This is a genomic window from Flavobacterium sp. SP2 (assembly GCF_057626655.1).
Genome location: NZ_JBVHBT010000004.1, coordinates 230,685 through 346,027 on the forward strand (window position 1 = coordinate 230,685; position 115,343 = coordinate 346,027).

General features: G+C 32.4%; 106 protein-coding genes (2 of these 106 cut by a window edge). 62 read left to right on the forward strand and 44 right to left on the reverse strand.

Annotated elements, in window-relative coordinates; genetic code table 11:
• From ACZ098_RS10475 to ACZ098_RS10525, 11 genes are all read left to right on the forward strand, one after another.
• Positions 1-127 carry the final stretch of a 1,4-dihydroxy-2-naphthoyl-CoA synthase gene (locus tag ACZ098_RS10475; protein WP_487311691.1) on the forward strand. Its footprint begins 713 nt before the window's first position, so 127 of the gene's 840 nt are visible here — the last part of the coding sequence; the start codon falls outside the window, past its left edge; its stop codon occupies positions 125-127.
• Positions 128-259: 132 nt separating this feature from the next.
• On the forward strand, positions 260-778 hold the full coding sequence (locus ACZ098_RS10480) for a PH domain-containing protein (RefSeq protein ID WP_487311692.1): 519 nt from the start codon (positions 260-262) through the stop codon (positions 776-778).
• The gene (locus ACZ098_RS10485; protein ID WP_487311693.1) at positions 778-2,289 is read left to right on the forward strand and encodes a PH domain-containing protein; all 1,512 of its coding nucleotides are present in this window, start codon (positions 778-780) and stop codon (positions 2,287-2,289) included. The genes ACZ098_RS10480 and ACZ098_RS10485 overlap by 1 nt, the downstream gene beginning before the upstream one ends.
• Positions 2,290-2,387: 98 nt before the next feature.
• On the forward strand, positions 2,388-3,341 hold the full coding sequence (gene menA / locus ACZ098_RS10490) for a 1,4-dihydroxy-2-naphthoate octaprenyltransferase (protein WP_487311694.1): 954 nt from the start codon (positions 2,388-2,390) through the stop codon (positions 3,339-3,341).
• A 22-nt stretch (positions 3,342-3,363) separates the two neighbouring features.
• Positions 3,364-4,041 (forward strand): metal-dependent hydrolase, encoded by a 678-nt coding sequence (locus ACZ098_RS10495; protein WP_487311695.1) that lies wholly within the window; start codon positions 3,364-3,366, stop codon positions 4,039-4,041.
• Positions 4,042-4,252: 211 nt separating this feature from the next.
• Positions 4,253-5,503, forward strand: coding sequence for a CinA family nicotinamide mononucleotide deamidase-related protein (locus ACZ098_RS10500; RefSeq protein WP_487311696.1), 1,251 nt, complete (start codon positions 4,253-4,255; stop codon positions 5,501-5,503).
• 74 nt (positions 5,504-5,577) lie between these two features.
• Positions 5,578-5,814, forward strand: coding sequence for a 50S ribosomal protein L28 (rpmB, locus tag ACZ098_RS10505; protein WP_024980263.1), 237 nt, complete (start codon positions 5,578-5,580; stop codon positions 5,812-5,814).
• A 28-nt stretch (positions 5,815-5,842) separates the two neighbouring features.
• The gene (gene rpmG / locus ACZ098_RS10510; protein WP_487311697.1) at positions 5,843-6,025 is read left to right on the forward strand and encodes a 50S ribosomal protein L33; all 183 of its coding nucleotides are present in this window, start codon (positions 5,843-5,845) and stop codon (positions 6,023-6,025) included.
• A 60-nt stretch (positions 6,026-6,085) separates the two neighbouring features.
• Entirely contained in the window at positions 6,086-6,238 is a 153-nt protein-coding gene (locus tag ACZ098_RS10515; protein ID WP_395054543.1) for a DUF4295 domain-containing protein, read from the forward strand.
• Between the two features lie 193 nt (positions 6,239-6,431).
• A complete protein-coding gene (gene ftsY / locus ACZ098_RS10520; RefSeq protein ID WP_487311698.1) occupies positions 6,432-7,385 on the forward strand; it encodes a signal recognition particle-docking protein FtsY in 954 nt (317 codons plus the stop codon).
• Positions 7,386-7,391: 6 nt separating this feature from the next.
• Positions 7,392-7,577: a hypothetical protein gene (locus tag ACZ098_RS10525; RefSeq protein WP_487311699.1), complete on the forward strand. Its 186-nt coding sequence runs from the start codon at positions 7,392-7,394 to the stop codon at positions 7,575-7,577.
• A gap of 11 nt (positions 7,578-7,588) precedes the next feature.
• Here the strand turns inward: ACZ098_RS10525 and ACZ098_RS10530 are convergent, their stop codons facing one another.
• Complete coding sequence (locus ACZ098_RS10530) at positions 7,589-8,674, reverse strand: serine hydrolase domain-containing protein (RefSeq protein ID WP_487311700.1); 1,086 nt, start codon at positions 8,672-8,674, stop codon at positions 7,589-7,591.
• 102 nt (positions 8,675-8,776) lie between these two features.
• On the opposite strand from ACZ098_RS10530, the gene ACZ098_RS10535 reads away from it, so the two are divergent.
• Together ACZ098_RS10535 and ACZ098_RS10540 are read left to right on the forward strand one after the other, a co-directional pair.
• Positions 8,777-9,196 (forward strand): lipocalin family protein, encoded by a 420-nt coding sequence (locus ACZ098_RS10535; RefSeq protein WP_487311701.1) that lies wholly within the window; start codon positions 8,777-8,779, stop codon positions 9,194-9,196.
• Complete coding sequence (locus tag ACZ098_RS10540; protein WP_487311702.1) at positions 9,196-9,492, forward strand: DciA family protein; 297 nt, start codon at positions 9,196-9,198, stop codon at positions 9,490-9,492. Before ACZ098_RS10535 ends, ACZ098_RS10540 begins: the two co-directional genes overlap by 1 nt.
• A 94-nt stretch (positions 9,493-9,586) precedes the next feature.
• Here ACZ098_RS10540 and ACZ098_RS10545 read toward each other — a convergent pair whose 3' ends face one another.
• The 3 genes from ACZ098_RS10545 to ACZ098_RS10555 all read right to left on the reverse strand — a co-directional run bounded on the left by ACZ098_RS10545 (position 9,587) and on the right by ACZ098_RS10555 (position 19,294).
• Positions 9,587-10,006: a nucleoside-diphosphate kinase gene (locus ACZ098_RS10545; RefSeq protein WP_487311703.1), complete on the reverse strand. Its 420-nt coding sequence runs from the start codon at positions 10,004-10,006 to the stop codon at positions 9,587-9,589.
• A 221-nt stretch (positions 10,007-10,227) separates the two neighbouring features.
• Positions 10,228-11,826: a bacillithiol biosynthesis cysteine-adding enzyme BshC gene (bshC, locus tag ACZ098_RS10550; RefSeq protein ID WP_487311704.1), complete on the reverse strand. Its 1,599-nt coding sequence runs from the start codon at positions 11,824-11,826 to the stop codon at positions 10,228-10,230.
• Positions 11,827-11,893: 67 nt separating this feature from the next.
• On the reverse strand, positions 11,894-19,294 hold the full coding sequence (locus tag ACZ098_RS10555) for a T9SS type B sorting domain-containing protein (protein WP_487311705.1): 7,401 nt from the start codon (positions 19,292-19,294) through the stop codon (positions 11,894-11,896).
• A gap of 225 nt (positions 19,295-19,519) precedes the next feature.
• Between ACZ098_RS10555 and ACZ098_RS10560 the strand changes: the two genes are divergently transcribed.
• The 4 genes from ACZ098_RS10560 to ACZ098_RS10575 all read left to right on the forward strand — a co-directional run bounded on the left by ACZ098_RS10560 (position 19,520) and on the right by ACZ098_RS10575 (position 25,272).
• Positions 19,520-21,700 (forward strand): B12-binding domain-containing radical SAM protein, encoded by a 2,181-nt coding sequence (locus ACZ098_RS10560; RefSeq protein ID WP_487311706.1) that lies wholly within the window; start codon positions 19,520-19,522, stop codon positions 21,698-21,700.
• A 95-nt stretch (positions 21,701-21,795) separates the two neighbouring features.
• Positions 21,796-22,281 (forward strand): biotin/lipoyl-containing protein, encoded by a 486-nt coding sequence (locus ACZ098_RS10565; protein WP_487311707.1) that lies wholly within the window; start codon positions 21,796-21,798, stop codon positions 22,279-22,281.
• A 3-nt stretch (positions 22,282-22,284) separates the two neighbouring features.
• Complete coding sequence (gene accC / locus ACZ098_RS10570) at positions 22,285-23,727, forward strand: acetyl-CoA carboxylase biotin carboxylase subunit (protein WP_487311708.1); 1,443 nt, start codon at positions 22,285-22,287, stop codon at positions 23,725-23,727.
• Between the two features lie 3 nt (positions 23,728-23,730).
• Positions 23,731-25,272 carry an acyl-CoA carboxylase subunit beta gene (locus ACZ098_RS10575; RefSeq protein WP_487311709.1) on the forward strand — a complete coding sequence of 514 codons (1,542 nt, stop codon included), beginning with the start codon at positions 23,731-23,733 and terminating at the stop codon, positions 25,270-25,272.
• Between the two features lie 58 nt (positions 25,273-25,330).
• Here the strand turns inward: ACZ098_RS10575 and ACZ098_RS10580 are convergent, their stop codons facing one another.
• From ACZ098_RS10580 to gloA2, 5 genes are all read right to left on the reverse strand, one after another.
• The gene (locus ACZ098_RS10580) at positions 25,331-26,389 is read right to left on the reverse strand and encodes a nucleoid-associated protein (protein ID WP_487311710.1); all 1,059 of its coding nucleotides are present in this window, start codon (positions 26,387-26,389) and stop codon (positions 25,331-25,333) included.
• A 192-nt stretch (positions 26,390-26,581) separates the two neighbouring features.
• Positions 26,582-26,797, reverse strand: a complete 216-nt coding sequence (locus tag ACZ098_RS10585; protein WP_487311711.1) for a four helix bundle protein — start codon at positions 26,795-26,797, stop codon at positions 26,582-26,584.
• Between the two features lie 71 nt (positions 26,798-26,868).
• Entirely contained in the window at positions 26,869-27,414 is a 546-nt protein-coding gene (locus ACZ098_RS10590; protein WP_487311712.1) for an IS1096 element passenger TnpR family protein, read from the reverse strand.
• A 95-nt stretch (positions 27,415-27,509) separates the two neighbouring features.
• Entirely contained in the window at positions 27,510-28,469 is a 960-nt protein-coding gene (locus ACZ098_RS10595; protein WP_487311713.1) for a lipid A deacylase LpxR family protein, read from the reverse strand.
• 42 nt (positions 28,470-28,511) lie between these two features.
• Complete coding sequence (gloA2, locus tag ACZ098_RS10600) at positions 28,512-28,901, reverse strand: SMU1112c/YaeR family gloxylase I-like metalloprotein (protein ID WP_487311714.1); 390 nt, start codon at positions 28,899-28,901, stop codon at positions 28,512-28,514.
• A 143-nt stretch (positions 28,902-29,044) separates the two neighbouring features.
• Here gloA2 and ACZ098_RS10605 point away from each other — a divergent pair, with 143 nt between their 5' ends.
• From ACZ098_RS10605 to ACZ098_RS10630, 6 genes are all read left to right on the forward strand, one after another.
• The gene (locus ACZ098_RS10605; protein WP_487311715.1) at positions 29,045-31,189 is read left to right on the forward strand and encodes a TonB-dependent receptor; all 2,145 of its coding nucleotides are present in this window, start codon (positions 29,045-29,047) and stop codon (positions 31,187-31,189) included.
• Between the two features lie 202 nt (positions 31,190-31,391).
• Positions 31,392-32,018: a tetratricopeptide repeat protein gene (locus ACZ098_RS10610; RefSeq protein WP_487311716.1), complete on the forward strand. Its 627-nt coding sequence runs from the start codon at positions 31,392-31,394 to the stop codon at positions 32,016-32,018.
• Positions 32,019-32,035: 17 nt separating this feature from the next.
• Positions 32,036-33,373 carry a histidine kinase gene (locus ACZ098_RS10615; protein WP_487311717.1) on the forward strand — a complete coding sequence of 446 codons (1,338 nt, stop codon included), beginning with the start codon at positions 32,036-32,038 and terminating at the stop codon, positions 33,371-33,373.
• A gap of 2 nt (positions 33,374-33,375) precedes the next feature.
• On the forward strand, positions 33,376-33,678 hold the full coding sequence (locus ACZ098_RS10620) for a 2TM domain-containing protein (RefSeq protein WP_487311718.1): 303 nt from the start codon (positions 33,376-33,378) through the stop codon (positions 33,676-33,678).
• 2 nt (positions 33,679-33,680) lie between these two features.
• On the forward strand, positions 33,681-33,989 hold the full coding sequence (locus ACZ098_RS10625) for a 2TM domain-containing protein (RefSeq protein WP_487311719.1): 309 nt from the start codon (positions 33,681-33,683) through the stop codon (positions 33,987-33,989).
• Positions 33,990-34,054: 65 nt separating this feature from the next.
• Positions 34,055-34,810, forward strand: coding sequence for a LytR/AlgR family response regulator transcription factor (locus ACZ098_RS10630; protein ID WP_487311720.1), 756 nt, complete (start codon positions 34,055-34,057; stop codon positions 34,808-34,810).
• Between the two features lie 56 nt (positions 34,811-34,866).
• On the opposite strand, the gene ACZ098_RS10635 is transcribed toward ACZ098_RS10630, so the two are convergent.
• On the reverse strand, positions 34,867-35,049 hold the full coding sequence (locus ACZ098_RS10635; protein WP_487311721.1) for a CsbD family protein: 183 nt from the start codon (positions 35,047-35,049) through the stop codon (positions 34,867-34,869).
• Between the two features lie 97 nt (positions 35,050-35,146).
• Entirely contained in the window at positions 35,147-35,917 is a 771-nt protein-coding gene (locus tag ACZ098_RS10640; protein ID WP_487311722.1) for a CDP-alcohol phosphatidyltransferase family protein, read from the reverse strand.
• Between the two features lie 168 nt (positions 35,918-36,085).
• Here ACZ098_RS10640 and ACZ098_RS10645 point away from each other — a divergent pair, with 168 nt between their 5' ends.
• The gene (locus tag ACZ098_RS10645; RefSeq protein ID WP_487311723.1) at positions 36,086-36,553 is read left to right on the forward strand and encodes a hypothetical protein; all 468 of its coding nucleotides are present in this window, start codon (positions 36,086-36,088) and stop codon (positions 36,551-36,553) included.
• On the opposite strand, the gene ACZ098_RS10650 is transcribed toward ACZ098_RS10645, so the two are convergent.
• The 4 genes from ACZ098_RS10650 to ACZ098_RS10665 form a co-directional block, all read right to left on the reverse strand.
• Positions 36,545-37,573, reverse strand: a complete 1,029-nt coding sequence (locus tag ACZ098_RS10650; protein WP_487311724.1) for a COX15/CtaA family protein — start codon at positions 37,571-37,573, stop codon at positions 36,545-36,547. The genes ACZ098_RS10645 and ACZ098_RS10650 overlap by 9 nt on opposite strands.
• A 76-nt stretch (positions 37,574-37,649) precedes the next feature.
• Positions 37,650-39,065, reverse strand: a complete 1,416-nt coding sequence (locus ACZ098_RS10655) for a CCA tRNA nucleotidyltransferase (protein WP_487311725.1) — start codon at positions 39,063-39,065, stop codon at positions 37,650-37,652.
• Between the two features lie 38 nt (positions 39,066-39,103).
• Positions 39,104-39,478 carry a GxxExxY protein gene (locus tag ACZ098_RS10660; protein ID WP_487311726.1) on the reverse strand — a complete coding sequence of 125 codons (375 nt, stop codon included), beginning with the start codon at positions 39,476-39,478 and terminating at the stop codon, positions 39,104-39,106.
• Positions 39,479-39,520: 42 nt separating this feature from the next.
• Positions 39,521-40,090 carry an L-threonylcarbamoyladenylate synthase gene (locus ACZ098_RS10665; protein WP_487311727.1) on the reverse strand — a complete coding sequence of 190 codons (570 nt, stop codon included), beginning with the start codon at positions 40,088-40,090 and terminating at the stop codon, positions 39,521-39,523.
• Between the two features lie 129 nt (positions 40,091-40,219).
• Here ACZ098_RS10665 and ACZ098_RS10670 point away from each other — a divergent pair, with 129 nt between their 5' ends.
• A complete protein-coding gene (locus ACZ098_RS10670; RefSeq protein WP_487311728.1) occupies positions 40,220-41,335 on the forward strand; it encodes a glycosyltransferase family 4 protein in 1,116 nt (371 codons plus the stop codon).
• Positions 41,325-42,278, forward strand: coding sequence for a WaaS/CpsH family glycosyltransferase (locus ACZ098_RS10675; protein ID WP_487311729.1), 954 nt, complete (start codon positions 41,325-41,327; stop codon positions 42,276-42,278). The genes ACZ098_RS10670 and ACZ098_RS10675 overlap by 11 nt, the downstream gene beginning before the upstream one ends.
• Here ACZ098_RS10675 and ACZ098_RS10680 read toward each other — a convergent pair whose 3' ends face one another.
• Positions 42,279-43,130, reverse strand: coding sequence for a glycosyltransferase (locus ACZ098_RS10680; RefSeq protein ID WP_487311730.1), 852 nt, complete (start codon positions 43,128-43,130; stop codon positions 42,279-42,281).
• Between the two features lie 78 nt (positions 43,131-43,208).
• Between ACZ098_RS10680 and ACZ098_RS10685 the strand changes: the two genes are divergently transcribed.
• The 4 genes from ACZ098_RS10685 to ACZ098_RS10700 are packed head-to-tail and all read left to right on the forward strand — an operon-like array spanning position 43,209 to position 46,616.
• Entirely contained in the window at positions 43,209-43,976 is a 768-nt protein-coding gene (locus ACZ098_RS10685) for a lipopolysaccharide kinase InaA family protein (protein ID WP_487311731.1), read from the forward strand.
• Between the two features lie 31 nt (positions 43,977-44,007).
• Positions 44,008-44,817 carry a glycosyltransferase family 2 protein gene (locus ACZ098_RS10690; RefSeq protein WP_487311732.1) on the forward strand — a complete coding sequence of 270 codons (810 nt, stop codon included), beginning with the start codon at positions 44,008-44,010 and terminating at the stop codon, positions 44,815-44,817.
• A gap of 38 nt (positions 44,818-44,855) precedes the next feature.
• A complete protein-coding gene (locus ACZ098_RS10695) occupies positions 44,856-45,665 on the forward strand; it encodes a glycosyltransferase family 2 protein (protein ID WP_487311733.1) in 810 nt (269 codons plus the stop codon).
• Between the two features lie 6 nt (positions 45,666-45,671).
• Positions 45,672-46,616, forward strand: a complete 945-nt coding sequence (locus tag ACZ098_RS10700; RefSeq protein WP_487311734.1) for an NAD-dependent epimerase/dehydratase family protein — start codon at positions 45,672-45,674, stop codon at positions 46,614-46,616.
• Here the strand turns inward: ACZ098_RS10700 and ACZ098_RS10705 are convergent.
• Entirely contained in the window at positions 46,606-47,661 is a 1,056-nt protein-coding gene (locus tag ACZ098_RS10705; RefSeq protein WP_487311735.1) for a glycosyltransferase family 9 protein, read from the reverse strand. The two genes, ACZ098_RS10700 and ACZ098_RS10705, sit on opposite strands and share 11 nt — an antisense overlap.
• 85 nt (positions 47,662-47,746) lie before the next feature.
• Positions 47,747-48,562, reverse strand: a complete 816-nt coding sequence (locus ACZ098_RS10710; protein ID WP_487311736.1) for a 2,3,4,5-tetrahydropyridine-2,6-dicarboxylate N-succinyltransferase — start codon at positions 48,560-48,562, stop codon at positions 47,747-47,749.
• Positions 48,563-48,823: 261 nt separating this feature from the next.
• On the opposite strand from ACZ098_RS10710, the gene ACZ098_RS10715 reads away from it, so the two are divergent.
• The 3 genes from ACZ098_RS10715 to ACZ098_RS10725 all read left to right on the forward strand — a co-directional run bounded on the left by ACZ098_RS10715 (position 48,824) and on the right by ACZ098_RS10725 (position 51,513).
• Positions 48,824-49,414, forward strand: a complete 591-nt coding sequence (locus tag ACZ098_RS10715; RefSeq protein WP_487311737.1) for an META domain-containing protein — start codon at positions 48,824-48,826, stop codon at positions 49,412-49,414.
• A 94-nt stretch (positions 49,415-49,508) separates the two neighbouring features.
• Positions 49,509-49,925, forward strand: a complete 417-nt coding sequence (ruvX, locus tag ACZ098_RS10720; protein WP_487311738.1) for a Holliday junction resolvase RuvX — start codon at positions 49,509-49,511, stop codon at positions 49,923-49,925.
• Positions 49,926-50,016: 91 nt separating this feature from the next.
• Entirely contained in the window at positions 50,017-51,513 is a 1,497-nt protein-coding gene (locus ACZ098_RS10725; protein ID WP_487311802.1) for a malate:quinone oxidoreductase, read from the forward strand.
• 2 nt (positions 51,514-51,515) lie between these two features.
• Here the strand turns inward: ACZ098_RS10725 and ACZ098_RS10730 are convergent, their stop codons facing one another.
• Entirely contained in the window at positions 51,516-53,726 is a 2,211-nt protein-coding gene (locus tag ACZ098_RS10730; RefSeq protein ID WP_487311739.1) for an FUSC family protein, read from the reverse strand.
• Positions 53,727-53,905: 179 nt separating this feature from the next.
• Between ACZ098_RS10730 and def the strand changes: the two genes are divergently transcribed.
• The 4 genes from def to ACZ098_RS10750 all read left to right on the forward strand — a co-directional run bounded on the left by def (position 53,906) and on the right by ACZ098_RS10750 (position 57,607).
• Positions 53,906-54,493, forward strand: a complete 588-nt coding sequence (gene def, locus ACZ098_RS10735) for a peptide deformylase (RefSeq protein WP_487311740.1) — start codon at positions 53,906-53,908, stop codon at positions 54,491-54,493.
• Positions 54,494-54,556: 63 nt separating this feature from the next.
• Positions 54,557-55,024, forward strand: a complete 468-nt coding sequence (locus ACZ098_RS10740) for a DUF5606 family protein (RefSeq protein WP_487311741.1) — start codon at positions 54,557-54,559, stop codon at positions 55,022-55,024.
• 205 nt (positions 55,025-55,229) lie between these two features.
• On the forward strand, positions 55,230-56,027 hold the full coding sequence (gene mazG / locus ACZ098_RS10745) for a nucleoside triphosphate pyrophosphohydrolase (RefSeq protein WP_487311742.1): 798 nt from the start codon (positions 55,230-55,232) through the stop codon (positions 56,025-56,027).
• A 125-nt stretch (positions 56,028-56,152) separates the two neighbouring features.
• Entirely contained in the window at positions 56,153-57,607 is a 1,455-nt protein-coding gene (locus tag ACZ098_RS10750; RefSeq protein WP_487311743.1) for an APC family permease, read from the forward strand.
• Between the two features lie 17 nt (positions 57,608-57,624).
• On the opposite strand, the gene ACZ098_RS10755 is transcribed toward ACZ098_RS10750, so the two are convergent.
• On the reverse strand, positions 57,625-58,305 hold the full coding sequence (locus ACZ098_RS10755) for a Crp/Fnr family transcriptional regulator (protein WP_487311744.1): 681 nt from the start codon (positions 58,303-58,305) through the stop codon (positions 57,625-57,627).
• Positions 58,306-58,414: 109 nt separating this feature from the next.
• Between ACZ098_RS10755 and ACZ098_RS10760 the strand changes: the two genes are divergently transcribed.
• The 8 genes from ACZ098_RS10760 to ACZ098_RS10795 all read left to right on the forward strand — a co-directional run bounded on the left by ACZ098_RS10760 (position 58,415) and on the right by ACZ098_RS10795 (position 66,969).
• Positions 58,415-60,790 (forward strand): heavy metal translocating P-type ATPase, encoded by a 2,376-nt coding sequence (locus ACZ098_RS10760; protein ID WP_487311745.1) that lies wholly within the window; start codon positions 58,415-58,417, stop codon positions 60,788-60,790.
• 78 nt (positions 60,791-60,868) lie between these two features.
• The gene (gene ccoS / locus ACZ098_RS10765) at positions 60,869-61,060 is read left to right on the forward strand and encodes a cbb3-type cytochrome oxidase assembly protein CcoS (RefSeq protein WP_487311746.1); all 192 of its coding nucleotides are present in this window, start codon (positions 60,869-60,871) and stop codon (positions 61,058-61,060) included.
• Between the two features lie 2 nt (positions 61,061-61,062).
• The gene (gene ccoN, locus ACZ098_RS10770) at positions 61,063-63,252 is read left to right on the forward strand and encodes a cytochrome-c oxidase, cbb3-type subunit I (protein WP_487311747.1); all 2,190 of its coding nucleotides are present in this window, start codon (positions 61,063-61,065) and stop codon (positions 63,250-63,252) included.
• Positions 63,253-63,256: 4 nt separating this feature from the next.
• The gene (locus ACZ098_RS10775; protein WP_487311748.1) at positions 63,257-63,436 is read left to right on the forward strand and encodes a cbb3-type cytochrome oxidase subunit 3; all 180 of its coding nucleotides are present in this window, start codon (positions 63,257-63,259) and stop codon (positions 63,434-63,436) included.
• Between the two features lie 16 nt (positions 63,437-63,452).
• Complete coding sequence (locus ACZ098_RS10780; RefSeq protein WP_487311749.1) at positions 63,453-64,376, forward strand: cbb3-type cytochrome c oxidase N-terminal domain-containing protein; 924 nt, start codon at positions 63,453-63,455, stop codon at positions 64,374-64,376.
• A gap of 8 nt (positions 64,377-64,384) precedes the next feature.
• Complete coding sequence (ccoG, locus tag ACZ098_RS10785; protein WP_487311750.1) at positions 64,385-65,806, forward strand: cytochrome c oxidase accessory protein CcoG; 1,422 nt, start codon at positions 64,385-64,387, stop codon at positions 65,804-65,806.
• A 13-nt stretch (positions 65,807-65,819) separates the two neighbouring features.
• Positions 65,820-66,266: a FixH family protein gene (locus ACZ098_RS10790; RefSeq protein ID WP_487311751.1), complete on the forward strand. Its 447-nt coding sequence runs from the start codon at positions 65,820-65,822 to the stop codon at positions 66,264-66,266.
• A gap of 1 nt (position 66,267) precedes the next feature.
• Positions 66,268-66,969: a sulfite exporter TauE/SafE family protein gene (locus tag ACZ098_RS10795; RefSeq protein ID WP_487311752.1), complete on the forward strand. Its 702-nt coding sequence runs from the start codon at positions 66,268-66,270 to the stop codon at positions 66,967-66,969.
• Positions 66,970-67,020: 51 nt separating this feature from the next.
• Here the strand turns inward: ACZ098_RS10795 and hemN are convergent, their stop codons facing one another.
• The 10 genes from hemN to ACZ098_RS10845 all read right to left on the reverse strand — a co-directional run bounded on the left by hemN (position 67,021) and on the right by ACZ098_RS10845 (position 80,661).
• Positions 67,021-68,385: an oxygen-independent coproporphyrinogen III oxidase gene (gene hemN / locus ACZ098_RS10800; protein ID WP_487311753.1), complete on the reverse strand. Its 1,365-nt coding sequence runs from the start codon at positions 68,383-68,385 to the stop codon at positions 67,021-67,023.
• 349 nt (positions 68,386-68,734) lie between these two features.
• Positions 68,735-70,150 (reverse strand): hypothetical protein, encoded by a 1,416-nt coding sequence (locus ACZ098_RS10805; protein WP_487311754.1) that lies wholly within the window; start codon positions 70,148-70,150, stop codon positions 68,735-68,737.
• 1 nt (position 70,151) lies between these two features.
• Positions 70,152-71,339: a hypothetical protein gene (locus tag ACZ098_RS10810; RefSeq protein ID WP_487311755.1), complete on the reverse strand. Its 1,188-nt coding sequence runs from the start codon at positions 71,337-71,339 to the stop codon at positions 70,152-70,154.
• A 136-nt stretch (positions 71,340-71,475) separates the two neighbouring features.
• Positions 71,476-73,584, reverse strand: coding sequence for a DUF349 domain-containing protein (locus ACZ098_RS10815; protein WP_487311756.1), 2,109 nt, complete (start codon positions 73,582-73,584; stop codon positions 71,476-71,478).
• Between the two features lie 249 nt (positions 73,585-73,833).
• Positions 73,834-74,580: a shikimate dehydrogenase family protein gene (locus ACZ098_RS10820; RefSeq protein ID WP_487311757.1), complete on the reverse strand. Its 747-nt coding sequence runs from the start codon at positions 74,578-74,580 to the stop codon at positions 73,834-73,836.
• Positions 74,564-75,115, reverse strand: a complete 552-nt coding sequence (locus ACZ098_RS10825) for an energy transducer TonB (RefSeq protein WP_487311758.1) — start codon at positions 75,113-75,115, stop codon at positions 74,564-74,566. The genes ACZ098_RS10820 and ACZ098_RS10825 overlap by 17 nt, the downstream gene beginning before the upstream one ends.
• Before the next feature lie 2 nt (positions 75,116-75,117).
• Complete coding sequence (locus tag ACZ098_RS10830) at positions 75,118-76,512, reverse strand: tetratricopeptide repeat protein (RefSeq protein WP_487311759.1); 1,395 nt, start codon at positions 76,510-76,512, stop codon at positions 75,118-75,120.
• A 160-nt stretch (positions 76,513-76,672) separates the two neighbouring features.
• On the reverse strand, positions 76,673-77,203 hold the full coding sequence (locus ACZ098_RS10835; protein ID WP_487311760.1) for a hypothetical protein: 531 nt from the start codon (positions 77,201-77,203) through the stop codon (positions 76,673-76,675).
• Positions 77,204-77,354: 151 nt separating this feature from the next.
• Complete coding sequence (locus tag ACZ098_RS10840; RefSeq protein WP_487311761.1) at positions 77,355-78,548, reverse strand: aspartate aminotransferase family protein; 1,194 nt, start codon at positions 78,546-78,548, stop codon at positions 77,355-77,357.
• A gap of 484 nt (positions 78,549-79,032) precedes the next feature.
• Entirely contained in the window at positions 79,033-80,661 is a 1,629-nt protein-coding gene (locus ACZ098_RS10845) for an OstA-like protein (RefSeq protein WP_487311762.1), read from the reverse strand.
• 124 nt (positions 80,662-80,785) lie between these two features.
• Here ACZ098_RS10845 and ACZ098_RS10850 point away from each other — a divergent pair, with 124 nt between their 5' ends.
• Entirely contained in the window at positions 80,786-82,657 is a 1,872-nt protein-coding gene (locus tag ACZ098_RS10850) for an alpha-amylase family protein (protein ID WP_487311763.1), read from the forward strand.
• Positions 82,658-82,698: 41 nt separating this feature from the next.
• Here ACZ098_RS10850 and ACZ098_RS10855 read toward each other — a convergent pair whose 3' ends face one another.
• The 7 genes from ACZ098_RS10855 to ACZ098_RS10885 form a co-directional block, all read right to left on the reverse strand.
• Positions 82,699-83,970 carry an adenylosuccinate synthase gene (locus ACZ098_RS10855; RefSeq protein ID WP_487311764.1) on the reverse strand — a complete coding sequence of 424 codons (1,272 nt, stop codon included), beginning with the start codon at positions 83,968-83,970 and terminating at the stop codon, positions 82,699-82,701.
• A gap of 58 nt (positions 83,971-84,028) precedes the next feature.
• Positions 84,029-84,484 (reverse strand): Fur family transcriptional regulator, encoded by a 456-nt coding sequence (locus ACZ098_RS10860; RefSeq protein ID WP_487311765.1) that lies wholly within the window; start codon positions 84,482-84,484, stop codon positions 84,029-84,031.
• A 71-nt stretch (positions 84,485-84,555) separates the two neighbouring features.
• Positions 84,556-86,772 carry a RelA/SpoT family protein gene (locus ACZ098_RS10865; RefSeq protein WP_487311766.1) on the reverse strand — a complete coding sequence of 739 codons (2,217 nt, stop codon included), beginning with the start codon at positions 86,770-86,772 and terminating at the stop codon, positions 84,556-84,558.
• Positions 86,773-86,891: 119 nt separating this feature from the next.
• Complete coding sequence (locus ACZ098_RS10870; RefSeq protein ID WP_487311767.1) at positions 86,892-88,442, reverse strand: serine hydrolase; 1,551 nt, start codon at positions 88,440-88,442, stop codon at positions 86,892-86,894.
• 28 nt (positions 88,443-88,470) lie between these two features.
• The gene (locus ACZ098_RS10875; RefSeq protein ID WP_487311768.1) at positions 88,471-88,914 is read right to left on the reverse strand and encodes a DoxX family protein; all 444 of its coding nucleotides are present in this window, start codon (positions 88,912-88,914) and stop codon (positions 88,471-88,473) included.
• Positions 88,915-89,015: 101 nt separating this feature from the next.
• On the reverse strand, positions 89,016-89,804 hold the full coding sequence (locus ACZ098_RS10880; protein WP_487311769.1) for a TrmH family RNA methyltransferase: 789 nt from the start codon (positions 89,802-89,804) through the stop codon (positions 89,016-89,018).
• 58 nt (positions 89,805-89,862) lie between these two features.
• Positions 89,863-91,692: a T9SS type B sorting domain-containing protein gene (locus ACZ098_RS10885; RefSeq protein ID WP_487311770.1), complete on the reverse strand. Its 1,830-nt coding sequence runs from the start codon at positions 91,690-91,692 to the stop codon at positions 89,863-89,865.
• A 126-nt stretch (positions 91,693-91,818) separates the two neighbouring features.
• Between ACZ098_RS10885 and ACZ098_RS10890 the strand changes: the two genes are divergently transcribed.
• The 3 genes from ACZ098_RS10890 to ACZ098_RS10900 are packed head-to-tail and all read left to right on the forward strand — an operon-like array spanning position 91,819 to position 95,171.
• Positions 91,819-92,796 carry a GNAT family N-acetyltransferase gene (locus ACZ098_RS10890; RefSeq protein WP_487311771.1) on the forward strand — a complete coding sequence of 326 codons (978 nt, stop codon included), beginning with the start codon at positions 91,819-91,821 and terminating at the stop codon, positions 92,794-92,796.
• Entirely contained in the window at positions 92,793-93,890 is a 1,098-nt protein-coding gene (locus ACZ098_RS10895) for a DegT/DnrJ/EryC1/StrS family aminotransferase (protein ID WP_487311772.1), read from the forward strand. Before ACZ098_RS10890 ends, ACZ098_RS10895 begins: the two co-directional genes overlap by 4 nt.
• The gene (locus ACZ098_RS10900; protein WP_487311773.1) at positions 93,891-95,171 is read left to right on the forward strand and encodes an O-antigen translocase; all 1,281 of its coding nucleotides are present in this window, start codon (positions 93,891-93,893) and stop codon (positions 95,169-95,171) included.
• On the opposite strand, the gene ACZ098_RS10905 is transcribed toward ACZ098_RS10900, so the two are convergent.
• Positions 95,157-96,302 (reverse strand): glycosyltransferase, encoded by a 1,146-nt coding sequence (locus ACZ098_RS10905; RefSeq protein WP_487311774.1) that lies wholly within the window; start codon positions 96,300-96,302, stop codon positions 95,157-95,159. The genes ACZ098_RS10900 and ACZ098_RS10905 overlap by 15 nt on opposite strands.
• Before the next feature lie 34 nt (positions 96,303-96,336).
• Here ACZ098_RS10905 and ACZ098_RS10910 point away from each other — a divergent pair, with 34 nt between their 5' ends.
• The 3 genes from ACZ098_RS10910 to ACZ098_RS10920 are packed head-to-tail and all read left to right on the forward strand — an operon-like array spanning position 96,337 to position 98,810.
• Positions 96,337-97,446 carry a glycosyltransferase gene (locus ACZ098_RS10910; protein ID WP_487311775.1) on the forward strand — a complete coding sequence of 370 codons (1,110 nt, stop codon included), beginning with the start codon at positions 96,337-96,339 and terminating at the stop codon, positions 97,444-97,446.
• Positions 97,443-97,832 carry a sugar 3,4-ketoisomerase gene (locus ACZ098_RS10915; protein ID WP_487311776.1) on the forward strand — a complete coding sequence of 130 codons (390 nt, stop codon included), beginning with the start codon at positions 97,443-97,445 and terminating at the stop codon, positions 97,830-97,832. Before ACZ098_RS10910 ends, ACZ098_RS10915 begins: the two co-directional genes overlap by 4 nt.
• Positions 97,833-98,810 (forward strand): class I SAM-dependent methyltransferase, encoded by a 978-nt coding sequence (locus ACZ098_RS10920; protein WP_487311777.1) that lies wholly within the window; start codon positions 97,833-97,835, stop codon positions 98,808-98,810.
• Between the two features lie 2 nt (positions 98,811-98,812).
• On the opposite strand, the gene ACZ098_RS10925 is transcribed toward ACZ098_RS10920, so the two are convergent.
• The 4 genes from ACZ098_RS10925 to ACZ098_RS10940 are packed head-to-tail and all read right to left on the reverse strand — an operon-like array spanning position 98,813 to position 102,668.
• Positions 98,813-99,754 carry a glycosyltransferase family 2 protein gene (locus ACZ098_RS10925; protein WP_487311778.1) on the reverse strand — a complete coding sequence of 314 codons (942 nt, stop codon included), beginning with the start codon at positions 99,752-99,754 and terminating at the stop codon, positions 98,813-98,815.
• A 2-nt stretch (positions 99,755-99,756) separates the two neighbouring features.
• Positions 99,757-100,650, reverse strand: a complete 894-nt coding sequence (locus tag ACZ098_RS10930; RefSeq protein ID WP_487311779.1) for a glycosyltransferase family 2 protein — start codon at positions 100,648-100,650, stop codon at positions 99,757-99,759.
• Positions 100,650-101,957, reverse strand: coding sequence for a phospholipid carrier-dependent glycosyltransferase (locus tag ACZ098_RS10935; protein ID WP_487311780.1), 1,308 nt, complete (start codon positions 101,955-101,957; stop codon positions 100,650-100,652). The genes ACZ098_RS10930 and ACZ098_RS10935 overlap by 1 nt, the downstream gene beginning before the upstream one ends.
• Before the next feature lie 27 nt (positions 101,958-101,984).
• Positions 101,985-102,668: a cell division ATP-binding protein FtsE gene (locus ACZ098_RS10940; RefSeq protein ID WP_487311781.1), complete on the reverse strand. Its 684-nt coding sequence runs from the start codon at positions 102,666-102,668 to the stop codon at positions 101,985-101,987.
• 255 nt (positions 102,669-102,923) lie between these two features.
• On the opposite strand from ACZ098_RS10940, the gene ACZ098_RS10945 reads away from it, so the two are divergent.
• The 6 genes from ACZ098_RS10945 (at position 102,924) to kdsB (ending at position 111,346) form a co-directional block, all read left to right on the forward strand.
• Positions 102,924-105,938: a tetratricopeptide repeat protein gene (locus ACZ098_RS10945; protein WP_487311782.1), complete on the forward strand. Its 3,015-nt coding sequence runs from the start codon at positions 102,924-102,926 to the stop codon at positions 105,936-105,938.
• A 52-nt stretch (positions 105,939-105,990) separates the two neighbouring features.
• Complete coding sequence (locus tag ACZ098_RS10950) at positions 105,991-106,353, forward strand: four helix bundle protein (protein WP_487311783.1); 363 nt, start codon at positions 105,991-105,993, stop codon at positions 106,351-106,353.
• A 6-nt stretch (positions 106,354-106,359) separates the two neighbouring features.
• Entirely contained in the window at positions 106,360-108,123 is a 1,764-nt protein-coding gene (locus ACZ098_RS10955) for a TonB-dependent receptor (RefSeq protein ID WP_487311784.1), read from the forward strand.
• A 68-nt stretch (positions 108,124-108,191) separates the two neighbouring features.
• Positions 108,192-108,641, forward strand: coding sequence for a hypothetical protein (locus tag ACZ098_RS10960; RefSeq protein ID WP_487311785.1), 450 nt, complete (start codon positions 108,192-108,194; stop codon positions 108,639-108,641).
• Positions 108,642-108,855: 214 nt separating this feature from the next.
• Positions 108,856-110,472, forward strand: a complete 1,617-nt coding sequence (gene asnB / locus ACZ098_RS10965; RefSeq protein ID WP_487311786.1) for an asparagine synthase B — start codon at positions 108,856-108,858, stop codon at positions 110,470-110,472.
• Positions 110,473-110,620: 148 nt separating this feature from the next.
• Positions 110,621-111,346 (forward strand): 3-deoxy-manno-octulosonate cytidylyltransferase, encoded by a 726-nt coding sequence (gene kdsB, locus ACZ098_RS10970; RefSeq protein WP_487311787.1) that lies wholly within the window; start codon positions 110,621-110,623, stop codon positions 111,344-111,346.
• Here kdsB and ACZ098_RS10975 read toward each other — a convergent pair.
• Positions 111,343-112,005, reverse strand: coding sequence for a spermidine synthase (locus ACZ098_RS10975; protein ID WP_487311788.1), 663 nt, complete (start codon positions 112,003-112,005; stop codon positions 111,343-111,345). The two genes, kdsB and ACZ098_RS10975, sit on opposite strands and share 4 nt — an antisense overlap.
• A 58-nt stretch (positions 112,006-112,063) precedes the next feature.
• Here ACZ098_RS10975 and ACZ098_RS10980 point away from each other — a divergent pair, with 58 nt between their 5' ends.
• Positions 112,064-112,618: a 1-acyl-sn-glycerol-3-phosphate acyltransferase gene (locus ACZ098_RS10980; RefSeq protein WP_487311789.1), complete on the forward strand. Its 555-nt coding sequence runs from the start codon at positions 112,064-112,066 to the stop codon at positions 112,616-112,618.
• A gap of 116 nt (positions 112,619-112,734) precedes the next feature.
• Here ACZ098_RS10980 and ACZ098_RS10985 read toward each other — a convergent pair whose 3' ends face one another.
• Positions 112,735-113,166 carry a helix-turn-helix transcriptional regulator gene (locus tag ACZ098_RS10985; protein WP_487311790.1) on the reverse strand — a complete coding sequence of 144 codons (432 nt, stop codon included), beginning with the start codon at positions 113,164-113,166 and terminating at the stop codon, positions 112,735-112,737.
• A 290-nt stretch (positions 113,167-113,456) separates the two neighbouring features.
• Here ACZ098_RS10985 and ACZ098_RS10990 point away from each other — a divergent pair, with 290 nt between their 5' ends.
• From ACZ098_RS10990 to ACZ098_RS11000, 3 genes are all read left to right on the forward strand, one after another.
• Complete coding sequence (locus ACZ098_RS10990) at positions 113,457-114,608, forward strand: M14 family zinc carboxypeptidase (protein WP_487311791.1); 1,152 nt, start codon at positions 113,457-113,459, stop codon at positions 114,606-114,608.
• A 79-nt stretch (positions 114,609-114,687) separates the two neighbouring features.
• Positions 114,688-115,167 (forward strand): Lrp/AsnC family transcriptional regulator, encoded by a 480-nt coding sequence (locus ACZ098_RS10995; RefSeq protein WP_035127172.1) that lies wholly within the window; start codon positions 114,688-114,690, stop codon positions 115,165-115,167.
• Positions 115,168-115,247: 80 nt separating this feature from the next.
• Positions 115,248-115,343: the 5' end (the start) of a phosphoenolpyruvate carboxylase gene (locus ACZ098_RS11000; protein ID WP_487311792.1), read on the forward strand. Its footprint extends 2,481 nt past the window's final position; the window shows 96 of its 2,577 coding nt (coding positions 1-96); its start codon is at positions 115,248-115,250; the stop codon falls past the right edge of the window.

Sequence of the window (115,343 nt, forward strand, 5' to 3'; positions counted from 1 at the left end):
GGTTGGACAACAAGTTTTTGCAGGTGAAGCTACACGATTAGCCTACATGACTGAGGAAGCTAAAGAAGGCAGAAATGCATTTTTAGAAAAAAGAAAACCTAATTTTGAGAAAAAATGGTTGCCATAATTTAGATAGCAGTTTTCAGATTTCAGACACACAATTTGTCAGTCCGAATGATTCTCAAAATAAAATTTTTCAGTCAATTGTCTCACTAAGATCAGTCGAATTACTTTTATTAACAAACATTATATTTTCTTCATGGAAAATTTCACCAACGAAACTATAGACACAAAACAACTTCCTAGATTTGAAGAAGTGCAATTGACCTCTTTGCATCCCAATTATTGGAAAGTTATAATTACAAATAACAGTATTGTTTTTTCAGTTTTAGCCCTTGTACTAATCGTGTTATGGTTTTTAGTTGAAGAGTCTAAATATATGAATCCGTTTCTAGTTTTTGGACTTTTTTTGATAGTTGTAAATGTTTTTTTTATCGTAAGTCGCATCGCTTTTAAGAAAAAGGCATATGCTTTTAGAAATCACGATGTAATTTTTAGAAGCGGAATAATCGCAACCAACACAATGATTATTCCTTACAATCGGGTGCAACACGTTGCTCTACATGAAGGTGCAATTTCGAGGTTTTTCGGATTGGCTAAAGTCGAAATTTTCACGGCTGGCGGAAGTGCTAGCGATATTGAAATTCCCGGAATTGAAAAGGAAGAAGCCGAAAATATCAAACAATTGTTGATGGGTAAAATTCAAAAACAATTGTAATGGAAACCAATTTCAATACACCGCAAAGGCAGTCTGCGATAGGAGTTTTAGTATTGTTTTTTGATTCTTTACAAAAATTTGGTAGAGCGCTGTTTCCTTTATTATTTATTTTCTTTTTTAAATTTAAAGAACAAAATCCAATTTATATCATTTTGGGTTTGTTAGCACTTTTCATTATTATAGGTGTAATTGCTTATTTAAGGTATGTAAATTTTACTTTTTATATTGACGATATGAATGATGAATTCGTAGTTAACGAAGGAATAGTTAATAAAACCAAAACCACTATTCAGCTCAATAAAATTCAGCAAGTAAACATTCATCAGAATTTGCTTTTGCGAATCATAAACAGTTATTCGCTGAGCGTAGATACTGCTGGAAGTGAAAAAAAAGAAGGAAATATTAAAGCCATTTCGCACAATCTTGCTTTGGCTTTAAAAGCTAAATTATTAGAGAATGAATCAATCATAAAGGATATAAAAATAATTGAAGAAGTTTCAGAAGTCAACAATGTGTTTACTTCCCAAAGTCATCCATTTCTAAAAATTAATGTAATCAGTCTTTTAAAAGTTGGCATCACATCAAATTATGTTAAAAGTATCGGATTAATTTTGACTTTCTTTTTTACAATAATCGAAAATTTGAGAAATATTGGTAAAGAAGATTTAATTGATGAAGACAAAATTCAAAATACATTCGAGAATTATCCTGCAATATATGCCGTAACAGTCTTTATAGTGATCATGTTTGCTATAATTTTTGTCATCAATATTGGTAGAACGTTACTTAAATTTTTCAATTATACAATTACGAAACAAAAAGGTTCGTTGTTATTGTCCTACGGATTAATTAATACCGAAAGCACAATTTTAAAACCCGAGAAAGTACAAGTAATTAAAATATCCAGAAATTACTTTCAAAAAAAACTCAACGTACTCGAAATTAAGATCAAGCAAGCTTCTTCTGACTCAGAAAAGAATAAAAAAGCGCAAATAGAAATTCCAGGATGCAATACTTCTGAAAAGGATGCGATTTTAAGGTTGTTATTCAAGACACTACCTGAAAACGGAGTTCCCATGAAACCCAATTTTCGTAGGTTAGTTTTTTCGATATTTCTTACAATTATCTTACCTTTATCCGGATTTTTGTTTTTTGCAAATTATGTGGATGCATCTATTTTAAATTATTCTAATTTTGCTATAGTTTACTGTGTATTTTTTCTGATAATATTGTTTTTTGGATTTCGCAATTATAAGTTATTCGTGAGTCAGGATTTCATTATAAAGCAAAGTGGCGCTTGGGATGTTGATCAAGAAATTATCGAAATTCAAAAGATTCAAGCCATTACAACTTCACAATTGTTTTGGCATAAAAGTTTAGATATTGGTACGCTAACAATGCATACCGCTGGAGGAAATTTATCATTTCAACTTGGAAACTATACTAAAATCAAAGAATACGTCAACCATTGGTTGTATGAAATAGAAACATCAAATAGTAATTGGATGTAGCATTAATAAATTACAAATTACGAATTAACAATTACGAATAAGCAATTAACAATATAAAATCTAAATATCTAAGAAGTCTAAAAATCTAAAAATCTACTATGAAACACTGGATTGAAGCTGCACGAGTACGAACCTTACCACTTTCTGTTTCAGGAATATTGGTAGGAAGTTTTTACGCCATGTCGCAAGGTTATTTTAACTGGAAAATATTAATATTTGCTATTTCTACAACTTTAGGATTGCAAATACTTTCCAACTTTGCTAACGATTATGGTGACGGAATGAAAGGTACTGATAACGAAGATCGAGTAGGACCAAAACGTGCTATTCAAAGCGGTGTAATTACTCCTGGAGCAATGCGATACGCTATTTTTATCACCGCATTTCTAACATTAGTTTCGGCTATGTTGCTCATTTATGTATCATTTAAAGGTAAATATTTTGTCTATTCTATAGTGTTTTTCGTACTTGGAATTCTGGCAATTGCCTCTGCAATACGTTACACAGTCGGTAAAAATCCTTACGGTTATCGTGGTTTAGGAGACGTATTTGTTTTTACTTTTTTCGGAATTGTAAGCACATTTGGTATTTATTTTATGTTTTCTAAAGAAATCGATTGGATTTTGTTTTTACCAGCTACTGCAATTGGTTTTTTAAGTGTGGGTGTATTAAATTTAAACAACATGCGCGACGAAGAATCTGATAGAAAGTCTGGAAAAAATACTATTGTTGTTAAAAACGGAGGACAATGGGCAAAAAAATACCATTATTTTTTGATTATTTCAGCTATGATTTTCGTTTTAGTCTTTGCTTATATAAATGATATGCGAGATGAAATTTTCAACTTCGATCAATATATTTTTCTTGCAGCCTATTTTCCATTAATAGGTCATTTACTTACAGTGTATAGAAATCGTGAACCACGACTTTTAGATCCTGAATTGAAGAAACTAGCACTTAGTACATTTTTATTATCAGTATTGCTATCATTAGCATTAATATTCTTAGTATCCGATTTACTTTTATATTATATAGAACAACTAGTAGCCTAAATTAAAATTTTAAAAAAAAACTATGAAAATTACATTTTACGGACACGCATCATTAGGAATCGAAGTAGCAGGAAAACATATTCTTGTGGATCCATTTATTAGTGCCAACGAAAAGGCAAGTCACATTGATATTGCATCGCTTAAAGCCGATTACATTTTGCTTACCCACGCACACCAAGATCATATTCTTGACGTTGAAGCTATAGCAACTCGCACCAATGCAACTATTGTATCGACTTATGAAGTAGCAACCTATTTCGGTCAAAAAGGATTCAATCACCATCCAATGAACCACGGTGGTAGCTGGAAATTTGACTTCGGAAAATTAAAAGTTGTTAATGCAATTCACTCAAGCTCATTTCCAGACGGAACTTATGGCGGGAATCCAGCTGGGTTTGTAATAGAAGGTGAACACAAAAACATCTACATTGCAGGCGATACAGCGCTAACTATGGATATGAAATTGATTCCTTTACGCACCAAATTAGATTTAGCAATTTTACCAATTGGAGATAATTTCACAATGGACGTAGAAGATGCAATCCTAGCTTCAGATTTTGTAGAGTGCGACAAAGTACTAGGTTATCATTTTGATACCTTTGGATATATCGAAATCAATCACGACGAAGCCAAAAAGAAATTTTTCGATGCTGGAAAAGACTTAATGTTATTAGAAATCGGACAAAGTATCGATATTTAATTATTATTTGGGAGCAAATGGCTTGCGCATTCCAACAATGGCAATTCCAGCTTTCCATTCCAAGTTTTTTATACCAACAGGTTTTTTTATTAAACCTGTTGGTATAAAATAGCTATCCATTGCAACCTGGGCTAGGTCAATTTACCCTATTCAAGAATTCATTAGTCTAAAAATCCAACAATCTAAAAATCTAATAATCCAACAATCTAAAGTGAAAGCAACTATAGTAACCATTGGCGACGAAATTCTAATAGGTCAAATCGTAGATACTAATTCGGGCTATATTGCCAAAGCATTAGATAAAATAGGTGTTCAAACCACCGAAATGCTTTCTATTTCCGACGATAAAACCCATATTCTTGATACCTTACAATCACTTCAAAATCAAGTTGATTTTGTAGTAATTACAGGCGGTTTAGGACCAACCAAAGACGATATTACCAAACATACCTTTTGCGAATATTTCGACGATGTTTTAGTACGAAATCCAGAAGTAGAAAAGTTTGTAATCGAACTTATCGAAACTGTTATGAAGCGACCAGCATCGCAAATGAACAAAGATCAAGCCTTGTTACCATCACGATGTCAAGTACTTTTTAACAAAGTTGGTACTGCACCAGGAATGTGGATGAAAAAAGAAAACACAGTTTACATTTCATTACCAGGCGTTCCTTATGAAATGAAATATTTGGTTGATAACGAAATCATTCCGAAAATTGTCAAAGAATACGAGCGACCTTATATAATTCATAAAACAATTCTCACCTATGGTCAAGGCGAAAGTCTTGTAGCAGAACGAATTGAAGATTGGGAAAACAACCTTCCCGAATACATAAAACTTGCCTATTTGCCCAATCCTGGACGTGTACGTTTACGGCTTACAGCAAGAGGAACAGACAAAGAAATTCTCGAAAAAGCAATTCAAGAAAATGTTACATCGTTAACCAAAATCATTAGTGATATAATTGTGGGTTATGACGATGACGAAACTATTGAAGTAGTTATAGGACGATTGTTGACGCAACATAACAAAACAATTTCCACTGCCGAAAGTTGTACTGGAGGACGAATTGCGAGTCAAATTGCTTCAATCTCAGGCGCATCTAGTTATTTTCGAGGTAGTGTAGTTAGTTATGCTACCGATACCAAAGTTTCTACATTACAGGTATCTCAGGGTACCATCGCAATACATGGAGTTGTCTCTAAAGAAGTTGCGCAAGAAATGGCTTTGGGAATTCAAAAATTGATGAAAACCGATTACGCAATAGCTACAACTGGCAATTCTGGACCAACTAAAGAAATAGGTGCTGCCGAAGTAGGAACCGTATTTATTGCTCTGGCAACACCGCAAAATATTGTAGTAGAGGAGTTTAATTTTGGTCAACCACGAGAAAAAAATATTGATAGAGCAGTAAATAAAGCCTTCGAAATGTTGCAAAAAGAATTATTGAAAAATGTATAACTTTTTTTTGCATCAACGATTTATTTTTCGTTTCTTTGCACACCGAAATTGAATAACGATAAAAGATAAGCATAATGTCAAGAGTTTGTGACCTTACAGGTAAAAGAGCGATGGTAGGAAATAATGTTTCTCACGCTATGAACAAAACTAAGAGAAAATTTTCTGTAAACTTAGTTAAAAAACGTTTTTATCTTCCTGAAGAAGACAGATGGATTACTCTTAGAGTAGCTGCATCTACAATTAAAACAATTAATAAAAATGGAATCGCTGCAGTTTTGAAAAAAGCACAGTCAGAAGGATTTATTAAATAATCTTTTCCAAAAATAACTATATAGCAAAATGGCAAAGAAAGGTAATAGAATACAAGTTATTTTAGAATGTACAGAGCACAAAACTACAGGTTTACCTGGTACGTCTCGTTACATTAGCACTAAAAACAAAAAAAATACTCCAGACAGATTAGAGATTAAAAAATTTAATCCAATCTTAAAGAGAATGACTGTTCACAAAGAAATTAAATAATTAGAAACTATTGAATCCTACCAAGTAGGTATTGATAAGTTCATATAACAACAATTAGTCATGGCAAAGAAAACCGTAGCATCGTTACAAACATCTTCAAAAAGATTATCAAAAGCTATCAAAATGGTAAGATCTCCTAAAACTGGAGCTTACACATTTGTTGAAAGCATTATGACACCAGAAGAAGTGGATAGTTTCTTAGCAAAGAAATAATTTCCAAAAAAAAACATATATCAAAGCTACTTTCAACCCGAAAGTAGCTTTTTTATTTTTATATTTGTAACTAATTTTTTTTAAAAGTGTATCGTTATTCGATTTGAACAGACGAATATTAATTATTTAGGAATTTAGTACTACACTTGTTATAAAATTTTAAGAACAAACAAAATAACAAACCATAAGTTTTATGAGTTTTTTTAAAAAAATATTCTCTTCAGAAAAAAAAGAATCGTTAGATAAAGGTTTAGAACAAACTAAAACTTCATTTTTTTCTAAACTAACCAAAGCTGTAGCTGGAAAATCAAAGGTTGACGACGAAGTCTTAGACAACCTTGAAGAAGTCTTAGTTTCCTCTGACGTTGGAGTCAATACAACGCTAAAGATAATTACTCGAATTGAGCAACGTGTTGCTGCCGATAAATATCTTGGAACAGAAGAACTGAATAAAATACTTCGAGAAGAAATAGCCGGACTTTTATCTGAAACCAACTCTGGAGAAGCAACCGATTTTGAAATTCCAAAAAACAAAAAACCATATGTAATTATGGTAGTTGGTGTAAATGGAGTAGGTAAAACCACGACCATAGGAAAACTGGCTTATCAATTAAAAAAATCAGGTTATACTGTTGTTCTTGGTGCTGCAGATACTTTTCGTGCTGCGGCAATAGATCAATTACAAATTTGGGCAGATCGAGTAGGAGTTGCAATTGTAAAACAACAAATGGGAAGTGATCCAGCGTCGGTTGCTTTCGATACATTGCAAAGTGCCGTAGCACAAAATGCGGATGTAGTAATTATTGATACAGCCGGAAGATTACACAACAAAGTTAACTTGATGAACGAATTGACTAAAGTAAAACGCGTAATGCAAAAAGTTGTAGAAGATGCACCGCACGACGTTATGTTGGTTCTCGATGGTTCAACTGGTCAAAATGCATTTGAGCAAGCAACCCAATTTACCGCTGCAACCGAAGTAACCTGTTTAGCAGTAACCAAATTGGACGGAACTGCAAAAGGTGGTGTGGTTATAGGTATTTCAGATCAGTTTAAAATTCCAGTAAAATACATTGGTGTTGGTGAAGGTATTGAAGATCTTCAGGTTTTCAATAAATATGAGTTTGTAGATTCTTTCTTTAAATAGAAATTTATGAGTAAAATACTACTTTATTTAAAAAACATTCCACCTTTAGCTTTACTGATAGTCAGTATTATTTTAGAAGTAATTTCTAAATTTATTGAAAAATATTCAGCCAATACAGCAATGTTTTTGCAGTTACTGTTTTTTATACTTTTTATTTGGGCTATAATTAAATTTACAAGTAGAAAGAGCTAAAAATAAATGCGTTATTGATATAACGCATTTATTTTTTGCCATAGTGTTTCATCAAAGTCAGATAGAGCTAAATTTACATCATCGGCTGCATCACCCATTCTAACAATCACCATCTTTTTGCTAGGAATTACATATATTTTTTGATCGTTTTTCCCCAAAGCCATAAACATGTCATTGGGAGCATTTGGAATAATACTTCCTTGAAAAGTAAGCTGTGTTTGAGGTAAATGATAACTTGATTTGCCATTTAGCCACCATAAATAGCCATATCCTAGATTTATGTTTTGAGAAGTATTGGTTGCAAGATTAAAATAATTTTCGTTTAAAATTGTTGTTCCGTTCCATTTTCCTTTATTTAAAATCATTAATCCAAAACGAGCCATGCTTCTAGTTGTACTCCAATATACGCTTAAGTCACCAGAAGCACCTGAATCAATCCAAGCTCCACTCATTCCGAGTTTATCTCTCAGTTTTACATTAAAATAATTGGGCCAAGATTGTCCGCTTGCAGCTGCAACAACATCTTGGAGTTTCACATAAACATTGTGGTAAGCCCATCGTGTTCCTGCATCGGCTGTATATTGCAAATTGGCTGGCGAAACATCATCTCCCAAAGCATCATTCAAACCCGAATTCATACTTAATAAATTCTTACAAGTGATAAGATTTTCCTTTGCCAATGGCGCACTAGTCCAACCTGTTCCAAGATAATCAGAAACTTTATTGCTAGTATTTATCAAACCTTCTTGTTCAGCAATTCCTGTAACTGTTGATGTTAATGTTTTACCAGCGCTTGCCCAATACCACGGACTTGTTGCTGTATGGCCATTCATATAAGTTTCCATAACAATCCGTCCGTTTACCAGAATCATAAAAGATTTAGAATTTTTTAAGGTCAAATAATCTACAAGAGGTTGAACAGCACTTTGATTCCAACTTAAATCTGCTATTGACTTAGTTTCCCAAGTAGTACTTCCATCATTTGGTGGAAAATACATAGTTTCTTCTGCTATTGGTGGTGTGTCTTCAGAAGTTGAATCAGAACTACATCCGAATAATACCACTGATATAACAAGCAAAGTAAAATATTTTTTCATAGGAGTAAATTTTCTATTTTGACTTATTAAATTCAAAAAGGTTTAATCAAAAATAGTTTTTATTCATTAAAATAAATTGTAATTTTCAATTTTATTTAAGTCATGAAAAAAATAATAGTAGTTTTTGCAACGTTCTTAACGTTAATCTCTTGTAATCAAAAGATTAAACAAGAAGATTTGCCTAAAATAAATGGGTATTGGGAGATTGAAAAAGTACTTTTGCCCGACGGAGAAAAAAAAGAATATAAGGTAAATGAATCGATTGATTATTTTGAACTGAAAGATAAAAAAGGCTTTCGTAAAAAAGTATATCCGCAGCTTGATGGTAAGTATTTAATCAACAATGTCAAAGAGAATATTGTGATTTCTGATTCTAGTGGAATATTTTTCATCAATTATACAACAGCCTATTCCAAATGGAAAGAGCAAATAATAACGCTAAAAGATTCAAGTTTAGTATTAAAAAATGCTGACAAATTAGAATATCACTATAAAAGACAAACACCATTTTCTTTAAAATAATGGCAAAAAGAAGCGGTAATGAAAGTTCGATATCCGATGTTTTAAAGCAGTTTATTGTAGTCAATAAATTAGAAAGCGGCATGGATAAAATTGATGTAGAACAAGCTTGGAAAAACCTTATGGGTAATGGTGTAAACAGTTATACCCAAGAAGTTGTTTTAAAAGGAAGTACGTTATATGTAAAACTTTCATCAGCAGTTTTGCGTGAAGAGCTAAGTTACGGAAAAGACAAAATTATTAAAATGATCAACGAAGAATTGCGAAAAGACATTGTATCTTCGGTTGTTTTAAGATAGATTTAAATTTTAAATAAATAAAAAATCTCGTTTCGGTTAAGAAACGAGATTTTTTATTTTAAGATATCTACTATCAGATATCTAAAATCTAATATTAGAATTGCTCTCTTCCAGCAAAGTGAAAAGCACCTTCAATAGCAGCATTCTCATCAGAATCTGAACCGTGAACGGCATTTTCTCCGATAGAAGTTGCGTATTTTTTACGAATAGTTCCTTCAGCAGCATCAGCAGGATTAGTAGCACCAATTAAGTTTCTAAAATCTTCGATAGCATTTTCTTTTTCAAGAATTGCAGCCACAATTGGTCCACGAGACATGAATTCAACCAACTCACCATAAAAAGGTCTTGCCGCGTGAACAGCATAAAAAGCTTGCGCATCAGCAACAGTTAATTGTGTTAATTTCAAAGAAACAATTTTGAAACCACCTTCAGTAATCATATTTAAAATTCCACCAATGTGTCCGTTTTCAACAGCATCGGGCTTAATCATTGTAAATGTTCTATTTGTAGCCATTTTTTTATATGTTTTTAATTTGCGTGCAAAAGTAAGCTTTTTTGTTTAAAATATAATAATTTAATCTGAAGTTGTTATACTAGTATTATTTGGAGCAAATGGTTTGGGCATTTTTAGTTATGCAATTCCTGCTTTCCGTTTCAATATTTTCTTTTTTTAAGAAAAAGAAAACGATTTCCACTGCAATCAGGGCTATTTAGGAAACCACTTTTTGTTAACAATTACAATACAACCACTTTAAATTCCTGACTAAGCGGTTTCAATTCATCAAGTAATTTAGTTATTAATTCAGGTCCAAATTCTAAATAAAATTCACTGAAATTCGCTTTTCGTTCCTGCAAACTCTGATTAGGAAACAACTCGTTTTGTAGCAAAATAATGCGTTCCAAACTTTCGGCATGAACACGTTTTTCAGCTTTTAATAATCGTTTTTCTAAATTTTCTAAGCCCTTAATTTGCTTAACTTCTTGAGCTTTTACTGCTCCAGAAAACGATTTGTCAGTTTTATCAGCAATTTCTTTTAACTTTTCAAATTGCATTCGCAAAACTTCTTTTTGCTCTGAAAAGTCAATTTTAAACTCTGAAAATTCCTTTGTTTTTTGGGTAAATAATTCCTGTTGATTTAAGAATAAATTCTTCCAAGACAATTCCAATTTATCCGCTTTTTCAACTTGTTTTTGAGTTGCTAAAACCACCGAATTTCTTAATAATAACATCGGAAATGTAACATTATTAGCTTCAAAATTAGATTTTAATTCCAGCCAGTAAGCCAATTCGCCACCGCCGCCAATATAGCACAAGTTTGGCAAAATTACTTCTTCATACAACGTTCGCAGAATTACATTTGGACTAAATTTTTCAGGAAAGTTTTCCAATTGCTCCAAAATTTCAGCTTCAGTAAAGGCTATTTTTGTATTGTTTATTTTATACTTTTCATCTTCAAAAACTATTCGTTCCCTCAGATTGTCTTCAATATAAAATAAATTAATTTCCCTCGGATTAACTTGAATTTTATAAGTTTCCAATTGGGTATTGGTTTCTGTAACTTTTTTAAACGAAGTTTGTTGCAGTAATTCTTCCTTAGCGTATGGAATGAATAGTTTTTTCAGTTCGCGATTATCAGCATCAACAATTACCAAACCTTCATTTTTAAACAATTCGTTGGCTAAATATCTAGTTGCGTCAGCAAGGTTGGAATGTTCTAAATACGATTTTCTGAAAAGATTTTTAAGAAATTCTGCATTTGTTCCTATTCCTAAAACCTCTTCATAAAGTGTAAATACTTCTTCAATTTCATCAGTAGAAAGTCTTCCAACTGGTCCAAAACTTTCACGATTCCAGCTGATTTTTTTATTTTTAAAATTAAAATAATTTATTTCTTCAAAATCATGATCTTCTGTTGCCATCCAATAAATAGGGACAAAATCATAGTGAGGAAATTTATGTTTTAACTCTTTAGTAAGATTTATAGTTGAAACAATTTTGTACAAAAAGTATAAAGGTCCAGTAAACAAATTCAGCTGATGACCAGTAGTAATGGTGAAAGTAGTGGTATTGTTTAAAAGTTTTAGGTTGTTTAAAGTACTTAGAGAAGCATCTAAATCTGCATATTGTCGTTCTAATTCCGAAACTAGAATCTGCCGATTTAAATTATCGTTTATATTGAAATTTTCAGCTTTTTCAATAATTTGTGCTTCAAAATTTTCAAGTTTTGGAAATCTATTGTAAAACTGTTTTAACTCGGATTTTTCATCTAAATAGTCAGTAATAATCTTTGAAAAATATCCAGATTCTTGATAGTTAATACAGTAGGTTGGCATGGTTTAATTTTTTACAAAAATACTTAAAATTTTGCTAATTGAATTTGCTTTAACTTTGAATTAAGGTTTATCTTTTTAATGTAAAATGGCCTCGATGTTCTCTTCCGTTTTCTCTTTTTACTACAAACCAATAATCATCAGAAATCATCATTGTTCCTTTATAAGTACCATCCCAACCAACAGAATTTTTATTTAAAATTTTGATAATTTTTCCAAATCTGTCAAAAATTGTAACGGATATATTAGGTTCAAATTGCGAAAATTTAATTCTCCAAAAATCATTAAAACCATCGTCATTAGGAGTAAAAAACTTAGGATAATTTAGCAATACAATATCTTCGGCAACAATGCCACATTCGTCTTTTACGTAAACAGTATAAAAACCACTTGCCAATCCGTTAAACGTATTGCTTGTTTGATAATTTATTCCATCAAGTGAATATAGGTAGTTATCATTGATAGCGGTTAAAACCTCAATTACATTTTCTGTATCGGTCCAATCTTCTATTTCGATTGATGTAATTGTTGCAATTTCTGATTCAACCACAGTAAATGCTTTTACAGAGGAACATATTATTGTACCATAATTTTTTGTAACGGTTACAGAATAGTTTCCGGGAGTTAGTATTGTAATTGATTGACTAGTTGCTCCAGTTGACCAAGAATAACTATTGAAACCTGTGCCAGCATCTACAACTATACTACTCGCTTTACAAATTGGCATTACATCATTAATTAAAATTATAGGTGTTTGATACAATGACAAATTTAATTCCACTATTTGGTGGCAACCATTTGTAGAATCTAATCTTACATATACAATTGTTGAGCCTAGTGACAAGCTATAATTGGTGTTTAATTGGTTGGCTATAACTTGATTTTCGGCATCATAAAATGACGAGTAATATGAAAAAGTCATACCCGAAGTTGAAGCTACAAAATTTGAATTATAATTAGATAAATTTACAATTTCTGAACCATCATTCAAGTCATCGCAAAATGATTGAGAATAATTATTGGCATTTAATGAGGTTATTAAACCAACGGTGACTGGAAATCTAGTAACGCTTTCACATCCGTTAATTGTTTGTGTTGCAAAGTAGGTCATTCCGTCAACCAATGAAGTTGAAATTGGTAAAATGGTCGAACTTGAATTAGTTGCATACCAATTTAATGATGTTCCTGTTAAAGGGATAGTATTTAAAGTTGGATTTGCAGTCGAACAAAATACTTGATTTGAAGCTCCTGTTGGTGCCATCGTATTTTGAATTGTAATGGTAACAGGAACTCTTAAACTTGGGCAACCGCTAATAGTTTGTGAAGCATAATACGTAGTGCCGTTAACTAAATTTGTTGAATTTGGAATTACATTTCCAGCAGTTAAAGCATCATACCAATTTATATTTGTACCAGAAATAATAATGTCGTTTATAGTTGCATTTTCTTGAATACAGAATGTTTGTGATGCGACTAAAGTTGGTGATGTAGGAAAGTTTGTAAAAGGCACAACAACTGCATTACTAAAAGGAGAATTACAACCCAAAGCATTTTTAATTTTTAATTTATAAGTGCCAGGAAGTAAATTGGTCATAATAGGATTTGTTGTCCAACTTACTCCATCATCAAAACTATAGGAAGTGGCTGATGTCGATATTGAAATCGAACCCGTACTAGTAATACAATCAGGTTGAATTATAGTATATTGAGGCGCAATTGGATAATCATTTGGAGCATCAATGACAGCAGTTACCGCACTTGATTCGCAATTTGAACTGTTTTTAACCTTTATCTCATAACTTCCAACGGCTAAGGGTAAAGAGTTCGGATTATTTGTATAGGTCAGTCCATTATCAAAGCTATATTCGAAAGCAGTGCTAGTAATGCTTATGGTTCCAAACGGATTTACACAAGACAATGGTTGTGTAATTACAATAGTAGGTGGCGCTGGCGAATTTGGAGGATTATTAATTACAGCAGTTGTTGGCACTGAAGGACATCCTGATGTAGATTCTTTCACAAGAACTTGATAAGTACCAGAAACTAATGGAGTTGAAACATTAGATGAACTCCATGTTAATCCATTATCAAAACTAAATAGTGTTGCAGTAGTAGTAACTGTAATTATTCCGGTCGCAGTTGTACAGTTTAAAGGATGAGCAATAGATACTGTAGGAGCGTTTGGCGTGATTGGTGCTGTATTTATAGTCACTACACTTACATCGGATAAACAACCTGTTGCATCTTTTATTTTAATTAAATAATTTCCGTTGCTTAACCCATTTTGAATGTTTGAAGATGTAAATGTTACACCATTATCAAAACTATAAAGAGTTGAGTTTGTTGTTATAGTAATTGAACCTGTAGAAGAGGTACAATTTGGTTGTGAAACAGTAAAACTTGGTGAGGCAAGATTAGCGGAATTAACTATTGTTGCAGAAATTGAACTAGATATACAACCAGCTGCATTTTTTATTTTTAATTGATAGACTCCAGGTGGCAAATTACTTTTCGTGTTTGAATTCACAAAGGTAAATCCATTATCAAAACTGTAATAGGATGCTGGAGTAGTAATGGTTATTGATCCGTTTAAGTTATTACAACCAGGATTTGATACCGTAAAACTTGGTGAAGCGATTGTTACGCCTGAAGTAAGATTGACAACGGAAGTTGCTGATTCACATTGAAAAGAGTTATTTCTTATTTTAATATTATAAGTCCCAGCGGCTAAATTAATTTTAGTTGGATTGGTTGTCCATGTTGCTCCATCATTAAAACTATATTCACTTGCTGTAGTGGTTATGGTTATGGCTCCATCAGTAGTTCCGCAGCTAGAAGGTTGTGTTACAATTACCGAAGGTGCTGTAGGAATAAATGGTGGAGATTGAATGTAAACATATGTACTATTAGATTCGCATCCTAATGAATTTTTAATTTTTACATAATGACTTCCTACTGAGACATTAGTTAATATTGAATTGATTGTCCAAGTAGTTCCGTCATCAAAACTGTATAGATCTGCAGGCGTATTTATTTTAATAGTTCCTGTTGGATTACTGCATGTTGGTTGTGTAGTTGTTACATTTGGTGATGGTAAATAAAATGAGTTCACGTAAGAATATTGCGCAAGAGACGTACAACCTAAATTATTTTTGATTTTAACATAATAGTATCCTGGAGCAGGGTTTAACAAAATTGGATTGGTTGTCCAAGTAGCACCATTATCAAAACTGTAAAAATCTGAAGTGGTTAAAACGGTAATATTTCCATTGTTTCCGCAAGATGGTTGTTGTATTGTTACAAGTGGTGTTGGTAAATAAAATTGAATAATATTGACGTAAACTGAATTTGGATTTGAAGTACATCCTTGACTATTCTTTATTCTGATATTGTAATATCCTGAAGTTAAATTAGATAAAACAGGATTGGTAACCCAAGTAGTTCCTCCGTTAAAACTGTACTCTGCAGCTGTAGTTGCAATGGAAATACTACCATTACTCCCACAACTAGGTTGCACAATTGTAAAATTAGGATTTGGTAGGTAATAGGTGTTTATGTAAACAGAAAACCCTTGTGAAATACAGTTTTGACTGTTTTTTATTACAATAGTATAATACCCTTCAGTTAAGTTTGAAAAATTAGGACTTGTTTGCCAATTAACGCCATTATTTATGCTATACTGTGCAGCTGTAGTAGTAATATTAATAATTCCACCTATTCCGCATGTAGGTTGAGTAATAGTGTAATTTGGATTTGGAATATAAGGTTGTTCAAGTTCAACATAACTTGTGTAGGATTGACAACCAGATGAATTTTTGATTTTTACGTAATAAGTTCCAGGTGCCAAATTATTAAACACAGGATTGGTTACCCATGTATTTCCACCATCGATACTATAAAATGGTGCTACAGTAGTTACTGTAATACTGCCATTAACACCGCACAAAGGTTGAACTTTTGTAAATGAAGGATTCGGTAAAGTACCACCCAAATAAAAAGATTCATAATTAGATGTACAGCCTGCATTATTTTTAATTTTAATATAATAATATCCAGAAGAAAGATTTGAAAATATTGCATTTGACGACCAAGTAATTCCATCATCTATGCTATATTGAAAGGCAGTTGATGTTATTGTTATTGTTCCGGTATTAGTTGTACAAGAAAAATTAGATGTGAAGTTTGGGTTATTTAAATAATTAGAATTTAAATAAACTGAAATTGAGTTTGAAATACATCCAGAGCTATCTTTTACAACTAGATAGTAAAAGTTGGATTGTAAATTATTAAACACAGGATTTGTTGACCAAGTAGCTCCATTGTCAATGCTATAAAATGCAGCCGATGAAGTAAATGTGATATTGCCGACATATCCGCAATATGGATTTGTGTAAGTATAAGTTGCTTGAGGCAAATAGGTTGTATTTAAAGTAACACCAGTGTAATCTGAAATACATCCAAGATTATTTTTTATTCTAATGTAATAGTATCCACCAGATAAATTATTAAAAACAGAATTGGTAACCCAGGTATTTCCTCCATTTATACTATAAAAAGCAGCTACTGTGTTAATAGTGATACTTCCTGTATTTCCGCAAAGTGGTTGCACTACTGTAAAAAGTGGTGTTGGTAATGAAGGTTCGTTTAAATTGGTGTAGGTAGGACTAGAAGTGCAGCCAATATTATTTTTTACCATTACTTGATAATTCCCAGGTGGTAAACTCATAACGTTGTTTGTAACCCAAGTAGTACCTCCATCAAAACTATAAAAATCTGACAATGTGTTTACAGTAATTGTTCCATTTGTTCCACACTGAGGCTGAATTAAGTCAATAATTGGATTTTGTAAAGTTGGTGTATATAAATAAATACTATTGGAAAGAGAAATACAACCGTTTGCGTTTTTTACTTTAATTATGTATTGACCAGGTGGAAGATTTGTAGCAATATTATTTGTTACCCATGTTGCACCGTTATCAAAACTATAAAAATTTGAAATTGTAGTTATAGCAATACTACCACCAGTTCCACAAATGGGTTGGACTGTACTTACGGCAGGATAGGTATCTTGTAAGTCATTAATGTAAGCATTAGTGTATTGTGATGTACAACCTAAATTATTTTTTATTGCCAACGAATAACTACCCGACGTTAAATTGGTTAATACATTACTTGTGACCCAAGTTGTTCCTCCATTAAATGTGTAAAAATCGGAAACAGTGTTTATGGTTAAGCTTCCATCTGCACCACAAGCTGGATTTATTACTGTAAATGTTGGAGTTTCTAACGTAACGCTATTTATTAAGACAGTATTGAAATTTGATATACATCCTTGTGCATCTTTTGTTCTGATTTTATAGGTGCCATTTGGTAAATTGGTAGCAATAGGATTCGTTACCCAAGTTACACCATCATCAAAACTGTAAAATGGCGCAGAAGTAGTAATTGTAATAGTTCCAAAGTCACCACAAAATGCTGGGTTTGTAGAGTTAAAATTGGGATACGAGGTAAGAGCTGCGTTTATTGTTACTGCCAGGGGAAATGAAATACAATTATTTACAGTTTTTATTTTTACATTATAGACTCCAGGACTTAAATTATTTAATATTGGATTTGTTACCCACGTAGTACCATTATTAAAACTATATTCTGCAGCAAGGGTCGTTATTTGAATACTTCCAGTTGCTGAAAAACAACTTGGTTGAGTAATCGTTACATTTGGAGTCGTTGCAATTTGTGAAGCTCCAATTGTAACTGAGCTGCTGTTGCTACAACCAGTTGCATCTGTAACAGTTACAGAATAGGTTCCAATTGTAGATACAGAGATATTCTTCGTTGTTGCTCCTGTGCTCCATAAATAAGAAACTCCTTCTGATGCTGTCAAGATTGTACTACCAGAACATACATTTAAAATACCAGTTATGTTTACATTAGGATTTCGCACTTCTAAAGTAATTGCAATAATTCTAAAGCAAGTAGCGTTTTGAGTTACTCGAACGTATAGTGTTGTACTCGAGCTGCTATAACTAGTGCTATTCGCTATCGAATTGGTATTTGCATTTGCATCATTAAAGTTAGTAAAATAACTAAATGTAAGACCTGTTGTAGAAGTAACAATATTTGCATTGGCATTACTTAAATTAAAAATTTCTATTCCATCATGATTTGCATCACACAAGGATAGTTTAGTAGTTTGTACCTCAAAGTTACAGCTTGCCGAGCAATTTTGAAAGGAAATATCCCATCCAACATTTGCATCTGCATCATTTGCGGGATTAAGTACAGTACTCCCACAAGCTGTATTTCCAGTTAAATTATACGTGGCACTAACACCGATATTATAATTTGCATTGGTAACGTTCGGAAAATTAGCTGGATTTAGCGTAAAACAGAATTGTTTATTTACTAAGTCTAAACTTGAAGTTGTAGTAGTGCTATACACTGATAATCCAGAGCTATTATAAATATTTAATGTTATGGTTCCTAGAGTTGCAGTAATGCCACCAGAATTTGGTACTGTGTACGTTCCACAAACATTTATTGGTAAATTTGGACATACTTTGTTTAATGGATTTAATTCTATAGAACCCTGAAAATTTTCATTGGATTGAAGTAAACAGACATCATCTACATACATATAACCGAAATGACCACCAAAACCGCAACGAGATGCCATAAATTCAACTGTAAACTCCTCATTGTTAGGTATCGATGAAATATCTAACAATCCAGACTGCCAATTGGCTGTGAATAAAATTGGAGAACTTGAATCGGGAATTACCGTAAAAATGCAGTTATTTTCATCTCCAACCAAGCAAAATTCATTTACAACCGTTCCTGACGAGTTAATAATTCTAGCTTTCACAAAAGGTTGATTATCAGTATGTCCAGTATCGTAAACAGTCATTAAAACTGCCTTATAATTGAATTTTAGAAAATTTTCATTATTAGTTTTGTATCTCTTTCCTTGTACTATAGAACCATAGGTAGATGAATTTGTATAATTTATTTTTAGAGCATATTGGTTAAAAGCATTTATATTTCCTATATATGGATCTATAATATTGGCAGGTACAGTTGTTGCCATAACATCTGTATTGTTTGGATCGTAAAGATCAATGTAAGAATTTGCGGTGTTTGTAATAGACTTACACTCTGTTGGTCCTGGAGGATCTCCGATAGTATACAAAAAATTTTTTAATTTTAAGGAACCACTCACTGTTTCATACTGCTCAAAACCACCATTTGTGCATATTTCTACTGCCGTTTGATTTACTTTAGCAATTGAAAGGTCTTTAATTTCTTTTTCTTTATGGCTTTTTAATTTTGATAAAAAGATTTTTTTTTCGTCGTCATTGGTAATGATTTTCCCTTTTTTATCTTCGATAATTTTAGTAGAAACAGGTACGTTTTGAGAGTAACCATTTAAAATAACTGAAAGTAAAATGATAATGAGTAGTTTATTTCCCATAGAGATTAGAATGATAGTATGGCTGTAAAACTAATCAAATTTATTTTGATAACTTTCAATTAAAGTAGAAATTCATCTAAGAATCGAATATTAATTTAATACGTAAACTCTTGTTTAAATTTTCATTAATTTTCACCGAACATACTTTCAATTTCTATAATTATCAAATATTCTGAAGAGTATCATTTTATCTTAATTTAGAGTACTTTTGTAAAAATTTTTCCATTGAAAGAGCTACTATTAATAACGCCACCTTTTACACAACTCAATACGCCATATCCGGCAACGGCTTATATTAAAGGTTTTTTGAATACCAAAAATATTTCAGGATTTCAAATGGATTTGGGTATCGAGGTAATTTTGGAATTGTTTTCGAAAGAAGGTTTAACAGCCATTTTTGAAGTAGAAAATTCGACTGTTTTAAGTCCAAATGCACAACGAATTTTTGCGCTTAAAAACGAATATTTAAAAACAATTGATTCTGTAATTATATTTCTTCAAGGAAAAAATCCTACTCTAGCTAGGCAAATTTGTCAAGATAATTTTCTGCCAGAAGCCGCTCGTTTCGAGCAACTAGATGATATGGAATGGGCTTTCGGAAACATGGGAATTCAAGACAAAGCAAAGCATTTGGCTACTTTATATCTGGAAGATTTATCCGATTTTATTGTAGAATGTGTCGATGCCAATTTTGGTTTTTCTAGATATGCCGAACGCTTGGGTAGAAGTGCCAATTCGTTCGACGAAATGTATTCAGAACTTAATAAAGACCTGACATTTATTGATAAAATTTCGCTTAGAATTTTAGATAAACGAATAAATGAAGTCAATCCTAAATTGGTGCTAATTTCGGTTCCGTTTCCAGGAAATCTCTACAGCGCTTTTCGTTGCGGGCAATTCATTAAAGCCAATTTTCCCGATATCAAAATTTCTATGGGTGGTGGATTTCCTAATACAGAATTACGTGATTTAAAAGACGAACGCGTTTTTGAGTTCCTAGATTTTATAACGTTAGACGATGGTGAACTTCCTGTGGAATTGCTATATTTCAATATGCAAAATCCAAATTCAGACGAGTTTAAACGCACATTTTTATTGGAAAACAATAAGGTTGTTTATAAAAATAATACGTTAAAGCACGATTACAAGCAAGCACAAGTTGGAACTCCAGATTATTCTGATTTACTTTTAGATAAATACATTTCGGTAATAGAAATTGCCAATCCAATGCACAGTTTGTGGAGCGACGGACGTTGGAACAAACTCACCATGGCGCACGGTTGCTATTGGGGCAAATGTACTTTTTGCGATATTTCTTTAGATTATATTAAATTATACGAACCAGTAGCGGCGAAACTTTTGGTTGACAGAATGGAAGAATTGATTGCTCAAACTGGCGAAAACGGTTTCCATTTTGTAGATGAAGCTGCGCCACCAGCGTTAATGAAAGAAGTCGCTTTAGAAATTTTAAGTAGAAATCTGGCGGTAACTTGGTGGACCAACATTAGGTTTGAGAAAAGCTTCAGTAAAGATTTATGTATTTTACTAAAAGCATCAGGTTGCATTGCAGTTTCTGGCGGTTTGGAAGTGGCATCAGATCGACTTTTGGAATTAATTAAAAAAGGAGTTACTGTAGAGCAAGTAGCGCAAGTGACACGAAATTTGACCGAATCCGGAATAATGGTGCATGCTTATTTAATGTACGGCTATCCAACGCAGACGGTTCAGGAAACTGTAGATAGTCTTGAAATGGTGCGTCAATTATTTGAATTAGGAGTTTTACAAAGTGGTTTTTGGCATCAATTTGCCATGACTGCGCATTCGCCGGTAGGCATGTTTCCAGATGATTTTGGTGTAATTGCTGAGAAAAATGAAATCACTTTCGCAAATAATGATGTTGCTTTCACCGATAAAACTGGAATCAATCACGACAAATTCAGCTTTGGTTTAAAGAAATCCTTGTTCAATTTTATGCACGGAATTGGATTTGATTTTCCGTTAAAAGATTGGTTCGATTTTAAAATTCCTAATACCAAAATCAATCCTGAATTCATTTATAATACACTTCAAAAAGAGCCAGATTTCAGTATAAAACCTTCTGCAAGAATTGTATGGCTTGGAGGAACACCTTCACAAGAAATTTTTACAAAATCTAAAAAAGGTTCTTCTTGGAACATGATGAAACTAACTTTTCATGACAAGCGTCAATCTTTTGAAATCAATTTAGAACAGGAAAAAGCACTTTGGTTGATTTCAACTCTGTCCGATATTTCAGTTTCAAACCATAATAAAGTTACATTTTCTCAACTAAAAAATAGTTTTGAAACTACTTTTGAAGATTTCGAATTGTTTTGGTATGCCAAACCTATTGAAACTTTACGAGATTTCGGATTATTGGTGTTATAATTTTTTTTAGCTATATCAATTTACCAAATTCGTTTCTAAAATTTTTACGAAAACGTTTTCTTTTACTTATTTTTACATTCACTTAAATTTAATTTATGGGTAATCATTTTAATATTACTGTGAATGATACTTTTCAATTTGATATTGATAAAGAAGCTATTTCACAACTCGATTCGGTTTCTATTGAAGCCAACAAATTTCATGTTTTAGAAGATGCCAAACCTTATGAAGTTGAAATTACTACTTCTGATTTTCTTCATCGAAAGTATTCAGTAAAAGTTAATGGTTCAACGTATCACGTTGCTATTGCTACCGATTTAGATGTTTTAATTAAAGAAATGGGTTTTGAAGTTGGCGCTTCTAAGCAAATAAATTCCATCAAAGCACCAATGCCTGGATTGATTTTGGAAATTAGTGTATCCGTTGGACAAGAAGTAAAAGTAAATGATAATTTACTGATTTTGGAAGCCATGAAAATGGAAAACAGTATTCTTTCTCCACGAAATGGAATCATAAAATCTATTAGTATGGAAAAAGGTGCTGCGGTTGATAAAGGTCAATTATTAATTGAATTCGAGTAAAAAATGAAAAAAATATTAGTTGCCAATAGAGGAGAAATTGCCATTAGAGTAATGAAAACTGCTCAAAAAATGGGTATAAAAACAGTTGCCGTTTACTCAACTGCCGATAGAAATGCACCTCATGTAAAATTTGCCGATGAAGCGGTTTGGATAGGAGAATCACCTTCCAATCAATCGTACTTATTAGGAGATAAAATTATAGAAGTTGCGAAATCATTAAATGTAGACGCCATTCATCCAGGTTATGGATTTTTGAGCGAGAATGCCGAATTTGCCGAAAAAGCCGAAAAAAATAACATCATTTTCATTGGACCAAAATCGAAGGCAATACACATTATGGGTAGCAAACTTGCTGCTAAAGAGGCTGTAAAAGCGTACAATATTCCAATGGTTCCTGGTTATGATAAAGCCATAACTGATATTGCAAAAGCTAAAGAAGTTGCAACTGAAATTGGTTTTCCAATTTTGATAAAAGCTTCTGCTGGCGGCGGCGGAAAAGGAATGCGTGTGGTAGAAAACGAAGCCGAATTCGAATCACAAATGAATCGTGCCATAAGCGAAGCTACTTCTGCTTTTGGAGATGGTTCGGTTTTTATTGAAAAATATGTTGCATCACCAAGGCACATCGAGATTCAAATAATGGCCGATAGCCACGGAACAATCTTGTACCTATTCGAAAGAGAATGCAGCATTCAACGACGTCATCAAAAGGTTGTAGAAGAAGCTCCATCATCAGTCTTGACTCCAGAGATTAGAAAAAAAATGGGAGAAGCTGCGGTTTTAGTTGCTAAATCCTGTGATTATCTTGGTGCTGGAACGGTCGAATTTTTATTAGATGAGAATTTAAATTTCTACTTTTTGGAAATGAATACGCGTTTGCAAGTAGAACATCCAGTAACTGAATTAATAACTGGAACTGATTTAGTAGAATTGCAAATTCGAGTTGCTCGAGGTGAAAAATTACAATTAAAACAGGAAGATTTACATATAAAAGGGCACGCGTTGGAACTACGAGTTTATGCTGAAGATCCATTAAATGATTTTTTACCGAGTGTTGGACATCTAGATGTATATCAATTGCCAGTTGGAGAAGGAATTCGTGTTGATAACGGTTTTGAGCAAGGAATGGATATTCCAATATATTACGATCCAATGTTGGCCAAATTAATTACTTATGGTCAAACTCGTGAAGAAGCCATTCAATTAATGATAAAAGCTATTTCAAATTACCATGTAAAAGGTGTTGAGACTACGTTACCGTTCGGAAAATTTGTTTGTGAACACGAAGCATTTCGCTCAGGAAAATTTGACACCCATTTTGTTAAAAATTACTATGACAGCGAATTATTAAAAGTTGATCATCATAAAGAAGCGCATATTGCTGCGTTAATAGCGTTGCAACAGTATGTAAATGATCAAAACATTGTTAGATTACCAAATCAGTAAATTATGCAAGACAAGATAAAAATATTGAACGATAAAATCGCCTTAGCACATTTAGGTGGTGGCGAAAAACGTATTGCTAAACAACACGAAAAGAAAAAATTAACAGCAAGAGAACGAGTTACTTATCTAATGGACGAAGGTTCATTTGAAGAGATTGGTATTTTGGTTACACATCGAACTACCGATTTTGGAATGGAGAAGGAAGTATATTTTGGTGACGGAGTTATTACTGGTTATGGAACAATTCACGGTAGATTAGTTTATATTTTCGCACAAGATTTTACCGTTTTTGGAGGTGCATTGTCAGAAACGCATGCCGAAAAAATTTGTAAAATTATGGACATGGCGGTTAGAAATAATGCGCCAATGATTGGTTTAAATGATTCTGGTGGAGCAAGAATTCAGGAAGGAGTTCGATCTCTTGGTGGTTACGCCGATATTTTTTATAGAAATGTTCAGGCTAGTGGTGTAATTCCGCAATTGTCTGCAATAATGGGACCATGCGCTGGTGGTGCGGTTTATTCTCCGGCCATGACCGATTTTACAATGATGGTGGAAGACAGCAGTTATATGTTTGTAACTGGTCCAAATGTGGTGAAAACTGTTACCAATGAAACTGTAACTTCAGAAGAACTTGGAGGAGCGAGTACACATTCTACAAAATCGGGTGTAGCGCATATCACTTCAAGTAATGATGTGGAATGTTTGGAAGATATCAAAAAATTATTGAGTTATTTACCTCAAAGCAATAAAGAGAAACCAGCGAAATTGCCTTATGTTTTAGGAGATGAAATTCGGGAACAACTCAATACAATTGTTCCAGAAAATGCCAATAAGCCGTACGACATGCACGATGTTATTGCAGGTATTATCGACGAAGAAACATTTTACGAAATTCATAAAAATTATGCCGAAAACATTATAGTTGGATTTGCTAGAATAGGAGGCAGAAGTATCGGAATTGTTGCCAATCAACCACTTTTTTTAGCAGGTGTTTTAGATGTAAATAGTTCGGTAAAAGCTGCAAGATTTACTCGTTTTTGCGATTGCTTTAACATTCCACTTTTGGTTTTAGTGGATGTTCCTGGTTTTTTACCTGGAACCGATCAGGAATGGAACGGAATTATTGTTCATGGAGCCAAATTACTTTATGCCTTAAGCGATGCAACAGTTCCAAGAGTTACCGTAATTACAAGAAAAGCTTACGGCGGAGCGTATGATGTTATGAATTCTAAACATATTGGCGCCGATATGAATTTTGCTTGGCCAACAGCAGAAATTGCTGTTATGGGTGCAAAAGGTGCAAGTGAAATTATATTTAAAAAAGAAATTAGCGAAGCGACCGATTCAGCAGCAAAATTATTAGAAAAAGAAACAGAATATGCTGAATTATTTGCCAATCCATATACAGCGGCACAACGTGGTTTTATAGATGAAGTTATTTTACCACAAGATACTAGAAGAAAACTTATCAAAGCATTCAGTATGCTTGAAAACAAAGAAGTTGTATTGCCAAAACGCAAGCACGGAAATATTCCTTTGTAAATAAGTTGTATTTATAAATAAAAAAAGCTCGATATCATCGAGCTTTTTTTATCTAAATTTATGATTTATTCTCTTTATTGAAATAAACCAGGTAATAATACATTTGTTTTTCTTCGTCCCAGCCTTTTTCTACAAATTTCTCAGCGCTTTCAGGATTGATAAAATCTAATTTTATTTGAATGTTTGTATCCAAATTAATTACATTCTTTATCGATTTTCTAGCGTCGGTTACCGCTGCGTTTGCAATTGGAAAGCTCGTAACGTCTTCAATACTAAATTTTTCGCCTTTATCTACTTTGTAGTTTTTAAATTCAGGTATTAAATCTGGATTATCTAAAACTTCATTTAAGAAAGTAGTTTCTTCAAAATTGTCGTTTTTGGCAAAATGATTAACCGCACGGTTCATAAACATTACTTCTTCTTTCTTGTCTTCTGCTGGGAAAACCACGTCTTTAGCAAAACTTTGACAGAATTTCAAATACTTTTTAGTCATGAAATTTTCATCCTGAAAAGCATCTACAGATAGAAAATGCTCCAACCAATAGCGCGCGTCATATCGGTTGCTGTCTACACTAAGAATTTTGTAACCTTCTTCTTTTTTGTAATTAAAAATAAGACAACCTTTATCTAATTTATTCAAATTGATTCCTTCTTGAAGAATCATTTCAAGATTGTTTTGCTTTTCTTCAAATTGTAAAAAATCGGTACGCAACTCACTTTTAAAAATTCCGATAGCATCTACAATATTGTTATCTATAGAAATATTGGTTAAATAAGAAATGTAAACTTCTCCGTTTTTAATGTGCGGATGATTGGATTGCTCAAACAAATGATGCGTTATTTTTTTAGAAATATCATGGACATTTGAAGGATTTTCGAATAATTGTGTTGCCAAATTATACATTTCGTTGTACTCCAAATCAACTTCATGTGCAAACTGAAAATAATTTTCCTCTTTATCACGAAATGGCTTAAAGAAATATTCTTTAATAAGCGGTAGAATTTCATTATTCAAAGAATACTGATTTTCTGATAAAAAAATGGCTTCGTTTCGGCTTTTATTTCCAACTCTATGTATGGAAAGATTTTCTATGTGGGTGTTAAATAAGTTGATCATTTTTTAAAAAGGGTTACAAGTTGCTGAGATTCTAAGTTGCTGAGGTTTTTAACTATTAGCTTTTACTTTTTTGTTAAATGAAACCATCATAGCTTCTAATTCACGGCTGAGTTCAAATAAAATTTTAAATTGTTCGTCGGTTATGTGTTTAATATTTTTTGCAATTTCAATTTGCGTTTGAAATTCAAATAATTAGCTGATAGCAATATTTAAAAATCTTGAAAAATCTTTGTTGGAATCTCTACCAAATCCTTCTGCAATATTGCTAGGTATTGAAATGGTACATCTTCTAATTTGTGAGGTTAATCCAAACAGTTCTTCTATTGGAAAAGTATTGGTAATAATGTAAGTTTCTGTAACTAAAATCATGGCTTTTTGCCATATTAGTAAATCTCTAAATGTTCTCATTTTAAATGATTGTAAACTCAAATATAATCAAAACTCAGTGACTTAGTTACTCCAAACTAAGCAACTTTCTCTTAATTCCAATTTTCCTCAAATCCATAATCTTCAAAGCTATCATCGCTTCCAAAAGCATCAAGATCGTCTTCGTCTAAATCGTCTTCAAATTCGTTATAGCTTTCTTCCTCATCAAAATCGGCTTGAAAATGTTTTTCCATTGCTTCGGCTGGCATTTCGCCGTGAGAAAATAAAAGATTTGGATAAATTATTCCTGTTTCCACTTCATCTTCAACGGCAGCAAGTTCTACCAAAAATGTCCACATGTTGATAAAATCATACACATAAATTATCTTAGTATTTTCGGTATCCAAAATGTCAGACAATTGGTAATCACTCATGATTTTATTTTCACCAGGAACATCGCCTGCATCAAACATCGGAATTTCATCTTCTTGATTCCAAGTCGCATCACAAGTGTAAAAAGAAGCAACTTCTAATCCGTCAAAGCCAAATGCATTGACAATTGCATTGTGTAAATCTTCTAAAGTATCGTCTTGAAGTATAGCAATATCTCGAAAAATATCTTCTTCAGTATCCAGAATTACTCTAAATTTATAAACCATAATCTTATTTTTTTTGAGAGTTCAAAGGTAAAATATTAATTAGATTTATGAATTATGAATTGCGAATTGTTGATAAGATTTTAAGTAGTTTAGTTTTAGAATTTAAAACCAAATTTTATGCCGCCATATTTTGCAGATGGTCCAGTTTCGAATTCACGCGTTATGTGTGTAAGTGAATATTCAAAGAAAATTGTCCGGGTTTGAAATACAATTCCGTAATTGAATTGTGCCGTTACACGTTCAACTTCATTCGTCGAAATCGTGTATGGACTTTTGTTATTAAACAAGCCACCTTGCAAAGTTGCATCATATCCAATTGCCGAAACCGTAGGATGTCCGAACAAATAAACCTGAAATTTATTTTTGTTTTTTATCGAAGTGAAAGGCGAATTTATTATTCCTAAAGTAGTTGAAAATCCTAAAGAAACATTGGTGAAAAGTGTTCCTAAGCGAGCTGTTGTATAGGATTGTAATGAAAAGAAATCTTTATAGCGAACCAGTTGTTTTTCATAGTTAATTTCATAATTCAAAACGACATCATTCTTTATTTGATTTTGCCAACCGCCAGGTATTGTATTTCCGGTTGCCTCATGAATTCCAACTTGCATTTCTTTTCCAAAAGCACCTGGACCAATTAAACCAATATTCAGTGATGATGTAAATCTAGTTTTTTGAATAGTATCCGTAGCAATTGCAAAACTTTTTAGCATAATCGCTGCGGCAAATGGTCGATCACCCAATTGTATTTCGGTACTTTTTATATTGACAGGTGTATATCCGATGTGTTCAATTGACAAACCGTATTTGTATTCAGAATTTTTAGGTTTTAAAAACAAGTGGTTTACTGGATTTTTCTTGAAACTCGGCGATGCCAATTCAAAGTTGTATCCTTGAGTATAATTTTCATCAGTAGATCCGAAGTAATCGTTTTCATAATTGAATCGAAAATAATTTACATCTTTTATATCTCTAAAAGAAATCATATTATCAATTTTTTGAGCCTGCAAAAAAGATGAAAGTAGTAGTAGTAACGCTAATTTGATTGAGTTTTTCATATTTTTATTTACGAAAAATAGCAACCGAGAGTTTGATAAACTTTACATTTCGTAAAACTCTACAGGCAAATTGTCCGGATCGTAAATGAAGAAAAATCGTTTTCCGGTATATTCATCTGTTCGGATATTTTCGCAAAAACACTCTTTTGATAAAAGAACAGCACGAGTGTTTTCGATAGCTGTAACTTCAAATGCTAAGTGGCGTAAACCTGCAGCTTCTGGATTGGAAAGTCTTTTTGGCGGATTGGGAAACGAAAACAACTCGATACAATAAGTGCCATTTAATGCCAAATCGAGTTTATAGGATTGCCGCGCTTCGCGATAAATTTCTTGAATAATATTAAGGCCTAAAATTTCGGTATAAAAAGTTTTAGATTTAGAATAATCGGCGCAAAGAATGGCAATATGATGAATTTTATTTAGTGCAAGCATGGTTGTTTGAAAACACAAATTTAAATAAATATAGTGCTACAATTTCATTTTTTACAATTCATCCATCAAAATCTACAATTGGGTACTATTTAGTTTTTTAAAAATAGACTTTGGTGCAACTTTGCTGCATCAAAACAAGCAAAATGAAAACAATTTACTCTTTATTTATTTTTTTAATTTCAGTTTTAGCATTTTCTCAAAACACAATTTCGGGAACAGTTGTAGATGAATCAGGAAAGCCTATTGCAACTGCTAATGTTTATTTAGATGGCACTTATGACGGCGCATCGACAAATGAAAATGGTATGTTTACCTTTCAGACTGCAACTTCTGGCAATCAAATATTAGTTGTAACTTTTTTGACATTTGATACCTATAAAATCACTATTGATGTAGCAAATTACAAAGATAAAATTATTAAATTGAAAGAAAGTGTCACTACTTTAGATGCTGTGGTAATCAATGCAGGAACTTTTGAAGCTGGTGATAAAGCCAAAAACACGGTTCTAAAACCCCTAGATATAGTTACAACGGCTGGTTCTAACGGTGATATTGTTTCGGCTTTGCAAACGTTACCAGGAACACAAACCGTTGGAGAAAGCGGACGATTATTTGTTCGAGGTGGCGAAAGTGATGAAACCCAAACTTATGTTGACGGAATTCGTGTAGCACAACCTTTTGGTTCAACCACTCAAAATTTACCAACTCGCGGCCGATTTTCACCATTTCTTTTCAGTGGGATTTCGTTTTCAACCGGCGGCTATTCTGCCGAATATGGTGAAGCATTATCAAGTGTTTTGCTTTTAAACACAACGGATATGGCAACCGAAAACAAAACCGATATTTCTTTTATGACTGTAGGTTTAGGGTTGGCAAATACACAAAAATGGAAGAAAAGTTCGCTTACTTTTAATACCGCTTATATTGATTTGGCACCATATCAAGTTGCAGTTCCACAAAACGTGGATTGGAATAAGGCGTTTCAGTCACTTTCTGGTGAAATAGTTTATCGCTATGAGTTGGAGCGTGGATTATTCAAATTATACACTGCTTTTGACGCATCACGATTTGATTTAAATCAAGAAAGTATCAATTCTGTTGCCAAAACAAGAGTAGATTTGAAGAATAATAATCTTTATGTAAACGCTTCATATAAAGGAAGTTTTGGTTCTAATTGGCAATTAACAACGGGTTTAAGTTACGGTTTAGGAAACAACAAAATTGGTTTGGATAGTCAGAAAATCGATAACACAGAACATGCTTCGCATTTAAAATTAAAACTGAGAAAAACGCTTTCGGATAGAGTAAAATTATCGTTTGGTGCTGACTATTTCATAACAAAATTTGATGAAAAATATTCGTTTATCACCAATGAAACAGGTTACAATTCGAATATTGCAGCTGCGTTTACAGAAGCCGATATTTTCTTTTCAAAAAAATTAGCAATGAAAGTTGGCGTTCGAGCAGTAAATAATGATTTGTTGGATGAAACATCCATTTCTCCACGAACTTCCATTGCTTACAAAGTGAGTAAAGCAAGTCAGTTTTCGTTGGCTTATGGCGAATTTGAGCAAGCACCGAGACAAGATTATTTGAAATTTAATTCAGATTTCGCCAACGAAAAAGCGTCGCATTATATTTTGAATTACCAATATAACAAAGACAAACGCACCTTTAGAACTGAGATTTATTTTAAAGATTACCAAGATTTGGTAAAATATGACACACCATCGGCACAGTTCGATTCGAATTATAACAACAACGGATTTGGTTTTGCTAAAGGTTTGGATGTTTTTTGGAGAGACAATCAATCGATTAAAAATTTAGAATATTGGGTTTCGTATTCTTACATCGATACCAAGCGTGATTATAAAAATTATGAAGCCGAAGTAACTCCGAGTTTTGTTGCTAAAAATAATTTTTCGGTAGTGACAAAATATTGGATAGACGATTGGAAATCGAGTGTTGGATTGTCTTACAGTTTCAATTCGGGTCGTCCTTTTGACAACCCAAATGAAATAAACTTCATGAACGGAAAAACTAAAAATTACAATAATGTGAGCTTGAGTTGGGCTTATTTGTTGAGTCAACAAAAGATATTATTCATTTCGATTAGCAATATTTTGGGAACAGAAAACGTGTTTGGTTATGAATATGCAAATTCACCAGATGCTAATGGAGTTTTTCAAAGAAAGGCAGTAGTTCCAACAGCAGATCGATTTTTCTTTGTGGGATTCTTTTGGACTATCAGCGATAATAAAAAGGACAATCAGTTGAATAACTTGTAGTTTACAATTCATCCCAAAAAATCAACATTTCAGTAAGTATAAATTTCACAGGAACTTTAAACAAAATACTTTTACATCAGAATTAAAATCAATATCAATTTCAATATCAATTTCAATATCAATATCAATATCAAAAATCAATTTCAATATTAAAAATTAGATTCAATTTAAAAATTTAACAACAACTTAAAAAATAGAAATCATGACCAAAGTTATCACGACATTAGTAGTATTTTTAGTAGCCGTAGTATCGGCTAATGCACAACAATTTGAACAGGGAATGGGAAAAGCATTGTCAACTTGGAAAACAGGAAATGCTACTGAAGCTTCGGCTTTATTCGAACGAATTGCATCGGTTGAAAAAACCAATTGGTTACCTAATTATTATGTAGCTTTAGTAAATACAACCGAAGCTTTTAATCCAGCAAATTCTAAAAATGCAACAGCTTTAATCAACAAAGCACAAACCGCTTTGGATGCAGCCGAATTAATTTCGCCAAACAATCCAGAAATCCTAATTATGCAAGCCATGATCAATACGGCATTAATTGTTCAAGATCCAATGACGAACGGAATGAAACTATCGGCTTCAACTATTGCATTGTATGATAAAGCAATTAAATTGGCTCCAGAAAATCCAAGAGCTGTTTTTGGTAAAGCCGAATTTGAAATTGGTGGCGCTCAGTATTGGGGAACTGATACCAAACCAATGTGTGAACAAGTTGCAAAATCTATCGAATTATTTGCTAAATTTAAACCAGAATCACAGTTTCATCCAACATGGGGTTTAGATCGAGCGCAAGAAACCTTGAAAAACTGCGGTAAATAATTAGAAATCAAGTAAAGATGAATTATCAAAAGGAAATTATACGACTATTTAAGATTTCAATCATTGTTTTTATAGGCATTCAAATACTAAATTTTGTTTTGGGAAATGCGTTCAAATTTGATACTCATCTTTTGATTTCATTTGCCTTTACAATTTTGTATAGTTTCAGTATAGGATTTGTAAATTCGTATCTAAATTTTAGATTAGACCAGTATTTTATTAAAGATAAATTCTCTAAAGCTAGAATTGTTTCAAACATATTTTTATCCTTTATTTTCACCGTATTCATTATATTTTTATTGCGAGTTTTTGAGGAAGTTGCGGTAAAAAATAGAAGTTTTACTGATTACATTTCTAAAGAAAAGCCGGCCAACTTTGTAGTAGCAATAATAATTACTTTCATCATTATTTTAAGTATTTATTTGTTTCATTTTTACAAGGCGTTCCAAGAAAATAAGGTAAAAGAACAAAAAATTATTGCAGGTACAGCCAATGCAAAATTTGAAAGTCTTAAAAATCAAATCGATCCGCATTTTCTCTTTAACAGTTTGAATGTTTTAAGTTCGTTAATCGAAGAAAATCCTGAAAATGCTCAACGATTTACCACTTCATTATCAAAGATTTACCGTTATGTTTTAGAACAAAAAGACAAAGAGTTGGTAACTGTTTCAGAAGAATTAGCTTTTGCAAAAACGTATATGAATTTGTTGAAAATGCGTTTTGAGAATAGCATAACATTCGAATTACCTGAAAATTTTGATAATCCCGACGCCAAAGTGGTTCCGCTGTCCTTGCAATTATTATTGGAAAATACCATTAAACATAATGTGGTTAGCGAAAATAAACCACTTCATATTAAAATTTATATACAAGATAATTTTTTAGTAGTTGAAAATAATCTGCAAAAGAAAGAGGTTTTGCAAGATCGAAAAGGTGTCGGACTTCAAAATATTGTGAGTCGGTACGCAATTCTATCGGAAAGGAAAGTCTTGATTGACGATAACACAGCAACATTTGCAGTTTATTTACCTATTTTAACAAAACAAATAAGCATCATGGAAACATCAAATACATACAACGAAAATACTTCTTACTTGAGAGCAAAAGAAAGGGTAGAAAAACTAAAAGGGTTTTACGGAAATCTCGCATCATATTGCGTAGTAATTCCTATATTAATTATCATAAATCTAAACTCGCCACACAAGTTTCAATGGTTTTGGTTTCCCATGTTGGGTTGGGGAATGGGTTTAACTTTTCATGCTTTTGAAACCTTCGGATATGGTAAAACATGGGAAGAAAAGAAAATTCAAGAAATATTGAACAAACAAAATGAACCAAACAATAAATGGAACTAATTATGAATTCGAATTTAGATTTTGAGAAATATCAACAAGCCAAAAAACAGGTGGAAGAAATCAAAGGATTTTATTCACATCTATTGTCTTTTGTATTGGTAATGTTAGTGTTAATAGGTATTAATGTAAGATATTCTCCGACGCATATTTGGTTCTTTTGGCCCTTACTAGGTTGGGGTTTAGGATTGTTTTTTCACGGAGTAAAAGTATTCAATTGGTTTCCTTTTATGGGCAAAAATTGGGAAGAACAAAAGATTCAACAATACTTGGATGAAGAAAAAAATAGATCAAATAAATACCAATAATTATGACACCAAACGAACAAATTCAATATGAAAATGCGCTTAAAAGAGTAAAAAAAATTAAAGGTTTTTATACGCATTTGATAGTTTACATTGTAATAAATAGTATGATTGTCATTATCAATATTCAAGATCTTGATCGAGGTGAAAGCTATTTTAAATTAGAAAATTTCTTCACGGCTTTCTTTTGGGGAATCGGACTTTTATCACATTTTCTGTCTGTTTTTGGACCCAATATATTTCTTGGTAAAAATTGGGAAGAACGAAAAATTAATGAATTGATGGAGAAGGAGAAGAATAATAAATGGCAATAAGCAGATTTATGCTTTTCCTTTTTAAACTTTTAAACTTTTTCTAAACTTTTAAACCATTTTAATTAATGAACATAATAATTATAGAAGACGAAAAACCAGCAGCAAGATTATTGCAACGCAAGGTCGAGAAATTGGGCTTGAATGTAAATCAAATGTTACATTCGGTAGAAGAATCGGTTGCTTGGTTTAAAAATAATCCGCATCCCGATTTAATATTTCTCGATATTCAACTTTCGGATGGTTTATCGTTTGAAATATTTGAAAACATTGATATAAAAAGTGCCGTAATTTTTACAACTGCTTATGATGAGTATGCGTTGCGAGCTTTCAAATTGAACAGTATCGACTATCTGTTAAAACCAATTGATGAAGAAGAATTATCAATTGCAATATCAAAATTCAAAAATCAATTTCAAAAAAGTTCAATTGCTTCCTTAGATTTTGAAATGATCAAAAAAATGTTGGTCAATCCTATTGATAGAGAATACAGAAAGCGATTTACAATCAAAATGGGACAACAACTCAAAATGATTGCTATTGATGAGGTGGAATGTTTTTTTAGTGAAAACAAAGGAACTTACCTTCACACTTTTGAAGGAAGAGATTATTTATTAGACACTACTTTAGAACAATTGGAAACCGAATTAGATCCTAAAGATTTTTATCGTGTTTCTAGAAAATTCATCATTCCGTTAAAAGGAATTAAGGAAATTCAAATGCACAGCAATTCTCGATTGAAAGTCATTTTACCAACCTATAAAGAGGATGAAGTAATAGTGAGTAGAGAAAAAGTTTCTGATTTTAAAAATTGGTTAGGATAAAAAAAAGCCATCGGTAGTTAAAGTACAGATGGCTTTTTAAACGTTAACTTGAATTACTATTCAAATAACGATTTGATTTCTTTTTCGGTTTTACCCAGTTTTTCTTGCAATTTTCCCCACATTTCTTGTTCTTTTCCTTCTTCGAAAAGCAAATCATCATCGGTTAATTCTGCAAATTTTTGTTTCATTTTTCCTTTTAACTGTTCCCAGTTTCCTTTAATTTCAGTTGAATTTGGCATAGCAATTTTATTTTAAATTAATAAGTTGTTTTATTAATTCAAATTTCAGGAAAATTGCATACAATGTGTTTTATAATTTCGATATTAAATTATATAATTATGCTATTAGTAGTTTTCGCACCGTTATAAAAAGACCAATTAAAAACGTATATCCAATAAAAAAAGGCGCTATAAATTCTATGTAACCTAAAGGTAGCATTAATGCGATTATTAACAACTGAAATCCCAATCCGTACAAGGAAAGTAAGGTCATGAACCAGTTTGGAAATGTTTTAACTTTGTAGGCATTATGGTCTAAAAAATGAATAATTTTATCAAAAAGTCCGTAAACAATAGTATAAATTCCGAACAAAATATTTACCGATTTTTGTTTTTCTCCAGGTAATGCTTTAGGTGTTTTGTATTCGAAAACTTTGCTTGTAGTATCGCCTCCAACCGATTTGTTTCGTAAAATTACGTAGTAATAATTGTACAACGTTCCTTGCAATTGAATTCCAATAAATGCAAATAGTGCAATCCAAATGGTGGTTTTAGAAACATAACAGATAATCATTAAAAATAAAAAATTTAGAATAATATCGAAAACACTATCCAAATATCTACCTACATACGAAGGTGTGTTTTTTAATCGCGCTAGTTCACCATCGGCAGCATCAATTCCAGATTTTAAAATTATAAAAAAGCCAGCAAGCCAATAATGGTTAGTTAAAATACAATAAATAGCGATCATTCCTGATAGTCCAAATAATAGTGTTACATGAATAGGAGTGAAGCGTGTGTGCTGAAGTTGGGTTGCAAAAAATCTACCAAAAGATCTTCCGTAATCGGATAAATCAAGAAATTTATCTTGAGCTGAAAGTTTTGACATTTATGTTTAAAACAGAAAGTACTTGACAATATAGTCGGAGTGCAAAAGTAAACATTAATATTTAATTTACAATTTCTTAATGTTGAACAAAAGTTAAATGTATTTTATAAAAAATGAGGTGACTTATAATTTTTGTAAATTCGTATCACTAATTAAATAAAGATTGATATGGCAACTCCAAGTTTAAAAATTATCGAAGCTTTACGCAAAACTGCAGCACAACTTGAAAACGGTCACCGTTACGAATGGGGTCATATGGGAAGTTGTAATTGTGGAAACTTAGCACAAACTGTAACTACTTTTACTAGAGCCGAAATTCAAAAATATGCTTTGGAAAAACGCGGTGATTGGTCAGAGCAATTAGTAGATTATTGTCCAACATCGGGTTATCCTATGGATATGATTATTGAAAAAATGATTGATTTTGGTTTTTCAAAACAAGATTTACGTCATTTAGAATGGCTATCAGACACTGAAATTTTAGCCACAATAACTGAAAAAAAGCATTTGAATAGAAACTTGAAAGCCGATACTATTTTGTATATGAAAAGTTGGGCTACTTTATTAGAAAACAAATTGATAGACGCAATTCAATTACCTTCTTTTACAACTACGGATAATTCAGTTTTAGTTTAAAAGTTTTTTATTGGTTGTAGAATCTATCCAAATATAAAATTGTACACCAAATAATAGAGAAGCAATTACTAAATGTATAGGCTGCGATGTATATGGAAAATCTAAATAATACATGGCCATTCCAGAGCCTATCTCTGTTATTAGTAAAGCTAAAACCCAATTTATTTTAGCAATACCTAATTTTAGTTTTTTATTCTTAAAAAATAAATAACCATTTAAAAATAATATCAGGATTGAAAAAGAGCGGTGTACATAAAACAATACAGTTGGATTTTCCAAAACCAAATGCATCTGCTCATAACCCAAAGCCTTAACTTGTTCATCAACATACTGTCGTACTTGTGTGCCTAAAATTATTTGTAAAAGTGATAATGCTAGAGTAACTAGTAAAATGTTTTTAAAAGACGTACTAATTGTTACTTCTGAAATTTTTGCCTTTGCATTTTTGATAATATAAAGTAATACAGCCACAATGATTAGTGCTACAACCATGTGGATTGTTATTTTTACAGGATTCAGTACTGAATAGACAACTCGAGCACCAAGCCAGCCTTGAAATCCCATTAAAAAAACAGTCAACCATGAAAAGTAAGTCACTTTCTTATTGTTGTTCCAAAAACTTACAGAAAATACAGCCATTACAAAAACAGCCAAACCAGCCAAAGCACCAATTAATCTGTTAATATATTCAATCCACGTTTCTACCGCATTAAAAATGGCATAATCGTGTTTAGTATATGGTCGCCATTGCGTTGCGTCAAATGTTTCGGTTGTAGTGAAATTTGAAATTGCTACTAAAAGTTTTTCATCTTTTATTACCACTTGGCCTTCTTCAAAAGCTCTATTTGGAGACCAAGTTAATTCTTTGATATCGGTTGGCGGAATATAGTAACCAAAGCATTTAGGCCAATCGGGACAACCCATTCCAGAACCAGTCATTCTAACCAAAGCACCGGCAACAATTACAAGATACACAAGAACTAAAGCTGTTTTTGCCGATTTTAGAAAGTACTTTTTCATTACTATTTTTTATACAAATTTATTTTAATGATTCCATTTCATGACTTCAACAAAAGTTAATCATGAACTAATTTTACTATACTTTTTTTAACCCTAATTTTTCCGCTCGTGTTAGAACAAAATCATAAGCTGCCTGGTATTCATTTGGAATTTTTCCATCCAAAATAGCCTCTTTTACAGCTTCTTTCAATATTCCTATTTCTCTCGATGGTTTGAGGTTGAAAAGTGCCATAATTTCTTCTCCCGAAATAGGCGGTTGAAATTGACGCACGTGATCTCGTTCTTCTACTTCAATTATTTTTTTTCGTACCACATCAAAATTGTCGTGGTATTTTTTGAACTTTTTAGGATTTTTAGTCGTGATGTCAGCCTCGCACAAGGTCATTAGGTTGTCCACATCTTCACCTGCATCAAAAACCAATCTTCGTACGGCAGAATCAGTAACAATATCGTCGGCAAGAATGATAGGTCTTGAACTCATCATAACCATTTTCTGAACGAATTTCATTTTCTGATTTAACGGCATGTGCAAGCGTTCGAAGATTCTTTTTACCATTTTCCCACCAAGAAATTCGTGCCCATGAAATGTCCAACCTTGTTTTTTATTGAATTTTTTAGTTGGTGCTTTTCCAATATCGTGTAATAATGCCGACCAGCGCAACCATACATCGTCTGTATTTGGGCAGATGTTATCTACAACCTCTAATGTATGATAGAAATTATTTTTATGTGTATGACCTTCAATTTCTTCTACATTATTTAATGATGTTAGTTCGGGTAAAATAATATCCAAAAGTCCAGTTTTGTATAAAAGTAAAAATCCTATTGAGGGTTTATCAGTTGAAAGAATTTTATTTAATTCATCTACAATTCGCTCACCTGAAATAATTGAGATGCGCTCTTTATTTCTTGAAATTGCTTCTAATGACTCCGCTTCTATTTCAAACTTTAATTGCGTTGCAAATCGTATTCCTCGCAACATTCGAAGTGGATCGTCAGAGTAGGTAATATCTGGATTTAATGGTGTTTTGATTGTTTTGTTTTCCAAATCGATCAATCCATCAAACGGATCGATTAACGCGCCGTAGTTGTCTTTATTTAATGAAAATGCCATCGCATTTATGGTAAAGTCACGTCGGTTTTGATCGTCTTGCAAGGTTCCATTTTCTACGATTGGATTTCGGCTATCTTGATTGTAGCTTTCTTTTCTAGCGCCAACAAACTCAATATCAATATCTTTGAATCGCAACATTGCTGTTCCGTAGGTTTTAAAAACTTGAACTTTTGGTTTGTTAGGCAATAATTCTGATACTTTTAAAGCCAAATCGATTCCTGAACCAACAGCTACAATATCAATATCTTTTTTAGAATCTCTTCCTAAAATATAATCACGAACAAAACCACCAATTACATAACTTTCAACAGAAAGTTCTTGGCTTGCTTGAGCTATTATTTTAAAAATTGGGTTTGTTAATGCTTTAGTGTAGTTCATAATATTTTTGGAGCCACTGATTCACAGATTTTTTTAAATTATTTTATGATTCTTTTGTATTCGAGTGAAGTTGCATTAAAATTTACCAAAATAGCAAGTCTGTGTCCAGAAACGTGAAGGTAATTTAAACATTGCGAAATATGTTTTTCATCTAAAGAGTTTACTGATTTAATTTCAATTATAATCTTATCTAAAACAACAAAATCAGCATAAAATTTATGGTTAAGAATTATATCTTTATAATGAACTAAATATTCCTTCTCCCTTGCAAAAGAGAAATTAATTCTGTTTAACTCATATTCAAAAGCATCTTTATAAACTATTTCAGCAAAACCTTTTCCAAGGTTTTTATGTACTTCAATTAAAGCGCCTATTATTTTATATGTATCATCGGCGTATAAGAATTCTGGCATGTTACTATGTTTAAAAAAATCTGTGAATCTGTAGTTCAAATTTTATTTACGTAATACTTTAACCTGTGAATCACTAGTTAATTTTATGATTGTAGAAGGCTTTCCTGCAATTCTATCGCGATGTAAATTTACAACATAGTCAACGCCGCTCACTATTTCTGGACTTATATCTTTGAAAGCAATTGGAGTTGGTTGCCCAGAAATATTTGCCGATGTAGATACCAATGGTTTTTTCATGCGTTCCATCAGCTTAAAACAAAATGGTTCTTTTACCAATCGTACACCAAGTGATTTATCCTGAGCAATAATATTTTCGGCTACATTTCTTGGATTATCTAAGATTAAAGTAGTCGGATTTTCAGATAAATCTATTATTTGCCATGCTACTTCGGGAATATCTTTAAAAACATTGTACATCATTTTTTCTCCATTCATCAGTACGATCATACTTTTAGAATCGTCCCGTTGTTTTAGAGCATAAATTTTTGCAACCGCTTCTTTATTCGTAGCATCACAACCAATTCCCCAAACGGTATCTGTAGGATATAGAATAATTCCTCCTTTTTGAATTACTTCGAAGGCGTTGTGAATTTCCTGATTTATATCGCTCATTTTAATCTTAAATTTTAAAATGCAAAGTTATTAAATATCTATTAAAAACAGACCCAAGTTGGAGTTTGAAAATTTTTATTTTTATACGAAACTAGAATTGATATATTTGCCAAATAAAATTAGTTTTTCATGAGATTATTACAAGTTACTGCATCTAAAGGTTGGCGCGGTCACGAACAAAAAATAATTTATTTGTACGAGGCCTTTCGTGATTTTGGATACGTTGAAGATCAATGGATTGTATGTCCAACAGATTCTGAAATTTTTAAAATTGCGACGCAAAAAAACATGCAAGTTATCGGTTTGGATTTTAAATCGGAATACGATTTTAAATTTGCAAAGTCTCTAAAATCAATTACAACTTCTAATAATGCAGATATAATTTTTATTCACAACAGCGAATCGCATACCATTGCCGTGCTTTCATCGTTATTATATGGATTAAAAGTACCTTTGGTATTGTGCAGAACGCTAATAAAACGTGTGGATACTAATTTTTTTAGAAAATGGAAGTACAATTATAAAGGCATCAAAAAGATAATTTGTGTATCGCAACCTGTCGTTGATGTTTTGAAATATGCAGTGAAAGATCATTCTAAATTATCCGTTGTTGGTAGTGTAACTGACATTAATAAATTTACCAAAACTCAAAAAACAGGAATGCTTCACAAGGAATTCAATATTCCTGAAGAGTATAAAATTATAGGTAATATTGCAGCATTTACTGGATTTAAAGACCATAAAACATGGGTAAATACGGTTGCAGAATTGGTAAAAAGAAACGTAAAAGCTAAATATATTCTCATTGGAAATGGTCCACTTGAAACCGAAATTAGAGCGCAAGTAAAAGAATTAGGATTGGAAAACGACATTATTTTTGCTGGTTTTAGAAAAGACATTCCTGAACTGTTACCTGAACTGGATTTGTTTCTTTTCACTTCTAACAATGAGCCAACTGGTGGTGTTTTATTAGAATCATATGCTTGTAAAGTGCCAATTGTTGCAGCAAATGCAGGCGGAATACCAGAAGTAGTAGTTGATCATCAAACTGGATTTTTGGCTGAAGTTGGAAATCCAATAGATTTTGCCGACAAAGTGGAACAATTATTGTTCAACCAGGAGTTGCAAGAAAAATTTACTGTAAATGGGTATCAATTTTTGCTAGATAATTTTACCAAAGAAGTTATTGCCAAAAAAATGTTTGACGAACTGAACGAAATTGTAAGCAACAATCATGGAAAATAAAAAAATATTATTTATAACTTTTGATATGAGTGGTTACTATACTGGAGTTTATGAAGAATTAAAACAAAGGTATTCTCATGTAGATTTTTACAACACTGCCACTATTTCATACAAGTATAAAAATATTTTTGAAAAGTCATATTCATTTTTTTACAAACTATTTACAGGTAAAAAACTTAAGAATTTCTATAAGTATAATAGTCTTATTAGTGAAGTACAAAATAATTCGTATGACATAACACTTGTTGTAAGACCTGATTTATTTTTTGATTCACAACTTCAAATTTTAAGAAAAAGTTCTAAATTTTTTGTTGCATTTTATCATGATTCTATAAACAATATTAAGCGTAAGAAAGATGTTATTTCTTTTTTTGATAAGGTTTATACTTATGAGAAAGTGGATGCAGAAAATTATAAATTAGACTTTCTTCCGAATTTTATTTATTTCGAAGGAATTATAAATTGTAATAAAGATGCTAAAGGTGCATTTTCTGTAATGTCTAATGATTACAGACTTAAAACCTTACAAAATGTTGCTTTATCATTAAAACAATCAAACGTAAATTATAATTTGTGCGTAATGCAAAAAGCCAATAAAGAGTGCAATTTGCTAAATTACATTACCAAAAGAATGTCAAATGATGAAGTTCTTGAAAATATTAAAAAGGCTAAATTAATTGTTGATATTCACAAATACGGAATCCAAGATGGATTAACATTTCGAGTTTTTGAAGCTTTGGGTTTGAGAAAAAAAATGATCACCACTAACGCCGATATCATGAATTACGATTTTTACAATCCAAACAATATTTATGTTATCGAAGATTTAAATAATATTGCTATTCCAAATACATTTTTGACTACAGAATACCAAGATGTTCCAGATGAAATTTATAATAAATATACTTTAAAAACGTGGTTGTCTACAATTTTAAAACACTAATTATTTGTATTTATAAATTCCAATTGTTTTTTTAAACTGTTTGCTAAACAACACCATTTTCACGTAAAAAAAGTTTTTTAAACTCAAAATCCACCATTTTTTAAATGGTACTAATTCTGATTTAAGTCTTTCATCTATAGTTTTAGAAACTTTAAAATCTGAAGCAATTGTTTCCCATTTAATATTGCCGTATCCATCAAATTCATTGACCTTGTTTTTTTGATGAATGATTGACATCCATAATCTTTTATCGGTTATTTGAGTCAATCGTGATTCTTTTTTCCACATGTTGTGGTCGTTTTTCCATACCGTTTTTGGATTTTCGTTTTTTTCAATCAAACTAATAAACGGATTGAAAATGTGCTCTTTTTTACCCAAAATAAAATTGGGTTCTACTTGTAGTGAATAGCCTTGAATAATATCAATAGCTTGATAATCTTGATTTCGAAATTGTTTTTGCACTTCATCAATAAAATTTCGGTGAATGCAATCGTCATTATCAATTCGAGACGTTATAATGTGCGAGGCATTGGAACAGTTTTCTGAAATAAAATTTTGTATTTCAGTTTTAAAACTTGGCATTCCATCGATATAAAAAACCTTAATATTATTATATTCTTGGGTAATTTCAGCGATCATTTTTTTGAAATAGTCATCGGTTGTAGTATCAAAATAGAGCAACCAAGAAAAATTAGTATTGGTTTGATTTACAACAGACGGCAAACAGAAATTCTCAAATAGCCACATTCTATTTTTCATCCAATCGTCGTTCAACAGCGACTCGTTATTTTTAGTAACATCCCATTTTGGGTTTCGAAGGTTAAATCGGGTAATTAAAAAGTGCTGAAACATAGATAAGAATTCAAATTTTGTTTCAAATTTAAAGTAAATAATTTAAAAATAGTATTTTTGCAATTCAAATGTATACGAATGATCTTCAAAATTAATCCGAAGTTTACAAGCCAAACAGATGCTTTGCTGCAAATTATTAAAAACTTTAATGATTTTGGAACTTACTTAAACGAGCCGGTACGAAATGCTATCAAAATTTTCGATTTTGATGCACAAAAAATAAATGTAAAATCGTTTAAGAAACCGAATTTTATCAATGCTATTATTTACGGATATTTTAGGAAATCGAAAGCGCAACGTTCCTACGAATATGCCAATATACTCTTAGAAAACAATATTGGAACACCACAACCCATTGCTTTTCTTGAAAATAAAACGATTTTAGGTCTTAACGAAAGCTATTACATTAGCGAACAATTGGAAGTCGATCTACTTTTTAGAGGTTTGACAACCGATGAAAATTATCCCAATCGCGAATTGATTTTGCGACAATTTGCACGGTTTACATTTCAACTGCATGAAAAAGGAATTGAATTTATAGACAATACATCTGGAAATACATTGATAAAGAAAATTTCTGAAGATAAATATGAATTTTATTTGGTAGATTTAAACAGAATGAATTTTCATGATTCGATGTCGTTCGAAAAAAGAATTAAAAACATTGCTAAATTAACTTCTAATGCCTCTATTGTTCAGATTATTAGCGAAGAGTATGCGCATATTTCTAAATACAATTATGATGATTTTTATACTGCATTGGTAGTAGAAGCTCAAAAATTTCAAGATCGATTTTATAAAAAAAGAGCCTTGAAACGCAAACTTAAATTTTGGAAAAAGTACTAGAATAGTAATTTATTCTTTAAGTTTGTAAAATATGAAAGCATCTGTAATAATGAGTACTTATAATGCTGAAGCATGGCTAGAAAAAGTGCTTTGGGGATTTAGTATTCAAACCGAAAATGATTTTGAAATTATTATTGCCGACGATGGTTCTACAGATGCAACTAAAAAAATTATTGAGGCTATTGCCAGCGAAATAAAGATTTCTATCAATCATGTATGGCAAGCAGATAATGGTTTTCAAAAAACACAAATTTTAAATAAAGCCATTCAAGAAGCTAAAAGTGAGTATTTAATTTTTACAGATGGCGATTGTATACCACGAAAAGATTTTGTCAAAGCACATTTAGAATTAAGAGAAAATAATCGATTTTTATCTGGTGGATATTTTAAATTACCACTTTCGGTTTCTCAAGATATTTGCAAAAATGATGTAATTTTGCAAAATTGTTTTTCCGCCAAATGGTTGCGTTCCAAAGGAGTACCCATGCGTTTTAAAATGATAAAATTTTTGGCAAATAATTTTACTGCCTCATTTTTAAATATTGTAACGACTACAAAACCTAGTTGGAATGGACATAATGCTTCCGGTTGGAAAGCAGATTGTATCGCCATCAACGGCTTTAATGAAGACATGCAATATGGTGGCGAAGATCGAGAATTTGGTGAGCGATTGCAAAATTTTGGAATTAAACCAAAGCAAATTCGTTACAGTGCAATTTGTGTACATTTAGAACACGACAGAAATTATGCAAATGAAGCCAGTAAAGCTAAAAATTTACAGATAAGAAAACTGAATAAAGAAAATAAAACTACCCGAATTGCTAACGGTATTTTTAAATAAATAAAATTTAATCACATCTCAAATAAAGAGTTAAGATTATGAAAGTAACAGTAATTATAAGTACTTACAATGCCGAAGAATGGTTAGATAAAGTACTTTTTGGATACATGCACCAAACCTACAACGACTACGATGTAATTGTAGCCGATGATGGTTCACGACCTTCAACCAAAGAATTAATCGATAGTTATAAAGCAAAATATCCTGTTCCGTTGCACCATTTATGGCACGAAGACCTTGGTTACAGACGTCAAGAAATACTGAATGTTGCCATAATGGAAGCCAAAAATGAGTTCATAATAATGACCGATGGCGATTGCATTCCTAGAAAAGACTTTATAGAAGTGCATGTAAAAAATGCAGAAAAAGGTACATTTCTTTCAGGAGGATATTGTAAATTGAGCATGAAATTAAGTAAATTAATTTCGCATGAAGATATAGCCAACGGAAACTGTTTCGATTTAAAGTGGTTGGAAAGTCAGGATAAGATAGATTTTTCTAATAAATTAAAAATAGGAGCAAATCCATTTTTAGGATCTATTTTAGATTTTATTACGCCAACAACACCATCTTTCAACAACTGTAATTCATCAGGTTTTAAAGAAGATATGATTGCGATAAATGGTTATGACGAACGAATGAAATATGGCGGACCAGATCGTGAATTTGGTGAACGACTGGAAAATTTTGGAGTAAAAGGAAAGCAAATTCGACATAAAGCAATCTGTCTTCACTTGGATCACAGTCGCGGATACAAAACGCCAGAATCGTTAGCAGCAAACTTAGCAATACGAAAAGAAGTAAAGGATAAAAAAATTGTTTGGACTCCATACGGAATAAAAAAATAAGTGATAATGAGAATATTAGTAACTGGAGCGGCCGGCTTTATTGCTTCACACTTGTGTGAAAAATTAGTCGATTTAGGACATGAAGTTGTTGGAATTGATAATTTCAACGACTACTATGATATCAATTTGAAACGTTTAAATGAAAAAGATTTAAACGAAAAAGGAATTCAAATTGTTGAAGCCGAACTAAATTCAGATTTGAGTAAAGTTTTCGAAAAACCCTATGACTATATTTATCATTTGGCAGCACAACCAGGAATTTCTGCAACAACCAGTTTAGATGAATATGTAACCAACAATATTTTTGCAACCAAGAACTTGCTTGATGCGGTTTTACAGTTTAATTCGTCTATAAAATCGTTCGTTAATATTGCTACATCATCGGTGTATGGAAAAGTTGCAACTGTAGATGAAACCATTCCTCCAACGCCAGTTTCTTATTACGGTATAACCAAATGGTCGGCAGAACAAATGGTACTTGCTTTGCAAAGAGAAGGTAAAATAAATGCTTGTTCAATTCGATTGTATTCTGTTTTTGGACCAAGAGAACGTCCTGAAAAATTGTACACGAAACTGATCGAAAATTTGTACTACGACAAACCTTTTCCATTATTTGAAGGCAGTACTAAACACGAACGCAGTTTTACATATGTAGGCGATATTGTGGATGGTTTGGCTTCTATAATAGGAAAAGAAAACCAAGTGAACGGTGAAATCATTAATCTTGGTACAGACGAAATCAATACGACTCAAGATGGAATTAATTATGTCGAAGAAATAATGAACAAAAAACTCATTATAGATAATAAACCTCCAAGACCAGGCGATCAGGAAAAAACGGCTGCAATAATCGATAAGGCAAGAAAACTATTGGATTATAATCCGAAGGTAACTTTAAAACAAGGCTTGCAAGAACAAGTAAATTGGTATTTGGAAAAATTTACGAAATAATAGAATCGACAAATTTTTGCAGTTTTTCTTTATATAAATTAGGAACCAATCGTTGATACAATTCTATCGATTGGTTTTTGAATTTTTTAGGATGTTCGTTATTGTAAATCTCTGGATAATAATCAAGTAAATGTACTGATACATGCGATTCATTATCATCTTTCATATTCCATGAAGACTTATTAATCCAAGGTGAAAATAAAGTAAACGTTTTGATATTCAGTGCTTTTGCCATATTCACAGCGCCGCCTTCATTGCCAATTAAAGCATCACATTGCGACAATACCGCTAGAAAACTTCGCAAACTTTTCGTGTAAAAATCTAAAATAATTTTAGATTGAGTTCCAGGTTGACATAAATCGTAAATTGCTTTAGCTTCAGCTTCTTGATTGGGCATAAAATTAAAAAGTAGCTGAACTTCTTGTTGTGCGGCTATTACATCTAGTGTTTCAGCCATATATCTTGCAGGCAAACTCTTTTTTTCATCACTTCCTAATACGCTAATCATTACAATAGGAATTGCAGTATTCAAACTACCAGATACAGAATTTTTGGCATCGTTTATTTCGTTTTCAGTAAGATAAATTTTCGGAAAAATTGATTTTGGATTTGAATTTTTTACTAATCCGGCAGCTAGTTGCAAACGATGAAATAAAGCCGAACCATCAACATTTTGTTTCGGAATAATGGTGTCTGAAAAAAGTAATGAAGTGTACCATTTTTTAAATCCAATTCGGATCTTAGCACCCGAAAAATAGCTCGGAATCACGCTTTGCCATTTTCCATAGGCATCAATCACAGCATCATAATTCTCTTTTTTTAAACTGACACCATAAATAATCAATTTTCGTAATCCTTTGTGTTTCTGAGGTTCAAAAAATACAATTTTATCAATGAATGGATTGTTTTCAACCACGGCATACGTGTTGGGCTGAACCATATAATGCACAATCCAATCGGGATGTTGCATTTTTATTGCTTCACAAATAATTGTACTCGCAAGGACATCACCAATCATTTTGTTTTGAATTACAAGTACTTTCATTTTTTTAAATTAAAAATTAAGAGTTGAGAATTAAAAAATTAAGGTATCTATAACTTTAATTTTTTAATTCTCAATTTTTAATTAATTAAACCGCTACATCGTATTCTCTAAGCGCATCGTTCAACGATGTCTTCAAATCGGTAGATGGTTTTCTTTTTCCAATAATCAAAGCACACGGAACTTGGAAATCTCCTGCTGCAAATTTCTTAGTGTAACTTCCAGGAATTACAACCGAGCGCGAAGGTACATATCCTTTATATTCAACTGGTTCATCTCCAGTTACATCAATAATTTTAGTAGATGCCGTCAAACATACATTAGCACCAAGAACGGCTTCTTTTTCAACACGAACGCCTTCCACAACAATACATCTTGAACCGATAAATGCACCATCTTCAATAATAACTGGCGCAGCTTGCAAAGGCTCTAATACACCACCAATTCCTACACCACCAGAAAGATGCACATTTTTACCAATTTGCGCACAACTTCCAACTGTTGCCCAAGTATCAACCATCGTTCCTTCATCAACATAAGCACCAATATTCACATAACTTGGCATCAAAATTACACCTTTAGCAATATAAGCACCATATCTAGCAACTGCTGGCGGAACAACTCGAATGCCTTTCTCAGCATATCCAGTTTTCAACAACATTTTATCATGATATTCAAAAATACCCGATTCTAAAGTCTCCATTTTCTGAATCGGAAAATACATCACAACCGCTTTTTTCACCCATTCGTTTACTTGCCAACCATCAGCTACTGGTTCTGCAACACGCAAAGTTCCAGCATCAAGTAAGGAAATAACTTCTCTAATCGCTGCAAGTGTGGCTTCATCTTTCAATAAATCTCGGTTTTCCCAAGCATTTTCTATACTAGTTTGTAAATTATTCATGTAATAAATTTTTCACAAATATAAAGTCTTTTTTCTTTGAAGCCAATAGCTCGGGCATTTTCTATCAACCATTTTCCTGCTGTTGCAAGTCGCTTTTCGATAAAAAAATCGAAAGAGCTCCAACAATTGCAACATCAGGACTAGCGATCTATCATTTTAACTAAAAATAATATAAAATATCGATGCAATTGTATAACATTGCAGTTTGTAATTCATTGTAAGTTTGCAACATATAGTACTAATTACTATACCAATTTATTTATGAAAAAATATTTATTTATCGCCGCAGTAGCATTAGTTATCATGTCATCTTGTAAAAAGCAAGAAACGACAGACGACAACACTAGTTTATCTGCTGATTCAATTACGCAACAAGATACGACTGCAACAACTAATGACAATATGGTGCAAGATTCTACAATGGTAGATTCTTCAAATGTTGAATTGCTTAATGAGATGTCGACCAAAACCACTTCAACCGAAGTTGATCCATCTAAAGGTAAATTTGCATTGTCTGAAACTAAATGGAAACTTACAGAACTAAACGGTAAGCCAGTCACAAACACAACAGGAAAAGAGTATTACATAAATTTGGATTCAAAAACAGCTAAATTTGTTGCTTATGCAGGATGTAATAACATTTCTGGTGCATATACAATGGTAGCTGAAACTAAATTGGCATTCTCTAAAATAATTTCAACTAAAATGGCTTGCCCAAACAGCGATACTGAAGCAAAATTTGTTAAAGCTCTTGAAAAAGTAGACAATTACATGATTGAAGGTACTGGTAAAGTATTACACTTCCATAAAGGTAAAATGGCTGCTTTGGCCAAATTTGAAGCAGTTAGATAAACTTCTCTAAACAAAAACAGCTGTTTTTGAATCCTCTGAAAAGAGGATTTTTTTTGCTATAAACCTAAGTTTTGTTTTAACTTTGTCAAAAAAAATGCCACGAATTCTCGCCATCGATTACGGATATAAACGCACTGGAATTGCAATAACGGATGAACTTCAGATTATCGCATCGGGGTTAACAACAATTCCTTCAGAAACTGCAATTGCATTCTTAAAAGACTATTTTAGTAAAGAAAAAGTAAGCGAAGTACTCATTGGCGAACCCAAACAAATGAATGGTGAACCTAGTGAAAGCACCAATGTTATCGAGCAATTTGTAACAACTTTCAAAAATAATTTTCCAGAGATGAAAGTTACCCGAGTCGATGAACGTTTTACTTCCAAAATGGCATTTCAAACGATGATTGACAGCGGATTGAGCAAAAAACAGCGACAAAACAAAGCTTTAGTCGACGAAATTGCAGCTACAATATTACTACAAGATTACCTAACGCGTAAAATGTTTTAAAAAGAAATCGATTTCGTAAAATTTCCTAAAATCCTTTAATAATTAATAAAATTTTAGGAAAATTGAGTTGTATCTTTGCGTAAAAATTGCAATTATGGACAATTCACAATTAAATCCTCAAACTGATGTAGTGCTTATTGGAGCTGGAATTATGAGTGCTACTTTGGGTACAATCCTAAAACAAGTACAACCCAATATTACTATTGAAATTTTTGAACGATTGGATGTTGCTGCAGCCGAAAGTTCCGATGCTTGGAACAATGCTGGAACAGGACATTCTGCTTTTTGTGAATTAAATTATACTCCAGAACTAGAAAACGGAACTGTAGAAACAGTAAAAGCTGTCAAAATTGCAGAACAATTTGAATTGTCAAGACAGTTTTGGGCTTACTTGGTGAAACAGAATTTAGTTTCAACTCCCGAAAATTTTATTAAAAGTATTCCACACATCAGTTTTGTTTGGGGAAATAAAAATGTCAATTTCTTACACAAAAGATATGAAGGTTTAACGCAGAATCCACTTTTTAAAGGAATGAAATTCTCAACATCATTTGATGAAATTCAATCTTGGATTCCGTTAGTGATGGAAGGGAGAAATCCAAAAGAAAAAATTGCAGCTACTTATATGGAAGAAGGTACCGATGTTAATTTTGGTACTTTGACAAGAAATATGTTTGAGTATTTGAAAAATCAAAACGGAGTTGCATCTCATTTTCATCATGAAGTCCGCAATATTAAAAAGCAAGACGACGGTTCTTGGACTTTAAAAGTCAAAGATTTAGCAACCGGAGAAAGCCGAAAAATAAATACCAAGTTTGTTTTTATTGGTGCTGGTGGCGGTTCATTACATTTACTTGAAAAGGCTGATATTCCTGAAGGAAAAGGTTTTGGCGGATTTCCAGTTTCAGGGCAATGGCTTCGTTGTACTAATGAAGAAGTAATCCAAAAGCATCATGCCAAAGTTTACGGAAAAGCTTCTGTTGGTGCACCACCAATGTCGGTTCCGCATATTGATACAAGAGTGATCAACGGAAAACAAGAATTACTTTTTGGACCTTATGCCGGATTTTCGACTAAATTTCTTAAAAATGGTTCGTATTTAGATTTGGCAAAATCCATACAAACCGATAATATTCTACCAATGCTTTCGGCTGGTTTCAGAAATATTCCGCTTACCAAATATTTAATCGATCAAGTAAGACAATCGCAAGACGATCGAATGGTAGCTTTGAAAGAATATGTTCCGAATGCAGTTAAAGAAGATTGGGTTTTGGAAACAGCAGGTCAACGTGTGCAGGTGATCAAAAAGGATGAAAATGGAGGTGGTGTTTTAGAGTTTGGAACCGAAGTAGTCAATGCTGCTGATGGAAGTTTGGCTGTTTTACTTGGTGCTTCTCCAGGCGCTTCAACCGCGGTTGCAATTATGGTAGATTTATTAGCAAGATGCTTTCCTGAGCAATTAAAAACTCCAGAATGGCAAGCAAAAATTAAAGAAATGATTCCGTCTTACGGAAAATCATTGAATACCAATCCAGAATTGTGTGATGCGATAAGAGCAGAAACTTCGAGAACTTTAAAATTAGAATAGTTTTAGTTTAAATTGATGTTAGTCGACGATTTTAAAATACTTTGAGACAGACTTATAAGCCAAATTAACTGCTCAATTACCAACTGAAATTCTTGCATTTTCAAAAGATATTTTTCGTCTTCCATGTTTCCTTCCAACATTTCTTTGGTTAGAATAGCTTTCAATTCCTTAAATCGAATGGCGACTTCTTTGTCAAGATTGCTAAATGTTTTTGGTTCGTTTTCATCAGATAAAACTGAAATTGCTGCATTTAAATTATTAGTTACAGCAGTAATTACCACATTAAAAGCTTCAGATGCTTTGGTAGTTTTATGAGTTTGTACATAACTTCCTAATGACGCCGAAGCAGATAATAATGTGTGATTTAATTCTGTCATCTTATAAATTTGTGACATTTGCTTTTGCTTCGATTTGGGTTCTTGCTCCATTCTTTGAAACGACGTCATTAAATTTCCAAGTTCGACGAAAGCTTGTTTTCTTGACAATTTATAATCGGTTGTCACTTCTCCTTTAAGATTATATAAAATCGAAATTTGTTGTATGTAATTCCTGTTGGCTTCCACCGATTTTTTAATAAAACTTTTGATATTTATAAATTCCCACGAAGGCCAAAGAAGATAATTTGCTGCAAATGCTAATGCGGAACCAGTTAACGTATCTACAATTCTGTTCACAATTACGTCATCAATATCTGGAACCAGCATTCCGTAAACAAATACCACGTACATTGTTACGAAGGTTGCTCCAACTTTGTAATTGGATTGGGTAAATGTAAAAGCCAAAAGAATGCATAGTATTGATAATGTGCTTGTGACGATGGTATTTGTAGTGAAAAATAAAATTCCAAAAGCAATAATTGCACCCAAAATTGTTCCGAAAATTCTATCTATCGATCGTTGTTTTGTCAATCCGTAACCTGGACGCATGATGACGATAATGGTTAAAACAATCCAATAGGCGTTGTTGAAAGAAAACAGTTGTCCGATAATAATTCCGGTTAAAACAGTTATTGTCAATCGGATTGAATGGCGGAAAACAGTTGACGAAAAACTTAAATTTTGCACCAGCGTACTCAACGGATAATAATGCGGTGTCAGGAATTTTTCTAATTCTTTATCTCTAATTTTAAAGTCTTTTAGGTTTACTTTAAAAGTAAATATTCGCTCCAGCAAAATAATTTTTTCCACTTGCTTTTCTGCATAATGCAACATATTGGTCAACATCAAAACGGTTTCCGATTGCGAATTTTCACCCGATTGTTGTTGATAATTTCGGATTACAATTTCAGTATCTTCCAAATCTTTCAATAGCGAATGAGAAATTACATAGTTACTATTATTAAGTATCGATTGCGATAATTGCTTCAAAACTAAAGAAAGATTGAACGCTAAATTTTGATACGTTTTCAGAATTATTGGATTGGAATCAAATTTTTCATGCAATTTGGCATGATCGAATGATGTTGAAATAGCAAGTTCTAGAATCTCAACTAGTGAAATAAAGACAATCAACATTTTTCGATTCTGATTTGAACTACCCGATTTGGAACGGTTTCTGATTAAAATTTCACGTAAATCTTCGTGAATGGTGTTCAATTCTACTTGAAGTTTCAGTTGTTTTTCAATAATTTTAGACCGGTTGGCATCCAAATCCCATAAATTGCTTCTTAGTTTTAAATATTTTGAAGTTAGTTTTAATGCTTCGGCAATTTGAATTTCAAGATACCGATAGGGTTTGATGAAATGAAAAGTAAGTGAAACTATCAGATAAAAAAATCCGCCAGCAATTAGGTATACTACATCATACAAAATATCCCAACCAAGATGCGTTTTTCCTAAAGCCAAAGCTACTGCCAACAATCCTGAAAACGAAACCATCGATGCTCGAAGTCCGTAAACCGAAATCATTGACAAAAAGAAAACTAATAGGGCAAGAATTGGATAGAACACAAACGGAAATGGGTGCAAAATATTTACTAAAAATGTAGCACTTGAAATGATTAATATTGCAACTAAAATCCCATTTATTTTGTGCTTTAAATTACTTGGAATATCACTGGTAGAAGCTAGAAAAGCGCCAAGTGCAACATTGAAACCTATGGCAAATTCATTGAAATAAGAAAGCAGTAATACTGGAATTACTGATGCAATTGTAATTTTAACTGCTTTGGTAAAGTTGTAATCGTCAGTAATACTTTTAATTCGATTTTTCATTTGCATTCACATTTCCTACAAAGATAGGGATTGCTGAAGTTTTTATTCCAAATTTTAAGAAGAGCTTATCACTAAAAATTACACAATCAATTGCTAAAAGAGATAAAAATAGCTGAATTTTTTACTACTTTTGTAGCCGTTTTAGCGGATTTATTCTGTGTAAATTAAAAATTAAGAAAATGATACTACCAATAGTAGGTTACGGCGATCCAGTTTTAAGAAAAGTAGCAGATGATATTTCTGCTGAATATCCTAATTTATCGGATTTACTAACCAATATGTACGATACCATGTACAATGCTTACGGCGTTGGATTGGCTGCACCGCAAATAGGTTTGGCAATACGATTGTTTGTTATTGACACCGAACCATTTAGCGACAGCGAAGACTTAACTAAAGAAGAGCAAGACCAATTGAAAGGTTTTAAACAAACTTTCATCAATGCAAAAATGCTTGTTGAAGAAGGTGAAGAATGGTCTTTTAATGAAGGTTGTCTTAGTATTCCAGATGTTCGTGAAGATGTATATCGCAATGAAAAAATTACAATTGAATACTACGATGAAAATTTTAACAAGAAAACCGAAGTTTATGATGGTCTGATTGCTAGAGTGATACAACACGAATACGATCATATTGAAGGAATTTTATTTACTGATAAAATATCTTCACTAAAAAAGACGTTAATAAAGAAAAAATTGCAAAATATCATGGACGGAAAAGCACGTCCAGATTACAGAATGAAATTTGCAAATAAAAAAGGTAGATAAATTTTAGTATCTCAAATAAGATATTAAATTTGAAAAATAAATATAAAAATTAACCCATTTAAAATGACTGTAGAAAAAATCTTATCCATTTCTGGGAAACCAGGTTTATACGCACTAAAAGTTCAAACACGTACAGGATTTGTTGCCGAATCATTGCTAGACGGAAAAAAAATTACTGTTGGAATGAAAAGTAATGTAAGTTTGTTATCTGAAATTTCACTTTATACCTACACAGAAGAAAAACCACTTGCAGATGTTTTAAGAGCTATTGCAGTAAAGGAAAATGAAGGTCCAGCACTATCTCATAAAGAAGACAATGATAAATTAACTGCTTATTTTGAAACAATAGTTCCAGATTATGATAAAGAAAGAGTTTATGCTTCCGATATTAAAAAAGTATTAAACTGGTACAATATTCTTCAAGCAAAAGGTCTAGTTTCCAAAGAAGAGCCAAAAGTTGCCAATGCTGAAGCTATAAAAGAAGAAGTTGTAGAAGAAGTAAAAGCCAAGAAAACAGCAAAAAAAGCTTAATTTTTTTTAAAACATAATACTAATCCTGTTGAGATGATTTCTTGACAGGATTTGTTATTTTTACCAATGTAATATCAGATATTAAATTTTAAATATATGAAACCATTAAATTTATTTTGATTATTAAATGCATTCAAACTAGAATAGTTGTAAATGTGCTGAAATCTAACATCTAAAATCTAATATCTAAAATCTAAAATTTAAAATGAACACAAGAAAACAAAAATTGGATGCTTTTGGCAGATTATTAGACATAATGGACGAACTGCGTGAAAAATGTCCTTGGGATAAAAAGCAAACGTTAGAAAGTTTACGTCATTTAACGATTGAAGAAACCTACGAACTTGGTGATGCAATTTTAGATAACAATCTGCAGGAAATCAAAAAGGAATTGGGCGATTTGTTGTTGCACATCGTTTTTTATGCCAAAATTGGAAGCGAAACAAAAGATAGTTCGACCTCGCTCACTACAAGTTTTGATATTGCTGATGTTTGCAACGAAATTTGTGATAAATTAATTCACCGTCATCCGCATATTTATGGTGATGTTGTGGTTGCAAATGAAGACGAAGTAAAGCAAAACTGGGAAAAGTTAAAACTAAAAGAAGGAAAAAAATCGGTTTTAGAAGGCGTTCCAAAAAGTTTGCCTGCTTTGGTTAAAGCTAGCAGAATTCAGGATAAAGTGAAAGGTGTAGGATTTGATTGGGAAGAACCACAGCAAGTTTGGGATAAAGTTCAAGAAGAATTGCAAGAGCTTCAAGTTGAGGTCGAAGCAGGAAATCAGGATAAAATGGAAGCCGAATTTGGTGATGTATTATTCTCGATGATCAATTACGCCAGATTTTTAAATATAAATCCCGAAGATGCGTTGGAGCGAACCAACAAGAAATTCATCAAACGCTTTCAATACCTAGAAAGTAAAGCTGGTGAACTCGGCAAACCCTTGATGGATATGACTTTGGCTGAAATGGATGTGTTTTGGAACGAAGCCAAGAAGTTGTAATTTTTCAAGAATCGTTTCTAAGTTGTTTTCTTTCATCTTGTCTCTTGTTTCTATTCTCTATCTTCTATAACTTCTATTCTCTTTTTTACTTATATTTGAAAACCTATTAACTTATAACCCAATTTATGTCGGAAAACAAAACAGAATTAAAACGTTCTTTAGGATTAATTGATGCCACGAGTTTGGTTGCTGGTTCCATGATTGGTTCAGGAATTTTCTTAGTAACTGCCGCAATGGCAAGAGATGTCGGTTCGGCTGCATGGATTTTGGTAATTTGGTTGGTAACCGGATTATTAACAATGTCGGCTGCATTAAGTTACGGAGAATTGGCTGGAATGATGCCGAACGCTGGCGGACAATATGTATATATTCAAAGAGCTTATGGGAAATTAGTTTCTTTTCTGTACGGATGGACGGTTTTTACCGTTATTCAAACGGGCGTTATTGCAGCAGTTGCCGTAGCTTTTGCCAATTATACAGCCGTATTTTTTCCGATTTTAGAAAACGAGATTTTTACAATTGGTAAGAGTTTTGTTTTTACTAACAAACAAATTTTGGCAATTGTAAGTATTATTTTGTTGACTTACATCAATACCAAAGGCGTTAAAAGTGGTAAAATTATTCAGTTGGTTTTTACATCAGCGAAGTTAATTGCTTTGTTTGCATTGATAATTTTAGGACTTTACGTTGGACTTAAAACCAATGTTTTTTCAGAAAATTTTGCAAACATGTGGGATGCAAGTAAAACCACTTTAGAAGAAAACGGAACCTTAACTATAACAAAATTATCGGGAGTTGCCTTGCTTGGTGCAATGGGAGCAACAATAATAAACTCATTGTTTTCTAGTGATGCGTGGAATAATGTGACGTTTATTGCTGGTGAAATAGAAGATCCAAAGAAAAATATTCCACGAAGTTTATTCCTTGGAACATTAATAGTTACAATCATTTATATTTTGGCAAATATCGCCTACTTGGCATTATTACCACTAAACGGAACGCCAGATGGAACGACTGTGGCGCAAAACGGAATTATGTTTGCTAGTCAAGATAGAGTTGGAGCTGCCGCAGCAAGTGTCATTTTTGGAAATATTGGAGTTCTAATTATGGCCGCTTTAATCATGGTTTCGACTTTTGGTTGTAACAGCGGATTGATTTTATCTGGTGGAAGATTGTTTTACGCTATGGCAAATGACGCATTATTCTTTAAAAAAGCTAAAGAATTAAACCAACATCAAGTTCCTGAAAAAGCACTTTGGTTTCAATGTATTTGGGCTTGTTTTCTTTGTACAACAGGTAAATATGGCGATTTATTAACCTATTCTACATTTGCATCATTGTTATTTTACATATTAACTATTGCGGGATTATTTATTTTAAGAAAGAAAGAACCTGATGCAGAAAGACCTTACAAAGCGTTCGGATATCCAATAATTCCACTTTTGTATATTGCCATTACTTCACTAATTTGTATCACATTATTGATTTATGACACCCGAAATACCGGAATGGGATTAGTAATTGTAGGATTAGGAATTCCAGTTTACTATCTGTTTTTAAACAAAAAAGGAGAAGAATAAAACAAAAATGGTCGAAATTATTCGGCCATTTTTTTTAGTTTGATTTTATCTAGTATTGAAATCTTTTTTCCAACTAGTTCAATTAATTTCAGTTTATTAAATTCGGATAACAATCGGATGCAACTTTCGGTAGCTGTACCAATTATACTAGCAATTTCTTCTCGCGACAGCTGAAGTTTCAGCGTTTTATCAGCGTTAATTCCAAAGGTTTCTTCAAGGTATAAAAGCGTATGGGCTAAACGTTGTTTCACGGTTTTCTGAGCCATATTTACCATTAAATCGTCAGCTTCTTTCAAATCGCCACAAATGGTCTTCATCACATTCATAGAAAATTGATTATTCTCATTAAAGAATCCCAAGATTTCACTTTTCGGAATAAAACAGACTTGCATATCTTCAAGTGCAACCGCACTCAAATTGGCCGGTTCGTCACTTATTAAAGAGCGTTGTCCAAGTAATTCTCCTTTCTTGGCCAATTTTACAATCTGATCTTTTCCGTTGGCACTCAATTTGGTCATCTTACAAACGCCATCTTTAACACAAAAAACGCCATTTACAGTTTCGCCTTCTTCAAAAATAAGTTCGCCTTTTTTAACAATTTTAGAAGTTTTACAATTAGCCATTTTTACCAATTCTTCTTTGTTGAGCGCTTTTAACGAACTAAATTCTCTTACGATACATTGTTCACATTTACTCATTTTAAAACTATTTTATAGGTAGTACAAAATTAAACCTTTAATATGATAAAAGTCATATTTTTCTTAACAATCGTTTAGCAATTTTGTATCAGGTAAAATGAGCAAAGTTATGGACACACACCACTGTTTCCATTGTGGTTTAGATATTGTAAAATCAGAAGAAATTATTTTTGAAGAGAAAGTTTTTTGTTGCAACGGATGTAAAACCGTATACGAAATTTTCAGTGTCAATGATTTAACCTGTTATTACGATTTTGAGAAATCACCTGGAACAACTCCAATAGAAACTATTGGCAAATATGATTTTTTAGACAATGAAAGTATTGTATCAAAACTTTTGGAATTTCAAGAAAATTCAACCGAAATTATTTCACTTCACATTCCTCATATTCATTGCAGTTCGTGTATTTGGATTTTGGAAAATCTACAACGTCTTCAGGAAGGAATAAGTAGTTCACAAGTAAATTTTCCCGAAAAGAAAGTCAGAATTACATATGATCCAGAAAAAACTTCTCTTAAGCAAATAGTTCTTTTGTTAAATTCTATTGGTTACGAACCGTATATAAGTTTAGAAAATTACGAAACTGGTAGGCGAAACATAGATCGAAGTTTAACCTACAAAATTGGTGTTGCTTTCTTTTGTTTTGGGAATATTATGCTGCTTTCATTTCCTGAATATTTTGAGGTTAAAGAATTTTGGATCGATCAGTACAAAGGTTTTTTTAGATGGTTGATTTTTGCCATTTCGCTTCCTTCCTTTTTCTATTCTGCTAGCGGTTATTACGTCGCAGCTTGGAAAAGTCTGAAATCGGGTTTGCTAAATATCGAAATTCCAATTGCTTTAGGAATTGTTGTCATGTTTGTAAGAAGCACAGTTGATATAGTATTTGATTACGGTCAAGGTTTTTTTGACAGCATGTGCGGATTGATTTTCTTCATGCTTCTCGGAAAATTGTTTCAGCAGAAAACCTATGATTTTCTATCGTTTGAACGCGACTATAAATCGTATTTTCCAATTGCAGTAACTAAAATTTTACCAAGTGGAGCAGAAGTTGCCGTTTCAGTTTATGATATTGAAAAAGGCGACCGATTACTAATTCGAAATCAAGAGTTAATTCCGGTAGATGGAATCTTAATTTCCGAAAAAGCATCGTTGGATTATAGTTTTGTTTCAGGTGAAGCTATTCCAATTGATAAAAAATCTGGCGATAAAGTCTTCGCTGGTGGAAAGCAATTGGGTAAAGTTGTCGAAATCGAAGTCCTTTTTTCAGTTTCTCAAAGTTATCTAACCCAGTTGTGGAGCAACGATATTTTTCAGAAAAAAGTGGAGGTGCAGTACAAAACCATCACCGATACCATCAGTCGTTATTTCACGCCAGTACTTTTAATTTTAGCTGTTATTTCATTTACATATTGGATTTTTATAGATGTAAATAGTGCATTTAATGTTTTCACTGCAATTCTTATTGTAGCTTGTCCATGTGCGTTAGCTTTAACCGCGCCATTTACATTAGGTAATGTTTTGCGAATTATGGGTAACCGAAAATTGTACTTAAAAAATGCAACAGTTATCGAGCAATTAGCAAAAGTTGACACCATAGTTTTCGATAAAACAGGAACGATTACAACTCATAAAAAGTCGTCAATTGTAATGGAAGGAACCTTTTCTGAAGACGAATTAGCACTAGTAAAAAATGTGCTTCGTGGTTCGAATCATCCATTAAGTAGAAGATTGTATGATTTTCTTCCATTTGTGAAGCAACTTAAAGTGGATGATTTTAAAGAATTAACTGGTCAAGGAATTCAAGGAACTATTGATGGTAAAATTATCAAAATTGGTTCAGCATCTTTCGTCGAATTTGAAGATACTAATAATTTAAAGCAGACTATTGTTCATTTAAGTATCGATTCAAAACACGTTGTAAAATTTATTTTCAACAATCAATACCGTGACGGATTAGAATTACTTTTTCAAAATTTAGATCGAACGTATCAATTGAAAGTGCTTTCTGGTGATAATGATGGCGAACGTGCTGCACTTGAACAATTACTTCCAAAAAATACCGAACTTATTTTCAATCAAACACCAGAACAAAAGTTAGAATTCATCAAAAATCTTCAAAAAGAAGGCAAGAATGTGATGATGGTTGGAGATGGTTTAAACGATGCCGGAGCTTTGGCACAGAGTAATATCGGAATTTCAATTTCAGAAAATGTAAATGTATTTTCACCCGCTTGCGACGGAATTTTAGACGCATCTCAATTCGAAAAAATAGGCTTCTTTTTGAACTTTTCTAAGAATGCCATGCGAACCATTTACATGAGTTTCGGTATTTCATTACTCTATAATGTTGTTGGATTAAGTTTTGCAATTTCCGGAAATTTATTGCCAATTGTTGCTGCCATCATAATGCCATTAAGCACGATTACAATTGTAAGTTTTGTAACTCTAATGAGTAATTATTATGCTAGAAGTCAGAAATAGTAATTTAAAATTCAAATATGATATTTATCATTTTTTGAACAAAATAGCAACGGTAACTTTGCTTACACAATTAGAGGTATGAGTGTCATTTATTTATTAATATCCATCAGTATAGTAGTAGCAATTGGGTTCTTCATAGCCTTTATAATTGCTGTCAAAACAGGTCAGTACGACGACGATTATACGCCATCGGTCAGGATGCTTTTTGACGACGAACTAAAATCAGTAAACCCAAAAGAAATTAAACACCCAAAAGTAAAACAGAATTAATTATGGAAGTACAACAGTTTTATTATGATAACAAAATTGTTAAAAAATTCATCTATGCCACAATAGTTTTTGGTGTAGTGGGTATGACAGTCGGACTTTTAGTAGCCTTATTTTTCTTATTTCCCAATCTTACCGATGGTATTTCATGGTTGAGTTTTGGACGATTAAGACCATTACACACCAACGCTGTAATTTTTGCATTTGTTGGAAACGCTATGTTTGCCGGAATTTATTACAGCTTACAACGTTTGTTAAAAGCCAGAATGTTCAGCAATTTTTTAAGCAATCTTCATTTTTGGGGATGGCAATTAATTATTGTTGCAGCCGCAGTTTCTTTACCATTAGGTTACAGCACATCGAAAGAATATGCCGAATTGGAATGGCCAATAGATATTGCAATTGCATTAATCTGGGTAGTTTTTGGTATCAACATGATTGGTACAATTCTTAAAAGAAGAGAACGTCATTTGTATGTTGCAATTTGGTTTTATCTAGCAACATTCATCACAATTGCGGTTTTGCATATTTTCAATAGCTTGGCACTTCCCGTTTCTTTGATGAAAAGTTACTCGGTTTATGCAGGAGTTCAAGACGCTTTGGTACAATGGTGGTACGGTCATAATGCTGTTGCTTTTTTCCTTACAACACCATTTTTAGGATTAATGTACTATTTTATTCCTAAAGCCGCCAATCGTCCTGTGTATTCTTATCGATTATCAATTGTTCACTTTTGGTCGTTAATCTTCATTTATATTTGGGCTGGGCCGCATCATTTATTGTATTCTGCTTTGCCAAATTGGGCTCAGAATTTGGGAGTTGTTTTCTCAATTATGTTAATTGCGCCTTCTTGGGGTGGAATGATCAACGGATTATTAACCTTACGCGGAGTTTGGGATAAAGTACGTGTAGAACCAGTTTTAAAGTTTTTCGTTGTAGCAATTACAGGTTACGGAATGGCAACTTTTGAAGGTCCAATGTTATCTTTAAAAACCTTTAACGGAATAACACATTTCACCGATTGGATTATTGCTCACGTACATGTTGGCGCATTAGCCTGGAACGGTTTTATGGCTTTTGGAATGATTTATTGGTTAATTCCGCGAATGAGCAAAGGCAAATTGTATTCAACAAAATTAGCCAACTTCCATTTTTGGATTGGAACACTGGGAATCATTTTGTACGCGCTTCCAATGTATGTTGCAGGTTTTGTTCAAGCATCGATGTGGAAACAATTCAATCCAGATGGAACATTAACTTATGGAAATTTCCTTGAAACGGTAAAAGAAATTATTCCAATGTATTGGATGCGTGCCATCGGCGGTACATTATATCTCATAGGAATGTTTGTTTTGGTATACAATATTATCAAAACTGTTAGAGCAAATGCTACAATCGAAGACGAATTGGCAGAAGCACCAGCGTTACAAAAAATTAGCACAAGCCGAATTAAAGGTGAAAAATTCCATCCTTGGTTAGAAAGAAAACCAATTCAATTAACCATTTTGGCAACGGTTGCAATTTTAATTGGTGGTATCATCCAAATTGTACCAACGATTATGGTGAAATCTAATATTCCAACAATTTCAAGTGTAAAGCCCTACACTCCATTGGAATTAGAAGGACGTGATTTATACATTCGAGAAGGTTGTGTCGGTTGTCATTCGCAAATGGTTCGTCCGTTTAGAAGTGAAGTCGAGCGTTATGGTCCGCAATCCAAAGCTGGAGAATTTGTGTACGATCATCCATTTCTTTGGGGTTCTAAACGTACTGGTCCAGATTTATTACGAGTAGGAGGAAAGTATAACGATAATTGGCATTTCAATCATTTTTGGGATCCACAAAGTATATCTTCAGGTTCTATAATGCCAAGTTACAAATGGTTGTACGATAATGAGCCGATGGATATTTCGGATATTGAAACCAAACTAAAAGCTATGCGTGAACTTGGCGTTCCTTATACCGATTATGAAATTGCAAATGCTAAAAAGTTAATCCAAATTCAATCACAAGAAATAGAAGACAACTTACATTCTGATCCTGATTTTGTAAAAAGTTACGACAACAGTAAGAAAAAAGCTGCCGCAAATGGTGAACAATTTGTTCCCATGAGAGAACGAGAAATTGTAGCATTGATAGCTTACGTGCAACGATTAGGAACCGATATTAAAGTTAAAAATAATAGTAAAAAGTAAAGTCATGTTTGAACAAATAAAACACAATATGGAAACCATTGCAGGAGTTGCATTCTATCCAATAACGTCATTATTAATCTTCTTTTTCTTTTTTGTTGGACTTGCCATTTGGGTTTTTTCTTATAAAAAAGAAAAGATAGAAGAGTTGAGTAATCTTCCATTAAAAGACAATTTACACGACTAATTTAATACTGCAAACAATGAAAAAAATACTTCCAGCATTCGTTAGAGTTCCATTGATTTTTATTTCAGTTTTTGGCGCTATGGAATATTTTATTGACTCTGGAGATACGCCAGCGTTCATAAAATTTCCAATGGTTTCTGTCTTTTTATTGGTATTTCTATTTCTGTTGATAGCAATCGAAATCACTGTTAGTGCTGTTGATAATGTGATGTATCAAATAATGACAGACGAGCAGAAAAAAGTTGTCGATGACGTAAATGCAATTCCAATTACCGAATCAGAATGGTATAAAAAATTGATGATAGCATTAACAAAATCGGAACCTTTAGAAAATGAAGGACAACTTTTGTTGCAACATGATTACGACGGAATTAAAGAATTGGATAACAATTTGCCTCCGTGGTGGGTGTATCTTTTTTACGGAACGATTGCTTTTGCAGCCATTTACTTAATTCGATTTGAAATATTTGATGGCGATAACCAGGAAATGGAATTGAAAAAAGAAATTGCTCAAGCCAAAATTGATGTAGCAGAATATTTGAAAAATGCACCAGATTTGATGGACGAAGAGAAAGTTACTCAATTAACAGAACCTGCAGATATTGCGTCAGGAAAAGACATTTTTACCAAAAATTGCATTCCGTGTCACAGAGCAGATGCTGGTGGACAAATTGGTCCAAATCTTACCGATGAGTATTGGATTTTAGGTGGTGGAATTAAGAATATTTTTCACACACTAGAACATGGTGGTCGCGATGGAAAAGGAATGGTTTCTTGGAAAGGAACTTTAAAACCTAAAGAAATGCAACTTGTAGCGAGCTATGTACTTTCATTAAAAGGTAGTAATCCCAAAGATCCAAAAGCACCTGATGGTGAAGTTTGGATTGATCCGAATGCAAAAAGTGGCACTGTAAAATTAGACAGTACCAAAGTAAAATAAAAGAAATTATGTCTGATAATAACGAAGACGACGCTTTTAGAGATTCCATTGGAACCATTGATGAAAAAGGAAAACGAAAGTTTATTTTTCCGAAAAAACCCAAAGGAAAGTTGTATGAATACAGAAAATATGTAAGCTACTTTTTACTTGCAATTTTGGTTGCCAATCCGTTTATAAAAATCAACGGAAACCAATTCATGCTTTTTAATGTTTTGGAACGTCGCTTCAATATTTTTGGATTTCCTTTTTGGCCACAAGACTTCTATCTTTTTGTGATTTCGATGATAATAGGAGTAGTGTTTGTAATACTTTTTACAGTAGTTTTTGGAAGGATTTTCTGCGGATGGATTTGTCCGCAAACTATTTTTCTGGAAATGGTTTTCAGACGAATTGAATATTGGATTGACGGCGATAGAGGTTCGCAAGTTCGATTGGATAAACAAGAATGGAATGCAGAAAAAATTGGAAAACGTACTCTAAAATGGATATTGTTTTTTATAATTTCTTTTTTAATTGCTAATGTTTTTCTGGCGTATGTTATTGGTAGTGCTGCTCTTTATTTAATGATTGAAGAAGGTCCAATTAACCAATCAAGTAATTTCATTGCATTATTAATTTTCACTGGAGTTTTTTACTTCGTATTCGTTTGGTTTCGTGAGCAAGTTTGCATCATTGCTTGTCCGTATGGTCGTTTGCAAGGTGTACTTTTAGATAACAAATCCATAAATGTAGCCTACGATTTTGTTCGTGGTGAAAAAGAAACTGGTCGTGCCAAATTTAATAAACAAGAAGACCGAGCAAGTTCTGGCAAAGGCGATTGTATTGATTGCAAGCAATGTGTACATGTTTGCCCAACCGGAATCGACATCCGAAACGGAACACAATTAGAATGCATCAATTGCACCGCATGCATTGATGAATGCGATACCATTATGGACAGTGTTGGTTTGCCGAAAGGTTTAATTAGATATGCATCGGAAGATGAAATCGAGAAAAAAGCGCCTTTTAAATTCACCACTCGCATGAAAGGTTACACGGCAGTTTTAGGAATTTTAATTGCAGTTTTTGTGGGATTATTGTTTTTACGAAACGATGTAGAAGCGACTATTTTACGGTTGCCAGGACAATTGTTTCAGCATAAAGGAGATAAAATCAGTAATGTTTTTACTTATAAAATTGTGAATAAAACGGTTAAGGATTACAACGATATTCATCTTGAAATTATTTCTCATCAAGGTGAAATCAAGAAAGTAGGAAACCAGCATTTTAAATTGATCAAACAAGGAATTTCTGAAGGAACGATATTTATCGAAATTAAGGAATTTCAGTTGGACAGCGACAATACAAAATTGCAAATTGGTGTTTATGACGGTAAAAATTTGTTGGAAACTACCACTACAAATTTTCTGGCACCAAGAACATTTAATTAAAAAAAATGAAATTATGAAACTAAATTGGGGTACTTCAATTGTTATAGCATTTGCATTATTCATGACGTTTATATTATATTTTGTTTATACCGTTCAAACCAATTCCAAATACGATAACGATTTGGTCGTGGAAGAATATTACAAACACGATGCGCATTTTCAAGACGAATTGGATAAAATCCAAAATGCTCACGATTTGGCAGAAAAGCCAACAATTATTAAATCAATAGATGGAATTTTAGTGACTTTTCCAACACTATATAATCCAAATAACATCAAAGGAAAAGTGTCTCTTTATAGATCGTCTAACAAAAAGCTCGATTTCGAAATACCTATTTCGATTTCAAATGCTACTTTGCTCATACCTAATAAAAGTTTGGTAGGCGGTCTTTGGGACATTTCTTTAGAATGGAATTACAACGGAAAAGAATACATCAGTAAAGAAACTATATATTTTTAAAATGCTTTATTCTGCTTTTATTTTTGGATTGATTAGTAGTTTGCACTGCATCGGAATGTGCGGACCAATTGCCATGATGTTACCAGTTGATCAGAAAAATCAAGCTAAAAAAGTCACTCAAATTCTAATGTACCATTTCGGAAGAATTTCAGCTTATGGCTCTATAGGTTTGATTTTCGGATTGTTAGGCAAAGGTTTTTTTCTGGCAGGTTTACAACAGCAAATGTCAATAATTGCCGGAATTTGCATGATACTAATTGTTGTTATACCAACCCAGTTGTTCTCAAAATTTAATTGCTCTAGACCAATTTTCAGTGTAATTTCTAAAATAAAATCAAAGTTAGGAAAACAGTTTAAAAGCAAAGGTTATCGATCACTTTTCATAATCGGTTTACTTAATGGTTTTTTACCTTGCGGCATGATTTACGCTGCTTTATTTGGCGCAATTGCTATGCAAAGTGCTACTTTAGGAAGTTTGTACATGCTACTTTTTGGATTAGGAACCATTCCATTAATGAGTAGCGTACTTTATTTTAATTCTTTTTTGTCGCTACCAATTCGTAATAAAATTCAGAAAGTCATTCCGCTTGTTGCATTTTCTATTGGCGTTTTATTTATACTTCGCGGTTTGGGTTTGGGTATTCCTTATGTTTCACCGTCGACGGTAAGTTTGTTTGTTCAATCGACTCCCAATTGCCATTAAAATAACAAGTATAAAAGTAACCCATCAATTGAATTTGATGGGTTTTTCTTGTTATACGGTCATGGAAAACAGCTGTGTTTCTGGTTTTTTTCGCTTTAATCGTAAATCGAAAGCCATACAGATATTTCGAACAAATGGTTTTCCTTTTTCGGTTACAACCAATTTTTCATCTTCAATTTTTAGTAAATCATCAGTAATCATTTCGGATAAATCTTCTAAAACTTCTGTAATTTCAATAAAATAATTAGCTTCATTTTCCCATGAGGTTTCAAATTGACACATCAAATTTAAAATATGTTTTCTAATAATTAGATCTTCTTCGTTTAATAAATGTCCTTTCACAACAGGTAGTTTATCCCATTCTAAAATTTGATAATAATCTTCAATATTTTTTACATTTTGAGCAAATCCGTACCAACTGTCGCTGATGGAAGAAACACCAAGACCAATCATAAGTTGTGTTTTTGATGCGCTGTAACCCATAAAATTCCGATGTAGTTTTTTGTTTTTAAATGCTTCGTAGAGTGCGTCACTTGGTAGTGCAAAATGATCCATACCAATTTCGAAATAGCCATTTTTGAACAGTAATTGCTTTCCAGTTTCATACAAAATACGTTTTTCATCATCTTTTGGAAGATCATCTTCTTTAAATCCGCGTTGTCCGTTGCCTTTTATCCAAGGAACATGTGCATAACTGTAAAATGCAATGCGATCAGGTTGCAAGGATTTGGTTTTTTCAATGGTATCGATCACATCGTCAATATTTTGAAATGGTAAACCAAAAATAATGTCGTGTCCGATAGATGTATAGCCAATTTCTCTTGCCCAATAAGTCACTTTGGCCACATTTTGAAACGGCTGAATTCTATGAATAGCCGATTGGACTTTTTCTGAATAATCCTGAACGCCAAAACTTACGCGTCGAAATCCTAAACTAAATAATTTTTCTAAGTGTTCTTTAGTTGTATTGTTGGGATGACCTTCAAAACTCATTTCACAATTAGGATGTTTCTGAGCATAAGAAAATATTCCATTTATTAAATCTTCTAAATTTTTATTAGAAAAGAATGTTGGTGTTCCGCCACCAAGATGAATTTCTTTGATAATTGGGCGTTCATTTAATACTTTGCAATACAAATTCCATTCTTTTAAAACTGCTTTTATATAGGTATTTTCGACTTCATAATTTTTTGTAATTCGCTTGAAACATCCGCAAAAAGTGCACATGCTTTCGCAAAACGGAAGATGAATATATAAACTAATCCCTTCTTTGGAATTACTTTCTTTAAATGATTTCTGCAACGATTCGACCCAACTTTGGTAACTAAAACTAGTTTCGTCCCAATACGGAACTGTTGGATAACTGGTATATCTTGGTCCAGGAATATTGTACTTGTTTACTAGTGAAGTGTTCATGATTATAACAATTTGTTCTTCAAAAGTAAATTTTCGACTACTCATTAAAAATGATAATTATCATAAAAAAAGGAACTACTTTTAAATAGTTCCTTTTTTCAGTATTTATTAACAGCTATTCAGCTCGTGTACCATTTCGTTGGTCATAGACAGAAAGTTGGAAAATCTCTATGTTCTAAATGCTGTTGCGCCAACTTGGCAAATCAATAGTAGTTGAGTTGCTCTACTTTGTAAATTTAGTTGCATCTAGATGATAATTTGTTATGTTATTAATTATTAAACTTACATTTTTCCCACAAAAAAAATGGATGAAATTGCTCTCATCCATTTAAAATTTATTTTTTAAAAATTATTTAAAGTTTAAAACATTCACGAGTGACATTTTATCTAAACCTATTGTTCTTGCGAAAACTAAACGTTTACTATCTGGCATATAATCAATCAACTGATTTACATATACGTTTCTATCTCGATCAGGATCTTCATAATTAGTAAAACTTAAAATATCGTTTGCATTTCTTGTAAAATCTGGTTTCAATGCATAAAACGAATAGTAATGACCTGTGTTTATGTAATAAGTTCCTTTAATATTTATCAATCCAAAGGCATCGCTTGCTACAATTTCTGAAGCATTGTCGGTTACTAATTTGGTACTAGATTTAATAATTCCTTCATTTGATAAAACAAATACATTTGCCAATTCATAGCGGAATTTCGGATTAAAAAATGCTTGTGAATTCATTGTTCCGTCAGGATTTTTAGCATCAATTTCAGTTTTTGCTTGCGTAAACAAATGCATTTCGTTGCTTTGAAGCACAATGTTTTTGAATTCAACCTCTTTTAATTTTTTCAAATTTGAAAATTCTGAAACTTTATTATTTTGAAGTATTTTACCTGATGTTAAATCGTAGAACATCAATTTGTCGAATTCTCCCGAACGAGCTCCTTTAATAGGATAGTTAAAGGCAATAAGATAATCCTGAACACCAATGTTTACTAATTTTGGCTGTTGTAATTTTACTGCTTCTTCAAATGTTTTATTTTCTTGATTGTCGGCAGTTACAATAGTTAAGTAATTGTCTAGTTTCCATCCTTTAGCAGAACGAACAAGTACAATTTTTCCGGAGTTTGAAACCGAATGAAATTCAGTATAATATTTATCCTCAAACGATACTTCTTTTTGCCAAACCACTTCTAGTGAATTGGCATCCAAAACTAGTAAAAGATTGACTTCTGGTTCTTCTTTTGCTCTGTATTTGGTACATCGGATAGCAATATAATTTCCGTTAGCCGATTTTTGCATGTGTACATTTGCTGCTTTTCCAAGAGACAAAATTGGGTAAGTTGCTAGTACAGTTGTTGAAATAGCATTGGTTTTTTTATCAAATGTAAGTTTAGAAATATCTGTTTTTTTCGATTTATTTGAATAACTTTCTACAAAAACACTTGCCTTACCAGTATTGCTTACCGAAGTTCCTAGAACATTATGTAATGTTCCAATATCAAATTTTGGAAAATCTTGTTTTACCGTATTAATCAATTGATTTTTTTGGTCAAATTTTCTAACAATCATTCTGTTACCAGGCATCATTCCGGTAACATTCATAGTAGTTAACAGATACGTATTGTAATTGTCGTTTAAAACAAATTCAGGATTTGATTCGCCTTTTACATCATAGTCAAATGACGCACCGAATTCAAACTTGTATTGAGAAAATGAAAGTTGAGAAAATGCAAACAATACAAATAAAGCTATTTTTTTCATCTTATTTTGTACTGTAAATTATATTTTCTAATCCTTTTAATTCATTCTCATCATCATAAGATAACTTGATGTTAACTAAGTTTTCTTGTAGTTCGTTAAGGTATTTTTCAGCATCAGCTTTTTTACCCATTGCTACATTCAAATGAATTAAATTGAAGTAAATGAATTTGGCAATTTTAGAATTTAAGTCTGCTTTTGGGTTTTTATATTCAATTTTAGTTAAAGTATTCAACCAAATATCAATTCCTTTTTGTAATCCAGCAGTTGCAGCAGCATTGATTGCAGCATTTTCTGGCTGCATTTTTTTGATGTTTGTTGTAACATAAATATCTGCTTTTTCTAAATCGTCGTATTTACCTTTGTTTTTAACGCTTTTTAAGGTAACGGCAGTATTTACAGTTTGAAAAGCAAAGTTGTCATCCAAATAGTTATTCAAAAATGCAATTACTTTATTCAAATGGTTTTTTTCTTCCAACGGTTTGTTGATATTATTAGTTGGATATGAAGAAATCATTGTAAAATCTTCGAAAAATGTTTTATTAATTTTCTCAACACCATTTACTTTTACAATAAGTTTTGTTGGTTGATTTGCAAATGATTGTCCAGCGTTATCTTGAAATTTAACGTCTTTGATATCAACTTTAATGTCAACATAATTGCTTTCTTTATTGAAACCTTTAATGTTTATTTGCGTAGCCAAAACATTATTATCTACAATGATGTAGTCGTTTAGGTTTGGATCTCTATAAACTGGCGGTTGAGGTTTGTAATATACTGGTTTTGTTGGTGTAACCATTTTAGGGTTTTTACCTTGTTCTGTCATTGACAATCGCTCTAAAAGTGTTAACTTCTTGAAATCAGCCGACTCAGTTGCATATTTTTCTTTAGCATTTATTACTTCTTGATCGTAATCTTTTAATTTTTGTTGAAATTCAACTTCACTTGCTTTTACAACATTGTCGTATTCAGCAATTGCTTTTTTGTGATCGTCTTTTGATCTTTGAATAACATCTTCCGACTTTAAGTTGTATGGTGATGTTACTGTTACTTTATAGCTTCTGTTTGCCTCATCAATAAGGATTTTTGGAGCTTTTAAAGATTTTAAATAAACAATTTCAGATGAAATACTTTGTGCATTTACCGAAATAGTAAAAAATGTAATTAGTACTAGTAATGTTTTAACTTTCATTGTTTTAAATTTTATTTTTGCAAATATAGTCTTTTAATTTATTTATTGAAATTTTAATGATTTGATAAATAATGAGTTTGCTTTTTTCTAATTTATTTAAGCAAAAAAAAACTCACTTAAAAAGTGAGTCTTTGTTTTATTTATTCAGTTCGCGAATTTGTTTTAACTTGTCTTTCCAAGAAACCAATTCTTCCTTGTGTTTTGCAATTGTTTTTCGAACTTCAGTTACAATTGAATTTTCTTTCTTAGCATTTTTGGTGTTTTGAAAGAACTGTATGTTATTTTCCAACTGAAAAATTTCATTTTGAACTTCCTCAATCTTACGCATGATGAAAATTTTCTCACCATCTATCTTTCTAGAATCGTCGCCAATAGTATCTAGTTTATTAGCGAAACGCATTTTATCAGTATCTTTTTTGCTTAAGCTCAATTTTTCAAATAATGCGTCTAGAATTTTATTGAATTTACCTTCAATATGTCTTCTGTTAAAAGGAACTCTACCTAATGCTTTCCAAGCCTCAATGTGAGCTTTTATAGCATCTAAATCGGTTTTATGATCGCCTATAAGTTCAAAAGAACGCAAGTTTTCTAAATATTCTTTTTTCTTTTCAAAAGCAGCAACTTCTTCGCTATCTTCTTCTTTTTTACTGTTTTTTAAACGCTCAAAATAATGATTGCAAGCTGCTCTAAATTCATTCCATAAAGCATCTGAAAATTTTCTTGGCACGTGACCAACAAGTTTCCACTCTTCTTGAATTTGTTTCATCATTGCCGTTGTTCCAACAAAGTCTTCGCTATCTTTAAGCTCATTTGCTTTAGCAACTAAAGCTTGTTTCTTGCTTAAATTATCGTTTTGATCTTTTTTAATGTCTTTATAAAATGAATTTTTCAAAACATTGAAATCACGAACTGAAGTTTTGAATCGTGCCCAAGTTGCTTCGTTCACATCACTTGGAACTTTTCCTGTTGCAAAAAATTCTTCTCTTAAAGCTTCTACCTTTACAATTTGGTTTAACCAAGCTTGGTGCGAATCTACTTTTTCTTTGGCCAATGCTTCCAATTGTTCAATTATAGCATTTTTCTTTACCAAATTATCGCCTTCAACTGCTCTAAAACTTTCAAAATAAGCTTCGCGTTGGTCGTGCATTTGCTTAGTCAATTCACTAAAACGTTTCCAAATTTCGTCACGATGTTCTCTCGAAACTGGACCAATATCTTCTTTCCAAATTTTGTGTAAATCTTGTAATTCTCTAAACGCTTTATTCGAGTCAGTTTCGTTTACCAATTCTTCAACACGCGCAATAATTTTTAATTTTAAATCCAGGTTGTGTTTAAAATCAATGTCTCTAGCTTCTCTATCAAGGTGTAAGAAATCATAAAAATTTTCAACATGAAAATGGTAGTTATTCCACACGTGGTTGTACTTGTCTTTCGGAATCGGACCAGCATTTTTCCAACGTTCTCTGATGTCATTTAATTGCTTCAAAGACGAAGCTATATTTTCTGGCGAATGAATTAAATTTTTCAATTCTTCTACAATTGCCAATCGATTTTCTAAATTCTGCTGTAAGTTGGTTTGCAGTGATTTAAAATGGGTATTTTTCTTTTCTCTGTATTGATTGTATAGTCCGTCAAACTTAGCTTTTAGTGGAAAGTTGTACTGAAATTCCTCTGTTGTATCCGGGTTTTCAAGTTTAAATTCCTCTTTTTTCTCATCAATAAAATGATAATATTTAGATAAAAACGCTTTCTTGATTTCTTCAACGTGTTCTCTTACCGACATTACTTTGTCAACAACCACAAGAGCTTCCAAAGCTTCAACCAATTTTTCCATTGGCAATGCTTCATAATCTTCCATCGGAATATCGTGTCTGCCTTTCAACGTTTCGTCTTCACTCTCTTCGGCATTCACATTTGCAATTTCGTTAACAGCGTGGTTGCTTTCGTTCTGAATTTCAAACGTATCATCAGCAACTTGTGCATCTGTAAGTTCAATAATGTTGTCAATCGTTGCAGTTTTATGTTCCACAACAATTGGTTCAGCTTCTGTTTCAACAGTTTCAACTGCAGCGTCGGTTTCAACTTCAGTTGCACTTTCTTCAACAATCGCTACTTCGGCATCTGCTTCAGCAATTGCTTCAACATCTTGATTTTCAATCTGAATCGTTTCTTGTGATTCATTTTTTACGTTTCCATCTGCTGCGTTTTCATCCGCTTGCAGGTTATCATTCTTTTCTTCTAACATTTTATAAATGTGTGAGGTTATACAATTTAAGGTGCGAAAGATAGTAAAGTGTCGCCACAAATCAAAAAAAAACCAAGAGAATCAATGATTTCTACAGTTTATTTTTTTACAGAAGCCAATGTTTTGGGATTTGCTAATTGTGGTAATTCCTGCTTTCCATTACAATCATTTTTAATTTACTTGGGTTAAAATTAAAACCAATTAAAAATGATTTTCACTGCAATCAGGGCTAGACAGCGGTTGTATTGCCTATTTATTCCAAATTTTCCATGCCTTTTCAGCTTGTAAAACTAGCATTTCGTAACCATTTTTAATCACTGCACCTTTTTTACTAGCTTTCTTTAAAAACTGCGTAATTTCGGGATTATAAATTAAATCAAATGCAAGGTGTTTGTCGGTAAAAAAATCATAAGGAATTGGTGGAAATTCTTTTACATTTGGATGCGTACCAAGTGGTGTGCAGTTGATGATAATGTGATAATTGTCGAATGTTGTAGCATTCAGTCTATCGTAACCAATGGTTTTTTCAGAGGCATCTCTTGAAACAAACGTGTAAAAAATATCCAATTCGTTTAATGCAAATGCAACAGCTTTGGCTGCACCACCAGTTCCAAGAATTAGTGCTTTTTTATGATGGGGTTGCAACAACGGTTCTAATGATTTTTTAAATCCATACCAATCGGAATTGTAGCCTTTTAGATTTCCTTTTTTAGTAAATCGAATTACGTTTACGGCTCCAATTTTAAACGCTTTTTCCGACAACGTATCTAGAAATGGAATTATGGCTTCTTTATACGGAATTGTAACATTCAAACCTTTTAAGTCTGGATTATTTTTTAAAATTGTTGGAAATTCTTCTATTGTTGGAATCTCAAAATTTTCGTACGTAAAATCGTCAAATAAATCGGCCGAGAATTTTTCAGTAAAATATTTTTTAGAAAAAGAATAGGATATTTCTTTTCCTACCAATCCGAATTTTTTATTGTTTGGTTGCATCTATAATTATTGGAAGTAAAAATGTGCATCTCACAGTTTTGCTGTTTTGCATTGCTGGTTTCCATTTAGGCATTTTTTTTACTATTTCAATTGCCATTTTTCCGGTGTTGTAGCCACAATCACGAATAATTTTCACATCGGATAATGAACCATCTTTTTCTACGATTAAAGATGCATAAACTTTACCTTTTATTTCATTCTCTATCATTTCGTCAGAGTACTTTAAGTTTTTTGAAATAAATAAGTTCATCTTTTCGGTTCCACCAGGAAATTCAGGTTTTACTTCGATTCCTGCTACATTGTAAATTTCATTTCCAACTTCCTCTACTACATATTGATTACGACTTTCATTAGGAGCTTCTAGTGTTGCATCATTGTCATAATCGTTTAGCTTTACTGTAGTTATTTTTTCTTCTACTGTTGGTTCTACCTTAACAACTTCTTTAGTTTGCTTTTTTGTAGACTCCGTTACTTTATTTTGTGCCAAAGAAATGGTGCAAAGTAATAACAATGATACAAAGCTTATCTTTTTCATAATTATTTTAGGTGCTTGTTAATAAAGTTCTGTACTTTCTTTCTTGCCCAAACCACTGGAAACAATTCTTCAAGAATCGCTTTGTTTTCAGAACTTTGTCTTAACCCATTGGCTAGGTGAAAGCTACCTTTTTTATCATCGCTTAGACTAAAATATAATCCTGCAAGTCGGTATTCTATTTCAAATTGCTCAGGGAAAAATTCGGTTGCACGAAGCAAAGTTTGTACAGCCATTTCGAATTCGCCAAGAAACTGTAAAATATCAACCCAATTGATCCAAGTTTCTAAACTTTCATCGCCAAATTCTACAGCCTTTTTATATCCAAATTCAGCTTCTTCATAAAAATTCATGGCTTTATTTATGGCGGCATAGCGTTTCCAATAGGCGCGATTCTGGTTGTCTATTTCTAAAGCTTTGTTAACGTAATAAAGTCCTTTTTGGAAGTTTTTCAATCGTACATAAAAATCGGTTATGGCAATCCAACCTTTATCTAAAAGTGGATCTTCATGTACGGTTTGGTTGTAAAATTTTAATGCTTCTGCTTTATTTCCCAATCGTTCGTGGCATTTTCCAATTCGTAATAAGGCATACGATGTTGGATCGTCAAGATCGATCGTTCTTTGATAGTTTTCAATAGCTTCTTCATAACGTTTTAGTCGCTCTAAAGCTTTGCCATTTTCCATAAATGCGCCAACAAATTCGTCGTCGATATAAGTAGCATATTCAAAAGCGCGCACCGCATTTTCGTATTCTTTTAATCCATAATACAATCGTCCGGCTTGATGCCATGCAATTTCACTGTACGGATTTTTTTCGATGTACTGAAGTAAAAAGTCAATCGCTTGTTGGTTTTGATCTAAAAACTCATGACAATAGACCACGTTATATAAAGCCGTTTGGTCTTCGATATCTTCTTCAAGACATTTGATGAAATTACTTTTGGCTTGTTCTAAATTGTCCATAAAAAGATATTCCATTCCGATAAGATTGTAAACATCGGCAGGATCATCGGTATATCTCAAGGCTTCTTTTAAAAGTTCAACGGCTTTTTCGTGGTTGTCTCTTTTAGAATATATGTTGGCTTTTTGGATGTAAATTTCTTCGTTTGTAGGCTCAATGGCGTACAACTCGTTGAGCATTTTTTCGGCAATATCGAGTTTGTCATCAAACACTAGCATTTCTATTTGAACTAGTTTTAACCCTGTTGATTTAGGGTGTTGTTCTAGTGCAAGCTTGAGTGCTTTTTTGGCCAAATTGGCTTTTCCTGTATCTAGATAATGAAGAATAATTTCTTCAAACTCCTCTGAATCGAAAAACAAAACCTTATTGGTTTTTAGCATCGATTCGAACTTAGATAAGGATAAGTTGTAGTCTTCTTCTTCGTCGCTTAATTGCATACTATTTATGTATTGATTAGCTTAAATAAAATTAAGAAAAATCTTCTTGTTTTGATAAAATTTAATTTTTGTTGTGAACAATTTAATTAACAAGTATTCTTGGTTTCGAGTCGCCTCTTTTTGGTTTTGAGTAACTAGTTTATTCTTGTTTAAAATTATTTTATTCTTCTACTTTGGTAAAATAATAATTCATTTCTCTATACCAGCTTGTCTGATTTCCGTTCGGATAACTGTGCACGTACCGCAATACTAAATACTTATTATTTATAATTATTGGTGTTGTTTTTCTGTTGAAAAAATCTTCTCGTTCAAATACTAATGGGATTTTTTTTAGAAATATCGAATCGTTGTATTTTAAATTAAATATTTTGAAAAGATTTTCTGTTGTAACAACTTCCTCTTCAGTATTAGATACGTATTTATCGTTTACTGTAGATTTTGGTTGACCCACAATTTGGCTCCAACCGTTTACTGCGTAACAAACTAGTTTCCATTTTGTTGACTGATTTATTGTTATTGCATCTTCTGAATTTAACTGCTTTTCAACGTTTTGAATTTGGCTTGTTATTATTTTTAATGAATCGTTATTTTTTACTTTAATTAAATTCTTTTGAAATTCGATTAACTCATTATTTTGTGAAAATGCAGTTAATGACATGGAGATTATAAATAATGATAGTAATTTTTTCATTTTTAAGTTTACATTATAAATAATGACTGATTTATTGAATAGTGATGAACTCAATTGGGTAGCCTAGCCCAGATTGAAACGGCATCCTTTTTAACTCTTTTTTTAGAGGTAAAAAGATACAGTGGAAAGCTGGAAATAGCTCCTGAAAAAACTATTTATTCATTTCCAAAAGCACTTCGTCCATGGCTTCGAGAATAATGGCGCAACCTTCGCGAATTTCGTCTTCGGAAATTGTTAAAGGCGGTGTAATTCTTATGGCATTTCCTTCAAATAACAACCAGAAGAGAATCAAACCTTTATCTTGACATTTAAAAATTACTTGATTGGTAATTTCTGGAGATGCGGTCATTGGTGCGAGCATTAATCCTTTTCCTCTGATTTCTAGTATCAAAGGATGTACCAAAAGTTGTCTGAAGAGCTTTTCTTTTTCTAATGTTTGTGCAATAAGGTTGGTTTCGGTAATTTCTTGTAGTGTTGCTAAGCATGCTGCAGCGATTACTGGATGTCCGCCAAAGGTTGTGATGTGTCCAAGTTTGGGATTATCGCTGAGTAAATCCATGTATTCCTCTTTGGCTACGAAGGCTCCAACTGGCATTCCACCGGCCATTCCTTTTCCGATGATCATGACATCTGGAACGACGTTGTAGTTTTCAAAACCAAATAATTTTCCGGTTCTACCAAATCCAGGTTGGATTTCGTCGATGATTAATAATGCGCCAACTTCGTCACAACGTTTTTTTACTTTTGCCAAAAAGTCATTTTGTGGCTGAATAAAACCGGCGCCGCCTTGAATACTTTCGAGAATTATTCCGGCTGTTTTGGTGGTTATTTTCTCTAAATCGGCTTCGTTGTTAAAGGTGATGAAATCGACATCGGGAATTAACGGACGAAAAACTTGCTTGCGCTCTTCAAATCCCATGACGCTCATCGAACCCATTGTGTTGCCGTGATAAGCATTGTGACAAGAAATTAACTGACTTCTACCTGTTACGCGACGCACTAGTTTTAATGCGCCTTCGCATGCTTCGGTTCCAGAATTTACCAAATATACTTTGTTGAGTTCTGGCGGTAATAAGGAAGCTAATAATTTGCAATATTCAACTGCTGGATTTTGAGCATATTCGCCATAAACCATGACATGCGAATACCGATCCAATTGGTTTTTGATGGCATCATTTACACGCTTATTTTGATGGCCAAGTGAACAAGCAGATACTCCGGCAACAAAATCTAAGTATTTCTTGTTGTCGCAACTGTAAATGTAAGAACCTAATGCATAGAAAATATTTATTCCTAATGGATAAGGTGTTGTTTGTGCTTGGTATTTTAGAAAATCTGGATTCATTTTTTTTATAGCTGCTAAGCTGCTAAGCTTCTGAGTTGCTAAGGTTCTAAGTTTTTTAGTTATTTTAGTTTTTTGTTGAAAAACTAAACTTTTTATTTTCTGACGAATTATTTGAGATTAAAATGCTACAAGTACAATCTGTGATTGCTTCATCTTTTCGATGAAAAACTGTCAGGTATTCTTTCTTCAAAATGGCAGCTTTACGGTTTTTGAAAATCTGCAACCTGAAATCTGCAACCTGCAATCTACAATATGCAATCTACAATCTACAATCAACAATATGCAATCTACAATCTGCAATCTACAATCTGCAATCAACAATCTAAAATCAACAATCTACAATCTGCAATCAACAATCTGCAATCTGCAATCTACAATCTACAATCTGCAATCAACAATCTGCAATCTACAATCTACAATCTGCAATCAACAATCTACAATCTACAATCTGCAATCTACAATCTGCAATCTGCAATCTGCAAACTTATTTCTTTTTATTCTTCTTGTCGTACTCTAACGTTTCTTTTCTAACTTTCATCGGAACGTCTTCTTTTAAATCGTCTTTCTTTTTTTGATCCTGAATTTTTTGATCGATTTCGTTCTCCTCTGGTGGAAAAATATCTTCTTTAGTTTTTATTCGTTCGTCGCCACGCCAAATAAAACCTCTCAGTTTACGAGCATTTTCGGGTAAATCCTTTTCGGGATAAATATCGCCATCAACTTGCTTGAAGAAGGTAATGGTTTCAATTTTACTTTTATCATCAATAATCATGTTGATTTTGCTACTCACGTTTTTATTGATTCCAATAAGCTCTTGAGCATCATTACGCATGTAATAAATTACTTCGGTATTCTTAACAATGTCAACATCTCGGAGTTTGTTTTCTAAAAATTTTCCGTAAAGATTTTGACCTTTAACTTGGTTATAACCTTCGCCAATGGTGTCTTTGGAAACTATAAAAGCATTGTTAAGTACTTTTAACGAATCGAGTTTTTCGGTCGAATTGTTTCCAATAAGATGCATAATATCGCCAGTCATTTGATTTTCGTTATTCCACAAAATCGGTTTTCCTATAAGTTTAGTAAGAGAAGTTTTTTCGCTAGAATGAATAGAGTCACATTTGCCACTCATATCACTTTTGAAAAAACGCGCATTGTTGTAACCACGTACCACACGTTCGCCAACTTTTCCTGTGATAACTAATCGTTTGGCGTGAATAAACATCGAATCGGTTTCCATTAAATACCGAACCGAAGCACGCTTGGTGATGAAAAGTGAATCTTTATTCTTAAAAATTTCGCCATAATGTCCTTTGGTGATGGCTTTATTTATTGAGTCGGTAATTTTTACATTTCTTGAAGCGGAAGCAAACTCTTTATTTCTATCGTAATACAAACTATCACCTTCTATGAGTCGGTCTTTATATTTAATGTATGAATTTTTGATAAAATGCGCTGTGTTTTTCTTGGTATTGTAAAATCCTTTTTCGGTGTAAATATAATTTTCTTTACTAGTAATAGTAGATGGTCCGAATAAATAAGAATGCCCCGAATTGGTGTAATAATCAAGATGATTCGACTTTATTACATACTGCGGATTGGTTAATACAACAGCGGTTAAAAACTGATATTTTTTCTGGTTTACAAAATACCTTCCAGATTTACTTTTTAACGTATTTTCTTTATTGATAATAGTGCCATACGAATTGTAGTAGGCTTCTTGTTTTACTCTGTCAAAATTGATTGTGTCGGTGGTAAGTGACATGTCTGGCGAACGCATGATGACATTTCCTGTTGCATAAGCTTGTTTAATATCGCCATTGTATTCGGCATATTTACTGTTTAAAAATAGAGTGTCACCTTGCACCATTTGAACATTTCCAAACGCCTTCATGTAATTTTCATTTTCAAAATAGTAGGCCTTATTGCACGTCATGATGACGCCATCGTGTTTTACCCTAACATTTCCTGTAAGTAGTATAGCGCCAGGGATTTCATATTCATTTCGATCTTGAAAATCGGCATATTCAATCAATATTTTACTTTTTTTCTGAGCGAAAACAGAAGCAAAACATAGCGTTACAAGTAGCAGTAAAAAGGTATATTTTTTCAAAGAATTTATTTTTGAAGCAAATTTATGAAAATAGGCGTACCAACTATCGTTATTAAGATATTTTTATGTTTGAAATGAAAGGCTAATTTTTATATTTGTGTTCGTGTTATCAAATTACACTGTTATGAAAAAAATAATTCTCTTTGCGTTAGTTGGTTTAACGCTAACTGCAACTGCTCAAAAGAAGAAAACCAAGAAAGCTATAAATCCTAAAAAAGAAGTTGTGACTCAAAAAAAAGCCGTCGTTTATCAAGTTTTTACACGATTATTTGGAAATAAAAATACAACCAACAAACCTTGGGGAACATTAGAAGAGAATGGAGTAGGAAAGTTTACTGATTTTACCGATACAGCTTTAACAGAAATTAAAAGTTTAGGTGTAGATTATATCTGGTATACCGGTGTTCCGCATCATGCTTTGGTTAACGATTATACTCAAATCGGAATTTCCAACGACGATCCAGAAGTGGTAAAAGGACGTGCTGGTTCGCCTTATGCCGTGAAAGATTATTATAATGTAAATCCAGATTTGGCGGTTGATCCAACGAAGCGATTAGAGGAATTTGAAGCGTTAATTGCCAGAACTCACAAAAACGGCTTGAAGCTTTTGATTGATATTGTACCCAATCATATTGCTAGAAAGTACGAAGGAAAAACCAATCCGAAAGGTGTACGAGATTTTGGTGCTGATGACGATACATCGGTAGAATATGCTCGCGATAATAACTTTTATTATATTCCAGGACAGCCATTTCAAGTGCCAACTTCGGATAATTACAAACCTTTAAATGGAGAAAAAAATCCATTAATAGATGGAAAATTTAATGAAAATCCTGCAAAATGGACAGGTAACGGTTCGCGATTGGCTAAGCCAGACATCAACGATTGGTATGAAACTGTAAAAATTAATTACGGAATTCGTCCCGATGGAAGTAAAGATTTTCCAGAATTGCCGGCAGGTTTCGACAAAAAATCGATTGAAGAGCATTACGAATTTTGGCAAGGAAAATCGGTTCCATCATCTTGGATAAAGTTCAAGGACATTGCTTTGTATTGGATTAATAAAGGTGTTGATGGTTTTAGATACGACATGGCCGAAATGGTTCCCTACGAATTTTGGAGTTATATGAATTCGGCAATTAAAACGAAAAATCCAAATGCTTTTTTGATGGCAGAAGTCTATAATCCAAAGGAATACAGAAATTATATTCACCTTGGAAAAATGGATTATTTGTATGACAAAGTCGAAACGTATGACTATTTGAAAGATGTAATTCAAGGAAAAAAAATGCCAGATGGACTAACTGATATTCAAAAAGGATTGTCCGATATTGAACATCACATGTTACATTTTTTGGATAATCACGATGAGCAACGATTGGCAAGTCCAGAATTTGCTGGAACTCCAGAAAAAGGGAAGCCTCTTATGGTCGTTTCTGCTACTTTGGGAACGTCACCAACCATGATTTATTTCGGACAAGAAGTGGGCGAAGCTGGAAATGAGAATGGGGGATTTGGAACGCATTCGAGAACTTCTATTTTCGATTATGTTGGTGTGCCAAATCATCAGCGTTGGATGAATGGCGGGAAATTTGATGGTGGACAATTATCGCAATCCGAAAAAGAGTTGCGTGATTTTTATAAGCGATTGTTGAATTTTACCAAAAGTAGTGCAGCGTTGATGGGGAAATTTGAAGAGATTCAAACCGTAAATCGAGATAAAACTGCGGGTTATGAACCAGGAAATTATGCCTATGTTCGTTATTCTGATGCAGAAAAATTGATTGTTGTTACTAATTTTTCTTGGCTTAATGCTAGCAATTTTACTTTGGCAATCCCACAACATATTATTACAGCGTGGAAATTGAAAGATGGAAATTATAATTTAAAAGAACAGCTTTACGGAAAGTCACCTACTTTAAAGGTTGAAAATGGAGTAGGTCAAGTCATAATTTCATTACAACCTAGCGAAAGTTTTATTCTAAAAATCAACTAAAATAAAAAGACCTTTTCAATTCTGAAAAGGTCTTTTTACTATTATTTTGTAATCGTTTGTTTTCTATCTGGTCCAACAGAAACAATTTTTATAGGAACTTCGACTTCTTTTTCTATGAACTCGATGTATTCTTTTAATTCTATTGGAAGTTCATCGTAGGTTGTCATTCCGGTTAAATCGGCTTTCCAACCTTTGAATTCAGAATAGATTGGTGTTACGTTTTCTTCTTCAATATTATAAGGTAAATGGTCAATTTTTTCACCTTTATAGTTGTATTGCGTACATACCTTTAAAGTATCGAATCCTGAAAGTACATCGCCTTTCATCATCATTAATTGGGTTACTCCATTAACTTGTACTGCATATTTTAAAGCTACTAAATCCAACCAACCGCAACGGCGTTTTCTTCCTGTTACACTTCCAAATTCATTTCCAACGCTTGCCATCATGTCGCCAGCTTCGGTAAAATCTTCGGTAGGAAATGGTCCAGAACCAACGCGAGTGGTGTAAGCTTTGAAAATTCCGTACACTTCTTTAATTTTATTTGGTGCAATTCCTAAACCAGTACAAGCGCCAGCAGCAGTTGTATTAGAGGAAGTTACAAACGGATACGTTCCGAAATCTACATCCAATAACGAACCTTGCGCACCTTCACAAAGAATTGATTTCCCTGCTTTTTGTGCTTGGTTTAAATATTCTTCGCTATCTATAAAATCTAATTTTTTTAAATCTTCGATAGCTTCAAAAAATTCTTTTTCTAATTCGGGTAAATTGTATTGAATGTCAACATTGTAAAAAGAAATCATTGCTTCGTGCTTGTCTGCCAAAGCTCGGTAACGGTCTTTAAAATCGGCAAGTTCAATATCGCCAACACGAATTCCGTTTCTACCGGTTTTGTCCATGTAGGTTGGTCCAATTCCTTTTAAAGTAGAACCAATTTTTGCTTTTCCTTTCGATGCTTCTGATGCTGCATCCAATAATCTGTGGGTTGGAAGTATTAAATGCGCTTTTCTTGAAATGATTAATTTTGATTTTAAATCTAAATTAAATTTAGCCAAACCGTCAATTTCGCTTTTAAAAACTACAGGATCAATTACTACTCCGTTTCCAATTACATTAATATTGTTGTCGTGAAAAATACCTGAAGGAATGGTTCTTAAAACGTGTTTTATTCCGTCAAATTCCAAAGTATGTCCCGCATTTGGGCCGCCTTGAAAACGCGCAATAATGTCGTATTTGGAAGTTAGAACGTCAACAATTTTTCCTTTTCCTTCATCACCCCATTGTAATCCTAATAATAAATCTACAGTCATTGTGTTAGTTGTGTGTTGTTGTTTTATGGCATACGATAACTAGAAAGTTGTCGCGATTTTATTCTTGTTTTTTGGTTCCGTAAAAGTAAAGCGAATGACTGTTAATATCAATATTAAACATTTCTTCGATTGTTTTTTTGATGGTTTGAATCCGTGGATCGCAAAACTCAATTACTTCTCCAGAATCGGTCATGATGATGTGATCGTGCTGCTTATCGAAGTATGATTTTTCATAATGGGCTTGGTTTTGTCCAAACTGGTGTTTTCTAACCAAACCGCAATCTAACAGGAGTTCGATGGTGTTGTACAAAGTAGCACGTGAAACACGATAGTTTTTATTTTTCATTTTGATGTACAAATTTTCTATATCAAAATGTTCTTCGCTATCATATATTTCCTGAAGTATAGCATAGCGTTCAGGCGTTTTGCGATGGCCTTTGGCTTCAAGATACAAGGTAAAAACATTTTTTACAATTTCTTGATTGTGGTTGTTATCGGTAGCTATTAGTGTCATATCTGGCAAAGATAATTTTTTTGTTTTAGGTTTAAAAATATAACTATCAAAAGTTTATAATTTAAGTTCTTCTAATTAGTATAAACTCTTGATACTTTATCAATTCCGTCAATTTTCTTAATGTTATCAATAAGTTTTTTCAAGATGGTATTGTTTTGAACCACAACCGTTACTTGTCCGTTAAAAATTCCGGCTTCACCATTCAAAGAGATGCTTTGGATGTTTACATTCATTTGGCTCGAAATTACTTTGGTCAAATCGTTGGTCAATCCCAAACTATCCATTCCAGTAATTTTAAGAATAGCTTTGAATTCTTGTTGCGATGAGTCAATCCACTTGGCTTGCATCACGCGGTACGCATAATTAGATTGCATTGAAATTGCGTTTGGACAATCGCGTTTGTGTACTTTGATGCCTTCGTTGATTGTTACAAATCCAAATACTTCATCGCCAGGAATTGGATTGCAACAAGTCGAAAGTTTATAGTCTAATCGATCTTGTTCTTTTCCGAAAACCAATAAATCGTAGTTACTGCTGAGTTCTTGTTTATTAATATCTGCAGAAGTTCCAGGCGTACGTTTTATTTTGTTTTTAAAGAAATTAATTAAGGTATTGCTTTTTTGCGCGGCATAATCTTTCAACTGTTGGTTTTCAATTGCGCCAGCACCAACGCGATAAAATAAATCCAAGCTGGTTTTGAGTTTGAAAAAATTCACCAATTCGTTAACCACACTTTCGTTAAGCGTAATTTTTAAATGTCTTAATTTTCGAGTCAGCAGTTCTTTTCCTTCTTCGGCAATTTTTTTGGTGTCTTCGTTTAAGACATTTCTTATTTTGTTTTTAGCTCTTGAAGTGGTTACATAATCCAACCAATGTAGCGTCGGTTTTTGATTGGCAGAAGTTATAATTTCTATCTGATCGCCACTTTTTAATTCATGATTTAACTGTACTAATTTTCCGTTTACGCGTGTGCCGCGTGTTCGAATTCCGATTTCAGAATGTATGCTAAAAGCAAAATCCAGTGAAGTCGCACCTTTAGGTAACGATTTTATTTCTCCTTTGGGTGTGAACACAAAAATTTCTTTCGCATACAAATTCATTTTAAAATCTTCTACAAAGTCGACCGCATTGGTTTCCGAATTTTCTAAGGCTTCTTTTAGCAAATTAAGCCAAACATCCAAACCACTTTCTTCAGTAGCACCTTGTTTGTATTTATAATGTGCAGCATAACCTTTTTCGGCAATTTCGTCCATGCGTTCGCTGCGCACCTGAATTTCTACCCAACGACCTTTTGGTCCCATAACAGTAATGTGCAAGGCTTCGTAACCTGTAGATTTTGGTGATGAAATCCAATCGCGCAATCTACTTGGACTTGGGCGATAATGATCGGTTACAATAGAATATATTTTCCAAGCGAGGAATTTCTCGTCGTGTAGATTCGATTTGTATATAATTCGCAAGGCAAATTTGTCGTAAACTTCATCAAAACTTACATTCTGTGCTGCCATTTTGCGACGGATGGAATAAATAGATTTCGGTCTGCCTTTTATTGTGTAATCTACACCTTCATCGTTTAATGATTTTTTTAAAACAGATGAAATCGATTCGATGTAAGCGTCTTGTTCTTCTTTGGTTTCTTTTATTTTGCTAACAATATCATTGTAAATACTTGGTTCAGTGTATTTTAATCCTAAATCTTCCAATTTGGTTTTGATGTTGTACAATCCCAATCGGTGAGCTAGTGGTGCATAAATGTATAATGTTTCGGAGGCAATTTTAACTTGTTTGTAATCGGGCATCGAATCCATAGTTTGCATATTGTGCAACCTATCGGCAATTTTTATCAAAATTACACGTACATCATCGTTTAGAGTAAGCAGCATTTTACGGAAATTTTCCGCTTGCATCGACACATTCAAATCTTTTTGAACCATCGAAATCTTGGTTAATCCTTCAACAAGCTGTGCAATTTTAGGATTGAACATTTTTTCGATATCATCAATAGTAACGTCGGTGTCTTCCACCACATCATGCATTAATGCGGCAGCGATACTCGTTGCTCCAAGTCCGATTTCGGAAGCCACAATTTTGGCAACTCCAATGGGATGAAAAATATAAGCTTCGCCAGATTTTCGGCGCTGGTCTTTGTGTGCGTCTACGGCTACATCAAATGCTTTTCTGATGATTTTTTTGTCGTCTGGTGTAAGTGTTTGATAACTAATGCGAAGCAATTCTTTGTATTCTCTTGCAATTGCTTTGTTTTCTTCTTCAATTTCAATTTCTGTCATAGCGTATCTTCAATACTCTAAAAGTAGGAATAAATATTGAAATAGGCAAGTGCTAAACAATAATTTGAATAGTAAAAGATCTGCACTTGTTTAGGCTTTAAGTAAGAATGGAAGCCGATTTAATTAACTTTAGAAAAATCTAAATCATGAAAATCGTAACTAAAATCGGTTAATGGTGAAATTGCCTTCATTTTAAAATGATTTGCAGTTCCATTTGCATCCAAATCAAAGAAAATATGAGCATCGGCATTAAAACTTCTAATGTTCCATTTTACAACAAAATTTTGGTTTTTGTAGAAAAAGATTTCGCCTGATAATCTCGGTGAACGCACCGATTTGAAATATAATTTTCCTTTTTTCTCAGAAATACTAATAACTCCGAACCAATTGTCTTTGTAAGTTCCAATGTATTTTTGCGTATCTATTTTGATTTTTTCTTTCTGATTTTTAGCTACTGTTTCCCAAACTTCATCCGTAATTTTATCGGCATCGTCTTCTTTTTGTTTTCGGTCTTGAGACAATGCAATCACGTGATCGGGATTTGTTAATCCTAAATAACTATCTTTTATAGTATTTGAAATCGCATTGAAAGCCGAACCCGATTGTTGATTAGTTAAAACAATAATTCCTAGTTGAAGATCTGGAATCATAATTGTTTGGGTAACAATACCATCTAATCCACCAGTGTGAGATACTTGTAAATGACCATTGATATCAGTCAATTGCCAACCCAATCCGTAGGCTTTGAAATTGCTAGAATAAGGCAATGTACCGCCATTGGGAAGTAGGGTTTGCGGTTTCCACATTTCAGCATGTACTTTTTCACTAAACAGTCGTTGGTTACTTTCGTTACCATATTTTCCTTTTTGTAGTTGTGCAATAACCCATTTACTCAAATCATTGGTACTGGAATAAATTCCGGCTGCTGCGTCAAAAATAGTGTTGGTATATCTCGGAATCACAACTAGTTTTCCATCGGTTGGAACATGTGGTACAATCGTATTTGTAGTATCTTTTAAACGATGCCAAGATGCAGCACTGTTGTTCATTTTTAGTGGTTTAAGAATTCGGTCTTCTACAAAATCGCACCAAGATTTCCCTGAAACTTTAGCAATCACTTCTCCTGCAATGACATACAAAAGATTGTCGTAATCATATTTTGCTCTAAATCCTGAAACGGGCTTAAGAAATTGAATGTTTGCAATGATATCTTTTGGAGTAAAATTGTGTCCGTCGGGCCAAATCATTAAATCTCCGGCGCCAAGACCAAGTCCGCTTCGGTGTGTAAGTAAATCGCGAATGGTGAATTCTGCTGTAACATAATTGTTGTACATCTTGAATTCTGGAATGTAGGTTATAACTTTATCATCCCATTTCAATTTGCCTTCATCAACAAGCATTGCTAATGCTGCGGTTGTAAATGCTTTACTGTTTGAGGCAATTCCGAAAAGTGTATTACCATCTACTTTTTGTTGCGTATTGCTATTGGTTACTCCATAACCTTTTGAAATAACTACTTTTCCATCTTTAACAATTGCAACTGAAATTCCCGGAACATTGAATGTTTTCATGGTTCTGTTGACCACATCATCCAATGCATTTTCTGAAATTTGACTGTAAGATTTCGTTAGTACCAGCAATACTAAAGTATAGAAAAGTAATTTTTTCATGTTATGAATATAAATTTTTAGAAAAATATTATTTTTTTCCAATCATGTAGTCAAGACTATATTTTCCTGCTCCAGTAAAAAACAAACCTAAATAAATGACTAGATAAACAAAAGCTGAATTTACATTAGTACCGTGGTCGCCCGATTCTAGAACTGCGAATTGCGCAATAGAAACTACAATGTATCCCATACAGATGATTAATGGAATTAATGATAATCTTGTAAATAAGCCAATTGTTAAAAGTAAACTACAAAAGAACTCTGCAAAAACTGTTAATCCCAAAGCAATTGAACCAGACATTCCTAAAAAACTTACATTTTTTGTCCAAAAATCGGAAGCAGCCATTTCATTAAAATGGATTAATTTTTCGTAACCTAAAAAGGCCATTAGTACGCCGATTATTACTCGAATAAGAAAAATTCCTAGCGATAAATTAAAAGGTTCGATAGAATTTGAGAAGATTTTTTTCATGGTTAAATTGGTTTTAAGAATTGTTTAATTTGATTTTAACAATTCAAATTTATTATTTTATGTCTGATAATCAAATAATAACCACTTTATTTTTAACATTTTTAAAAACCGCGCTGTCTTTTGGCTTCAAAAAGAAGAATTGCCGCTGCAACTGATACATTCATGCTGTCAATTTCACCTTGCATTGGAATAATGATATTTTGTGTTGCTTGTTCGCGCCAAGGTTGTGTAAGTCCTGTTGCTTCGGTTCCAACAACAAGCGCCGTAGGTTGCGTGTAATCTTGGGTATGATAAAAAGTTGAATTTTGCAGCGTTGCGCTATAAATAGCGATGTTATTTTTCTTTAAAAATTCGATAACTTCTTCGGTTGTACCAGTTGCTATTTGATTGGTAAACAAGCAGCCAACACTTGATCTAATGTTGTTCGGATTATAAAAGTCGGTTTTTGGGTTGGCTATAATTACGGCATCAATTTTGGCTGCATCGCAGGTACGCAACATGGCACCAATATTTCCTGGTTTTTCGATACCTTCGGCAACCAGTAGTAATGGATTTTTAGATAATTTTAAATCGGCTAATAGTAATGATTTGGTTTTAGCAACAGCAATAATACCTTCTGTGGTATCGCGATAAGCCAATTTTTGATACACTTCTTTGTTGATTTCGATAACATCTACCGTTGCTTTTGAAAATTTTGTTACTTCATTTTCAGAAACCAATTCAGGTAAAAATAAAATGGTTGCGATATCGTAATTGCCTTTTATAGCCAATTCAATTTCGCGTTTTCCTTCAATTAAAAAAGTTCCAGATTGTTTTCTAGCTTTCGATTTTTCCTGAAGCAGTACCAGTGACTTTATAAACGAATTTTGTATTGAAGTTATTTGTTTCAAAGGATTTTTCTAAGAATTATTAGGTAGCGAAGTTACTCACTTTTTTTAAAATTACAATTTACTTTGTAAAATACAACCAACCAACTAAGGGCTGTGGAAAGTTGATATCATTTAAATTTATCAAATAATAATACGTTCCTTTAGGCGAATTATTATCGTCAAAACGGAAGTTTTCATTTGAAAAACCATCCCAATCTGGTGTGTTGTGGTTTCCAGTCCAAACTAGTTTTCCCCATCGATTGTAAATTTCAATTTCGAAATTTAGAAAAATATTGCGCAATCCTTTGACAAAAAAACTATCGTTGAAGCCATCATTATTAGCCGAAACATAGTTGTATACTGTTGGAGGACAATTTTTTGTAGTAAGCAAGAAAGAAGTAATGGTATAACAATTCTCATCTTGCACCCGAATGAATATTGATTTTGGAGTTGCCGTAGCCGTATAATTGGTAGCATTTAAAATTGGATTGACCTGATTTTCGGCATCTTCTTGCGTTCCATAAAATCCATGAAAGGTTTGATTTGAATTTGCTAAAACAAGTGTGCTATAATTTTCAAAATCAAATGTTCCTGCTGTTAAGCCTTCATTGCAACTTACTAACGGTTGGAGTTCATTGACTGTAGGTGGAATAAAAAACGAGAAATTTTCTGAGAATGTATTGTTGTTTTCCACAAGTTCGGTTCTGATTCCGGAGCCAGTTCCAACATCATCGACTACGAATGTAAGTTCAAAATCATTAGGAATAGCATCAGGAATTACTAGTGTGATTGATGTGGTGTAACTTTCATCTATTTCAATTGGTAATGTAGTTTCATCGTATCCTATTAAAATTCCATTAGCATAAATGGCTATTGGCGTTCCACTTAAAAGAACGTTGGTCGAATTGAGATTAGAAACAGTATACTCCATAGTAATGGTACGAGAATTACATTGTTGGTTGATGTTGTTTATAGCAATTGTCGCATCTGGTAACTGGCTGTTCAGTTTGGTGACGATGGTGTTAATCATAACAAAATCTTGGCCAGATGTTAGATTAATAGTGGCGCTGGAATCACCAATATTAATATTATTTTGAATATTATACACATCCAAATCCATATTGTATAAAGTAGTCGAACCAGTATAGCTATTGGTTCCATTGAAAGCATTGTTGTTTGGATTCAGTGGTGGATTTCCAATTAAATTATTATTAATATATAATGATTCAGAAACTTGAATGTTGCGATCGCCTTCCCAAGCAACAAATCCTATTCGAGCATTAGCATTGTCAATTACATTTAAACTGTTCAATGTAATACTCAGCGATACTTCTGGCGGATTTTGAATAGAAATAGGAATACTTTGTAAACCATCGTAAACATTCAATTGATTGAGTGGCAAACTCGCATTTTCATAAACGATAACCAACGCCCAACCGGCAAAATTTGTTCCATTGCTACAATAGTCTAACGGATTTAGAAAGCTAGATACATCTAGTTCTGAAAGTGTATACAATCCGTTTCCAATGGCTTGAACTTGCGCCGTTACATTTGTGAAAGCACTAAAAAATGGTTTTCCTGTACTGGGTTGTGCATGCGAGAAAGTTCTTTGGGCGACCACATTTTGACCGTTTAGTTTTACGTTAAAATCGCCAGTTCCAGAACCAGCCCAATACAAGTAAGCCGCAATAATGTTATCATTAGAATTAAGTGTTAAACTTTCAGAAGAACTGGTTAAAATTAAACACGGATCGTTCGCTCCATTTTCAGCAACATTCATGGTATTTCCAACAAAAGTGAAATCGTATCGCCCATTAAATTGTTGGTACAACGAAACATTTTGTGCGAAAACCGAACAAAAACTTGCGCTAACAATACTAAAAAGTAAACAAAGTAGTTTTAATTTCACAAATTCAATTTCATAGAATGTTTAAAATTAAGGATTTATTTTGAAATAGAAACAATTTTAAAAATGGATTTATTTTTTTGATTTGATAAATAAAAGTGTAATTTTCCGATGTTTTAAAAATACCCAGTGCAAGACTACCAAGTACGATTATATAAAAAAGAAGATTTTTTAATTTGGAATACTTTTATAAGTAGTGCCAAAAACGCTACATTTTTGTTTCATCGTGATTTTATGGAATACCATAGCGATCGATTTGAAGACTTTTCGCTTTTGGTATTTGATGCTGAAAAGTTGGTTGCAGTTGTACCAGCTAATAGAGTAGGGAATGCTGTTTTTTCACATTACGGATTGACTTACGGCGGTTTGATTTTGAATGAGAAAACCAAACTAAAAACATCCATTATAGTTTTTAGAAGTATTTTGTTTTTTTTGCACGAACATCAAATGGAAACAATTACGTTCAAAATGTTGCCAGCGTTTTATTCGAATTATTTTTCTGATGAATTGGCGTATTGTTTGTTTTTAGTAAATGCTAAAATAATTCGTGCCGATGCACTTTCAACAATTGATTTGACCAAACCTTATTTTATATCAAAAACCAGAAAAGAAAGTATTCGACGTGGTATAAAAAATGAATTAGTTATTAAGGAAGAGCTTGAATTTGAATTGTTTTGGAACCAAATATTAATTCCGAATTTAGATAGGAAGCACGACGTTAAACCTGTTCATTCTGTTGATGAAATTATGAAATTGCAGAAAAAATTCCCTGAAAATATCAGACATTTTAATGTATATCATGGAGATAAAATTGTGGCAGGAACAACAGTTTTCATTACCGAAAATGTTGCACATCCGCAATATATATCGGGTAATAAAGATAAAAATGAATTGGGAAGTTTAGATTATTTATACCATCATTTGATTACCGAAGTTTTTAAAGATATAAGTTTCTTTGATTTCGGTATTAGCAATGAAAATCAAGGCAGAAACATCAACGAAGGTTTGCTTTTTTGGAAAGAAAGCTTTGGAGCCAAAACCGTAATTCAGCATTTTCAAGAAGTAGAAACAGCCAATTATTATTTGTTAGACACCGTTTTTATATGATTAAGTTTCTCGATTTACAAAAAATAAATTTACAGCATCAAGAGCAATTTCAAGCAAAATTGAAATTGGTTTTGGAGCAAGGATGGTTTATACTTGGTAACGAGGTACAATTGTTTGAACAAAATTTTGCTCAATATTGTGGTACAAAATATTGTATCGGCGTTGGAAATGGCTTGGATGCGTTGGTTTTGATTCTGAAAGGTTACCTACAGCTTGGAAAATTGCACAAAGGCGATGAAGTTTTAGTTCCTGCAAATACCTATATTGCAAGTGTTTTAGCAATTTTAGAAGCAGATTTGGTTCCAGTTTTGGTCGAACCTGATTTGGAAAGTTACACTTTAAATTATAACGAACTAAAACAGAAAATAACGCCAAAAACTAAAGCAATTCTTCCAGTGCATTTGTACGGTCAATTGTGTGAAATGACTGAAATTGATGCGTTTGCAAAGCAATACAATTTACTAGTAATTGAAGACGCTGCGCAAGCTCATGGAGCTAAAATTGGTGAAATTAAAGCAGGAAATTTTTCAGATGCAGCTGCATTTAGCTTTTATCCTGGTAAAAATCTTGGCGCACTTGGAGATGCTGGCGCAATTACTACAAATGATGATGCTTTAGCAAAAGTGCTTTTTTCACTTCGAAATTATGGTTCAGAAAAAAAATATTACAACGAAATTCTAGGTGTAAATTCAAGATTAGACGAAATTCAAGCTGCTTTTTTAAATGTAAAATTACCATTTTTAGACGAGGAAAATTCTAAAAGATGTACCATCGCAAGGCGTTATTTAGCAGAAATAAATAATAACAAAATTGTTTTGCCAGTTTGGGACTTTTCCGACAATCATGTTTTTCACTTATTTGTAATTCGAACTAAAAACCGACAAGAACTACAAGACTATTTAGTAAAAAATGATATTGAAACGGTGATTCATTATCCAATTCCTCCACATAAACAAAAAGCCCTAGAATCTTTTAACGGTAACATTTTTCCAATTACCGAAAAAATACATCAAGAAGTTTTGAGTCTACCGATTAGTCCAATTATGACTGATGTTGAGGTTGATTATGTGATTCAAATTTTAAATAACTATTAATTGAAGATTCCCAAAGAAATACTAACGCGACCTTTGTTTAAAGCTACTTCGCTTAACGGAATTAGTATCTTAATAAAAATTTTAATAGGATTAATTACTTCTAACATCATTGCGAGATTTGCTGGTCCAACTGGTATGGCATTGGTGGGAAATTTAAGAAACTTTTTAACAACTATTGAGTCATTAGCAACATTAGGATTTGAAAATGGTGTTGTAAAATATGTAGCTGAGCATAAAAATAATCCTGAAAAGTTAAAAGAAATTTTGTCTACTGCTTTCATCACCGTTTTTAGTTGTTGTTTGGTTTTGGGTATAATTTTATTGTCCTTTTCAGATTATTTTAATTCCAAGGTTTTTGAAACGCAGTACAATTATGCTTTTGTTTTTAAAACTAGTGCTCTTGCCTTGCCATTTTACATAGGAAACATTTTTATCATTGCAGTTATTAATGGTTTGGATGCGTATAAAAAAGTCATTTATATTACTATCATTGGAAATGTAATCGGATTGATAGTTTCATTTGTATTGATTTGGAATCTAAAAACCGAAGGTGCATTACTATCCATTATCTTAACTCCATCCTTATTATTCATAGTTTCGTTTGTTTTTTTAAATAAAGAAATTAAGCTTTTTAAAAACATTTCGTTTCAATTTTATAATCTAGGGTTTTTAAAGAAAATGTCGTCTTTCTCCTTGATGGCGTTAGTTTCAGGAGTTTTAGGTTCGCTAGTCGTTTTAGTAATCAGAAAAAATATTAGTAGCACTTTAGGTATTGAACAAGCAGGTTTTTGGGAAGCCATGACTAGAATTTCGTCCTACTATTTTTTATTCATCACATCGATGATAAGTATTTATTTCTTTCCGAAAATGTCAATGGCAACAACTAATAACGAAACTAAACAACTTTTTTGGAATTATTACAAAGGCATACTTCCCATTTTTTTGGTAGGTTTACTAGCGGTTTATTTTTTAAGATACATTATAATTCAACTACTTTTTACTAAAGCATTTTTACCGGTTACCACTTTGTTTTTCTGGCAATTGCTAGGCGATTTTTTTAAAGCGGCTGCATTAATTTTAGGGTTTCAATTTTTCGCAAAGAAAATGACAAAAGCGTTTATCATTTCAGAACTAATTTCGTTATTCATTTTGTATGTAAGTAGTACTTATTTACTATCGATTTATGGTATTGAAGGAGTTGTAATGGCACATGCTTTTACCTACGTCATCTATTTTGTTATGTTAAGTGTCTATTTTAGAAAAAGTCTAATTGGTAGCTGATTTCCAAGTAGTTTCGTAACGTTTTGCGATTTCCATAAAATGATGTTCCTTTTCGATAAATGCTCTTGCTTGTTGACCAATTTGTGTAATTTCTGAAGGATTTTCTATTAAAGAGGATATTTTTTTTATCAAATACGCAACATCTGGCAAAGCATTTATTGCAACAGTTTCTGTAAGGTTATAAAAATTTTGAAACTCTTGTTCAGCGCCTGTAAAAACCACTTTTCCTTTTGCCATGGCTTCCAGCGCATTATATCCTTGATCAAAACCATATACTTGATCTAAAATGACATGTGCTTTATTGTATTTTTCGATATATTCTTGATAGGGTAAATTTTGTGCGATGATAATTTCAACTTGATCTGAAAACAAAATCTTAATTTGTTCTACTGCTTTTTCAAAAAACGAAATCCCTTTACTGTAATAAGTTCCGCTGTTAATACCTAAGAAAATACTGATTTTACCTTCAATTGAAAGCCGTTTAAACTTAATTAAATCGGTATTTACAGGATTTGGAATTAATCCTAAAAATTTTGGATGATTTTGAATTGGTGCTAGATAATCTATATCAGATGCAATGACACCAGCAATAGATTTATAAACCAAATTGTGAGTTTTTTTATGATTGTCTTTTAGATAATCAAGTATAAAACCATACTCTTTTTTAGCTTCAGGATTTTCAAAATAGGGTGTCATTACCGAATAACGTTGCTTTTTCTGCATCAAATCCGAAGCAACAAAATAGTCAATACCGCAGGATAATAAAAATAATTTTTTGTTATTTGAAATTATTCGTTTTAATAAAAATCGTTCTAAACTTCCTGTGGTTTGAATCGGTGCTTCATTAATTAATTGAACAACATCAAAGCCTTTCAACCGATTGGAAAATAAGTAAAAGCGAATTCCAATTTCAATTTTAGCACAATCAAATTGAATTATTTTATAAACCAACTTTCTAAAAAAGGAACCCAATTTAGATTCAAAAAATCGAGGTTTCGTACTTAAATCGGCTGGATAATTCTTAAATCCATCACCATTAGCAATAAGAATAACTTCATGACCCAGTTCGCGCAAGCCTTCTTTGAGCGAATTGTGCAACCTACTGTATTCACCTATTAATAATATTCTCACTTATTGTTTATATTTGTTGCTAAAATAGTTAAAATTGAGCGTTTCCACTACTACACGATTCAAAATTTGCATAGTATCTGACCAATTGGCTACTGGTGGAGCTGAGCGGTGTTCGGCACTTTTGTCCATTTTTTTTGAGGAAAATAATTGCGACGTGCATCATGTAATTGTAGTTGATAAAGTCGAATATGAATTTGCTGGGAAGTTGCTGAATTTGGGTAAATTAAAAAACAATTCTAATTCTATTTTCAATAAAGCCAAACGACTTTTCGTACTTCGTGATTTTTTTAATACTCATGCTTTCAATTTTATCATTGATACCCGAGTGAAACGATTTCAATGGCAGGAATTTTGGATTGCGAATTATGTTTTTAATGCTCCTTTGTTAGTTATAGTTCATAGTTTTATGACCGATATGTATTTTCCTAAAAGCTATTTTTTGGCTCAGAAAATCTATAAAAATGCATTCAAAATCATAACCGTTTCTAAAGCAATTGAAAACAAAGTGGTTGAAATGTACAACTATCAAAATTGCACAACCATCCATAATCCGATTGATTTAGAATATATTTCTGAAAAGGTAAAACAGCCAATTACCGAAAACTTTAAATTTATTTTAGCAGTTGGTACTATGAATTCCGACGTGAAGCAATTTGATAAATTAATACATTGTTACGCAAAATCTGATTTGCCAAATCAAAAAATAAAGCTACTAATTTTGGGCGACGGACATTTAAAATCAAACTACATTGAGCTTACAAAAATTTTAAAAATGCAAGATAATGTAGATTTTAAAGGAACAATAGAATATCCATTTCCCTATTATCACAATGCCTTGTTTACCGTTTTATCTAGCCGAAATGAAGGTTTTCCTAATGTAATTCTCGAATCTTTAGCTTGCGAAACTCCAGTAATTGCCTTTGATTGTGAATCGGGTCCAAATGAAATTATTAGGAATAGAGAAAACGGAATTCTAGTAGAAAATCAAAACGAAATTGCATTGATAAACGCCATGAACGAAATGGTTTTTGACGAAAAATTGTATTATCATTGTAAGACCAATGCCAAAATGAGTGTAGCACAATTTTCTCTAGATAGAATAGGAGCACAGTGGTTGCAATTGATGAAAATGAAAACAGTATGAACATAGAAATTATCGACATTCCGAAAATTGAAAATCCAAACGGTAACATTGCAATTATTGAAAATAATGTAATTCCGTTTCCCATAAAACGCGTGTATTATTTGTTTGATGTACCAAGTTCGGCGCAACGTGGTGGACATGCTCATAAAAATTTGAAACAGATTTTAATTGCACTTTCGGGAAGTTTTGATGTAGTTTTAAAAGATGGTAAAACCGAGAAAAAAGTGACTTTAAACAAACCTGACAAAGGACTTTTAATTGAATCGAACATTTGGAGAGAATTGGAAAATTTTTCGTCTGGAAGTGTTTGTTTGGTTTTAGCGTCAGCTGTTTTTGACGAGCAAGATTATATTCGAGATTACAATGATTTTTTAGATTATTTATAAATGTCAACTTCAAAAACATACATCTCTGTTGGCGATTTTATCGATGTTTATCATAAAATAAGGCAAGTAGGATTACCAAAACTCCTTTCTAAATTTAAGTTTTCTAGTTCGGCACGAATTACTTCTAAGTGGGATTCTTATGTTTCAAAGTCGGATTTTTGGCTCATTCCTGATATTCAAAAACGATGGAATAAAAAGATTTCTGGTGATGAAAATACCATTTATGAAGCGTATGTATGTACCAAATATTTTGCAGGGCAAAGCAATTTAAAGTTGTTGTCTATTGGATGTGGCGAAGGATTGCATGATCGGAATTTTGCCAAACATTCATGCTTTTCACAAATTGATGCCATCGATATTTCACAAGGAAGTATTCAGAAAGCCATTGAAAAAGCAGCTCGAGAAAATCTGAAAATCAATTATTTTGTTGGCGATTTTAAATCGGTGAACTTTGAAAAAGAAGCATATGATGTGATTTTGTTCGATTCAAGTTTGCACCATTTTTCGGATGTAAAAGCTACTTTAGAACAAGATGTTAAACCACTTTTAAAAGAAAATGGAAAAGTAGTAGTTTTTGAATATTGTGGACCAAATAGATTGCAATATACTTCGAAACAATTGCAAAAAGCCAACGAAATATTGCAATCATTACCTAAAAAGTACAAATTGTTGTATGACAATACATCCTATAAAAACAAAGTATATCGACCTGGATTAGTGCGAATGTTTTTGGTTGATCCTTCGGAAGCACCAGATTCTTCGGCAATTCCTTCAAGTGTAAATGCTGTATTTCAAAAGTTAGAAGAGCACCAATTAGGCTGGAATATTTTGCACATTTTATTAAAAGGTATTTCACACAATTTTATTAATGATGAACCAGAAACTAAGGAATTATTACATAAATTATTTCTTGAAGAAGATCAATTTGTGTTAAAAGAAAATTGTTCGGATGCTATTTTTGGCGTTTATCAAAAATAATTTTATTTAAAACTAGTAAGTTGAACACCTTTTTGCATCAAAAATAATTTTACTTTTTTTATTGATTTATAAATAGAAACGGGCATTTTAAGTAAAATTTTTTGCCTGAAAGTTAAATTGTTGTGATCGATGTTTTTGGTGTAGTTTTTAAATTTTTCTGTATTTAGAAGCTTGTAATTTATGCCGATGCTGTACCGTTGAAAATCTAAAAACTTTTGAAGCGATTTGTTATTTTTCGCAAGATTTTCATATTGGTTTAAATCGGGTACTACTTTTTTTTCAAAATTTGAATTGGTAATTTGATTTTCAGAGAATAGTATATATTGCGCCAACGGTTGGTTACAATATGCCAATTTAAAAGTACTGTTAGCACGAATATTGAAATCGATGTCTTCTCCAAAAGTTATTTTTTCATCGAAATATCCAACAGTTTCAAAAACTTCCTTAGAAAAGCAAACGCTTGAAAAACAGTAAATTGGGTAATATAAATTGGCTTTAAAATAGTCATCAATTATAAAATTATTTTGATTTTCTTTGCTTGAAATGTTTTTGAGATTCGGAAGTATTTTTCCGTTTTTATAGATCATTTCAAAATCGGTTCCAAAAATATCCGCTTCTTGAAATGTTTCAATAAGTTGCAGAATTGAAGATAAAAAATTTGTTTTCCAAAGATCGTCAGCGTCTAAAAACACAATATAATTTCCTGCGGCATTTTTGATTCCTGTATTTCGAGCTGCCGATAATCCTTTGTTCGTATCGTGTTGTATAAGTTTTAGATTTGGAACATTCAGCTCCATAATTTTATCTTGGCTAGCATCTGTTGAGCAGTCGTTTACTACAATAATTTCATAATCCAAAAAAGTTTGATTCAAGACACTTTTCAATGTATCTTGAATAAAATTCTCTTTATTGAACAGCGGAATTACGATAGAAAAAAAGACCATTTTTAGATTTTACTATTCTTAATGTAACAAAGATAACCAATTCTATATACATTGAACAGGAATAGCGATGGTCGAGCAGAAATCAAATTGGAAACCATTTTACCCTTAAAAATTTTGAAATACAGAGCGAAAAAAAAGGTCAGTTTATACTTTTCAATGTTGTGAAAAAGATTTAAAATTGAAATGAATTTTGGGTCAATTTTTTTATCTTGATGTAGTTTCAATAGATTTTCCAAACTTTTTTTAGTTTTCACCAAAAAGGCTTCACTTGTATCAATATCAAGGTGTTCTATGGGATTATCAATGTGTTTTACTTTAAAATTAGTTTGGCTTATTTGATAGGCCAACAAAGTATCTTCGTGTCCGTATTGTTTTAAAGTTTCATCAAATCGTAGTGTTTCAAATTTAGATTTTCTAAAATAAGTATTATTGAATAGAATGGTTTTGTAAAAATATTGATTTCGTTTTTCTGCCGATTTATCTTCTACAAATTTGCCATAACTCCATCTTAATTTTTTGGAATCAGCAGGACAGTTTTCAGGATGTACGCGACCACCATGCACGATATCATTAATTTCTAATTCAGGAAGGTAATTGTTAATATAATGATTGTCAATAACTTTTGAATCGCCGTCGATAAAAAGCAAATGCTCATAATTTGATTTGCGTACCAAAGTATTTCGAATGGCACTATGGCCAATATTTTCATCTAACGCTACAAAAGTACAATTTGAAAGTTCATTTATTTTTTGATTTACAACGTTATGTTCTGATTTCGAACCATCATCAATTGTGCGTATTTCAAATACAATAGTAGCCTCAATACATTGACGATGCAATTCATGAACTAAGTCATAAATTGGGTAATTGTAAGTTGGTATCAGTATCGAAAGCATTATTCTGTAATTTTTAAAAGATGAAATTTTGCGAAGTATAAAAATACTACAATTACCATCAAAAATTCAAAAGGGAAACTAAATCTCGAATTGGTTCCATACACAACAGCAGCTTGAAGTAGTGCGGCTGCTACAATGATTGTGGTTAAAATTAATGATGTTGAACAAATTTTATCTTTTAAGAATTTCACTAAGGTAAAAGGAATGGTAAGTAAAAAAAGTATTTTGAATAATCGTAACACATAATGTTGCATTTCCCAAACGAATGAAAAGGAATTTTGGTATTGCGTAGTTTTAAAATTCTCTAAATTCCAACAAATGGACGTACGCCAAAAATCCCAAAAAGAGATTCCTATTTGACAGAAATAATCTTTAGGATTTGCTTTTATTGTTGCATTACTAAAGTTGTTCAATTCGTTGGATAATTCTAAAAAATCAAATCCAGTTTGGGACAACAATTCATCGTAAGCACGCCATATAGTCATGCTGATATTACCGTTATTTTGAATTTCTTGTGTTCGGTATTTGACATATATTTTGCTTATTTTTTCATATTTTGCTGGTGCTTTTTCGGCAAATGAAACGCACACTTGAGCTTTATTAAATCCAAAATAGGTTGTGGGAACAAAATAACCTGTATTGATTTTATTTACATACGACCAACCCAAAAAAGCAATCATTGGGAAAACTAGAAGTACAATACGACGTGAAATAATTTTTTTTAAATCGAAATTTTTGATGATTGTAAAACCATAAATTATAAAAGGGATAAAAATGTAAAAAGGCTTCGTTAGTACTAATATGCCAAGCAGAATTCCGAGAAGAATATCTTTATAAATCAATTTATTAGAAAAATAATCATCAATTAAGATATAGGCTATAGCATGAATTAAAAATAGCGTTACTGATTCAGTCAAAATTGAGGTTTCATAAAAAATTACATGAAGTAACGAACTGAAAAAGAGACTTAATATAACCGCAAAAACCGTCTTGAAGTGAAGTAATTTTAAAATTTTAAAAACTAAAATACTGTTGATTAGTCCTAAAATCATTTGAAAGTAAACAACAAAATTTAAATTATTATTTACTAAAAATAAAAGGAATGGATATCCAGGTGATCGTTCTCCGTTATAACCGGATAATGAACCAGACGCAAGCTTTTGTGAAAGTTCCAAATACCCTTCAGAATCTGGAAATAATGATGCTTGGTTGTAAATTAATAAAATACTGATTTTTATAAGAATACAACAAACAAGTAAAATGGATTTTGGGTAGTAATTAATAAAATTTAAAAATGATTTCCACATGTTTATCCTTTATTAATAATCTCGAAATTAAAGTGAGCGCTGTACGACTTCAAAAATTGAACCGTCTTCACATTTCAAAGTTTTTGAAGGATATTTCATCAATAATGCGTAATCATGTGTTGCCATTATGATTGTTTTGCCCAACTGATTTATCGATTTCAAAACTTCTAAAACTTCGGTACTCGTTTGCGGATCAAGATTTCCTGTTGGTTCATCAGCCAAAATAAATTCGGGATCATTTAGCAAAGCTCTAGCAATTGCGACTCTTTGTTGTTCACCACCAGAAAGTTGATGGGGCATTTTGTTGGCAAATCCTTTCATACCTACTTTATCCAAAACTTCATCTATTTTCAATTGCATTTCTGCGGTATCAGTCCAGCCAGTTGCTTTTAAAACAAACAGCATGTTGTTGCTAATATTTCGATCTGGAAGTAATTGAAAATCCTGAAAAACAATTCCGATTTTTCGTCTCAAATAGGGAATATCTTTTTCTTTTAAAGTGGCCAAATCAAATTCTACAATGTGACCTTCGCCTTCAGTTAAAGGTAAGTCGCCGTAGAGCGTTTTCATAAAACTACTTTTTCCCGATCCTGTTTTTCCAATTATATAAATAAATTCACCATGATTTACCTCTAGATTTACCTGAGATAAAATCACTTTATTTTCTTGATAAATGGTAACATTTTGTAAAGACAATACTGGTTGTGACATAGGAAATTTTGTTTATTGGGTAAAAGTAAGAATTTTAGATATTAGATATAGGATTTTAGATATTAAAATTTAGTAATAACCAACTTTAAAACTTAGTTACTTGATTATTATTGTTTAAGCATTTTTTAATATTTAATATCTAGATTTTAAAAGTCAATATTGCATTGTTAAGAACAATGTTTATAATAAAACTAAAGTAACGCTCGTTATAACTAGTATAATTCTATTTTTGAGAGATTAATAAAACACAAGACAATGCAAAAAATCAAAGCGCTTATTTTACTGAATTTATTGATGATTTTTACGGCTGTAAATGCGCAAAAATCTGAAATTTACAATCAGCAATTTTCCGATTATGAGAAAGCCATTTCGTTGTATAATGATAAACAATATTTGTCGTCTCAAATTTTATTTGACAAGGTGAAACAAGACAATAAAAATGAAGAGGTTCAGGCTGATTGTAGTTATTACATTGCTTTTTGCGCCATCAAGTTAGAGCAAAATAATGCCGACCAACTGATGGAAGATTTTGTTGCCGATTATCCCACAAGTACCAAACAAAATCAAGCTTTTATTGGTGTTTCGCAGTACTATTTTGAACAAGGAAATTATCCAAAAGCATTAGAATATTTTGATAAAGTTGACGAAAGTGGCCTGACTTATGAAGAAATGGAGCGCTACAATTTTCAAAAAGGATATGCCTATTTTTCGGCAAACAAAAAGAAAGAAGCTACCAATTATTTTAACAAAGTTTCCAATTCCAAAGATTACGGTTCGCAAGCCAAATATTATTTAGGGTTTATGGCCTATGATAAAGACGATTATAAAGAAGCAAGCAAGTATTTTGACCAAGTTTCTGGAGAGGAAAAATACAAAGAAAAACTGTCTTATTTTCAGGCAGATATGAACTTCAAGCTAGGTAATTTTCAAAAAGCTATTGATTTGGGAAAAGCTGCTATGGCAAAATCCAATGCTTTAGAAAAATCAGAATTGAATAAAATCATCGGTGAAAGTTATTTTAATCAAAAAAAATACAATGAAGCGCTTCCGTATTTGAAGGAATATAAAGGTAAAAAAGGAAAATGGAACAACACCGATTTTTATCAATTAGGCTACACGTATTACCAACAGAAAGAGTACGAAAATGCTATCGCACAATTCAATAAAATAATTGATGGAAAAGACTTTGTAGCGCAAAATGCTTATTACCACCTTGGTGAAAGTTACATGAAATTGGATAAAAAGCAAGAAGCTCTTAACGCTTTTAAAAATGCATCCGAAATGGATTTTGATTTGAAAATTCAGGAAGATGCCAATCTCAATTATGCCAAAATTAGTTATGAAATAGGCAACTCCTATCAAAGTGTACCCGATGTTTTGTCGGCTTTTTTATCTAAATATCCGAATTCACCGAGTAAAAGTGAGATTGAAAATTTATTGATTAATTCGTACATCACTTCTAAAAATTATATTGGTGCACTGGCTTTATTAGAAAAAAATAAAAATCCAGAAAATAGGTTGGCTTATCAAAAAGTTACTTTTTATCGTGGTCTCGAATTGTTTACCGATGGAAAGTATCAAGATGCTCAAAAAATGTTTGTAAAATCTGTTAAGGAACAAAAAGACGCACGATTTACTGCTCGCGCAACTTTTTGGAAAGCAGAATCAGAATATGTTTTAGACAATTTCAATGAAGCTTTATTGAGTTTTAAACAATTTGAAGGCATGTCGGAAGCTAAAAATACACCTGAATATAAAAACTTAAAATACAACATTGCTTACTGTTATTTCAAGCAAAAGGAGTACGAGCAATCAGGAAATTATTTTGAAACTTTTATTACAACGGTTAAAGACGATAAAATTCGTTTGAACGATGCTTATCTAAGATTGGGTGACAGCCGATTTGTGACTTCTAAATATTGGCCTGCAATGGATGCTTACAACAAAGCCATCGAATTGAAAAGTGTTGATGCCGATTATGCTGCGTATCAAAAAGCAATTAGTTATGGTTTTGTGAGTAAAAATGATAAGAAAATTGAAGATTTTACTAAGTTTTTACAAAACTTCAAATCGTCTCAATACCGTGACGATGCCTTGTTTGAACTTGCCAATACTTACGTTGCCGAAAATAAAACAGATTTGGCTATTAAAACCTACGACCAATTGTTGAATGAGTTCAAAAATGGTTCTTATGCTTCTAAGGCAGTTTTACGCCAAGGTTTGGTGTATTACAATGCTAGTAAAGACGACCAAGCTATAGCAAAATTTAAAAAAGTAGCTGCTGATTATCCAAGAACACCAGAAGCCTTGGAAGCCGTTTCAACAGCAAGATTAATTTATGTTGATAATGGTAAAGTAGACGAGTATGCATCTTGGGTTAGAACCTTAGATTTTGTTGAAGTTTCTGACGCCGAATTGGATAACGACACTTATGAAGCTGCAGAAAAACAGTATTTACAGAATAATACCAAGCAAGCTATTTCAACTTTAAGTGGGTATTTAAGTAAGTTTCCAAACGGAATTCACAGTCTTAAAGCCAATTTTTATTTGGCGCAATCCTATTATGCAGATGGTTTAGAAAACAACGCAGTAGCGAATTATGAGAATGTAGTTGCCAAATCTAGAAGCGAATATACCGAGCAATCTTTGGCTAGATTATGCGAAATTTATTTGAAGACAGATAATTTTTCGAAAGCAATTCCAGTTTTAAAACGATTGGAAACGGAAGCCGATTTTCCTCAAAATGTAACCTTTGCACAAGCCAATTTAATGCGTGCTTATTACGGTCAAAAGGATTATCCAAATTCTGTAATTTATGCCGACAAAGTTCTAGCCAATACTAAAACCGACAATAAAGTAAAAAGTGATGCACAAATTATTGTGGCTCGTTCTGCGATAAAAGCTGGCGATGAAGAAAAAGCGAAAATTGCTTATGCTAAGTTGCTTACAATTGCTAAAGGAGAATTGGCCGCAGAAGCTTTATTTTATGATGCATATTTCAAAAACAAAGAAGGAAAGTTTGCTGAGTCCAATAAAACGGTTCAAAAAATTGCCAAAGAATATTCAGGATACAAATATTTTGGAGCGAAGAGTCTTGTAGTGATGGCCAAAAATTATTACGGTTTAAAAGACAATTATCAGTCGACTTCAATATTATCAAGTGTAATTGAAAATTTTGCCGAATATGCAGATGTAATAACAGAAGCACAAACTGAATTAGACAGAATAAAAACTGAGGAAGCCAAAACGAATTCGTCGATTGAGAAATAAAACCGACAGATAATAGACTGATAGATGATAGACTTGTAGAAAATTGATAGTTATGAATGATTTTAAAAGACACAATTTCAAAAAACTTAAAATTTGGCAAATGTCAATGGAATTAGCCAAGATAATTTTTGAAGTAACTTTAACTTTTCCAAGTTCAGAAAAGTTTGGCTTGATAAGTCAAATGAACAGATGTTCGGTTTCATTGCCTTCAAATAGTACCGAAGGTTCAAGTAGAACAAATAAGTCATTTAGTCATTTTTTAGATATTTCTTTAGGTTCATCATTTGAACTTCAAACACAATTATTAATAGCCAACGCCAATCGTTTTATTTCAGATGAAATTACAAACACAATAGAATTAAAATTAGAAGAATTTCAAAAAGCAACGATGTCATTTCAAAATACTTTAAATTAAATTATAATGAATTTTATAAAAAACAAATCACAAATAGCTACTAGTCAATCATCTATTCGTCTATTATCTATTTGTCTATTATTAGTTTCACAATTATCGTTTTCACAAAAAAAGGATGAGAATATTGGAAGTGAAGTAGTAAACGTAGTAAAACCGTATACTCCAACAATTTCGGATGCGTTTAAAGTTAAAGAAACTCCGACTTTGGAAGATGATGACACTTCTAAAAAGGAAAATATTCAATACAATATATTTTCGTTTCCAGTGGCATCAACATTCACGCCTTCTAAAGGTAAAGCTGCTGGTGTTGACAAAGCCGAAAAAGAAAAATTGTTCAGTAACTATCTGACTTTAGCTGCTGGAAATTACGGAAATATCAACGCCGAATTGTTTGTTACCCACACTTTAGAAAACAATGATTACGTTGGCGCAATGCTACGTCATATGTCTACTCAAGGAGGGATTGATGACGTAGCTTTAGACGATAAATATTTTGATACTTCACTCGATTTAACCTATGGAAGTCGCAATGAAAATCTTTCATGGAATGCCGATTTAGGATACAAAAACCAAGCATATAATTGGTACGGATTGCAACCCGGATTGTTTTCTCAAGAACAAATTGCTTCAATTGATGAAAAACAAACGTACAGCAACGCCTATTTTGGTGGAAGAATAGCGCTTAAAGAAAGTATTTTAAAAGAAGCAAGTATTAAATTCAATCGATTTTGGGATGCATTTGCATCTGGTGAAAATCATTTTGTTGCCAAACCATCATTAGCTTTTGATGTTATGGAAGAGAAAATCAAAGCCAATTTTATCTTCGATTACCTTAGCGGAAGCTTCAAGAAAGATTATTTTGATGTAAATCAACTAAAATACGGTTTTACCAATATTGGATTTTCTCCAAGTTTTCAGCTTAATCGCGATGATGTATCGGTAAATTTAGGTGCAACATTTTTCTATAGTGTTGCCAATGAAGGTGGAAATAATAAATTTTACATCTATCCAAGCATTACAGCATCGTATAAACTTGTAGGCGATTTAATGATAGCTTATGGTGGCGCAGAAGGTACTTTGAAACAAAATTCCTATCATGATTTTGCACAGAGTAATTTCTTCGTATCTCCAACTTTGTTTGTTGCTCCAACCGATCAGCGATATGATATTTATGTCGGTTTAAAAGGAAAATTGGCCAATTCGGTAGGTTATAATGTTAGAGGTTCTTATTTTAATGAAGGAAATAAAGCACTTTATAAAAATAATATTTACAGTGCCGAAAATACCAATACTGAAGGTTATGCTTTCGGAAATTCTTTTAATGTAGTTTATGATGATGTAAAAACGGTGAGTTTCTTTGGCGAATTGAAAGCCGATTTTTCTAAAAATGTCACGTTTGGAGTTAACGGAACTTTTGCAAGTTACAGCTCTAAAAATGAAGAAGAAGCATGGAATTTACCTGCAATAAAAATTGGTTCTACTCTAGATTTCAATGTTACTTCCAAATGGTTTGCTGGTTTAAATGTATTTTTTGTAGGAGAACGAAAAGATCAGTTTATTAACAGCTCATTGCTTGTAGATAGTTTTGAAACGGTTACTTTAGATAGTTATTTTGATTTGAATGCCAATGTTAGTTACCAGCATAACGAACGATTGACTTTTTTCTTGAAAGGAAACAACTTGGCAAGTCAGAATTACCAACGTTGGATAAATTATCCTGTACAAGGAATTCAGGTTATGATTGGAGGTAATTATAAATTCGATTTCTAGTCAAATAGTTTTTATATACAAAACCTGTAAGCTACTTTTGTTTACAGGATTGTTTTATTACTGAAAATATGACATTTAAACAACAAATACTGCTGCATCACCAAGAACTACTTCAAGATAAAATTGATGTGTTTCGAGATATGATTTCGGGATTAACCGAAGATGCCAAAAACGATGCAAAAGGTTCGGCTGGTGACAAGCACGAAACAGCATTGTCAATGATGCATATTGAACAAGAAAAGCTGAATCATAAACTGAAAGAAATTCTCGACCAAAAAGCTATTTTAGACAAGATTGATGCTTCGCAAATACATAACAAAATTGCTTTTGGAAGTGTTGTAAAAGCTAATGCAATGTTTCTATTTTTGAGTGCAGCTTTACCAAAAATAAGTATCGATTCTAAAACAATTATTGCACTTTCTCCACAATCGCCACTAGGAACTAAATTAATGGGAAATTCTGTTGGATTTACGTTTGAAATTAATGGATCGAATTTTCATGTTGAAGAAGTATGTTAAAATGATGATGTATAAACATGTAAAACGTGCTGAATTTTTAATATTTTAAAACAAATCCCATTCTAATTTCGTTTCTACTTTCATTTTAAACTATAAAACTATATTTTAATTATAAATTATAACTAAAACACAATAATCACTTTAAATAAAACAAGTAATACTGCAATTTTGCTTCATCAAATAAACAGAATTACAATTTTTAAAGAACAAGATTATGTGCGGAATTTTAGCAATTATAGGAAAAGGAAAAGACGAACAATTAGTAAAACAACTTTCTAAAAGAATGTCACATCGCGGTCCAGATGAAAGCGATTTGCATGTTACTGAAAATGGTCACATTTTAAGCCACGAACGTTTGTCTATTATTGATTTACATTCAGGAAAACAACCTATAAAAGGGACTCATTCTGCCTATATGGTTCACAATGGTGAAATTTACAACCACCAAGAACTTAGAGATGGAATTCTAAAAGACCACACGTTCAAAACCAAATCCGACTCTGAAGTAATTGTGCATTTGTATGAAGAATTCAAATATGATTTTCTACATCATTTGGATGGCGATTTTGCCTTTGTTGTTGTAGACGGCGATGATTTTATTGCCGGTCGCGATCCACTAGGAGTTAAACCGCTATATTACGGAATGGATGAAAGAGGTCGAACATATTTCGCTTCAGAAATGAAACCTATTGCCGATCAATGCAAGACATTTTCAACTTTTCCTCCAGGACATTATTATACACCAGAAACGGGTTTTGTAAAATACTACAAACCAGAATATGAAGACTTTACTAAAGCTACAAAAGAATTAGATTTAGCTGAAATACGTGATGCTTTAACCGAAGCAACCCGCAAAAGATTAATGAGTGACGTACCAATTGGGGTATTGCTTTCGGGTGGTTTAGATTCGTCATTGACATCCTCAATTGCGGCACGTTTACTTAAAGAAAAAGGAAAAGAGTTGCATTCATTTTCAATAGGTTTGGATGCCGATGCACCAGATGCGAAAGCAGCCCGAAAAGTTGCCGATTTTTTAGGTACTAAACACCACGAAGTGCATTTTACAATAGAGCAAGGAATTGAAATTCTAGACAAGTTAGTTTGGCATTTAGAAACTTATGATGTGACATCGATTCGTGCCAGTACGCCAATGTATTTCCTTTCGAAAGCCATTACTGATATGGGAATCAAAGTAGTACTTTCAGGTGAAGGCGCCGACGAAATATTTGGAGGTTACTTATATTTCAGAAACGCACCATCAACGGTAGATTTTCAAAAAGAAACTATCGAAAGAGTTCAGAAATTGTTTACTGCCGATTTACTACGTGCTGATAAATCAACAATGGCACACGGACTTGAGGCAAGAGTTCCATTTTTAGACAAAGCGTTCTTAGATGTTGCCATGACCATAAAAGGAGAAGAAAAGCAACCTAAAACGTACGACGGAAAAGAAAAATATATATTAAGAAAAGCATTTGATACGCCAGACAATCCGTATTTGCCAGATGAGGTTTTATGGCGTCAAAAAGAGCAATTTTCAGATGGAGTTGGATACAACTGGATTGATCAATTAATTGAATATTGCGCTTCTAAAGTTACTGATGAGCAACTAGCAAATGCATCTGACGAATTTCCATACAATTCGCCAACAACCAAAGAAGCTTATTATTACAGAACGATTTTTCATAAGTATTATCCACAACTTAGCGCTGCGCAAACGGTTAGAAAATGGATACCAAAATGGCAAGAAAATCAAGATCCGTCAGGAAGAGCAAATGCAGCACACGTTCAAGCCGATGTTGAAATTGCAAAATCTTCTATAACAGCATAATCGAAAGATTATATATTGAAGTTTAGTTTGTTTGTAAAAAGTGTTCGATTTTTTCGAGCACTTTTTTTGTACATAAACTTTTAAAATTTTGAATAGATTGTCTTTTTGTGATTATATTTGAACATAAAATTAAAGTTTTCTCATCCAAATGAAAGTTATTGCCGTCATTCCTGCTCGATATGCCTCAACACGATTTCCTGCCAAATTAATGCAAGATTTAGGTGGAAAAACCGTAATTCTTAGAACCTATGAAGCAGCAAAAAATACCAATTTATTTGACGATGTTTTTGTGGTAACCGATTCTAGTTTGATTTTCGATGAAATAGTTTCCCATGGCGGAAAAGCCATAATGTCTGTAAAAGAACATGAAAGCGGAAGTGATCGAATTGCAGAAGCAGTGGCCAATCTTGAAGTTGATGTTGTTGTAAATGTGCAAGGAGACGAACCATTCATCAACAAAGAACCATTAGAAAAAGTTATCGAAGTTTTTAAAAATGATGTTGAGCAAAAAGTTGATTTAGCTTCGTTAATGAGAGAAATCAAAAATCAAGATGATATAAATAATCCAAATAATGTTAAGGTTGTAGTAGACCAAAACGATTTTGCGCTATATTTTTCGCGTTCTGTAATTCCGTATCCACGAGAAGTAAATGTTGGCGTTCATTATTTTCAACATATCGGGATTTACGCTTTCCGTAAGCAAGCACTTTTAGATTTCTATTCACTTCCAATGAAATCGCTAGAAGCATCAGAAAAATTGGAACAACTTCGCTATTTAGAATTTGGAAAACGAATTAAAATGGTCAAAACAACTCACATTGGAATTGGGATTGATACTATCGAAGATTTAGAAAAAGCTAGAAAAATGCTTTAATTCAGTTTTTTGATGGTAAACAATTCATTATGAATTTCTACTTTTGGATACAATCGAAGTGAATAATTTTCTGTAAATTTCTTTTTATATTCGATGTTTCTGATTCTATCTTTTTCAGAAATAACCATCGTATTAAAAAGTATAAAACCTTCTTTATTTAAAAGAAAATTTACTCTATTGATAAAGAAGTCCTCAAATAAAAAATTCGGCATTGTAGTGTCTTGAAAAACGTCTATGATAATCAAATCATATTTTTTCTTTGTTTTTAAAACAAATTCGAAAGCATCATCAACAACAATTTGAAGATTTGGAATCGCATCCAATTTAAAATAGGTATTGGCAATTTCAACCACAGCAGGATCAATTTCGACTCCGGTAATTTCACCTTTAAACTGTAATTCGTCGACCAATGTTTTAATAACACTACCGCCGGCTACACCCAAGATTAATATCGAATTAAACTTTTTTATTCGGTCAAATCCAATGTATTTCAATCCTTTTCGTAAAATGCGTTGTAAACTTCCATACGAGTAATTGGTATTTTTAGAATCCAAAACCAATTGACCATTATTCCACGTAACTTCAAGAGAGTTGCTTACGTTTGATTTTTTTTTAAAAATAGTGATTGGAATGAAATAACTAAAAAATTTAGAAAGCATGTTGGATTTTTTATCAAAAATAAAGTATTAAAACTAAATTTACATCAAATTTTTTAAAATGAAGAAAGTACTTTACAAATTTATTTTTGAAACGCTTATGGGTTGGAAAATTGAAGGCGCTGGCAACCTCAATCTTCCTAAATGTGTATTTATGGTAATGCCACATACCAGCTGGCACGACTTTTATTTAGGATTGTTTACTCGTGGTATTACAGGTGTTCCGATGCACTTTATTGGTAAAAAAGAACTGTTTAACTTTCCGTTTGGATGGTATTTTAAATGGATGGGAGGAAAGCCATTAGATCGAACAGGGAATTTAAATAAAGTTGATGCTATTGCAAAAACGTTTGATAATTATGACGAATTGCGATTGGCAATTGCTCCTGAAGGAACTAGAAAATACGTTTCGGAATTAAAGTCTGGATTTTATTATATCGCTTTAAAAGCCAATGTCCCAATAGTTCCTGTTGCTTTTGATTTTGGAACTAAAACTGTAGCAATCGGATCAGCATTTAGCCCTTCAGGGAATTATGAAACGGACTTAAAACAACTACTTCATTTCTTCAAAGGTGTAAAAGGTAAATATCCTGAAAATCAATTTGTAGTTTCATAAAACCGAAATCTTTTTGATTACGTAAATAACTAACAGATAATAAAATATAAAAAATTGTTGTTATAAGTTGGTTAGTTTAAAATCCTCAATTGTGCAGTTGAGGATTTTTTTTTATGTTAATGAGTAAAGCTTTTAAAAGTTCCATCTTTGTAAAAAATGATGATATTTTTTATGTCATCATTTTCTTTTTTAAGAAAATTCTCTTCCTTTTCAGCAAGTTTTTTAGTTTTAGAATTTTCCGCTTCGGCTAAATCTACAACCTGATTTGTTTCAGAATTTTCACTAACAGATGAAATAGGAGTGGTTATTTCTTCCTTTTTTTTATAATGCAAATCTCCTTTTCCTAATAAAATCCAATACAAATCGACCTCTGGAAAAACTGCAATGATCTTCAAAATTAAGTCCAAACTCGGCTTGTTTCTACCTGATAAAAGATGCGATAGGCTTGAGCGTTGCACTCCAATTTTGTCAGCAAAAGAAGAGGACGTTAAATCATAAAATTCAAACAGTTGCTCCAATCTTTTTACAAATTCATCTGTAGATATCATTCTAAATTATATAAAATTATAGTAATTACAAATGTAAACAAAAGAAGTTGGGTATTGAAATTTACATTTGTAAAACTATAAACAGCATTCATTCTTTAATAAAGTTTAGCTTCATATAAAATATATTAAAATATTGGTATTAAATTTATTAGTTTGCATTATGTAAAATTTTAATTTACCATAAATTACATTATTCATGCTATTTACAAAAGTAAATTCAATCCTTTTTTGCAATAATTACATTTGTAAAATTAAACTTGTTTACTTTTGTAACAGTAAATTATTAAGATATGGATTACTTCGAATTACATAAAGAATACAAACAAAATTCACTATTTGGAAGGTACATAACATTGCAGGATATTGAGCCAATTTTAGATAACATAAAAAAAAATTCGTCAGTTGAGGTTATAGGTAAATCGGTTTTGGATAAACCAATTTATCAACTTAAAATTGGTGTTGGGGAAATTAAAATATTGATGTGGTCGCAAATGCACGGAAACGAAAGTACAACGACCAAAGCACTTTTTGATTTTATAGCTTTTCTTTTATCGCAAGATTCGGTGGCGCAGGAATTAAAGCAAAAATTTACATTTTGCATTTTGCCTATGGTAAATCCTGATGGAGCAGCATTGTATACTAGAGAAAATTATAATCAAGTAGATTTGAATCGCGACTCGGTAAATTTGTCAGAACCTGAAAGTCAACTATTGCGAAAAGCTTTTGATGATTTTGAACCCAGCTATTGTTATAATTTACATGATCAACGAACAATATTTGGCGTTGCTGATACGGGTAAAGTGGCAACAGTTTCTTTTTTAGCACCATCTTTTAACGAAGCTCGAGCTATTAATGATTGTCGCATCAAGGCTATGAACGTTATTGTTGCTATGAATTTAGAGTTGCAAAAACATATTCCCAATCAAGTCGGAAGATTTGATGATAGTTTTAATATTAATTGCATTGGTGATAGGTTTACTTCTCTTAATGTTCCTACTATTTTATTTGAAGCTGGACATTTTCCAGATGATTATTACAGAGAATATTCACGTAAAATGATTTTTATTGCGTTAATTTCGGGTTTGGTGAATGGTTACGAAAACGATATAGTTAGCAATAAAACCGATGATTATTTACAAATTCCTCAAAATAAAACCGTTTTTTATGATTTTATTTATAAAAATGTCAAAATAAATTATGATAATAAAGAAATTATCACGAATTTTGCCGCTCAATACAAAGAAGAACTTATTGATGGAAAAATCTGTTTCAACGCATATATTGTTGAAATAGGAGAGTTGAAGGAAAAAATAGGTCATTATCAATACAATGCGCACAAAATGCGGTATAGTGATGAAGCTGGAAGTTTTCCGAAATTAAATCAAAAAGCCAACTTTTGTTTAGGAAACGATATTAAATTTGTTAATGGTTTAAAAAAATAACATTATTTTTTGTTTTTTACTAAATAAAATGCATTAATTTGTATTGCAAAACAAAACAATAAATAAAAAGCGAGTAATTATGAGTAAGTTTCGTCTAGATGAGGTAGATCACCAAATCCTTGATATGTTGATTGATAACACAAGAGTTCCATTTACAGATATTGCAAAAAAATTATTAATTTCTGCTGGAACAGTGCATGTTAGAGTTAAAAAAATGGAAGATGCAGGAATAATTATGGGTTCGTCATTAACCTTAGATTATGAAAAATTAGGATATTCTTTCATTGCCTATGTTGGAGTATTTTTAAATAATACTTCTCAAACAAAATTTGTTTTAGAGCGAATTAATGAAATACCATTCGTTACCGTTGCACACGTAACAACAGGAAAATTTAATATTTTTTGTAAAATAAGAGCAAAAGATACGAAACATGCTAAAGATGTTATTTTCATGATCGATGATATCGAAGGTGTTTACAGAACCGAAACAATGATTTCGTTAGAAGAAAGCATAAATGATAAAAAACGATTAATGCATACTATATTTAAAGATATTTAATTTTATTATTTCTTTAAAAATACAAACCTCAAGTTCGCGCTTGAGGTTTTTTTTGTACCTTTAAATTTAAAGAAAAAAATATGTATACACTTCCTAAACTTGAGCGATACAGTCAAAATGTACTATCAAAGTACCACATATATAACAGTGTTTTTATAACGTTACCATTTGATTCA

Bases quoted from the DNA above. Each gene is read 5' to 3' on its own strand.
- ACZ098_RS10480 (WP_487311692.1), top strand. From the start codon at position 260: ATGGAAAATTTCACCAACGAAACTATAGACACAAAACAACTTCCTAGA.
- ACZ098_RS10485 (WP_487311693.1), top strand. From the start codon at position 778: ATGGAAACCAATTTCAATACACCGCAAAGGCAGTCTGCGATAGGAGTT.
- menA (WP_487311694.1), top strand. From the start codon at position 2,388: ATGAAACACTGGATTGAAGCTGCACGAGTACGAACCTTACCACTTTCT.
- ACZ098_RS10495 (WP_487311695.1), top strand. From the start codon at position 3,364: ATGAAAATTACATTTTACGGACACGCATCATTAGGAATCGAAGTAGCA.
- rpmB (WP_024980263.1), top strand. From the start codon at position 5,578: ATGTCAAGAGTTTGTGACCTTACAGGTAAAAGAGCGATGGTAGGAAAT.
- rpmG (WP_487311697.1), top strand. From the start codon at position 5,843: ATGGCAAAGAAAGGTAATAGAATACAAGTTATTTTAGAATGTACAGAG.
- ACZ098_RS10515 (WP_395054543.1), top strand. From the start codon at position 6,086: ATGGCAAAGAAAACCGTAGCATCGTTACAAACATCTTCAAAAAGATTA.
- ftsY (WP_487311698.1), top strand. From the start codon at position 6,432: ATGAGTTTTTTTAAAAAAATATTCTCTTCAGAAAAAAAAGAATCGTTA.
- ACZ098_RS10525 (WP_487311699.1), top strand. From the start codon at position 7,392: ATGAGTAAAATACTACTTTATTTAAAAAACATTCCACCTTTAGCTTTA.
- ACZ098_RS10530 (WP_487311700.1), bottom strand. From the start codon at position 8,674: ATGAAAAAATATTTTACTTTGCTTGTTATATCAGTGGTATTATTCGGA.
- ACZ098_RS10535 (WP_487311701.1), top strand. From the start codon at position 8,777: ATGAAAAAAATAATAGTAGTTTTTGCAACGTTCTTAACGTTAATCTCT.
- ACZ098_RS10540 (WP_487311702.1), top strand. From the start codon at position 9,196: ATGGCAAAAAGAAGCGGTAATGAAAGTTCGATATCCGATGTTTTAAAG.
- ACZ098_RS10545 (WP_487311703.1), bottom strand. From the start codon at position 10,006: ATGGCTACAAATAGAACATTTACAATGATTAAGCCCGATGCTGTTGAA.
- bshC (WP_487311704.1), bottom strand. From the start codon at position 11,826: ATGCCAACCTACTGTATTAACTATCAAGAATCTGGATATTTTTCAAAG.
- ACZ098_RS10555 (WP_487311705.1), bottom strand. From the start codon at position 19,294: ATGGGAAATAAACTACTCATTATCATTTTACTTTCAGTTATTTTAAAT.
- ACZ098_RS10565 (WP_487311707.1), top strand. From the start codon at position 21,796: ATGGGTAATCATTTTAATATTACTGTGAATGATACTTTTCAATTTGAT.
- accC (WP_487311708.1), top strand. From the start codon at position 22,285: ATGAAAAAAATATTAGTTGCCAATAGAGGAGAAATTGCCATTAGAGTA.
- ACZ098_RS10575 (WP_487311709.1), top strand. From the start codon at position 23,731: ATGCAAGACAAGATAAAAATATTGAACGATAAAATCGCCTTAGCACAT.
- ACZ098_RS10580 (WP_487311710.1), bottom strand. From the start codon at position 26,389: ATGATCAACTTATTTAACACCCACATAGAAAATCTTTCCATACATAGA.
- ACZ098_RS10585 (WP_487311711.1), bottom strand. From the start codon at position 26,797: ATGAGAACATTTAGAGATTTACTAATATGGCAAAAAGCCATGATTTTA.
- ACZ098_RS10590 (WP_487311712.1), bottom strand. From the start codon at position 27,414: ATGGTTTATAAATTTAGAGTAATTCTGGATACTGAAGAAGATATTTTT.
- ACZ098_RS10595 (WP_487311713.1), bottom strand. From the start codon at position 28,469: ATGAAAAACTCAATCAAATTAGCGTTACTACTACTACTTTCATCTTTT.
- gloA2 (WP_487311714.1), bottom strand. From the start codon at position 28,901: ATGCTTGCACTAAATAAAATTCATCATATTGCCATTCTTTGCGCCGAT.
- ACZ098_RS10605 (WP_487311715.1), top strand. From the start codon at position 29,045: ATGAAAACAATTTACTCTTTATTTATTTTTTTAATTTCAGTTTTAGCA.
- ACZ098_RS10610 (WP_487311716.1), top strand. From the start codon at position 31,392: ATGACCAAAGTTATCACGACATTAGTAGTATTTTTAGTAGCCGTAGTA.
- ACZ098_RS10615 (WP_487311717.1), top strand. From the start codon at position 32,036: ATGAATTATCAAAAGGAAATTATACGACTATTTAAGATTTCAATCATT.
- ACZ098_RS10620 (WP_487311718.1), top strand. From the start codon at position 33,376: ATGAATTCGAATTTAGATTTTGAGAAATATCAACAAGCCAAAAAACAG.
- ACZ098_RS10625 (WP_487311719.1), top strand. From the start codon at position 33,681: ATGACACCAAACGAACAAATTCAATATGAAAATGCGCTTAAAAGAGTA.
- ACZ098_RS10630 (WP_487311720.1), top strand. From the start codon at position 34,055: ATGAACATAATAATTATAGAAGACGAAAAACCAGCAGCAAGATTATTG.
- ACZ098_RS10635 (WP_487311721.1), bottom strand. From the start codon at position 35,049: ATGCCAAATTCAACTGAAATTAAAGGAAACTGGGAACAGTTAAAAGGA.
- ACZ098_RS10640 (WP_487311722.1), bottom strand. From the start codon at position 35,917: ATGTCAAAACTTTCAGCTCAAGATAAATTTCTTGATTTATCCGATTAC.
- ACZ098_RS10645 (WP_487311723.1), top strand. From the start codon at position 36,086: ATGGCAACTCCAAGTTTAAAAATTATCGAAGCTTTACGCAAAACTGCA.
- ACZ098_RS10650 (WP_487311724.1), bottom strand. From the start codon at position 37,573: ATGAAAAAGTACTTTCTAAAATCGGCAAAAACAGCTTTAGTTCTTGTG.
- ACZ098_RS10655 (WP_487311725.1), bottom strand. From the start codon at position 39,065: ATGAACTACACTAAAGCATTAACAAACCCAATTTTTAAAATAATAGCT.
- ACZ098_RS10660 (WP_487311726.1), bottom strand. From the start codon at position 39,478: ATGCCAGAATTCTTATACGCCGATGATACATATAAAATAATAGGCGCT.
- ACZ098_RS10665 (WP_487311727.1), bottom strand. From the start codon at position 40,090: ATGAGCGATATAAATCAGGAAATTCACAACGCCTTCGAAGTAATTCAA.
- ACZ098_RS10670 (WP_487311728.1), top strand. From the start codon at position 40,220: ATGAGATTATTACAAGTTACTGCATCTAAAGGTTGGCGCGGTCACGAA.
- ACZ098_RS10675 (WP_487311729.1), top strand. From the start codon at position 41,325: ATGGAAAATAAAAAAATATTATTTATAACTTTTGATATGAGTGGTTAC.
- ACZ098_RS10680 (WP_487311730.1), bottom strand. From the start codon at position 43,130: ATGTTTCAGCACTTTTTAATTACCCGATTTAACCTTCGAAACCCAAAA.
- ACZ098_RS10685 (WP_487311731.1), top strand. From the start codon at position 43,209: ATGATCTTCAAAATTAATCCGAAGTTTACAAGCCAAACAGATGCTTTG.
- ACZ098_RS10690 (WP_487311732.1), top strand. From the start codon at position 44,008: ATGAAAGCATCTGTAATAATGAGTACTTATAATGCTGAAGCATGGCTA.
- ACZ098_RS10695 (WP_487311733.1), top strand. From the start codon at position 44,856: ATGAAAGTAACAGTAATTATAAGTACTTACAATGCCGAAGAATGGTTA.
- ACZ098_RS10700 (WP_487311734.1), top strand. From the start codon at position 45,672: ATGAGAATATTAGTAACTGGAGCGGCCGGCTTTATTGCTTCACACTTG.
- ACZ098_RS10705 (WP_487311735.1), bottom strand. From the start codon at position 47,661: ATGAAAGTACTTGTAATTCAAAACAAAATGATTGGTGATGTCCTTGCG.
- ACZ098_RS10710 (WP_487311736.1), bottom strand. From the start codon at position 48,562: ATGAATAATTTACAAACTAGTATAGAAAATGCTTGGGAAAACCGAGAT.
- ACZ098_RS10715 (WP_487311737.1), top strand. From the start codon at position 48,824: ATGAAAAAATATTTATTTATCGCCGCAGTAGCATTAGTTATCATGTCA.
- ruvX (WP_487311738.1), top strand. From the start codon at position 49,509: ATGCCACGAATTCTCGCCATCGATTACGGATATAAACGCACTGGAATT.
- ACZ098_RS10730 (WP_487311739.1), bottom strand. From the start codon at position 53,726: ATGAAAAATCGAATTAAAAGTATTACTGACGATTACAACTTTACCAAA.
- def (WP_487311740.1), top strand. From the start codon at position 53,906: ATGATACTACCAATAGTAGGTTACGGCGATCCAGTTTTAAGAAAAGTA.
- ACZ098_RS10740 (WP_487311741.1), top strand. From the start codon at position 54,557: ATGACTGTAGAAAAAATCTTATCCATTTCTGGGAAACCAGGTTTATAC.
- mazG (WP_487311742.1), top strand. From the start codon at position 55,230: ATGAACACAAGAAAACAAAAATTGGATGCTTTTGGCAGATTATTAGAC.
- ACZ098_RS10750 (WP_487311743.1), top strand. From the start codon at position 56,153: ATGTCGGAAAACAAAACAGAATTAAAACGTTCTTTAGGATTAATTGAT.
- ACZ098_RS10755 (WP_487311744.1), bottom strand. From the start codon at position 58,305: ATGAGTAAATGTGAACAATGTATCGTAAGAGAATTTAGTTCGTTAAAA.
- ACZ098_RS10760 (WP_487311745.1), top strand. From the start codon at position 58,415: ATGGACACACACCACTGTTTCCATTGTGGTTTAGATATTGTAAAATCA.
- ccoS (WP_487311746.1), top strand. From the start codon at position 60,869: ATGAGTGTCATTTATTTATTAATATCCATCAGTATAGTAGTAGCAATT.
- ccoN (WP_487311747.1), top strand. From the start codon at position 61,063: ATGGAAGTACAACAGTTTTATTATGATAACAAAATTGTTAAAAAATTC.
- ACZ098_RS10775 (WP_487311748.1), top strand. From the start codon at position 63,257: ATGTTTGAACAAATAAAACACAATATGGAAACCATTGCAGGAGTTGCA.
- ACZ098_RS10780 (WP_487311749.1), top strand. From the start codon at position 63,453: ATGAAAAAAATACTTCCAGCATTCGTTAGAGTTCCATTGATTTTTATT.
- ccoG (WP_487311750.1), top strand. From the start codon at position 64,385: ATGTCTGATAATAACGAAGACGACGCTTTTAGAGATTCCATTGGAACC.
- ACZ098_RS10790 (WP_487311751.1), top strand. From the start codon at position 65,820: ATGAAACTAAATTGGGGTACTTCAATTGTTATAGCATTTGCATTATTC.
- ACZ098_RS10795 (WP_487311752.1), top strand. From the start codon at position 66,268: ATGCTTTATTCTGCTTTTATTTTTGGATTGATTAGTAGTTTGCACTGC.
- hemN (WP_487311753.1), bottom strand. From the start codon at position 68,385: ATGAACACTTCACTAGTAAACAAGTACAATATTCCTGGACCAAGATAT.
- ACZ098_RS10805 (WP_487311754.1), bottom strand. From the start codon at position 70,150: ATGAAAAAAATAGCTTTATTTGTATTGTTTGCATTTTCTCAACTTTCA.
- ACZ098_RS10810 (WP_487311755.1), bottom strand. From the start codon at position 71,339: ATGAAAGTTAAAACATTACTAGTACTAATTACATTTTTTACTATTTCG.
- ACZ098_RS10815 (WP_487311756.1), bottom strand. From the start codon at position 73,584: ATGTTAGAAGAAAAGAATGATAACCTGCAAGCGGATGAAAACGCAGCA.
- ACZ098_RS10820 (WP_487311757.1), bottom strand. From the start codon at position 74,580: ATGCAACCAAACAATAAAAAATTCGGATTGGTAGGAAAAGAAATATCC.
- ACZ098_RS10825 (WP_487311758.1), bottom strand. From the start codon at position 75,115: ATGAAAAAGATAAGCTTTGTATCATTGTTATTACTTTGCACCATTTCT.
- ACZ098_RS10830 (WP_487311759.1), bottom strand. From the start codon at position 76,512: ATGCAATTAAGCGACGAAGAAGAAGACTACAACTTATCCTTATCTAAG.
- ACZ098_RS10835 (WP_487311760.1), bottom strand. From the start codon at position 77,203: ATGAAAAAATTACTATCATTATTTATAATCTCCATGTCATTAACTGCA.
- ACZ098_RS10840 (WP_487311761.1), bottom strand. From the start codon at position 78,548: ATGAATCCAGATTTTCTAAAATACCAAGCACAAACAACACCTTATCCA.
- ACZ098_RS10850 (WP_487311763.1), top strand. From the start codon at position 80,786: ATGAAAAAAATAATTCTCTTTGCGTTAGTTGGTTTAACGCTAACTGCA.
- ACZ098_RS10855 (WP_487311764.1), bottom strand. From the start codon at position 83,970: ATGACTGTAGATTTATTATTAGGATTACAATGGGGTGATGAAGGAAAA.
- ACZ098_RS10860 (WP_487311765.1), bottom strand. From the start codon at position 84,484: ATGACACTAATAGCTACCGATAACAACCACAATCAAGAAATTGTAAAA.
- ACZ098_RS10865 (WP_487311766.1), bottom strand. From the start codon at position 86,772: ATGACAGAAATTGAAATTGAAGAAGAAAACAAAGCAATTGCAAGAGAA.
- ACZ098_RS10870 (WP_487311767.1), bottom strand. From the start codon at position 88,442: ATGAAAAAATTACTTTTCTATACTTTAGTATTGCTGGTACTAACGAAA.
- ACZ098_RS10875 (WP_487311768.1), bottom strand. From the start codon at position 88,914: ATGAAAAAAATCTTCTCAAATTCTATCGAACCTTTTAATTTATCGCTA.
- ACZ098_RS10895 (WP_487311772.1), top strand. From the start codon at position 92,793: ATGATTAAGTTTCTCGATTTACAAAAAATAAATTTACAGCATCAAGAG.
- ACZ098_RS10915 (WP_487311776.1), top strand. From the start codon at position 97,443: ATGAACATAGAAATTATCGACATTCCGAAAATTGAAAATCCAAACGGT.
- ACZ098_RS10920 (WP_487311777.1), top strand. From the start codon at position 97,833: ATGTCAACTTCAAAAACATACATCTCTGTTGGCGATTTTATCGATGTT.
- ACZ098_RS10925 (WP_487311778.1), bottom strand. From the start codon at position 99,754: ATGGTCTTTTTTTCTATCGTAATTCCGCTGTTCAATAAAGAGAATTTT.
- ACZ098_RS10930 (WP_487311779.1), bottom strand. From the start codon at position 100,650: ATGCTTTCGATACTGATACCAACTTACAATTACCCAATTTATGACTTA.
- ACZ098_RS10935 (WP_487311780.1), bottom strand. From the start codon at position 101,957: ATGTGGAAATCATTTTTAAATTTTATTAATTACTACCCAAAATCCATT.
- ACZ098_RS10940 (WP_487311781.1), bottom strand. From the start codon at position 102,668: ATGTCACAACCAGTATTGTCTTTACAAAATGTTACCATTTATCAAGAA.
- ACZ098_RS10945 (WP_487311782.1), top strand. From the start codon at position 102,924: ATGCAAAAAATCAAAGCGCTTATTTTACTGAATTTATTGATGATTTTT.
- ACZ098_RS10950 (WP_487311783.1), top strand. From the start codon at position 105,991: ATGAATGATTTTAAAAGACACAATTTCAAAAAACTTAAAATTTGGCAA.
- ACZ098_RS10955 (WP_487311784.1), top strand. From the start codon at position 106,360: ATGAATTTTATAAAAAACAAATCACAAATAGCTACTAGTCAATCATCT.
- ACZ098_RS10960 (WP_487311785.1), top strand. From the start codon at position 108,192: ATGACATTTAAACAACAAATACTGCTGCATCACCAAGAACTACTTCAA.
- asnB (WP_487311786.1), top strand. From the start codon at position 108,856: ATGTGCGGAATTTTAGCAATTATAGGAAAAGGAAAAGACGAACAATTA.
- kdsB (WP_487311787.1), top strand. From the start codon at position 110,621: ATGAAAGTTATTGCCGTCATTCCTGCTCGATATGCCTCAACACGATTT.
- ACZ098_RS10975 (WP_487311788.1), bottom strand. From the start codon at position 112,005: ATGCTTTCTAAATTTTTTAGTTATTTCATTCCAATCACTATTTTTAAA.
- ACZ098_RS10980 (WP_487311789.1), top strand. From the start codon at position 112,064: ATGAAGAAAGTACTTTACAAATTTATTTTTGAAACGCTTATGGGTTGG.
- ACZ098_RS10985 (WP_487311790.1), bottom strand. From the start codon at position 113,166: ATGATATCTACAGATGAATTTGTAAAAAGATTGGAGCAACTGTTTGAA.
- ACZ098_RS10990 (WP_487311791.1), top strand. From the start codon at position 113,457: ATGGATTACTTCGAATTACATAAAGAATACAAACAAAATTCACTATTT.
- ACZ098_RS10995 (WP_035127172.1), top strand. From the start codon at position 114,688: ATGAGTAAGTTTCGTCTAGATGAGGTAGATCACCAAATCCTTGATATG.